The 113454-nt window shown below is 72.0% G+C and carries 104 protein-coding genes, 2 tRNA genes and 4 pseudogenes (1 of these 110 only partly in view); 55 read left to right on the top strand and 55 right to left on the bottom strand.

Annotated features, from left to right (window positions below; genetic code table 11):
- The 13 genes from ABT123_RS18100 to ABT123_RS18040 all read right to left on the bottom strand — a co-directional run.
- Positions 1-995, bottom strand: the start of a protein-coding gene (locus ABT123_RS18100) for a non-ribosomal peptide synthetase (protein ID WP_351315117.1). 2788 nt of this gene lie to the left of the window's left edge; 995 of the gene's 3783 nt are visible here — the first part of the coding sequence; it begins with the start codon at positions 993-995; its stop codon lies off the left edge, out of view.
- A gap of 9 nt (positions 996-1004) precedes the next feature.
- Complete coding sequence (locus ABT123_RS18095; RefSeq protein WP_351315114.1) at positions 1005-1802, bottom strand: PIG-L deacetylase family protein; 798 nt, start codon at positions 1800-1802, stop codon at positions 1005-1007.
- A 34-nt stretch (positions 1803-1836) separates the two neighbouring features.
- Positions 1837-2631 (bottom strand): SDR family NAD(P)-dependent oxidoreductase, encoded by a 795-nt coding sequence (locus tag ABT123_RS18090; RefSeq protein WP_351315111.1) that lies wholly within the window; start codon positions 2629-2631, stop codon positions 1837-1839.
- Positions 2613-3167, bottom strand: a complete 555-nt coding sequence (locus ABT123_RS18085; RefSeq protein ID WP_351315108.1) for a cysteine hydrolase family protein — start codon at positions 3165-3167, stop codon at positions 2613-2615. Before ABT123_RS18085 ends, ABT123_RS18090 begins: the two co-directional genes overlap by 19 nt.
- Before the next feature lie 58 nt (positions 3168-3225).
- Positions 3226-3876: a methyltransferase family protein gene (locus ABT123_RS18080; RefSeq protein ID WP_351315105.1), complete on the bottom strand. Its 651-nt coding sequence runs from the start codon at positions 3874-3876 to the stop codon at positions 3226-3228.
- Positions 3877-3889: 13 nt separating this feature from the next.
- On the bottom strand, positions 3890-4909 hold the full coding sequence (locus tag ABT123_RS18075; RefSeq protein WP_351315102.1) for an aminotransferase class I/II-fold pyridoxal phosphate-dependent enzyme: 1020 nt from the start codon (positions 4907-4909) through the stop codon (positions 3890-3892).
- Positions 4906-6270, bottom strand: coding sequence for a nucleotidyltransferase family protein (locus tag ABT123_RS18070; RefSeq protein ID WP_351315099.1), 1365 nt, complete (start codon positions 6268-6270; stop codon positions 4906-4908). Before ABT123_RS18070 ends, ABT123_RS18075 begins: the two co-directional genes overlap by 4 nt.
- On the bottom strand, positions 6267-7154 hold the full coding sequence (locus ABT123_RS18065) for a nucleoside-diphosphate kinase (RefSeq protein WP_351315096.1): 888 nt from the start codon (positions 7152-7154) through the stop codon (positions 6267-6269). Before ABT123_RS18065 ends, ABT123_RS18070 begins: the two co-directional genes overlap by 4 nt.
- A 145-nt stretch (positions 7155-7299) precedes the next feature.
- Entirely contained in the window at positions 7300-8223 is a 924-nt protein-coding gene (locus ABT123_RS18060; protein WP_351315093.1) for an NAD-dependent epimerase/dehydratase family protein, read from the bottom strand.
- A complete protein-coding gene (locus tag ABT123_RS18055; protein WP_351315090.1) occupies positions 8220-9056 on the bottom strand; it encodes an AfsA-related hotdog domain-containing protein in 837 nt (278 codons plus the stop codon). Before ABT123_RS18055 ends, ABT123_RS18060 begins: the two co-directional genes overlap by 4 nt.
- A complete protein-coding gene (locus ABT123_RS18050) occupies positions 9053-10297 on the bottom strand; it encodes a flavin-containing monooxygenase (protein WP_351315306.1) in 1245 nt (414 codons plus the stop codon). Before ABT123_RS18050 ends, ABT123_RS18055 begins: the two co-directional genes overlap by 4 nt.
- Positions 10204-10713, bottom strand: coding sequence for a nuclear transport factor 2 family protein (locus ABT123_RS18045; RefSeq protein WP_351315087.1), 510 nt, complete (start codon positions 10711-10713; stop codon positions 10204-10206). The genes ABT123_RS18050 and ABT123_RS18045 overlap by 94 nt, the downstream gene beginning before the upstream one ends.
- Positions 10710-11576 (bottom strand): SAM-dependent methyltransferase, encoded by an 867-nt coding sequence (locus ABT123_RS18040; RefSeq protein ID WP_351315084.1) that lies wholly within the window; start codon positions 11574-11576, stop codon positions 10710-10712. Before ABT123_RS18040 ends, ABT123_RS18045 begins: the two co-directional genes overlap by 4 nt.
- A 528-nt stretch (positions 11577-12104) precedes the next feature.
- On the opposite strand from ABT123_RS18040, the gene ABT123_RS18035 reads away from it, so the two are divergent.
- The gene (locus ABT123_RS18035; protein ID WP_351315082.1) at positions 12105-12248 is read left to right on the top strand and encodes a hypothetical protein; all 144 of its coding nucleotides are present in this window, start codon (positions 12105-12107) and stop codon (positions 12246-12248) included.
- Between the two features lie 63 nt (positions 12249-12311).
- Here ABT123_RS18035 and ABT123_RS18030 read toward each other — a convergent pair whose 3' ends face one another.
- Entirely contained in the window at positions 12312-13040 is a 729-nt protein-coding gene (locus tag ABT123_RS18030; protein WP_351315079.1) for a response regulator transcription factor, read from the bottom strand.
- A gap of 453 nt (positions 13041-13493) precedes the next feature.
- On the opposite strand from ABT123_RS18030, the gene ABT123_RS18025 reads away from it, so the two are divergent.
- A complete protein-coding gene (locus ABT123_RS18025) occupies positions 13494-13748 on the top strand; it encodes a sensor histidine kinase (protein WP_351315077.1) in 255 nt (84 codons plus the stop codon).
- Positions 13749-13759: 11 nt separating this feature from the next.
- Positions 13760-14449 (top strand): response regulator transcription factor, encoded by a 690-nt coding sequence (locus ABT123_RS18020; RefSeq protein WP_351315074.1) that lies wholly within the window; start codon positions 13760-13762, stop codon positions 14447-14449.
- A gap of 129 nt (positions 14450-14578) precedes the next feature.
- Here ABT123_RS18020 and ABT123_RS18015 read toward each other — a convergent pair whose 3' ends face one another.
- The 4 genes from ABT123_RS18015 to ABT123_RS18000 form a co-directional block, all read right to left on the bottom strand.
- A complete protein-coding gene (locus ABT123_RS18015) occupies positions 14579-15280 on the bottom strand; it encodes a DUF4232 domain-containing protein (protein ID WP_351315072.1) in 702 nt (233 codons plus the stop codon).
- 99 nt (positions 15281-15379) lie between these two features.
- Positions 15380-16297, bottom strand: a complete 918-nt coding sequence (locus ABT123_RS18010) for a sigma-70 family RNA polymerase sigma factor (protein ID WP_351315069.1) — start codon at positions 16295-16297, stop codon at positions 15380-15382.
- A gap of 62 nt (positions 16298-16359) precedes the next feature.
- Positions 16360-17139 (bottom strand): YqjF family protein, encoded by a 780-nt coding sequence (locus ABT123_RS18005; RefSeq protein WP_351315066.1) that lies wholly within the window; start codon positions 17137-17139, stop codon positions 16360-16362.
- 397 nt (positions 17140-17536) lie between these two features.
- On the bottom strand, positions 17537-20341 hold the full coding sequence (locus tag ABT123_RS18000) for a helix-turn-helix transcriptional regulator (RefSeq protein WP_351315063.1): 2805 nt from the start codon (positions 20339-20341) through the stop codon (positions 17537-17539).
- A gap of 548 nt (positions 20342-20889) precedes the next feature.
- Between ABT123_RS18000 and ABT123_RS17995 the strand changes: the two genes are divergently transcribed.
- The 3 genes and pseudogenes from ABT123_RS17995 to ABT123_RS17985 form a co-directional block, all read left to right on the top strand.
- Positions 20890-22215, top strand: a complete 1326-nt coding sequence (locus ABT123_RS17995) for a chymotrypsin family serine protease (protein WP_351315061.1) — start codon at positions 20890-20892, stop codon at positions 22213-22215.
- Between the two features lie 97 nt (positions 22216-22312).
- Complete coding sequence (locus ABT123_RS17990; protein ID WP_351315059.1) at positions 22313-22825, top strand: hypothetical protein; 513 nt, start codon at positions 22313-22315, stop codon at positions 22823-22825.
- 133 nt (positions 22826-22958) lie between these two features.
- Positions 22959-23189, top strand: a pseudogene (locus ABT123_RS17985) (MBL fold metallo-hydrolase); the annotation flags it as partial.
- Positions 23190-23264: 75 nt separating this feature from the next.
- Here ABT123_RS17985 and ABT123_RS17980 read toward each other — a convergent pair.
- The gene (locus tag ABT123_RS17980) at positions 23265-23804 is read right to left on the bottom strand and encodes a nucleoside-triphosphatase (RefSeq protein WP_351315056.1); all 540 of its coding nucleotides are present in this window, start codon (positions 23802-23804) and stop codon (positions 23265-23267) included.
- Between the two features lie 112 nt (positions 23805-23916).
- On the opposite strand from ABT123_RS17980, the gene ABT123_RS17975 reads away from it, so the two are divergent.
- On the top strand, positions 23917-24369 hold the full coding sequence (locus ABT123_RS17975; protein WP_351315053.1) for a YbhB/YbcL family Raf kinase inhibitor-like protein: 453 nt from the start codon (positions 23917-23919) through the stop codon (positions 24367-24369).
- A gap of 154 nt (positions 24370-24523) precedes the next feature.
- On the opposite strand, the gene ABT123_RS17970 is transcribed toward ABT123_RS17975, so the two are convergent.
- Genes ABT123_RS17970 through rpmG form a run of 6 tightly spaced genes read right to left on the bottom strand, consistent with a single transcriptional unit; the run spans position 24524 to position 27556 of the window.
- The gene (locus tag ABT123_RS17970; RefSeq protein ID WP_351315050.1) at positions 24524-25474 is read right to left on the bottom strand and encodes a GTP-binding protein; all 951 of its coding nucleotides are present in this window, start codon (positions 25472-25474) and stop codon (positions 24524-24526) included.
- Between the two features lie 6 nt (positions 25475-25480).
- The gene (rpmF, locus tag ABT123_RS17965; protein ID WP_007267665.1) at positions 25481-25651 is read right to left on the bottom strand and encodes a 50S ribosomal protein L32; all 171 of its coding nucleotides are present in this window, start codon (positions 25649-25651) and stop codon (positions 25481-25483) included.
- A 57-nt stretch (positions 25652-25708) separates the two neighbouring features.
- A complete protein-coding gene (gene rpsR, locus ABT123_RS17960) occupies positions 25709-25945 on the bottom strand; it encodes a 30S ribosomal protein S18 (protein WP_351315048.1) in 237 nt (78 codons plus the stop codon).
- A gap of 26 nt (positions 25946-25971) precedes the next feature.
- Entirely contained in the window at positions 25972-27117 is a 1146-nt protein-coding gene (locus tag ABT123_RS17955; RefSeq protein WP_351315045.1) for a CobW family GTP-binding protein, read from the bottom strand.
- Complete coding sequence (locus ABT123_RS17950; protein WP_351315043.1) at positions 27114-27362, bottom strand: type B 50S ribosomal protein L31; 249 nt, start codon at positions 27360-27362, stop codon at positions 27114-27116. Before ABT123_RS17950 ends, ABT123_RS17955 begins: the two co-directional genes overlap by 4 nt.
- Before the next feature lie 29 nt (positions 27363-27391).
- On the bottom strand, positions 27392-27556 hold the full coding sequence (rpmG, locus tag ABT123_RS17945; RefSeq protein WP_351315040.1) for a 50S ribosomal protein L33: 165 nt from the start codon (positions 27554-27556) through the stop codon (positions 27392-27394).
- A 69-nt stretch (positions 27557-27625) separates the two neighbouring features.
- Here rpmG and rpmB point away from each other — a divergent pair, with 69 nt between their 5' ends.
- From rpmB to ABT123_RS17930, 3 genes are all read left to right on the top strand, one after another.
- Positions 27626-27862 (top strand): 50S ribosomal protein L28, encoded by a 237-nt coding sequence (gene rpmB / locus ABT123_RS17940; protein ID WP_150205857.1) that lies wholly within the window; start codon positions 27626-27628, stop codon positions 27860-27862.
- On the top strand, positions 27862-28167 hold the full coding sequence (gene rpsN, locus ABT123_RS17935; protein ID WP_351315036.1) for a 30S ribosomal protein S14: 306 nt from the start codon (positions 27862-27864) through the stop codon (positions 28165-28167). The genes rpmB and rpsN overlap by 1 nt, the downstream gene beginning before the upstream one ends.
- Positions 28168-28317: 150 nt before the next feature.
- Positions 28318-28557, top strand: coding sequence for a hypothetical protein (locus ABT123_RS17930; RefSeq protein ID WP_351315033.1), 240 nt, complete (start codon positions 28318-28320; stop codon positions 28555-28557).
- Positions 28558-29304: 747 nt separating this feature from the next.
- On the opposite strand, the gene ABT123_RS17925 is transcribed toward ABT123_RS17930, so the two are convergent.
- Positions 29305-29463, bottom strand: coding sequence for a hypothetical protein (locus tag ABT123_RS17925; RefSeq protein WP_351315318.1), 159 nt, complete (start codon positions 29461-29463; stop codon positions 29305-29307).
- On the opposite strand from ABT123_RS17925, the pseudogene ABT123_RS17920 reads away from it, so the two are divergent.
- Positions 29432-29753 (top strand): annotated as a pseudogene (locus ABT123_RS17920) (MBL fold metallo-hydrolase); the annotation flags it as partial. The gene ABT123_RS17925 and the pseudogene ABT123_RS17920 overlap by 32 nt on opposite strands.
- A 67-nt stretch (positions 29754-29820) precedes the next feature.
- On the opposite strand, the gene ABT123_RS17915 reads toward ABT123_RS17920, so the two are convergent.
- The gene (locus tag ABT123_RS17915) at positions 29821-30219 is read right to left on the bottom strand and encodes a nuclear transport factor 2 family protein (protein ID WP_351315031.1); all 399 of its coding nucleotides are present in this window, start codon (positions 30217-30219) and stop codon (positions 29821-29823) included.
- 46 nt (positions 30220-30265) lie between these two features.
- Positions 30266-30721 carry a GNAT family N-acetyltransferase gene (locus ABT123_RS17910; RefSeq protein ID WP_351315029.1) on the bottom strand — a complete coding sequence of 152 codons (456 nt, stop codon included), beginning with the start codon at positions 30719-30721 and terminating at the stop codon, positions 30266-30268.
- Between the two features lie 292 nt (positions 30722-31013).
- Between ABT123_RS17910 and ABT123_RS17905 the strand changes: the two genes are divergently transcribed.
- The 6 genes from ABT123_RS17905 (at position 31014) to ABT123_RS17880 (ending at position 35021) form a co-directional block, all read left to right on the top strand.
- Positions 31014-32693 carry a sensor histidine kinase gene (locus tag ABT123_RS17905; RefSeq protein WP_351315026.1) on the top strand — a complete coding sequence of 560 codons (1680 nt, stop codon included), beginning with the start codon at positions 31014-31016 and terminating at the stop codon, positions 32691-32693.
- A gap of 79 nt (positions 32694-32772) precedes the next feature.
- Positions 32773-33219 carry a roadblock/LC7 domain-containing protein gene (locus tag ABT123_RS17900; RefSeq protein WP_351315023.1) on the top strand — a complete coding sequence of 149 codons (447 nt, stop codon included), beginning with the start codon at positions 32773-32775 and terminating at the stop codon, positions 33217-33219.
- A complete protein-coding gene (locus ABT123_RS17895) occupies positions 33216-33614 on the top strand; it encodes a DUF742 domain-containing protein (protein WP_351315020.1) in 399 nt (132 codons plus the stop codon). The genes ABT123_RS17900 and ABT123_RS17895 overlap by 4 nt, the downstream gene beginning before the upstream one ends.
- The gene (locus ABT123_RS17890; RefSeq protein WP_351315018.1) at positions 33592-34182 is read left to right on the top strand and encodes a GTP-binding protein; all 591 of its coding nucleotides are present in this window, start codon (positions 33592-33594) and stop codon (positions 34180-34182) included. The genes ABT123_RS17895 and ABT123_RS17890 overlap by 23 nt, the downstream gene beginning before the upstream one ends.
- Positions 34179-34727, top strand: coding sequence for a GAF domain-containing protein (locus ABT123_RS17885; protein ID WP_351315015.1), 549 nt, complete (start codon positions 34179-34181; stop codon positions 34725-34727). Before ABT123_RS17890 ends, ABT123_RS17885 begins: the two co-directional genes overlap by 4 nt.
- Positions 34728-34947: 220 nt before the next feature.
- Positions 34948-35021, top strand: a tRNA-Pro gene (locus ABT123_RS17880).
- A gap of 176 nt (positions 35022-35197) precedes the next feature.
- On the opposite strand, the gene ABT123_RS17875 is transcribed toward ABT123_RS17880, so the two are convergent.
- Complete coding sequence (locus tag ABT123_RS17875) at positions 35198-39907, bottom strand: glycosyl hydrolase family 18 protein (RefSeq protein ID WP_351315012.1); 4710 nt, start codon at positions 39905-39907, stop codon at positions 35198-35200.
- A 250-nt stretch (positions 39908-40157) separates the two neighbouring features.
- On the opposite strand from ABT123_RS17875, the gene ABT123_RS17870 reads away from it, so the two are divergent.
- The 3 genes from ABT123_RS17870 to ABT123_RS17860 all read left to right on the top strand — a co-directional run bounded on the left by ABT123_RS17870 (position 40158) and on the right by ABT123_RS17860 (position 46350).
- Positions 40158-41666, top strand: a complete 1509-nt coding sequence (locus ABT123_RS17870) for a DUF4246 domain-containing protein (protein WP_351315009.1) — start codon at positions 40158-40160, stop codon at positions 41664-41666.
- A gap of 137 nt (positions 41667-41803) precedes the next feature.
- Positions 41804-44356: a galactose oxidase family protein gene (locus ABT123_RS17865; RefSeq protein WP_351315007.1), complete on the top strand. Its 2553-nt coding sequence runs from the start codon at positions 41804-41806 to the stop codon at positions 44354-44356.
- Positions 44357-44514: 158 nt separating this feature from the next.
- Complete coding sequence (locus ABT123_RS17860; protein ID WP_351315004.1) at positions 44515-46350, top strand: glycoside hydrolase family 15 protein; 1836 nt, start codon at positions 44515-44517, stop codon at positions 46348-46350.
- Between the two features lie 16 nt (positions 46351-46366).
- Here the strand turns inward: ABT123_RS17860 and ABT123_RS17855 are convergent, their stop codons facing one another.
- Entirely contained in the window at positions 46367-46753 is a 387-nt protein-coding gene (locus ABT123_RS17855) for a VOC family protein (RefSeq protein ID WP_351315001.1), read from the bottom strand.
- 65 nt (positions 46754-46818) lie between these two features.
- Here ABT123_RS17855 and ABT123_RS17850 point away from each other — a divergent pair, with 65 nt between their 5' ends.
- Complete coding sequence (locus ABT123_RS17850; RefSeq protein ID WP_502970981.1) at positions 46819-47790, top strand: helix-turn-helix transcriptional regulator; 972 nt, start codon at positions 46819-46821, stop codon at positions 47788-47790.
- Here the strand turns inward: ABT123_RS17850 and ABT123_RS17845 are convergent.
- The 3 genes and pseudogenes from ABT123_RS17845 to ABT123_RS17835 all read right to left on the bottom strand — a co-directional run bounded on the left by ABT123_RS17845 (position 47783) and on the right by ABT123_RS17835 (position 50231).
- A complete protein-coding gene (locus ABT123_RS17845) occupies positions 47783-48499 on the bottom strand; it encodes an FAD:protein FMN transferase (RefSeq protein ID WP_351314996.1) in 717 nt (238 codons plus the stop codon). The genes ABT123_RS17850 and ABT123_RS17845 overlap by 8 nt on opposite strands.
- 1 nt (position 48500) lies before the next feature.
- Positions 48501-48914, bottom strand: coding sequence for an FMN-binding protein (locus ABT123_RS17840; RefSeq protein ID WP_351314993.1), 414 nt, complete (start codon positions 48912-48914; stop codon positions 48501-48503).
- Positions 48915-48945: 31 nt separating this feature from the next.
- A pseudogene (locus ABT123_RS17835) lies at positions 48946-50231 on the bottom strand (ferredoxin reductase family protein).
- Between the two features lie 234 nt (positions 50232-50465).
- On the opposite strand from ABT123_RS17835, the gene ABT123_RS17830 reads away from it, so the two are divergent.
- Complete coding sequence (locus ABT123_RS17830; protein ID WP_351314990.1) at positions 50466-51155, top strand: response regulator transcription factor; 690 nt, start codon at positions 50466-50468, stop codon at positions 51153-51155.
- Positions 51152-52585 (top strand): sensor histidine kinase, encoded by a 1434-nt coding sequence (locus ABT123_RS17825; RefSeq protein ID WP_351314987.1) that lies wholly within the window; start codon positions 51152-51154, stop codon positions 52583-52585. Before ABT123_RS17830 ends, ABT123_RS17825 begins: the two co-directional genes overlap by 4 nt.
- 20 nt (positions 52586-52605) lie before the next feature.
- Here the strand turns inward: ABT123_RS17825 and ABT123_RS17820 are convergent, their stop codons facing one another.
- Genes ABT123_RS17820 through ABT123_RS17810 form a run of 3 tightly spaced genes read right to left on the bottom strand, consistent with a single transcriptional unit; the run spans position 52606 to position 55920 of the window.
- Positions 52606-54270, bottom strand: coding sequence for a hypothetical protein (locus ABT123_RS17820; protein ID WP_351314984.1), 1665 nt, complete (start codon positions 54268-54270; stop codon positions 52606-52608).
- Positions 54245-55012, bottom strand: coding sequence for a hypothetical protein (locus tag ABT123_RS17815; RefSeq protein WP_351314981.1), 768 nt, complete (start codon positions 55010-55012; stop codon positions 54245-54247). Before ABT123_RS17815 ends, ABT123_RS17820 begins: the two co-directional genes overlap by 26 nt.
- 14 nt (positions 55013-55026) lie before the next feature.
- A complete protein-coding gene (locus ABT123_RS17810; RefSeq protein WP_351314978.1) occupies positions 55027-55920 on the bottom strand; it encodes a hypothetical protein in 894 nt (297 codons plus the stop codon).
- Positions 55921-56145: 225 nt separating this feature from the next.
- Here ABT123_RS17810 and ABT123_RS17805 point away from each other — a divergent pair, with 225 nt between their 5' ends.
- Positions 56146-56838, top strand: coding sequence for a 4Fe-4S single cluster domain-containing protein (locus tag ABT123_RS17805; RefSeq protein WP_351314975.1), 693 nt, complete (start codon positions 56146-56148; stop codon positions 56836-56838).
- Here ABT123_RS17805 and ABT123_RS17800 read toward each other — a convergent pair.
- Positions 56813-58021, bottom strand: coding sequence for a macro domain-containing protein (locus ABT123_RS17800; protein ID WP_351314973.1), 1209 nt, complete (start codon positions 58019-58021; stop codon positions 56813-56815). The genes ABT123_RS17805 and ABT123_RS17800 overlap by 26 nt on opposite strands.
- A gap of 194 nt (positions 58022-58215) precedes the next feature.
- On the opposite strand from ABT123_RS17800, the gene ABT123_RS17795 reads away from it, so the two are divergent.
- Genes ABT123_RS17795 through ABT123_RS17780 form a run of 4 tightly spaced genes read left to right on the top strand, consistent with a single transcriptional unit; the run spans position 58216 to position 64815 of the window.
- Complete coding sequence (locus tag ABT123_RS17795; protein WP_351314970.1) at positions 58216-60645, top strand: protein kinase domain-containing protein; 2430 nt, start codon at positions 58216-58218, stop codon at positions 60643-60645.
- Positions 60642-62306 carry a hypothetical protein gene (locus ABT123_RS17790; protein ID WP_351314967.1) on the top strand — a complete coding sequence of 555 codons (1665 nt, stop codon included), beginning with the start codon at positions 60642-60644 and terminating at the stop codon, positions 62304-62306. The genes ABT123_RS17795 and ABT123_RS17790 overlap by 4 nt, the downstream gene beginning before the upstream one ends.
- Positions 62303-64357 (top strand): AAA family ATPase, encoded by a 2055-nt coding sequence (locus tag ABT123_RS17785; RefSeq protein ID WP_351314964.1) that lies wholly within the window; start codon positions 62303-62305, stop codon positions 64355-64357. Before ABT123_RS17790 ends, ABT123_RS17785 begins: the two co-directional genes overlap by 4 nt.
- Positions 64354-64815: an FHA domain-containing protein gene (locus ABT123_RS17780; RefSeq protein ID WP_351314962.1), complete on the top strand. Its 462-nt coding sequence runs from the start codon at positions 64354-64356 to the stop codon at positions 64813-64815. The genes ABT123_RS17785 and ABT123_RS17780 overlap by 4 nt, the downstream gene beginning before the upstream one ends.
- On the opposite strand, the gene ABT123_RS17775 is transcribed toward ABT123_RS17780, so the two are convergent.
- The 3 genes from ABT123_RS17775 to ABT123_RS17765 are packed head-to-tail and all read right to left on the bottom strand — an operon-like array spanning position 64812 to position 69732.
- Positions 64812-65471: an RES family NAD+ phosphorylase gene (locus ABT123_RS17775; protein WP_351314959.1), complete on the bottom strand. Its 660-nt coding sequence runs from the start codon at positions 65469-65471 to the stop codon at positions 64812-64814. The two genes, ABT123_RS17780 and ABT123_RS17775, sit on opposite strands and share 4 nt — an antisense overlap.
- The gene (locus ABT123_RS17770; protein ID WP_351314956.1) at positions 65471-66109 is read right to left on the bottom strand and encodes a hypothetical protein; all 639 of its coding nucleotides are present in this window, start codon (positions 66107-66109) and stop codon (positions 65471-65473) included. The genes ABT123_RS17775 and ABT123_RS17770 overlap by 1 nt, the downstream gene beginning before the upstream one ends.
- Complete coding sequence (locus tag ABT123_RS17765) at positions 66106-69732, bottom strand: CHAT domain-containing protein (protein ID WP_351314953.1); 3627 nt, start codon at positions 69730-69732, stop codon at positions 66106-66108. Before ABT123_RS17765 ends, ABT123_RS17770 begins: the two co-directional genes overlap by 4 nt.
- A gap of 230 nt (positions 69733-69962) precedes the next feature.
- Here ABT123_RS17765 and ABT123_RS17760 point away from each other — a divergent pair, with 230 nt between their 5' ends.
- The 4 genes from ABT123_RS17760 (at position 69963) to ABT123_RS17745 (ending at position 72996) form a co-directional block, all read left to right on the top strand.
- On the top strand, positions 69963-70268 hold the full coding sequence (locus ABT123_RS17760) for a hypothetical protein (RefSeq protein WP_502970979.1): 306 nt from the start codon (positions 69963-69965) through the stop codon (positions 70266-70268).
- Positions 70265-70918: a hypothetical protein gene (locus ABT123_RS17755; RefSeq protein WP_351314950.1), complete on the top strand. Its 654-nt coding sequence runs from the start codon at positions 70265-70267 to the stop codon at positions 70916-70918. The genes ABT123_RS17760 and ABT123_RS17755 overlap by 4 nt, the downstream gene beginning before the upstream one ends.
- 94 nt (positions 70919-71012) lie before the next feature.
- Positions 71013-72170: an MAB_1171c family putative transporter gene (locus ABT123_RS17750; RefSeq protein WP_351314947.1), complete on the top strand. Its 1158-nt coding sequence runs from the start codon at positions 71013-71015 to the stop codon at positions 72168-72170.
- A 316-nt stretch (positions 72171-72486) separates the two neighbouring features.
- Complete coding sequence (locus ABT123_RS17745; RefSeq protein WP_351314944.1) at positions 72487-72996, top strand: helix-turn-helix domain-containing protein; 510 nt, start codon at positions 72487-72489, stop codon at positions 72994-72996.
- 13 nt (positions 72997-73009) lie between these two features.
- Here the strand turns inward: ABT123_RS17745 and ABT123_RS17740 are convergent, their stop codons facing one another.
- The 4 genes from ABT123_RS17740 to ABT123_RS17725 all read right to left on the bottom strand — a co-directional run bounded on the left by ABT123_RS17740 (position 73010) and on the right by ABT123_RS17725 (position 75695).
- Positions 73010-74368 carry a hypothetical protein gene (locus tag ABT123_RS17740; protein WP_351314941.1) on the bottom strand — a complete coding sequence of 453 codons (1359 nt, stop codon included), beginning with the start codon at positions 74366-74368 and terminating at the stop codon, positions 73010-73012.
- A gap of 94 nt (positions 74369-74462) precedes the next feature.
- Positions 74463-74900: a DUF7144 family membrane protein gene (locus ABT123_RS17735; protein WP_351314938.1), complete on the bottom strand. Its 438-nt coding sequence runs from the start codon at positions 74898-74900 to the stop codon at positions 74463-74465.
- A 25-nt stretch (positions 74901-74925) separates the two neighbouring features.
- Positions 74926-75219 carry an SHOCT domain-containing protein gene (locus ABT123_RS17730; RefSeq protein WP_351314935.1) on the bottom strand — a complete coding sequence of 98 codons (294 nt, stop codon included), beginning with the start codon at positions 75217-75219 and terminating at the stop codon, positions 74926-74928.
- A 5-nt stretch (positions 75220-75224) separates the two neighbouring features.
- A complete protein-coding gene (locus tag ABT123_RS17725) occupies positions 75225-75695 on the bottom strand; it encodes a DUF6325 family protein (protein ID WP_502970980.1) in 471 nt (156 codons plus the stop codon).
- Positions 75696-75927: 232 nt separating this feature from the next.
- Between ABT123_RS17725 and ABT123_RS17720 the strand changes: the two genes are divergently transcribed.
- From ABT123_RS17720 to ABT123_RS17705, 4 genes are read left to right on the top strand one after another with little or no spacing between them, the layout of a single operon-like run.
- Positions 75928-76845, top strand: a complete 918-nt coding sequence (locus tag ABT123_RS17720) for a YhjD/YihY/BrkB family envelope integrity protein (RefSeq protein ID WP_351314929.1) — start codon at positions 75928-75930, stop codon at positions 76843-76845.
- 33 nt (positions 76846-76878) lie between these two features.
- Positions 76879-78012, top strand: coding sequence for an NAD(P)-dependent oxidoreductase (locus tag ABT123_RS17715; protein ID WP_351314926.1), 1134 nt, complete (start codon positions 76879-76881; stop codon positions 78010-78012).
- The gene (locus tag ABT123_RS17710; RefSeq protein ID WP_351314923.1) at positions 77967-78359 is read left to right on the top strand and encodes a TOBE domain-containing protein; all 393 of its coding nucleotides are present in this window, start codon (positions 77967-77969) and stop codon (positions 78357-78359) included. Before ABT123_RS17715 ends, ABT123_RS17710 begins: the two co-directional genes overlap by 46 nt.
- A gap of 56 nt (positions 78360-78415) precedes the next feature.
- Positions 78416-79063 (top strand): class I SAM-dependent methyltransferase, encoded by a 648-nt coding sequence (locus ABT123_RS17705; protein ID WP_351314920.1) that lies wholly within the window; start codon positions 78416-78418, stop codon positions 79061-79063.
- Here the strand turns inward: ABT123_RS17705 and ABT123_RS17700 are convergent.
- Together ABT123_RS17700 and ABT123_RS17695 are read right to left on the bottom strand one after the other, a co-directional pair.
- Positions 79039-80007, bottom strand: coding sequence for a universal stress protein (locus ABT123_RS17700; RefSeq protein WP_351314917.1), 969 nt, complete (start codon positions 80005-80007; stop codon positions 79039-79041). The two genes, ABT123_RS17705 and ABT123_RS17700, sit on opposite strands and share 25 nt — an antisense overlap.
- A gap of 65 nt (positions 80008-80072) precedes the next feature.
- The gene (locus ABT123_RS17695) at positions 80073-80909 is read right to left on the bottom strand and encodes an ATP-grasp domain-containing protein (RefSeq protein WP_351314914.1); all 837 of its coding nucleotides are present in this window, start codon (positions 80907-80909) and stop codon (positions 80073-80075) included.
- A gap of 141 nt (positions 80910-81050) precedes the next feature.
- On the opposite strand from ABT123_RS17695, the gene ABT123_RS17690 reads away from it, so the two are divergent.
- On the top strand, positions 81051-82220 hold the full coding sequence (locus tag ABT123_RS17690; protein ID WP_502970978.1) for a PP2C family protein-serine/threonine phosphatase: 1170 nt from the start codon (positions 81051-81053) through the stop codon (positions 82218-82220).
- A 478-nt stretch (positions 82221-82698) separates the two neighbouring features.
- On the opposite strand, the gene ABT123_RS17685 is transcribed toward ABT123_RS17690, so the two are convergent.
- On the bottom strand, positions 82699-84315 hold the full coding sequence (locus ABT123_RS17685; RefSeq protein ID WP_351314911.1) for a vWA domain-containing protein: 1617 nt from the start codon (positions 84313-84315) through the stop codon (positions 82699-82701).
- 128 nt (positions 84316-84443) lie between these two features.
- The gene (locus tag ABT123_RS17680) at positions 84444-85448 is read right to left on the bottom strand and encodes a trypsin-like serine peptidase (protein ID WP_351314908.1); all 1005 of its coding nucleotides are present in this window, start codon (positions 85446-85448) and stop codon (positions 84444-84446) included.
- Positions 85449-85665: 217 nt separating this feature from the next.
- Here ABT123_RS17680 and ABT123_RS17675 point away from each other — a divergent pair, with 217 nt between their 5' ends.
- From ABT123_RS17675 to ABT123_RS17660, 4 genes are all read left to right on the top strand, one after another.
- Positions 85666-86022, top strand: coding sequence for a DUF805 domain-containing protein (locus tag ABT123_RS17675; protein ID WP_351314905.1), 357 nt, complete (start codon positions 85666-85668; stop codon positions 86020-86022).
- Between the two features lie 148 nt (positions 86023-86170).
- Positions 86171-88393: an NADP-dependent isocitrate dehydrogenase gene (locus tag ABT123_RS17670; protein WP_351314902.1), complete on the top strand. Its 2223-nt coding sequence runs from the start codon at positions 86171-86173 to the stop codon at positions 88391-88393.
- 115 nt (positions 88394-88508) lie between these two features.
- The gene (locus ABT123_RS17665) at positions 88509-89054 is read left to right on the top strand and encodes a GNAT family N-acetyltransferase (RefSeq protein ID WP_351314900.1); all 546 of its coding nucleotides are present in this window, start codon (positions 88509-88511) and stop codon (positions 89052-89054) included.
- A 76-nt stretch (positions 89055-89130) separates the two neighbouring features.
- Positions 89131-90027, top strand: a complete 897-nt coding sequence (locus ABT123_RS17660) for a hypothetical protein (RefSeq protein ID WP_351314897.1) — start codon at positions 89131-89133, stop codon at positions 90025-90027.
- 12 nt (positions 90028-90039) lie between these two features.
- Here the strand turns inward: ABT123_RS17660 and lgoX are convergent, their stop codons facing one another.
- The 3 genes from lgoX to ABT123_RS17645 form a co-directional block, all read right to left on the bottom strand.
- On the bottom strand, positions 90040-91974 hold the full coding sequence (gene lgoX / locus ABT123_RS17655; RefSeq protein ID WP_351314894.1) for an L-glutamate oxidase LgoX: 1935 nt from the start codon (positions 91972-91974) through the stop codon (positions 90040-90042).
- Between the two features lie 160 nt (positions 91975-92134).
- Entirely contained in the window at positions 92135-92569 is a 435-nt protein-coding gene (locus ABT123_RS17650; RefSeq protein WP_351314891.1) for a hypothetical protein, read from the bottom strand.
- A 71-nt stretch (positions 92570-92640) separates the two neighbouring features.
- Entirely contained in the window at positions 92641-94050 is a 1410-nt protein-coding gene (locus ABT123_RS17645; RefSeq protein WP_351314888.1) for a hypothetical protein, read from the bottom strand.
- Between the two features lie 155 nt (positions 94051-94205).
- On the opposite strand from ABT123_RS17645, the gene ABT123_RS17640 reads away from it, so the two are divergent.
- The 3 genes from ABT123_RS17640 to ABT123_RS17630 all read left to right on the top strand — a co-directional run bounded on the left by ABT123_RS17640 (position 94206) and on the right by ABT123_RS17630 (position 98325).
- A complete protein-coding gene (locus tag ABT123_RS17640) occupies positions 94206-95201 on the top strand; it encodes an EamA family transporter (RefSeq protein ID WP_351314885.1) in 996 nt (331 codons plus the stop codon).
- Between the two features lie 218 nt (positions 95202-95419).
- A complete protein-coding gene (locus ABT123_RS17635) occupies positions 95420-97075 on the top strand; it encodes a glycoside hydrolase family 71 protein (RefSeq protein ID WP_351314882.1) in 1656 nt (551 codons plus the stop codon).
- An 80-nt stretch (positions 97076-97155) separates the two neighbouring features.
- Complete coding sequence (locus ABT123_RS17630) at positions 97156-98325, top strand: aminotransferase class V-fold PLP-dependent enzyme (RefSeq protein ID WP_351314879.1); 1170 nt, start codon at positions 97156-97158, stop codon at positions 98323-98325.
- Between the two features lie 43 nt (positions 98326-98368).
- On the opposite strand, the gene cobF is transcribed toward ABT123_RS17630, so the two are convergent.
- Positions 98369-99121 carry a precorrin-6A synthase (deacetylating) gene (gene cobF / locus ABT123_RS17625; RefSeq protein WP_351314876.1) on the bottom strand — a complete coding sequence of 251 codons (753 nt, stop codon included), beginning with the start codon at positions 99119-99121 and terminating at the stop codon, positions 98369-98371.
- Between the two features lie 18 nt (positions 99122-99139).
- Between cobF and ABT123_RS17620 the strand changes: the two genes are divergently transcribed.
- The 6 genes from ABT123_RS17620 (at position 99140) to ABT123_RS17595 (ending at position 105999) form a co-directional block, all read left to right on the top strand.
- A complete protein-coding gene (locus ABT123_RS17620; RefSeq protein ID WP_351314873.1) occupies positions 99140-99895 on the top strand; it encodes a (Fe-S)-binding protein in 756 nt (251 codons plus the stop codon).
- A gap of 59 nt (positions 99896-99954) precedes the next feature.
- Positions 99955-101421 carry a lactate utilization protein B gene (locus ABT123_RS17615; protein WP_351315297.1) on the top strand — a complete coding sequence of 489 codons (1467 nt, stop codon included), beginning with the start codon at positions 99955-99957 and terminating at the stop codon, positions 101419-101421.
- The gene (locus ABT123_RS17610; protein WP_351314870.1) at positions 101418-102095 is read left to right on the top strand and encodes a LutC/YkgG family protein; all 678 of its coding nucleotides are present in this window, start codon (positions 101418-101420) and stop codon (positions 102093-102095) included. The genes ABT123_RS17615 and ABT123_RS17610 overlap by 4 nt, the downstream gene beginning before the upstream one ends.
- A 4-nt stretch (positions 102096-102099) precedes the next feature.
- Positions 102100-102507: a VOC family protein gene (locus tag ABT123_RS17605; protein ID WP_351314867.1), complete on the top strand. Its 408-nt coding sequence runs from the start codon at positions 102100-102102 to the stop codon at positions 102505-102507.
- A 2-nt stretch (positions 102508-102509) separates the two neighbouring features.
- Positions 102510-105218, top strand: a complete 2709-nt coding sequence (locus tag ABT123_RS17600) for a helix-turn-helix transcriptional regulator (protein ID WP_351314864.1) — start codon at positions 102510-102512, stop codon at positions 105216-105218.
- A 79-nt stretch (positions 105219-105297) separates the two neighbouring features.
- The gene (locus ABT123_RS17595) at positions 105298-105999 is read left to right on the top strand and encodes an alpha/beta fold hydrolase (protein ID WP_351314861.1); all 702 of its coding nucleotides are present in this window, start codon (positions 105298-105300) and stop codon (positions 105997-105999) included.
- 49 nt (positions 106000-106048) lie between these two features.
- Here ABT123_RS17595 and ABT123_RS17590 read toward each other — a convergent pair whose 3' ends face one another.
- The gene (locus tag ABT123_RS17590; RefSeq protein ID WP_351314858.1) at positions 106049-106540 is read right to left on the bottom strand and encodes a DUF309 domain-containing protein; all 492 of its coding nucleotides are present in this window, start codon (positions 106538-106540) and stop codon (positions 106049-106051) included.
- Positions 106541-106645: 105 nt separating this feature from the next.
- Between ABT123_RS17590 and ABT123_RS17585 the strand changes: the two genes are divergently transcribed.
- The 3 genes from ABT123_RS17585 to ABT123_RS17575 all read left to right on the top strand — a co-directional run bounded on the left by ABT123_RS17585 (position 106646) and on the right by ABT123_RS17575 (position 108696).
- Positions 106646-106719: transfer RNA gene (locus tag ABT123_RS17585), tRNA-Pro, on the top strand.
- A gap of 242 nt (positions 106720-106961) precedes the next feature.
- Complete coding sequence (locus tag ABT123_RS17580) at positions 106962-108245, top strand: phosphatase PAP2 family protein (protein ID WP_351314855.1); 1284 nt, start codon at positions 106962-106964, stop codon at positions 108243-108245.
- A gap of 118 nt (positions 108246-108363) precedes the next feature.
- On the top strand, positions 108364-108696 hold the full coding sequence (locus tag ABT123_RS17575; protein ID WP_351314852.1) for a hypothetical protein: 333 nt from the start codon (positions 108364-108366) through the stop codon (positions 108694-108696).
- Here ABT123_RS17575 and ABT123_RS17570 read toward each other — a convergent pair whose 3' ends face one another.
- Entirely contained in the window at positions 108697-109359 is a 663-nt protein-coding gene (locus ABT123_RS17570; RefSeq protein WP_351314849.1) for a pentapeptide repeat-containing protein, read from the bottom strand.
- 200 nt (positions 109360-109559) lie between these two features.
- On the opposite strand from ABT123_RS17570, the gene ABT123_RS17565 reads away from it, so the two are divergent.
- On the top strand, positions 109560-110846 hold the full coding sequence (locus ABT123_RS17565; RefSeq protein ID WP_351314847.1) for a cytochrome P450: 1287 nt from the start codon (positions 109560-109562) through the stop codon (positions 110844-110846).
- A gap of 80 nt (positions 110847-110926) precedes the next feature.
- A complete protein-coding gene (locus ABT123_RS17560; RefSeq protein WP_351314844.1) occupies positions 110927-112750 on the top strand; it encodes an ABC transporter ATP-binding protein in 1824 nt (607 codons plus the stop codon).
- A gap of 176 nt (positions 112751-112926) precedes the next feature.
- Here ABT123_RS17560 and ABT123_RS17555 read toward each other — a convergent pair.
- Positions 112927-113454 (bottom strand): annotated as a pseudogene (locus ABT123_RS17555) (hypothetical protein); the annotation flags it as partial.

Here is a 113454-nt window from a genome sequence, read left to right as displayed (position 1 = left end):
CGCAGGACGCGGACGAGCCCGCGGCCGGTGGTGTGCTCCCCGATCGTGCTGCGCAGCGGGACGGTGTTGATGAGCGGTCCCACCATGTCCCGGCCGTCGGGGTGGAAGGCACGGCAGGTCCGCGTCGAGCCCAGCACGACGTCCCGCTCCGCCGACAGCCGGTGGAGCAGCAGCGCCCAGGCGGCGTGCACCAGGTCGTTGAGCGGCATCCGCATCCGGTCACAGGCGACGGCGAACGTCTTCGGCAGGGAAACGGTCACCGTCCTAAAGACGGGCTCCGCTCCTTCGTCACGGCCGGTGCGGGGGCCCAGGGTGGTGGCCCCGCGCACCGGGGCGAGGGCACGCGACCAGGCCGCTGCCTCGCCCCGGGTGTCCCGCCGTTCGGCCCAGTCGACGTACGCCGTGAACGGCGCGTGGAACACTGCGGCGCCGGCTTCCGCCCCGCCGGCGCAGGCCGCGTAGAGCTCCATCAGCTCGGCGAGGAGCGGGGCGTAGCTCCGCCCGTCCAGCAGTGCGTGGTGCGAGGTCCACAGCAGCGTGGAGGAGCGCTCGACCCGGTGGACCAGGTGGAACCGAGTGGGAGGGCCGGCCGGGAAGTCGAACCCCCGGCGGCGGTCCTCCCTCAGCAGCGCTGCCAGTCTCCGGTCGGCTTCCTTCCGGTCGCACCCTCGCCAATCGTGCTCCTGCAGTGTCGGTCGGAAACCTCCTGCGGGCCCGGTCCGCTGGACGGGGTGTGAGGGGGAACTCATGTCGAAGCTCGTGCGCAGCATCGGATGCCGGTCCGTGAGCGCGGCCAGCGCATCGCGCAGCGTCCCGGCGCACAACACCTCGTCGAAGTCGAGCAGTTTCTGTTGGAGGTACGAGCCTTCCTCCGGAGCGCTGAGACTGGTCACCAGCATGGCGTGCTGAACGGCGGTCACGTCTCGGGGCGACGACTGCGACGACTGCGCCGATGCGGTGGCGCGGGGTGTCGAGGCCGAGTTGTCAGAGGTCATGGTTCTTCCTCAGATGGGGGGCAGCCGGCGGCGAATGACGCGGAAGCGCTCGGCCAGGCGCGTGGGGGCGAGGCCTCCGGCCTCGGCTTGGGCGACCAGCTCCGCGTGGACGAGCTCGTCGCCGAAGCTGTCGGACTGCGAGGCGTGCTGCCCCAGGGCGGCGATCTTGACGGGGGCGAACTCGGTGACGTCGACGGTGCGGTCGGGGTCGGGGTGCGCCATCAGCCACACCTCGTCGACCTGCCAGGGCGGTAGGCCTTCCTCGACGAGCAGTTCCGGATGCTCGTACGGGTTCTCCGCGTCCGGGTACACGGCGCACAGAGCGGCTTCGCCCGCGGCGAGGTGGTCCGGGTGGTAGGGGGCGAGGGCGTCCCAGCCGCGCGACGGGGAGTGGAGCACCACGCGCCCCGGTCGGACCTGGCGGATGACCCGCGTCAGGTCACGGCGCAGGGCGGTGCTCACCGTCAGGCGGCCGTCCCGGTAGGGCCGACCGGCCTCGGACGTGGTGCCGTCGCCGGTGGCGCCGAGGTCGTCGAGGTAGAGGTCGTTGAGGAAGCGTACGTCCCGTACGCCGAGGGTCCGCGCTGCGGCGATCTGCTCGGATCGGCGCCGTGCGGGCAGCTCGTGGCGGGGCTCCCCCGGCGCGACGCTCCCCGCATCGCCGTCCGTTATCACGCAGAGGACGACATCGCTGCCGCCCGCTGCCCACTTGGCGATCGTGCCGCCGGCGTAGAAGTCGACGTCGTCCGGATGCGCCGCCACCGCGAGCACCGTGTCCCGTGTCGGGTGGCGAACAGTGTGAGACATGGGTTGTCCGTTCGTGTGGGTACGGGTGTGGGCCTCAGTACGGGGCCACTCCGCCGTCGACGTCGAGCATCGAGCCGGTGATGTCCGCGCCCGCGTCCGAGGCGAGCAGCACCGCCATCGCGGCGACACCAGCGGCGGTGACCGGGCGTTTCAAGGCGTTGGCCGATGTCCACTGGGAGATCCACTGCTCTGGAGTGATCCCGGTCCGGTCGGCGTAGGCGCGGGCCACCTCTTCCAGGTTGTCCGTCCGGATCAGGGCGGGGCAGATCGCGTTGACGGTGATGCCGTCGGTGCCGACCTCCGCCGCCAGTGACTTGGTGAACCCGTGAACGGCGTGTTTCGCGGTGCAGTACGCGGTGAGCAGCGGGGTGGGCACCTTTCCCGCGGCCGAGGAGATCGTGATGATCCGGCCTGTGCCTCGGGGTGCCATGTGGCGCACGGCCGCGCGGGAGGCCCGGAAGACCGCGTCCAGGTTCCACCGCAGGGTGTACTCCCAGTCTTCGTCCGACGTGTCGGCGACGGGGCCCACGCTGCGGGCGCCGCCCGCGTTGTTCACCAGGATGTCCAGTCGGCCGTATTCGGCCACCGTGCGCTCGACGAGTTCCCCGGCGGCGTCGCCGCGTGTCACATCGGCTTCCGAGAACCGGACGTGGTCGCGCGTGCCGAACGTCGCCAGGGCTCGTCGTCCCCGTTCCGCGTCCCGACCGTTGATGACGACGCGGGCGCCGTCGCGGACGAAGTCCTGTGCGATGGCCAGGCCGATCCCGGCGGTTCCTCCCGTGATCAGGGCGGTCTTCCCCCGCAGTGCCGTCACAGCGACTCCTGCCACGCGCGCACGGTCATGACGTCCGCGTGCATCGGGAAGACCCGTTCGAGGAGGACGGTGTGGACGGTCGTGTCGAGGTCGACGCAACCGTCGGAGAGCACCACCTGCCGGTATTGCAGGTCGCCCGCCGCGCGTACGGTGGACAGGACCGCTCCGCTGGTCGAGATGCCGGCCAGGACGAGGGTGTCGATGTCCTGGGACCGCAGCAGGAGGTCGAGGTCGGAGCCGGTGAACGCGCTGATCATGCGCTTGGTCACGACGAGTTCGCCCGGCAGCGGCGCGACGGCGGGGTGGGCCAGGCTGTCGGGGTTGTCCATGACGAGGTGGTCGGTACCGCGGAACGGGGCGAACGCCTTGTCCCCCGTCCGGATCTCGGGGTGTCCGGGGCGGAACACGACGTGCACGTGGATCACGGGCACGTCGGCCGCGCGGGCCGCCGCGAGCGCGGACTCGGCCCTGGACAGGTAGATCTCGGGGGCGGGGAGTTGATTGACGATGTGCCGCTGCACGTCCATGAGCAGCAGTGCCTGCTTGGCCATCGGGCATTCCTTCGGAAGAGGTTCGGAGCGGGTGCCCGGGGTGGGCACCGGGATCGGGTCACCAGACGAGGGGAAGCAGCCTCCGTCGGCCGCGGGCGTACTCCGCGTATCCGGTGATCTTCATCAGCAGGCGCTCCTCGGTACGGATCCGCCAGACGAAGGCGGGTGCGAGGAGCGCCAGGAAAGTGACCACACTGAGGACGTTGAGCTGGTAGAGGGTCATGCCCAGGTGCATCAGCAACGCCCCGGTGTAGGCCGGGTGACGTACGAACCGGTACGGGCCGTGCGTCACCGCCTGGTGGTCCTCCAGGGTGCGGACGCGGCGTGAGTAGAAACGCCCCAGTGTGCGGATGGCCCGGTGCCGCAACACGACACCGGAGATCACGAGTACGCCCGGCAGGACCACCCAGAGTTCCCAGTGGGTCCAGGAGACGGGCCACAGCAGCGCGCAGGCCACGTGGACGAGTCGGGCGCAGGCGATGGCCTGCCCGGTGCCGCGGTCGTCGCTGCGCGCTTCGGCGCCACGGCTGTTGAGGGCGACACGCGATTCGAAGACGAGGAGCATCGCGAGGTACGCCAGTGCGAGGCCGACGGTGCCGAAGCGGCCCTCTGCGTCCTCGAACGCCAGGTTCCAGACGATGGCGGCGACCGTGACGACCACGGAGCCCAGGAAGGGGATCTGGGTGGGGATGCGTTGCAGAAACTTCATCGGTGTTCCTTGTTCAGTCGGCGGAGGGCGGGTGGGACCCGTCCGGTCCGGGAGGAGCCGGGGCGAACAGGGGCGAGCCCGCGACGTATCGGCCGAACCGCTCCGCCGCGTTCGGCGGGACGTCCGTGAACGTCGCCCTCAACGCCGGGCGGGACGGCCCGTAGCAACTGCCGGCGGTGAGGACGAAGCCGTCGCGCGCGAGGGCCTCCCGCGCGGTCTTCTCGTCGGTTCCGGGTGCCAGTGGCAGGAGCACATGGGGACCGGTGTCGGGGATGAGCGGGGCATAGGGCTCTCCCACCGCCGCGCCGAAGACCTGGACGGCGGCCCGTGCCCGGCCGGTCACCCACGCTGCCAGGTCCTCCAGGCCTCCCTCGGCCGCGAACAGCGCCCAGGCGCGTTGCCACGGCTGGGGCGGCGTCGTGGCGATCATCTCCGGACGGGCCCGTGCGAAGTAGTCCCGGCTGTGGACCCACCCGATCCTGGCCCCCAGCCCGGCGATCTTGTGCAGCCCGCCCACCAGGTCCGCTCCTTCCGGGCGTGTGGCCGTGGGGGCGTACCAGTGGTAGGCGGAGTTGACGACGACGCGGTGGCCCTGCGCGATGCGGTCGGTGAGCAGGCGGAGTTCGGCGTGGGTCAGGGTGCGCCCGTCCGGGTTGCGTGCCGGGTGGGTCAGCCACAGGGCGGAGCCCGCCGGCAGTTCACCCTGGAGGAGGTGCTCCCAGCTGCGGTGCAGCAGGCGGCTGCGGCCCTCCCGCAGAGCGAAGGTGGCGCCGTCGAAGCCGGGCCGCTCCATGACGATCAACCGCTCCGTGCGTGCGTATGTCAGGGCAGCCGCGCGTACCCCGGCGGTGATGGTGAGGTGCGCCGGGTCCAGGCCGAGGACGCGTCCGAGCTGATCGCGGAGCGACTCGTCCCCCTGCCAGGCCCGCTCGGTCCAGGAGTCGGCAGCCCGCGTCGCGCGGCGCAGGCAGTCGTCCCACAGGGCCCGTGCCCGCGGTGACCAGGTGGGGCTGCGCCCGGTGAGGTCGGTCAAGCTCCACGCCCGGCGAGTCGGCGGGCGAGGGCGACGCTCGCGGGTGTGACGTCCCCGTCCAGGGTCGGCAGGAAGACCTCCGGCCGGGCGGCTTCGGCTTCGGCTCCGGCCGACATGTCGAGGCGTACCACCGCCGCGTCCCCGAGACGCTCCAGTACGAGGCCGGGGGCGATGGTCTCCCTTGTGATCTCGCCGTCGGGCACCGGCTCGTCGGGCGCGGCGTCCGGCCAGGCGGAATCGGGGAGCAGGCGCCAGCACCGGTCCCGGCCGCCCGCCATCGGGGCCGGCGCGGCGGGCGGGCGGTGTGCCAGGCGGGGCCGCAGGTCGGCTTCGAAGTAGTGGGCGGCGCGGCGGGCGACCTCCTCCGGGTCCACCGTGCCCCGGGCCGTTTCGTCGGTGCGCGCGTGCGCCCCGAAGTGTGCCCCGCGCACGCCGCTCGGCAGGCCGGTCGGGCGCAGCGGGCGTCGGCCGCTCGTCAGCCGCGGCGCACCGGCGGGAAGGCCGTAGACCACGTCCGTCGCCGCCAGAAGGTGTTCCAGGGCGTGGAGCGCCCCCGCGATCCGTACGGTCTCGAGGACCGAGGTCCAGTCGACGGTGGTGTCGTCGAGCAGCAGGTGGATGTCGTTGACGTCTTTCATGGACAGCCGGGTGTCACCGAGCGCGTGCGCGGCGATGAGCGCGAGCGCGGTCTCCGTCGCGGGCACCCGTACCCGTGTGCCCAGGACGGTGCGGTCCTGCCAGCCGACGAGTGGCATGCGGCCCGCGTACCCCACCGAGTACGCGCCGAAGTGGATGTCCACGCGGGAGACCGGTCGTGTCCCGTCCCGCAGCAGCAACCCGAGCTGCCCGTAGACCAGTCCCGCCTCGTCCTTCTTGATCCACGGGAACTCTTTGAAGTCCCAGCACCAGCCTCGGCGGCGCAAGGCGGACGCGAGGTCGAGCGCGCCGGTGAGATCCGGGGCGTGCACGTCGACGTCCCCGACGTGACGCGACTCGGGCCACGGGTAGAGGGGTTGCTGTGCCATGCCCTTCATCAGTCGCAGTCCGCCGGCCGCGACGAGCCGTACGACGTCCCGGACGGGCTCCGCGGCGGTCGCGTGCCGCCGCCGCTCGTGGTCGTCCGTGTCGGTGATCAGTTCACGCAGGCGCAGGACACCCGGGCCACCGGAGGTGCCGTGGAGGCGGTGGCGTGCCAGACGTACGACCTTGGAGTGCACCAGATGGGTGTGCAGACGGTCCGGGTCCAGGTGCCCGCGGTCCACCTCGGTGAGTACGTCGCTCGGGTGCGGATCCCCGTGCGGCCGGTCCCCCAGCCGGCCCAGGACGGTGACGGCATGCCAGTAGATTTCGTTGTCTGTCATCGGATGGTCTCTCTCGGAGCTGGCGGGGCGGTGGTGGCCGTGCGGGGACTGAAGAACATCGAGGTGCCCAGCACCGCCGAGGACCAGTCGTCCAACGGCGCACCGATCCCGCTCATCACCCGCTGTACCCAGGCGATGTCCAGGGGCGGGGCCTCGGGGTCGAACCGGGCCGACAGCAGCGCGGCGTACCGGCCGCCGCGCAGGTGCCGGGGCAGGAAGGCGCCGAGACGGCCGCCGGTCTCCGGGTCGGCGAGCCGGCCGTCGGCGGCCAGGCGGACGGCTTCCGCCTGCCCCTCGGAACCCAACGGCTCCCACAGCTCGGTGATGAGCCGGGCGCGCAGCTGGCTCAGCACCTCGGGATACCCCCGCTCCTCGCGTTCCCGTGTGCTCTCCAGCAGGCAGAGGTACCCGTCCAGTCGGTCCGGTGACCGCCATGACGGCTCCCTGCCGGCCCGGTCCGCGAGGAGCATCGACGACTCGCGTGCGGCCAGTTCCGGATCGTCCGACGCGTGCAGGAGGCTCAGCACGGTGTTGACGGCGCCGAAGTCGTGCCGGATGCATCCCGGGGTGGCGTCGGCCGGATGGGAGGGGCCCTTGATCGTCTTGAGGCGCTGGTACCAGTCCTCGATCGGACCGGGGTCCGGCTCTGATGGGGCGAGCCGCAGGGCGATGGAGGTCCCGAGCCGGTAGCGCGTGTCGAGGGCGCGATACCGGTACGCGTGCGTCGATGAGACGAGCTGCTGTTCGTACAGGCCGTCGAGGTGGACGGGGGTGATCTCGGCGGGGCACCAGCCCACGACGCGCAGGCCGCTCGCGCGGAGCCGTTCCAGGATGGGGCGGGCCAGGTGCCTGCGGACGGCGTCGGGGGCGATCACGCTGAACATCGCCGACTGCCAGGGCCGTACGCGCTCGGGTCCCGGCCTTGGGGTGCGCGTCGTCGAGAGGCCGCCGAGGGTGGGAGGAGGAGTGGATGCCGACAAGGGTGGTCCTTCGTTCGGGGGCGGAGGTGCGTCGCACGGTCGACGGGCGTCAGGTGACGAACCGGCGGTACCAGGGGAGATGCCGGATCAGGTCCCGGTCGGCGGTCGGCCCGGGGTCCAGGCCGAGCGCCGTCCAGAGCTCGTCGCTGTGGAACCAGTGGTCCAGCGCCGTCAGGGACAGCTGGCGCGATGCCCGGGGGGTCAGGACTCCGACGCTGTTCTCCGCCTCGTCCAGTGACATGCCCGGACTCAGCAGCGGCAGCCCGAGACCGGAGGCGAGCATCGTGATCAGGTCGCCCGCGCGTACCGGCTCGCGGTGACCGGCGTGGTGCACGGCGGGACCGGCCAGCCGCCGAGGGTCTCGCACATACGCGGCGACGACACGCGAGAGATCGTCCGCCGAGATCATCGACAGGCGTGCCGTCCCGTCGTTCAGCACGTGGGGTATGTCCCGCAACTGGCGGATGAGGCCGGGGATGAACCATCGGTCCCCCGTGCCGTACATGAACATGGGGCGCAGGACGACACCCCCCGCCGCCAGCACGGCCCGCTCCCCGGCGAGGCGGGTGGCGCTCGCGTGCGAGACGGGCGCCGGCGTCCCCTCGTCCGGTGTGCGCAGGTGGTGCGGGCCGCGACCGTAGACGGCGGCGGTGCTCATCGACAACATGTGCCCGACTCCGGCGGCCCGGGCCTGTCGGGACAGCATGGTGGTGCCCCGGGCGTTCACCGCCTCGCACAGGGTCGGGTCCGCACCCACGTAGGACGCGCAGTGCATGACGACGTCCATGCCGTCGCAGACACCGTCCAGGGTCTCGGGGCGGGACAGGTCCGCGAAAACGTGGGCGTCGGCGCCCTCGGGCGGCCGGGTGGACGGACGGACCAGAGCCGTCACGCGCAGCCCGGGATCCCGCGCCAGGCGGCGCAGTACGTGGCCTCCGACGAATCCGGAGCCACCGGTCAGCAGGATCTTCATGAGCGATCGGGGCCCCTCAGCACGCGGTAGAGGTCGGGCGGCAGCACCAGGCTGCGGAAGCGGAGCGATCCGACTCGTGCTCCGGCGCTCACCAGGTCGACGTCGCTGAACATCCGCCGGCCGAGGAGACGCGGGCCCCTGGAGTGCAGATCGATCTCCTCGCTCCGGTCGAGGGGGCGCGAGACGGTGGCGTCGACCCCTTGAAGGACGAGGGTGTCCTCGAACCCCACACCGGCGATGACGTGACTCATCATGGTCACGAACTCCCTTCCGGCCTCGACCAGTTCTTGCAGGGCATGGGTCCGGCGGTGCTGTTCGACGCCGAGGGCCGATGTCGGCAGGGTGAGGTACCTGCAACGGTGGACGCCGTCTCGCTCGTACAGCGGGCCGACCGCGATGTTCTCCATGTGCCGGCGGTGGACCAGGGCTGCCGGAGCGCGCGGGAGCGTGCCGGGAGGCGCCGCCGGCGATCGGATCGCCGGTGGGGCGTCGATGCACGGGGTGCACGGGATGCGCGTCGCGCGCCCCGCGCAGATGACGCGGCGGCCCTGCGTCACCCGGACGGTGAGGTGCCGTCCCTCACCGCCCTCCGCCTCCGACCGCAGGTGCACGTCCTCGTCGAGCAGGCCGAACCGGGGAAAGTCGAGGTTCAGGGAGTGGACGTAGGGTGCCTCCTGCCCGAGGGCGGTGGCCGCTGGGAGCTGCTCGGCGGCCTTGACCACCGCGTCCACGAGGAACAGCCCCGGTATGTGGTCGAGTTCGTGGTCGAAGAGGAAGGGGTGGCCCGGGTCCACCCTCAACCGGAGCGTCTCGGTCGTGCGTGCGGTGCTCATCGCCGGTGTCGCCGCCTCGCGATGAGTCGCGCGATGCGCGTCGCGTCACGGCCGACCCCGTAGAGGATCGACGAGCTCGCCGTCGTCTGGAAGCGCAGCCCCAGGTGGTAGAGCCCGGGTTCGGCGCTCACTCCCTGCCGGTGGCGGGGCCGGTCGAGGGCATCGAGTACGGGCAGTTGGAGCCAGCTGTAATCACTGTCGTAGCCCGTGGCCCAGACGACGCTCCTGGGGGTGAGTCGTTCGCCGCCTTCGACGACCACGCTCGTGCCCCCACTGACCCCCACGGCCCGGCCGGTGAAGCGTATGCCCTCGTGCTCGGTCAGGTGCGCGAGGGAGGGACCTATCGACGAGTCACTGGTGGCCAGGGCCAGCTTGGCTCCGATGGGAGTGCGGGTGTCCATCTCCCAGAAGCCCAGACGGTCCAGCCACCGCAGCACGTCGTCGGTCTCGTCGAGGTCGTGGCCCTTCGGCACCGACGTGGCCTGCTCCGCCATCCGGTGCAGCAGAGCCCGGACCTCCGTGCCGGTGGCTCGGCGCGGCAGCCGTGCGTTGCCGCCCTGGCATACGGTGACCTGATGCGCCGGGGACAGTTGCCGTGCCACGTCGATGCCGGAGTTGCCGGACCCGACGACGACGACGGGGCCGTCGGGAATGTCGTCCGGGCTCCTGTACGCGTGCACGTGCGTCTGGTGGACGTCCGTTCCGAGATCGGAGGCGAAGACCGGGGTCCGGGGCTTTTGGTAGGCCCCGGTGGCGACGACGACGTTGCGCGCGATCCACTCGCGTCGTTCCCCACCCGGATCCGTCAGCGCCCCCACGAGGAATCCGCCGTCGTGCCGACGTACGTCCACCACCTTCCTCCGCCATTGGACCGGCGGGCGTACGTACGCGGCGTATTCCTCGAGGTAGCGCACCGTGTCGTCGCGGTCCGAGAACGCGTCCGGTTCGCCCGGATAGGAAAGCCCCGGCAGTGAGTTCATCCAGTTGGGGGTGATCATCCCCAGGCCGTCGTACCGATTGCGCCACGCGTAGCCGATTCCGTCGGCACCGTCGACGATGAAATGACGGACACCGGCGTTCCGCAGTTCATGGCTCATGGCCAGACCCGCCTGACCGCACCCGATGACCAGAGTTTCGATCTCTTCTATCAATTTCGCTTCTCTTTGTTCCTGGGAGGGGCATGGGAGTCGTCCACGGTGCCGGCGCCCGTTGCGCCGTCGGCAAGACCCGCCGCCTTCCACCACTGGTCGTACCGACGCGTCCCGTCTCCGAATATCGCGAACGTTCCCTCGTGGATCCGCCCGTCCGACCATTTCAGGACGTGGACGCCGTCGAAGCTGAGGAGATCGGCCGCCGCTCGGCTTTCCGGACGCGATCCTTCACGGCGTGCGCGGGTAGAGAACAGGTCGATCGACAACTGTCTGTCCTGGTCGATCAGGATCGTCGACATGTCCGTCTCCAGGGACCCGCCGGAGACGTCTCGAACGGTGCGCATGAAACGGATGGTGTCGTCTATTCCGTGACGCCATCCGGAATGGACGGACCGTCCGGGCGTGAGGAAGCGGACGTCCTCCGCCCAGAACGTTGTGATGTGGTCCTTGTCCAAGGTGGCGAGGGCCTCGTAGGCCGCACGCACACGCTGCTCGGTGAGTTTCATCCCGCAGAGGGGCGTCGCACGCCGGCGACGAGCAGGTATCCGAGCTCCCAGACCGGCAGGAGGTCGCTCCGGTCGTAGTGCGCCGCGCGTTCACCGAACCTGTCACGGAACTCCTGACCCTGCGCGATTTCTCCCATGCGCAAGATCGTCGGCCGCATGGTCGCCTCGGTGATGTCGAGTTGCTCTGCGAAGACGAACCCCGCGTTCTGGAAGAGCCGGGGATAGAAGTCGGATTTCGCCAGCCTGCTCAGGTTGAATTCACGACAGTAGCGCTCGACGGCAGGCTGCTTCTCCGGTGGTATGGGGGACCGCTCGAAGAAGTCACTGAGAACGATCCGACCGCCGGGGCGCAGGACCCTGGCGGCATGGGTGAGCGCCGCGTGTCGGGCTTCGATGTGAATGAACGACTCCAGGGCGAGGACCGCGTCGAAACTCGACTCCGCGAAGGGAAGCGGCCGTGTCGCATCACAGAGCCGGAAGGAGACCCGGTCGCTCAGCCCTTCGTTCTCCGCCAGAGCCGTGGCCTGCCGCACCTGATCGGAACTCACCGTGATCCCGACCACCTCGGCGCCGGTCGCCTTGGCGATGTGGACCGCAGGGCCTCCCGCGCCGGAGCCGATGTCCAGGATCCGCTGCCCCGGCCGCACGTGGAGCCGACGCGCGAATTCGTCCGTCAGGCGCCGGCTCGCCCGGGCCAGTTGCTCATATGGAGTCCCGCCGCCCCCGTCCCGGTCGCCTTCTTCCTGATCCGGGCTCCAGAATCCGAAGTGCAGGTCGTCACCGAACAGTTCACTGTGCAGCTCGACCGTTTCGTCATAGGCCGCACCGACGCGGTCGGACTGGGGCGCAGCGATGAGATTCATGTTCCAACCCCTGATCGGAAATTCCCGGGTGACGGGTGTCAGTCGTGTTCGCCGACGTTCCGCATTGTTTCCCGGCCGTCGGATCCGAGGAGGGGCCCAACGCCCCCTTTCCGTCAGGACGGTTTGCATCCGAATTCCGAGAAGTGTCAACCTTCGGCAACTCGCCGCGTGGCCGACGCGACCGTTCGACCCTTCGACCCGAACTTGCCCCGGTCGACAGGATTCGGACCCGTCAGGCTGTCGCCCTGCGGGGAGTGGTCTTCGCCTACCCGGCGACGGGGAGGAAGGGTGCTGCGGCCACCGCGACGGACGACACCGCGCCACCCGTCCTCTGCGGCCTCGACAACGTGGCCCTGGGGCCCCGGCTGGCCGGCGCCTCCCGGACGGAACAGTCGCGGGAGGCCCGTGAGTGGCTGCGCCGCTTCAACGTCCACCAGGGCGTTCGGGACGTGGACCCGTCCTGGTGCGGCACGTGCGGATGCTCGGCGCGAACGACCGGCAGTTGCTGCGCCAGGGGCTTCGCGTGGGGTGGGCTACCTCATCTCCCAGGCGGAGGGAGTGCTCGAAACGACCGGGGTGTTCGCGGGCATGGCCGCCCTGGGCTGCCTGGTCCTGGCGGTGGACGTGTGCGTGCGGCGCCTGCAGCGTCACGTGCTGCGGTGGAAGCCCTGAGGGGTCGTCCTGTGGGGGTCCGGTCCCGGACCGGGCGGCGGGACGGTCGTCCGTCCACCGCCTTCAGGAGCGGGCGACGGCGAGGTCGGCGAGGCCCGTCTCGTTGGCCACCAGGGCCGCCTGGGTCCGGTTCTCCAGATGGAGCTTGTGGAGCAGCCGCGACACGTACGTCTTCACGCTGGCCCGGGAGAGATGGAGCTCCGCCGCGATCCGGGCGTTCTCCCATCCACGCCCCAGGAGTTGGAGCACCTGTCGCTCGCTCGGGTTCAGGAGCCGGATCCTGCCGTGGTGGGCCGCGAATCGCGGCACGGGGCGGGGGCCGTCCTTGCCTACGAGCCCCAGGAGCACGTCGTCCCCGATCGCGTATCCCCCGACGAGCACGTGCCGCAGTACCGCCTCCAGCAGTTCCGCGTCCAGCGTGCGGGTGACGAAGCCCTGCGCTCCGGCTTCCAAGGCCTCCGCCATGCCGTCGGGGCCGGGGCGCTCGCCGAACAGCACCAGCCGCGGCGGCCTGTCCATCAGGACGCCGAGCCGGTCCGGGCTCAGCCCGACCGACCGGGCCAGATCCATCTCCATGAGGAGGATGTCCGGGGAGGCCGAACGGATGAGCCGATCGACGTCCGTCTCGGATTCGGCCTCGCCGACCACGTCGAACCCGCATTGTCCCGTCAGTAATGTGCGCAGCCCCGTCCTGAAGATCATTTCGCGGTCGGCGACGAGAACCGACGCCCTTTCCCGGGCGTGACCTGGAATGCCGTCGGGAGGCGAGTACTTTACGAAGGTGGTCGTCATAGGAGGGTCTTACCGAGACGTTCCTGTCGGGAGCCGGTGCGGTCTTCGAACAGCCGTCACAGGTCTTCGCTTTCAACGGAATGAAAGCTCTGCCAGTCGAATCGTGGGTCCCGCACGAACGCGAGGACGACGACTCCGACGCGTCGGGCTTCCGCCGGCCCGCCGGCCGGCGGAAGCGGCCGCTCACCCCGATCCTTCCTGCCGGGCCTCGGCACCGCCATGTCCTAAGGCCCTGTTCACGACGGGACCAAAGTCCCGTGAGAGGACGCGGCGGGGGTGCCGTCTCGACGAACGCCGCTTCGAAAAAGGTCGTCTGATGGATAATCAATGTCATCTTTCGGATGCCGAGGATCCTCCTTTGGCCATCTTCGGGTCCCGCCTTCCGCTGCATACGCTGGACGGGAAACCCTGCCGGTCGGATGCCCGACCTTTCCTTCGAGAACAGGCCCACCTGTGAATCAAGGCCCGCCTTTCCCGCACGTCCGGCTGTCCCTGACGTTCGCCCTGAGGACCGTCTCCCTCACCGTCCACAACGGCCGCCCCCTGCAACGACCCGTGTGCGTCGGGGACTCCGGCGGCCTGGGCCTGCGCAGCATGCGCGGCGCTGTCCACGCGGTCGGCGGCAGGCTCGCGGCCGGTCCGTCCGAGGGCGGCGGGTACCGGACCGCAGCCGTGATCGAGCTGCCCGTCGGCAGCGTCACCGAGTAGGGGTGCGTTCCATGACCATTCGCGTCGCGATCGTCGACGACCAGGCCATCATCCGGTCGGGACTGCGCATGATGTTGGAGACGTCGGCCGACTTCGAGGTCGTCGCGGAGGCCGTGGACGGTGCAGACGCCATCGACCGGGCCCGGACCCACGAACCGGACGTCGTGCTGATGGACCTGCGCATGCCGAACGTGGACGGGATCGCCGCCACCCGAAGGCTGCGCGAGCTGGAGCGCCCGCCCAGGGTCTTGGTGTTGAGCAACTACAGTTCGGACGCGCAGGTGCTCGGCGCGCTCGATGCGGGCGCCGACGGTTTCCTCCTCAAGGACCTCAGGACGGAGGAGTTGCTGTCGGCGCTGCGCGTGGTCGTCTCCGGGGGCCGGGTCTTCGCTCCGGACGTGCTGCGGAACCTGGTGCGCCGGGCCGTGCACCGCGTTCCGGACTGGGGCGGCGAGGTCGACGCCAAGGTGGCCGCGCTGAGCGAGAGCGAGTGCAAGGTCCTGGCCCTCCTCGGGCTGGGCATGACCAACGAGCAGATCTCCCGGGAACTCCATCTCGCCGGGGCCAGCGTGAAGACGTACGTCTCGCGGACCCTGGCCAAACTCGGGCTGGAGAACCGCACCCAGGCCGCGGTCCTCGCCTACAAGGTCGGCCTCGGCGGCCCCGTGCCGAGTGAAGTGGCCCCGGACGCGCCGAGGTGAAGACCCTGCGGCAGGTCTTCCGGCCCGGTGCCGCGCCCCGTCACTCGAGGCCGGCCCTCCGCCCCGAGCGGTGGGCGGCCAGGGCCCTGAGGTAGCCGCGAGTTCGGCGACGGCATCGGACCAGCCGGTTCAGGACACTTCGAAGGCGGCGACCCGTACATCCGTGCCGCACACGTTGAAGGACCCCAGCGACCCATCTTCCTTGATCACCTTCACGGTGCGCGCCACGTCCTTGGGCAGCGCGATCTCGACCTTGGACGCCTGCACCGCGCAGACCTCGCGGCCCGACTGGCTGCCGTCGAAGTTCAGGTCGGTGTAGGCCACCCACGCCGTCGCCGTGCCGCCGGCCTTGATGTCGACGGCGTCCGTACCGCTCCCGGAGTTGTCGGTCTCGATGGGAGCGGCCTTGCCCTGGTCGTCCTTGGCCGTCAGTGTGACGACACCGACGAGCGTGCAGGTCTTCTTCGAAATGTTGGTGACCTCGAGGGCAGCCTGAGCCGGTTCCTGGCCGCTGGCGTGATGCCGGCTCTGGACGAACTGGAGTTGCGTGTTCTTGGTCGTGCACGCCGGAGTGCTGCCGCCACTGTCGCCACTGCTGCTGCCACCGGTCTTGCCGGTGTTGCCGCCCGAGGACGACCCTCCTGAGCCGGGCTTCTTCGACGCCGGGTCGGCCGAGGCCGACTCTGCGGGCTTGGAGGCGGTCGGGGACGGGGCGGGCGCGGATGTCCCGGCGGCGGCCTTGCTGTCGTCGCCGCCTCCGCAGCCGGTCAGGACCAGAGCCGACAGGGCGAGGGCTGCCGCCGTGGCGGAGAGACGAGCGCGAGTACGCATGAATTTCCTTCTCTTCGAGTGGACTGTGGACCACACGGGTTGTGGACCGAGGACAGAACGGCTACGCCACGCGGTGCGGTTCAGCCCTTCACGGGATGTTCACGACCGGCCCGGCAGTACCAGTAAGGACCCGCCGTCGCGGAGCACGGCCGCGGGTGCCGGGCGGCGCCGTCCGGAGCGGCGAGGTCGGTCAGGGGATCCCCACGGGCGAGGGCTGCGCCGTCGTGGTGACCGGGCCGCGCCCGTCCTGTTGATGTCCACGGTTCCCCGGGCGGCCGTCGGAGGTGCCAAGACTCCTGCCTGGGACTGGACCTGGACCTGGACCTGGGCCTGGGCCGCGGCCGTGCTGGGCGTGCCGGGGGCGTGCCCCGTCGGCGCGGCGGTGCGCCTGGGCTTCCGCGGAGAGCTGCTTCCGGCCGGGCGGACAGGGCCGGCTGCGGCAGGGCGTCCCGTGTCCCCGCGCCGCTCCAGTACACGACGGATCGCCCGGATCGCATAGTGGTTACGGGACTTGACCGTGCCGGCCGGTGTGCGGAGTTTCGCCGCGGTGTCGGCCACGGAGCGGTCGTTGAGGTGGAGTTCCACCAGGACCTCGCGGTGGTGCGGTTCGAGCTGGTCGAGCGCGTGCGCCACGTCCTGGGCTTCGAGCACGGCGGCGTACGGGTCGTATGGGTCGTACGGGCCGTGTGTGAGGGCTCCGTCGGACAGGGCCTCGTCCGTGACTTCGTGGACCCGGGCGGCGCGTACCCGGAGATGGTCGATCGCGATCCGCCTGGCGACGGTGAACAGCCAGGGGCGGGCGTGCTCCGGTCCTCTGCGCAGAGCGTCGGGGTTCTGCCAGGCACGCAGCAGAGTCTCCTGGAGGATGTCCTCCGCTCTGCCGTGGTCCCCGTTGGTGAGCGGGATCAGCGCACGCAGCAGGTATGGACCGTGCCGCCGGTAGATCTCCGCCAGAGCCTCTTGGCCCATGGTCCGCGGGGCCGGGTCCCCAGCCTCCGTCGTTGTGGGGGTCTCCATCCCCGCCCTTTCGCCCGATGTCGACGTGTGGTGTTGCGCTGTGTCCGCAGCAGGTACGCGGTCTACGGGCGGCACCCCGGCGACGGAACCCGCGCCGTCCTCCCGTCGGGGCGCCCGAAACGGACGGCGACTCCGGGTGAGCACAGGACGCTCACGGGTTCGCCGAGCGGCGACCGCAGCCCCGCCGCTGCCGTGAGGTTCTCGTCGCATTCGAGCAGTTCCGCCCGGTGCAGGGGCCACTGACCGTGCGTGTTCGGGAGGTACCGCCGACGTCCGAAGAAGGTGCTGTGCATGCCCCACCGTGCGGTGAGGAAGTGCTCGAGGGGAGTCGGCTCCTGTATGCGCGCACCGGGGCGGACGGTGATCCGGCTGCGGGCGCCGCGAGGTCCGGGCCAGCGTCTGGCGCTGGTGTACGTGATGGTGCCGGCGCTGTGGCGGACGGCCATCCGGGACCAGAGGTACGGCAGGCGGAAGGCGGCCCGTGCCACGGCCACGGGGATGAGGCGGGAGGCGTCGAGGGAGCGGAAGACGACGCCGCGCCGGCCGTGGGCGTCCACCGAGTAGAGGCGGACGTTGGTCTCCGGGAAGCTGCCCAGATAGGGCATGCCGGGGAGGCGGAACCATCCGACGCGGTGCATGCGGAAAGGCACCAGACCGACGTACGTGGCCCCCTCGAACGTGTCCGGCACGGTGCCGGCCGGCAGCAGGTGGGCCACGTCCGCCGGGTCGACGGCCCAGTGCAGGAAGGTCAGGTCGAGCCATGACTGGGTGAGCAGCGGGCGCTCGGTGGAGCCGGGCGGGACAGGGGTGATCGGTTCGGGGGCGGACGGCACGGCGGACATCGGGGTGGCGTTCTCCTTCAGCTTCGTCGGCCTGTGGGGGGACCAGGGGCGGCCGACCGGCCCTGCGGACGGCCTCGGCATCCCGGAGCCTGGTCGGCGACGGGCGTCCGGACCGGCCGAGGCCGCTGGTCCTCCTACATGTACCCGCGGCCGTCGGCGGAATCATCCGCAGCACTGGTGCGTGTTCGGCGGTCGGGCACCCCAAACATCCGCCACGGCTCGGCCGGAACATCTGCCACGGCGCAGCCGGGAGGGGCGATCCGGCCCGGCATTGCGGCGGTGGCGCGGCGGCTGGGCGATGGCGGATGTTTCGTCGCCGCGCCCTACCGAGACTGGAAGGAGGGTACGGACTGGAGGGAGGGTACGGACTGGAGGGAGGGGTGGGGCGGGTGTCGGCTCAGCCGCGCGGCCGAGGCAGCCGGGCCGCGATCTCGAAGCGGGAAGGGGCCCCGGTCTTCGCGAGGATGTTGGACACATGGGTCTGGACGGTGCGGTGACTGGTGAACATGCGGGCCGCGATGTCCACGTTCGACAGTCCGTCACCGAGCAGGTCGGCCACCCGTCGCTCCGTGGGGGTCAGCGCCTGCCAGCCGGACTTCGGCCGGTCCCGGCGGCCCCGCACCCCGCGGCGGACACCGAGGGCGCGCAGCCGGGCCTCGGCGCGGCTGATGTCCCAGACGGCGCCCGGTACACCGTAGGCGCGAGCCGCCTCCTCCAGGCAGTCGCGGCTCTCGCCAGTACGAGAGGCCCGTGCGTGCAGGACAGCGGCCTCCTCCCACGCCACCGCCTCGCAGATGACCCGCCCGGCCTGCTGGTAGTGGCGCGCCGCCGCGATCAGCTGCTCGATGTCGCCCTGCGCGACACCGCGGCACAGGGCGACCGCGGCGAGTGCGCTGGGCGCGGTCGTACGGTGCCGCGCGACCTGCTCGATCGACCGTACGAGTTCCCGGAACTCCGCGGTGCGCTCGGCGACCGACGCCAGGCGGGCCAGCTCGGGGATGAGCGGATGCGTGAAGTTGGCGCGGATCGCGGAGTGCTCGGACCAGGCCGTGGCGAGCCGGTCGAACGCGGCCCGGGCATCGCCTTCGGCCTCCAGGACCAGGGCGTGGGCCACCGCCCGGTTGAAGGCATAGCGAGGCTGCCCGAGCAGACGTCCTGGCACATGGGCGTAGCGACTGGGGGCGGCGCCCCGGCGCAGCGTGATGATGTCCCCGAAGTCCTCAAGACCGGGCTGCAGCAGGAGGGGGTCGTCGAGGCGGCGGGCCGTCTGGACGTCGGCGAGGGCGTCGTCCCAGCGGCCGTCGAGGTAACGGATGGCGGCTCTGCCCGAGTGGTACCAGGGCAGGAACATGGCGCGGCCGTTCTCGCTCTCGCGCATGCCGAGGCCGAGGTCCAGGTCTCCGTCCTCGAAGAGGTCGAGTTCCATGCGGGTGAAGCCGCGGATCAGGTAGGGCGGCAGCCCGTATTCCGCGGCGAGCTCCGCGTCGCCGAACACGTCCGCGGGCAGTTCGGCGAGCAGGTCGAGAGCCTCCTGGTAGCTGCCGCCCTGCGCCATCGCGGTGGCCCGGGTGAACTGGCCGAGGACGACAGCCCGGGGCTCCCCGCCGCGCCGGCCGGCTTCGACGGCCCGCGCGCCCCACTCCAGGGCTCCGGCGTCGTCGGTCAGCCAGAACCGGCACAGGGCGGTCAGGCCCGCCAGCCTTCCGTGCAGCGGGTCGTGCCCACCGTGCTCGGCGAGCGCCGCCCCGCAGGCGTCGATGGCGTCCTGCAACCGTCCCTGTTCGTAGCAGAGCTGTGCGACGCTCAGCGCCAGTTCGGCGTCCTCGGTGTCGCGGCTCACCATCCGTCGCAGCATCTCCTCGGCTTCCGCGAGCCGCCCGTCCGCCCACAGGGCCCGGGCGAGGGCACGGTCGATCCGCTGGTCCGCGTCGGCGCCGGGCCCGGCGTGGGCGCGAGCCCTGGACAGCAGAACGATGGCCATCTCCGGTGCCCGCCGGGCCAGTTGGGATCCGGCCTCGAGCAGCCAGCGGACCGCCTCCCCGTCCAGCCGGTCGGCCAGCATCAACTGCTCGCTGACCCGTTCCACCCCGGCGCCGGCCATGGCGAGGGCCTTGGCCGCGTCCAGGCGCAGAGCGCCGACCAAGGGCGCCGGGAGTCCTTCGGCGCAGGCTTGGCGGATCAGCTCGTGGTGGAAGCGGAAGGCGGCGCCTTCGCAGACCAGGAGGCCGGCGGCGAGCGCCTCCTGAACCGGTGCGAGCAGCTCTGTGGTGCGCATCCCCACGACCGCGGACAGCTCCGCGATCTCGAAGCCCGAGCCGAGGAGCGACGCGAGGGCCAGCACGCTCCGGGTCCGCTCCGGCAGGGAGCCCACCCGGATGCTCAACACGTCGACCAGGGAGCCCGCCACGGCCCGGCCCCCCGCGCGTGCCGTGCTGCCGACACTCCGCTCGTCACTCTCCTCGTCACTCTTCTCGTCACCCCCTTCGCCGAGGATGGCGATCAGCTGGGTGAGGAAGAGCGGGTGCCCGCCCGCCGATCGCAAGGTCTCCAGGTGTTCGGAGGGGGCGTCGGCGCCGAGCCGGGCCTGGGCGAGTTCCGCCACGGCCTCGTCCGACAGGAGACCCAGCGTGATGTCGGCGGCCGGGCGCCCGGGTGCGCTGAAGGCGGCGTCGAGCGCGGTCGCCTGCTCGCCGGGGCGGGTGGCGATCACGAGCAGCAGGGGCAGTCCCACCGTGCTCACGGCGCGCGCCAGGGCCCGGGTGCTCGCTGTGTCCATCCACTGTGCGTCGTCGACGATGAGGGCCACGGGGCCGGCCACGCACCAGGTGTCCAGGCACTCCGCCAGCGCGTCGGCCATCGAGAACGCGTAGTCCTCGGCCTTCCAGGGGGAGGTGGCAAGGCCCGCGAGCAGGTCCCTGATCCGTGCGGGTACGGACGCTGCGGCCCCGGGGTCCCACGCCCCGAGGCACTCGCCGAGGAGGGCGAACGGCACGTCGCGCTCCAGCTCGCGCGCGCAGCCGGTCACCACCCGCATGCCCGCGGCGGCGCAGTCCTCGGCGAAGGCCTCCAGCAGGGCCGACTTCCCGATCCCGGGCTCGCCCCGGACCAGGGCCACCTGCTCCCGACCTTCCCGGGCGAGCCCGGCTTTCTGCTGCAACCAGGCCATTTCGGGACACCGTCCGACCAATCGCGTGCCGGTCATGGCGGCTCCACCCCCGTCTTCCCATCCGTTCACCTCGGATGATGCCGTACGGGTCCACGGGTCGACCGGTGCCGGTGACGCCGAGGAAGCGGCAGGGCCCGCCGCCCGGACCGACACCCCGGGCCAACTCCCCGACAGGCAGCGAGCCCTCGGCTTCCGGTGCGGAAGGCTCTGTTCCGAGCCCGCCACGCGGCGGCGTGATGAAGAACTCACCCGGAAGGCGCGCGGTTGACGAGGTCGGGTCAGCGAGGCCCTGGCCTTCCACGTCGCTCCTTGCCGGTCGGGGCGGGCCTGGCCCGGGCGGCTCTCATCTCTCGATCCGTGCAAGCCTGCGGCCTGCGCAGATCCCGCTATGCACTTCGCCCCGCCGCATGACGACGCTGCGAAGCGGCCAGGCTCGCACGCGCTGACGGTCGGTCGGGGATGTGTCGGCCAGCCGTGGTGGCCGGAAAAAAACCGGCGGATGTGAACGCGTATTCGATGTAGCGTGCCGCAGGATCACGTCGGGGGGCGTCGTTCTCCTCGGCACGTGCTGACCGGGAGGACATGTGAAACGCAGACTCGTACCCGTAGCACTCGGAGCGGTCGCGCTGACGCTCTTGTTGGGGATCACCCCCAGCACTGCCGCACCTCAGTCCGACGGCCCCACGCCCTCACCATCCGGGCAGAAGACGGCCGCCCCGTACACGGCCCTCGACCGCTCCGCCTGGACCGTGAAGCCCGGACCACTTCCCGCCGGGCTCGATGCCACGTCCCCGGCCGACGATGTCATACCCGTCGTCGCGGAACGCCTCTACGAGTTGGGGGCGGCCCGCGGATTCGCCCGTCAGGAAACCGACTACCGGGGCCGGGCGATCACCGTCCTGTGGAAGGGCACCCCCCCGGCCGACGTCACCGCCTACGCCGACAGTCGCCCCTACGGCGTCACGGTCACGGTCCGCACCGGGGCGAAGTATTCCCGCGCCGAAGCCGAAGCCGCCCGTACGCGGCTGCTCAACCACCCCGCCGCTACGCACCTCGGCATCACCTGGAGCGAGCTGAACGCCGACGGCAGCGGCGTCACGGTGGGTGTCGCCACCCGTACCCGGACCGCCGTCGACCCCCTGCCCGAGCTGCGCAACGCCGCCCGCATCCCGGACGTCGCGCTGAAACTCGGCGTCGAGAGGGTCGCCGGAGACGCCCTGCTCTCCCGGGGCAACGACGCCCCGCCGTGGAAGGGCGGCATCCGCACCGTCCACGGCGGCAGCCTGTGTTCCACCGGTTTCGCCGTGCTGGCCGGGTCCACGGGAAAGCTCCTCAGCGCGAGCCACTGTGACCGCTCCGGAAACCTGGCAGTGCGGGACGGGGCCGGGCAGACCATCGCCCCCGGCGGGACGTCCGTCGCGACGATCGACAGCATCGACTCGATGCTGATCGATCCGTCCACCTCGCCCGCCACCACGCCGCGCATCTTCCGCGGGAGCCACTCTTCCACCTCCACATCGCTGGTGAAGAGCTGGTATTCCAACTGGCCGGGCGACCCGGTGTGCTCCTCGGGTGCCAGCACGGGCGAGCACTGCGGCACCGTCTATGACGACTCCGACGTCTACGTGGACGAGAACGGGGTGAGGGTCGGCGTCGTCCAGGTGGCGGCCCCGGCCGGCAAGATCATGGGCGGCCAGGGCGACAGCGGCGGCCCGATGTTCAAGACGGTGTCCGGCGGCGTGCAGGCCCGGGGAATCCTCATCAGCGCGGACATCACGGCGGGCCCCATGACCTCCTCGTGCGGTTCCGTGGCCCCCGACGCCTCGGGCATCAAGTGCTCGCGTTGGGTCAACTACGTGCCGATCAGCACCATCCTGAACACATGGGGCGTGTCGCTGGAAACCGGCTGACACGCGGCCGTGCCGCCGTACGGAACCCGTGCGGCGGCACGACCGTCCCACCTTCGAGCGCACACCAGTCGTGCGCCTGGCGAACGGACGGGATGCGATGACAGGTCAGCTCGACATACGGACGAGTAGGACACTGCACCGTGGCGTAGCGGCCGTGGCGGGAATACTGCTGCTGGCGGGGGTCACCGGCTGCGGGTCGCTCACCGACGAACCTACCGCGGACCGGACACCGAAGGCGGCCCCCGTCAACGGGAAAACGACCGGTACGGCCAAGAACCCCGAAACGCCGCCCCGGATGATCCTCCGCGGAAAGGACGACCCCACGGCCGGCTTGCAGGGGCTCCTCCCGGGAACGCTGGTGGTCACGGATGAGAACTGCATAGCCGTGAAGTCGGAAACCGACGGAGGAACCGTTGCCCTCAACTGGGGGTACGGATGGACGGCCCGGGTCGAGGACGGCAAGGCTGTCGTCTACGACGCGGGCGGAAAGGCCTTCGCGAGAGAGGGCGACAAGGTGAGCCTGGGCGGAGGGACGTCCTCCCGGTTCGCTGACCATCCGTGCGCCGGACGCAGCATGTTCGCAGTCAACAACGCACCCACCGACAAGTAGAGCCGCCACGCACTGAGGCCCGCCCCCCTTACGGATGCTGTTGGTCGATTCGGGCCCTGAGCGCTTTGCCCCGTCGTCATACGGCGGGGCGAAGTGCTTCCCGGGGCTGGCGGCGGCGACACCGTGTGCGTGCCACTGGGGCACCTTCAACCTCTCCCTCCACGCCTGGGCGGAGCCGGGGGAGTGGACGGTCGACGCTGCCGAGGAGGTCGGCCAGCCGGTGGCCGTCCCGCGTCCCGGCGAGCCCTTCGAGCCTGCCGGTTCCCTTCCGACTGTTCCGTTGTGGCGTCCGATCTCGCGCCCCATCGCCCACCCGTGGCGTTGCCCGTACCGTCCGCCAGCGGGCGCCTCGTGTAGTCGTGCGCACACGGATCGTGCACCTCTCGAGCGGCGCGACACCAGGCGATCACCTCGATCCAGGCGATTCATGAAGGCGGCCTTACGCGCGTCCTGGTCCCCGCAGCCTGGCCGCGAGTTCCACGGGCAGGGCGTCTCGGTTTGCCGGGGTGAGGTGGATGACCTCGGTGTCGGCGCGCTGCTTGAGGGCGTCGGTGAACGGATCGCGGTGCGCGTGGACCGTGGCCACGACGTCGATGTCTGCGGCGAACAGGGTGATGACCACGTCCCGGAACGTATCGCACGCCAGTTCCATGCGTCCCAGCTCGTCGATGAGCACCAGCCGCCCCGTCGCCTCCCCGGTGGCTGCAGGCCGTAGCGACGGCAGCGCCAGCCGTTCCATGACATCCAGGTCGACGCCGTACCTCCCCACTCGCGGTGGACCGGGGAGGTCGACATGGGCGAGCACCTCCCGCCGGCCTGCCAGGGTTTCCAGGACGAAGCCGACTCGGTGGCCGGACTGTCGGATCTCCCCTGTGGTGAAGCCGGTGGCCGCGCGGGCGGGCAGCAGCGCGGCCAGCCGGCGGAGTGCGGTCGTCTTGCCCGAGCCGGGGCGGCCTTCGAGCAGGATCCTTGTAGGCACACTTCCATGGTCACCCCAGGCTCCCGGCGGCGGGCCGCGCGGGCTCGGCCGTACGGGGGTTTTGGCGTGCGGACCGGTGCCGGCGCCGCCGTCCGCGGGTATGGCGGCGCGCATGAGCAGAATTGACCTCAGCAGCACCGCGTTCGACGACAAGACGGTGATCCCCCGCCGGTACAGCGGGGAGGGGGAGAACATCTCACCGCCCCTGACCTGGTCGGGGGTGCCCGACGGAGCCACGGAGCTGGTGCTCCTGTGCGAGGACCCCGACGCGCCGGGGCCGACGTTCCTGCACTGGTTGGTGACCGGCATCGATCCGGGGACGACCGGGGTGGCGGAGGACCAGAAGCCCCGGGGCGGCCTGCCCTGGCCCAATGGCTTCGGGCGCATGGGCTGGGGCGGGCCCATGCCTCCACCGGGGCACGGGCCGCACCGGTACTTCTTCCACTTGTACGCCCTGTCCGAGCCGCTGCCGCTGCACGACCGCCCGGGCGTCGAGGACGTACACCGTGCCCTGAAGGGCAGGGAGCTGGCCTCCGGAACTTTGGTCGGGACCTACGAGCGCTGAGTGCGTCACCGCTGCTCGTAGCGCCCTTCTGCTCGGGACCAGCGCGCTTGGCCGCACCGGGCCACTTCGACGGCTGCAGTGAGCCGCCCGACCGTTTCATGCGGGAGCCGGGATGGGCGGTGCCGTGGCTGCGACCACCGCCCACCCCGGAGATTCAGGCCGCCTCGGAAACCGAGTGCGGATGTTCGTGCTCGCAGGCGTCGTCGATTCCGTACGTCTCCCATGCAGGGAATTCGTCCTCGGCGGGTACGGGCTCGCCCGGGTCGAGCAGGCAGGCTTCGAGGGCTGCCCGGAGGGCGTCATGGCGCAGCCCGGTGCCGATGAAGACGAGTTCCTGGCCCTGGGTGGTGTCCGGGCCGAGCGCGCCCGAGGGTTCGAAACGGGCCACCGAGCCGGCCTGTGACCACAGACCGGTGACCCGGGGGCGGCTGGCGAGCCGGAAGAAGCCCTTGGAGCGCAGAATCCGGCCGAAGGTGCCGCTGTCGAGGCCCTTGGTGACGAAGGTCCACAGGCGGCCGGGGTGGAAGGCTCGGTCGGAGCGGAAGACGAGGGAGGAGATGCCATACTCCTCCGTTTCCGGCACGTGGTCCCCGTTGAGCTCCTTGACCCAGCCGGGGGCCTGCTGGGCCCGTTCGACGTCAAACAGGCCCGTACCCAGCACCTGCTGGAGCGCCACTCGTCCGCGTACCGCCGGCACGATCCGGGCCTCGGGGTTGAGGCGGGTGAGCGTGGCGCGCAGGCGTGCCGCCTGGTTCGGTCCGACCAGGTCGAGCTTGTTGAGGACGATGACATCCGCGAACTCGATCTGGTCCATGAGCAGGTCGCTGACAGTGCGTTCGTCGTCCTCGTACGGGGCGAGTCCGCGCGCGGCGAGCTCGTCGCCACCCGCGAGCTCCGGCAGGAAGTTCGCCGCGTCGACGACCGTGACCATGGTGTCGAGGCGGGCCAGATCGCCGAGGGTTGCGCCGTCGTCGCGGGGGAACGAGAACGTCGCAGCGACCGGCATGGGTTCCGAGATGCCGCTGGACTCGATGAGCAGGGTGGTCTTTCCCGCGCCGAGGAACCCGGACAGGACGGTCACGGGCAGTCGGTCGTACGTCGTCACGGCTGCTCAGCCCTCGGGGCGGAGCAGGCCGCGCTCGTACGCCTTCACCAGGCGCTGGGGCACCTGGTAGACCGAGCCGTCGACCGTGATCGGGACGAGCTGCGGCGTGGTGGCCTTCCACTGGGCGCGGCGGTGGCGGGTGTTGCTGCGGGACATCTTCCGCTTGGGGACGGCCATGGGGTTCTCCTGGGTGAGTCGGGGTGTTGTCGTTGCAGGGCGGGTTTTCGCCGAGGTCTATCGGGTGCGGTACGGGAGCAGGGCCATCTCACGGGCGTTCTTGATGGCGGCGGCGAGCTGTCGCTGCTGCTGGGCCGTGACGCGGGTGACGCGGCGGCTGCGGATCTTGCCGCGGTCGGAGATGAACTTCCGCAGCAGGTCGGTGTCCTTGTAGTCGATGTGGGTGACCCCTGCTGCGTCCAGCGGGTTGGGACGGGACTTGAGCGGCTTGTGGGGGGTGGAGCGGCGGGCCATGCGTGTTCCTTGGGGTCGTCGGATCGTCAGGAGACGGGGTCGAGGAGGGAGTCGAAGGCGGCGGGAAGGGATTTCCACCCCTCGGGTCCCGCCGCGTACTCGGCGTCGGTGAGCAGGCAGGACTCCAGGAGCTGTGCCAAGCCGTCGCGGTCGAGGCCGGGGGAGGTGAAGACCAGGTGCTGGCAGCAGTCGCCGTGTTCGGGATGCCAGTCCAGTGAGGCGGCTGCCCGGCGCATCGGCGGGACCAGTTCCCAGGCGGCGTCCGGCAGGGACGCCAGCCAGGGGCCGGCGTTCTCGACGCACAGGGCGCCGCCCGCGGCATCCCAGGCCAGCAGGGTGTCGGGGCGGTCGGCGAGCCAGAACCGGCCGCGGCTGCGGGCGGCGGCGCAGCAGAGGTCTTCCAGCGCCTGGTAGAGGCGCTCGGGGTGGAAGGGACGGTGGCGGTGCCAGACGAAGGTGGTGACGCCCGCCTCCTCCGCCTCCTGGGGGAGCAGGGCGCAGGCCGGGTGCTGGGCGGCGGCGGCCGTTTCCACGTCGAAGCCGGCGAAGGCCGCCTGCGCGAGCTCGCCGGACCCGGCGGACACCCGGCGGGCGGTCGGGTGGAGTTGGGCCAGCAGGACGCGGTCCTCGTCGTCGGCCTCCCCGCTGTCGACGAGGGCGAGTACGGGGGCGTACTCGAGCTGCCGCGCCCAGGTGTCTCCGACGGTGCGCTGGTCTGTGGCGGCTGCCGCGAGGCCCGCGTCGGCGAGGTCGTCGCCGTTGACGAGGTACGGCAGGACGAGCGCTGGGTCCACCGCCGTGATCACACCGGTGAGGTCGAGTGCGCCGGCGCCGTGCGCGGCGACCACCTCGGCCATTGCCTTGGGCTCAACGGAATCCCACAGCTCGACGACGGCCAGTCGGGTCAGGCCGCTCCCGGCCAGTTGTTCCAGCTCGGGGACCAGGTCTTCGCGTAGCGCGCAGCAGGCGCAGTCGTTGACGAGGGGCGTCTCGCCCCGGGACAGCTCGCCCGAGGCGTCGCGCACCACACGCTGCACGGTGCCCTGCGCTGCCGCCGTGGCCAGGTCGTGGTGGAGGGCGACGCTGCCGGGGACGGCGTGCAGCAGCCTCTCCACGACGTCCTTGCGGGCGTCGGAGTGGAGCCCGCCAACGATGACGACGGGCAGGGTCACGCCTTGCTCCCGTAGCGGCGCTGGAAGCGCTCGACGCGGCCGGCGGTGTCCAGGACGCGGGCGGTGCCGGTGTAGAAGGGGTGGCTCTGCGAGGAGATCTCCACGTCGATGACGGGGTAGGTGTTGCCGTCCTCCCACTCCACCGTCTTGTTACTGGTGGCGGTCGAGCGGGTGAGGAAGGCGAAGTCGGCGGCCTTGTCGCGGAAGACGACGGGGCCGTAGGCGGGGTGGATTCCGGGCTTCATGACGGTGTCCTTCGGGGTGGTGTGCGGGTTCAGCGCTCTTCGCGGAAGTCGACGTGCCGGCGCACCACCGGATCGAACTTGCGCAGCACCATGCGGTCGGGGGCGTTCCGCCGGTTCTTGCGGGTGACGTAGGTGTAGCCGGTCCCCGCGGTGGAGCGGAGCTTGATGATCGGGCGTACTTCGTTGCGTGCCATGCCGCTACTATACGGGAATGGAAATCATTTCCAATAACCACTCCCGTCCAGAGAGGGGCAGGTAGCATCTTGTCCGCGCACTGCCAGCTGACCGGCGCCCGGCCGGGCTTCGGCAACAACATCTCCCACTCGCACCGGCGCACCTCCCGCCGCTTCGATCCCAACATCCAGCGCAAGCGCTACTGGCTGCCGAGCGAGGGACGCCATGTCCGGCTGACCCTCAGCGCGAAGGCGATCAAGACCGTCGATCTGATCGGGGTCGAGGCCGCGGTGGCCCGGATCCGGGCCCGGGGGGTGAAGGTCTGATGGCCAAGAAGAGCAAGATCGCTCAGAACGAGAAGCGCAAGGCGATCGTCGAGCGGTACGCCGCGAGGCGGGCCGAGCTGAAGGACGTCCTGCGGCGGCCGTCGTCGACGGAGGCCGAACGGAGTGCGGCGCTGGCGGAACTGCGCAGGCAGCCCCGCAACGCCAGCGCCACCCGGGTGCGCAACCGGGACAGCGTGGACGGTCGGCCCCGCGGACACCTGCGGAAGTTCGGGCTCTCGCGGGTCCGGATGCGTGAGCAGGCGCACGCCGGATTCCTGCCCGGAGTCACCAAGTCCTCCTGGTAGTACCCGTATTTCCTGGGAGCGCGCTTGGGCCCACATCTCCGGCGGGATGTGGGCCCGCGTGCCGCTCGCCCGTACCGACTGATGGGAAAGCCGAATGCCCAAGGGCCTGTTGGGCGTGGTGGCCGGCAACACCCCCCGTATGTTCGAGGAATGGTGGTGGATCAGCCACTGCGTGTCTGCTCGCCGACGGTGGTGCTCTCGGTGTCGCTCCATGGCCGGGATTCGGGCTATCCGGTGGTGACCCTGCGTCAGGACCTGCTGGCCATCCGGCGGGCGACGGGGCGGCCTCACGTCACCCTCGCTTTGCCTCCGGAGCTGGATGTCCAGCCGTTCCTGGCGGAGTTGCGGCAGCCGCGGACCGCGGTGAGTACGGTGTCCCGACCACTATGACCTCTCGCCGGTACTGGTCGGCGTCGACCCCGATTCCTTCCTGACGGACATCGGGTGTGCGTACCGAGCCGTTGCCCTGTGGGAGGGCATGGGCTCCGCCACTCCTCCGACACCGGCCGAGGTTGCCGCTCGCCAGGTGGAGGCAGCGGACGTACTGATCGTTCCGACTCCGGCGGCCGGTGGCGGTCGGAGGGTGGCAGGGGCTGCCGCGCTGGCCTGCCGCCTCAACCCGGACGCCGTCATGGCGTCCAGCGGGTCCGTCCCGCACGCGCGGGAGTCAACCCGCCGCCCCCAGTCGGGGATCGCTCGGATCGGTGTAGGGGCCGAGGTTTACCGCGCGACCCAGCGCCAACTGCGCACAACCCTGCGGCGGCCCACCAATTCCTCGTCCCGGAGGCCTGAGCGCCCAGCCCAGCCCATCTTCTTCCCGTGCCTCTTGGAACACCTTTTCGGGCCGATATTTCATGCTTTCGTTGAGGTTGCCCGGAGCTGGTCCAATTGTTCTTGTCGGAGCGCAGGGGTGACGCCCGTCCTGCGCGCCCAGGCCGCTGACGGGCGCCGCGGTCACCGGCTGGCGTGACGTGCCGGACGGCACCGTGCAGGCCACGCTCGCCAACGGCACCACCGCCGCAGGGGACTTCCTGGTCGGGGCCGACGGCATACGCACCGCGGCTGTACTGCCGGCGAACGACCTCGTAGTCCCCGATCTGGTCGAGCACCGTGTCGGCGAGAGCCGCGTACACGCCCTCACCGCCAGGGAAGGCCCCGCCCGCCGCACGGCTCCTTCGTCTTCGAGGCGCAGCGGATCGTGTCGCTGGCGCGGATCGAGCCGCCTTTCCTCTTCTTCTTGGTGACGTGCTTGTACATGTTGTCACCGGACATCCACATGACCCCGGAGGAGGGCATGCGCGCCCACCTCGACCTCCAGGGCGGGATCCCGCACGGAGTGATGCTGCCGATCCGCTGGGGCACCTTCAACCTGGCCCCGCACCCGTGGGACGAGCCCGGGGAGGGCAGCCTGGCGGCTGCCGCCGTGGCCGGTGCGCGGGCTGCCGGTGTCCGGGCTGCCCTTCGAGCCCGGCGCGGCCGAGCTTCCGGACCGGCCGCTGCCCGTCCGTGCGGAGTCCGCCCCGGCGCCGCGGGAGGTCCCGCGGCCGGCCGTGACCCGCGAGGAATCGGAGGCCGTCGGTTCCTGACGGCCGGCCCCCGGGACCGTACGGGAGGGCCGCCTCGATTTGAGGGTGCCTTGGGGGGGCAGCTGGCTCAGGGCCGGTCGGACCAGGAGAATGCCGCGATTCGCCAGCCCTCCGGGGTGCGGACGAACTGGACGGTCTTGGTTCCGCCGCCCTCGAACGGCTCGCCGTCCAGGATCCCCGACTTGCGGTACTCGCCGAACCGGGAGGCGATGTCGCCCGCGATCTCGGTCCGCTCCGAGGTCTCCCACTCGGCGAACTCGACCAGCCGGCCCCCGCCGAGCAGCTGCCGGCGGGGCTCGATGAACTCGTCCACCGTATAGACGGTGAACTCCGGGCCGGTCTTGACGATCACACCCCCCGGGATGACCAGCCGGCGGATCCGGGCCAAGTCGGCGGGCTTGCCGCCGCGGTTGTCGAAGGCGCCGAAGAACTCGGCGGTCAGCGCGTCGATTTCGGTCTTGGACATGGCGCGACGGTAACACCGCAAGGGGGTACTGGCCGCGGGGGCGGGGTCAGCGTCCGGGAGCCATGTCGTAGGTGACCCATCCGGTCCGGGTGGCCACCTGGTCGTACTTCGACCGGGCCCGGTAGTTGTCCTCGGCCGTGATCCACCGGACCACGCTCCAGCCCCGCTCGGCGGCGATCTCGCGCAGCGCGGCGAGAAGCAGATCGGAGGCGCCCGTACCGCGGTGCTCCGGCGCCACGAACAGGTCGTCGAGGTAGCAGCCGACGGTCGCGGAGAGCGGCCGTGCGAAGGGACGGTAGTGGGCCAGGCCGACGAGGCGGCCCGCGGCATTCTCGGCCACCAGGGCGTTCACCTCGTGACCGGGGTCGGTCACCCACGACCACACCAGTGCGGCGGCGGCCTCGGTCTGCTCCACCCGGTAGAAATCGGCGTAGCCGCGGTACAGCGGGCGCCACTGGGCGAAATCCTCCGGCCGGGCGGCGCGGACCGTGATCTGGGACATGTGAGGGAACTCCAGCGGTAGGAACACTCGGACCCGGGGAGGGCGGCCCGCCCGCCCGGTGAACCGATCATGCCCGATCAGGGCTGAGCACGCCCGGGCCGGCCAGCCCGTCCGGGGGCGCGGGGCGCAATCGGGCTGTCGTACGAGCGCTCCTTCGGGAGCGGGAAGCACCCCGGTGAAGTTCCCCAACTGGCCGCCGGGGGCGGGAGCATGCGGACTAGCGTGGGTACTCGGTGATCAACACCGGGTCCCGGAACCGCGCCGGGTCCGGCCCCACGTACCGAGGACGCCGATGTCCGGACTCCGAGCCGCCGCCCGCCACACCTCGTCACGCCACACCGTCGCCGGGCCGGGGCGGCAGATACGGCCTCAAGTCCTGCGGGCCGCCCTGCTCCCCACCCTGGCCGCCGGGTTCAGCGGCGCCGCCGCCGTGATCTTCACCCTCCAGCTGGGCGGCGGCGCCGGCGAGAGGGACCCCCGGCTCTGGCCGGTGCTGGCCGGCTGCGGGCTGCTGGTGGCCGGCGCGCTCGCCGCCGCGCTGCTCGGGGCCCAGCGCGCCGCCGAGACCGTACGCGACCGCTGCGAGGCACTGCGCCGGTCCAGCAGCCGGGGCCGGCAGGAGCTGCGGGTGACCGCTGAGCTTCTCGAGCACGGCGAGACCCCTGACCGGCCTGCCCGGGCGGGAACCGGCCGCCCGCCCGGCGGGGCAGCCGCCGCCACGGACGAATTCTGGCTGCTGGCCCAGGAGTTGCGCGGCGCCCGGGACCACGCCCAGGCCACCCTGGTCCGGCTGGCCGGACCGGAGGCCCGGCCGCCCGGCGGCGATCACCGGGTGGAGGTCTTCGTCAACCTCGCCCGCCGGCTCCAGTCGCTGGTGCACCGGGAGATCTCCCTGCTGGACGAGCTCGAGGACACGGTCGAGGACCCGGACCTGCTCAAGGAACTGTTCCACGTCGACCACCTGGCCACCCGGATCCGGCGGCACGCGGAGAACCTGGCGGTCCTCGGCGGGGCCGCGTCCCGGCGGCAGTGGACCCGGCCGATCGACCTGAGCGAGGTGCTGCGGTCCTCGGTCGCCGAGGTGGAGCAGTACACCCGGGTGAAGGTGGTGCCCCCGGCGGGCGGCACGGTCCGCGGACACGCCGTCGCGGACGTGGTGCACCTGCTGGCCGAACTCGTCGAGAACGCCACGGTGTTCTCCGCTCCCGACACCGATGTGACGCTGCGGGCGGAGCGGGTGACGGCCGGGATCGCGGTCGAGGTGGAGGACCGCGGGCTGGGCATGCCGCCGGAGGAACAGCACCGGATGAACGCTCTACTAAACGACCCGGACCAGATCAACGTCAGACACCTGCTGGCGGACGGCCGGATCGGCCTGTTCGTGGTCTCGGCGCTGGCCCGGCGACACGGCATCGCGGTCGAGCTCAAGTCCAACATCTACGGCGGCGTGCTGGCCGTCCTGGTCCTGCCACAGGAACTTCTGGGGGCGGAGGCCGCCGAGGCCGTCCCGAGCACTTGCCGGCCGGTTGCCGCCCCGCTGCCGCCGCTGCTCCCGGTACCGGTGTCCGGTCCGCCACCGGTCCCGGGGGCCGTTTTCGCCCCTGGGACCGGCGCCGCGGACCACGCGCCCGCCGGGCCGGACTCGCCGGCCGTCCGGCCGGACCCCGGCCCGCGCGACGGCAATGGCGACGGCAACGGCGACGGCGGCGGGGAGCCCGGTGGCGGTCCGACGGTGCGGTTCCCCATTCGGGTACCTGCCCCGACGCGGCCAGAGGCGGCGGAGGAGTCCCCGGCCGGCCGGCCGCCGCTGCCGCAGCGCCGGGCGCAGGCCCACCTCGCGCCGGAACTCCGCCGGCCGCCCGCGCCCCGGGCCGCCGCGGTCCCCGGCGAGGCCGAGCCCGTGCACGACCCCGGACTCATGGCCGCCTTCCAGCGGGGCTTCGGTCTCGCCCAGTCCGAGAACCCGTCCTGACCCCACCGACCACACCGACCCCACCGACCGCACCGACCACACCGAGCCCACCGAGCCCACCGAGCGAGGAGCGCCTCCCATGACCGTCGAAGCGACCACAGAGCACGCGGCCCTACCGGCCACCCGGCTGTCGGATCTGGACTGGCTGCTGAGCGGCCTGGTCCAGCGCGTCCCGTACACCCGCAGCGCCGTCCTGCTCACCGCCGACGGCCTGGTCACCTGCGTGCACGGGCTCGACGCGGACAGCGCCGACCACATGGCGGCGCTGGCCTCCGGCCTCTACTCGCTCGGCCGCAGCGCCGGCGCCCGGTTCGCCGACGGGGCCGAGGTCCGGCAGGTCGTGGTCGAGCTGGACTCCGCGCTCGTCTTCGTCTCGGCCGCCGGCTCCGGCACCTGCCTGGCGGTGCTCGCCGACCGCGAGGCCGATGCCGGCGTGCTCGGCTACGAGATGGCCATGCTCGTCAAGAGCGTCCGCCCCTACCTGGCAGCGCCGCCCCGACGCCCGGCCGCCACCCCCGGACGATGAGGACCCGCCCGTCCGGCGCCGCCCGCCGGGACACGCCCTGGCTCGACGACACCGCGGGCCGGGTGATGCGTCCGTACACGGCCAGCGGCGGCCGGACCCGCGCGGCGGTGGCCCTCGACCTGCTGTCCCTGGTCACCGCGACCGGCGTACGGCCCCGGCCGCCGCTGGGCGCCGACCACACCCTCGCTCTCCGGCTCTGCGCGGGCTCCTCGACCGTCACCGTCGCCGAGGTGGCCGCCCAGCTGAGGCTGCCCGCCGTGGTGGCCAAGGTACTGCTGTCGGACCTGGTGCAGGCCGGTGCGGTGACCGCCCGGGCCCCGCACTTCCCGGACAGACCGGCCGATGACCAGTCCCTGCTGAGAGCGGTGCTCGATGGCTTGCGCAGAAGACTCTGACACCCTCCCCGCGACCCTGAAGATCCTGGTCGCGGGCGGGTTCGGAGCGGGCAAGACAACTTTCGTGGGCGCGGTCAGCGAAATCGAACCGCTGTGTACGGAGGAACTGCTCAGCGGATTCGGCGCGGCGGACGACCCTCTCGACGGGGTCGAGGCCAAGACCACCACCACGGTGGCCCTGGACTTCGGTCGGATCACCCTCGACGACCGCCATGTCCTGTACCTCTTCGGCACGCCCGGGCAGCAGCGTTTCTGGTTCCTGTGGGAGGAGCTGTGCGCGGGCGCGCTGGGGGCGGTGGTCCTGGCCGACACCCGGCGGCTGGCCGACTGCTTCCCGGCGGTCGACTTCTTCGAACGGCGCGGCATCGGCTTCGTCGTCGCGGTCAACGAGTTCGACGGCGGGCACCGCTACTCCGCCGAGGAGGTGCGCGGGGCGGTCGGTCTGGCGCCGGGTGTGCCGGTCGTCCGGTGCGACGCACGGCTCACCGGTTCCGGTACGGGCACCCTCGCGGCCCTCGTCCACCATCTGCTGTCCACGGCCACGACCCAGGGGGAACGGGAAGCATGACGTACTACGAGTCGACCGGACATCTGCTGCTCACCCCGGTGGACCGGGAGGCACCGTCCCGGGTCCTGCGGCTGCGGGAACTGGGCCTGGGGGAGCGGTCCGACGCCGAACTCGACGCCTTCGCACGCCGGGTCGCCCAGACCGCGGGAGCGCCGTACGGCGGGGTCAACTTCATCGGGGAGGAACGGCAGTTCTTCGCCGGCCTGCACCACGGCCCGGACACGCCGCCCCGCGGCTACCCGGCCCGGGTGCTGGCGCGCGACCACGGCTACTGCCCGTACGTGGTGGCGCGGCGGCGGGCCCTGGTCCTGGAGGACGTACGGGACTTCGCGCGGTTCGCAGGGAACGCGGTGGTGGACGAGAGCGGGGTGCGCTCCTACCTGGGCGCACCGCTGACCGACCGGCGGGGCATCGTGCTGGGGACGGTGTGCGCGGTGGACACGGTGCCGCGGCGGTGGGGTACGGAGGGCCTGGCCACGATCAAGGCGCTCGCCGCCGAACTGGTCGACCGGATCCACCGGCGGGAGGACGGCGGCGGCTGGTGAGGGGCGGCTGTCGGTGCCGGCCCTGGACGACCGCGCGGAGCTCCGGGCGATCCTGGCGGCGGCCCACCCGGACATGGGCCCGACCGGCTGAGCGGCCCCCTGCGCCCGCGGCCCGAGCGCACCCTGCCCTCGGCCGGAAAGCCGCGCGCAATCACCCCGTGAAGTGCGGTATTGTTCTCATGCGCGTTCAGCCAGGGGAAACCCCAGGTCAGAGGCGCATCGGGACGTGGCGCAGCTTGGTAGCGCACTTGACTGGGGGTCAAGGGGTCGCAGGTTCAAATCCTGTCGTCCCGACTTGAAAGAGTCGCAGGTCAGAGGCCGTTTCAGAGCAATCTGAAACGGCCTCTGACTCGTTTTGGGGGACCCGTTGGGGACCAGCCGCGCACCTTGACGGGGTCAAGGTGCGCGGCGCGGTGGTCTGCGAGCGCAGCCGCTCCGGCAGGTTCCCGGCGGGCCGTGGCTGAGAACGGTCAGCCGGCGTTGCCGATCAGTTTCCAGGGCTCGTGGTCGGCGTCGGCCCCGGTGCCCGGGGCGCTGCCCTTCGTCTCCCACTTGGCCTTCCAGACCTTGCCGTTGTACTTGACCGTGGTCTGCTCGATCGGCTGGCTGGCCGGGGAGTAGATCTTGGTCGCATCCCAGTTCCCGGCGCTGCAGCCACCGGCCGGCGGGGTCGCCGTACCGAGTCCCTTGAGGTTGTCGTTCACCGGCGCGTACGCCGTACCGCCGATCGACAGGCTCGTGTTCACCGGACCGGTGATCGGGAGGAAATAGATGATCGGCAAGTCGAGCGACTTCCCGGCCGGGATGATCTGGCAGTAGTCCAGTGTCGTGCTGACCCGGTGGAACGTCGTACCGGGCTCCAGCTTCCACTGGCCACCCTGCGCACCAGTCTGCCAGTTGGCGTCCTTGACCAGCGGTGACGTCGAGGCCGGAATGTCGAACGACAGCTTGGTGTCCTTGCCACCGCCGAGGGTGCGCCCGGTGTTGTTGGTGATCCGGACGGTCGGCTGCAATGGCCACAGGTTCGCCGTGGCGGTCGGGTAGTTGACCATCTCGACGCTCAGGTTGGCGGTCACCGTCGGCGTGACCCCACTGCTGCCGGTGCGCAGATTGTTGTCATAGGCACCGATATTGCCCAGCTTCTCGTTCAGTCGGGTGGTCAGCGTGTACCCCATCCCGCACGGGGTGTCCGGCTGGACGTCCGCCGGGCAGGAGTAGTCGCCGCCGAGCTCCCACATCATCACGCCGCCCGCACCGGTCGACTTGACCAGATCGGTGACCGCGTCGATGCCCTGCTCGTCCTCGGTCGACAGGAATACCTTCTTCTCGGCGTTCCACAGCCACGACGTCTTCGTGGTGTCGTCCCAGTACCGGGTGTACTGGCCCGTGCGCCGGTCGGTGACGTCGGTCTCCGGCTTCAGCCCGACGCTGCGTGCGTAAACCGGCGTGATGTTCTTCTCCAGGTTCTTGGTGTGCCACAGCGGGTTCGTCCCGGAGCCGAGCTCGCTGCCGTTGTTGGTCTCGTCGTGCCAGATGTTGTCGATGCCGAAGGCACCGTCACCACACGGTCGCTTGATGCCCGTTCCGGGCTCGCAGCCGCTCGGCTTCCGCGACACGCCCCACAGACCGTTCGTACCGCCGGTGACGTTCTGCCAGCCGCGCGTGTAGTAGGGCACACCGATGTTGACGCGCCCGGCCTGCATCGCGCCACGCATGTACTTCATGGCCCAATCGGTGTTGAAGTACCCGATCTTCCCGTACTCCGGAGTGGCGTACTGATCGGACAGTTCCGGGTCCTTGCCGTCGTCGAACAGTGCCGCGTTCGGACCCACGACGTCGTTCCAGGTGCCGTGGTAGTCGTAGGCCATCAGGTTGGTGAAGTCCTGGTGGTCCAGCGCGGTCTGGTTCGCCATCCCGCGGGCCAGGTAGCCGGAGGCCGACGACGCCGAGGTGAGCAGGTAGTACGTGTTGTCCGCGACCGAAGCCCGGTTCAGCGAGTCCCGCAGCGTCTTCATCAACGCGGCGTACGTCGTGGGCAGACCCTTGCGACGCGGGTTCGATACCGCCCAGTCGGTGGGATTGCCGGTGTCCTCGAGGACCGTGGGGTACTCGAAGTCGATGTCGACGCCGTCGAACCCGTAGGTCCGCAGGAAGTCCACGACCGAGCGCGAGAACGTGTCGATGCCGCCCTGGTTGACCGAGCCGTCGGCGTTGGTGGTCATCGCGTAGAAGCCACCGGAACCGGCCCAGCCACCGACCGAGATCAGCGTCTTCACCCGCGGGTGCAGGCGTTTGTACTTCGTCAGCAGGTTGAAGTGCCCCCTGTAGGGCAGCGAGGGATCCATCTCGGCGCCGACCTCGCCGGGCCACTCCTTCTGGGTGGCGTTCGAGTCGACCTTGATCTGGTTGTTCTCCACCGACGCGAACGCGTAGTTGAGGTGGGTCACCTTCGACCACGGGATGTTCTTCACCAGGTAGTGCGGCGTGCCGTCGGCGCCCGTGCGACCACCGTTGAAGTAGCCCACGACCCGGCGGTCCCGGCCCTGACCGAGCCATTCCCGGCCGTCACTCTGGTAGACCTTGCAGTACGGCGTCGCCACGCCCGGCGTGGCTGCCAGACCGTCCGGCCGGCAGTCGCCGGACGCACCCGGCCGCGAGCCGCCGTCGTCGCCACCGGGGTGCGACTCCATCGGGTCACCGGCACCACCGTTGACACCGAGATCACCGGCACCGCCGTCGCTGCGGCTGCCATCGCCGTAGCTCGGCACCAGCCAGCCCTCGATGTCACCGGCGCCACTCGCCACGGCCGCCTTGACGGCGGTCTTCGCCGTCGTACCGGAGCGGATCATGGCGAAGTCCTCGATCCCGTCGCCGTCCAGGTCGGCGAAGGTCCCGACGGTGCCCTGGAACGGATCGTCGGCGCGGATCACGCCCAGCGACTTCCAGCCCTTGGTGACGCTCCACGGAGCGCCGGTGTTCTGCCAGGCCCGGACCTCACCGGTGGTGAACTCGACCCGGACCGTGTCGGCCTTGCCGTCACCGGTGATGTCGGCGAAGGCGACCTGTGCGCCGCGCGCCTCCCCCGGAGTGCCGAAACCCTCGACCTTCTCCCAGCCGCCCGGAGTCGGCATTCCCTTGCCCTTGTTCTGCCAGGCGGTCGGGAAGCTCATCCGGTCCAGCGTGATCAGGTCGTCGCGGCCGTCACCGTCGATGTCGGTGAAGTACAGCTCCGGCTCGTAGATGAGGTTGTTCGCGACGATCGTCGGGCTGTCCCAACTGATCTTGCCGCCGCTGCTGGTGTTCCGCGACATCCGCATCGCGGGGATGCCGGTCGGCGAGTCGGGGGGCATCAGGATCCGGATGTAGTCGTCCTTGCCGTCAGCGTCCAGGTCGGCGAAGTAGACCCGGTCCGGGTCGGTCCCGCGGTCGGCCGGGCTGATGTCGCCCAGCGAGACCGCGGTCCTGCGCGGATCGTCGTTGCGCCAGCCGGTGACCTTGCCGTCCGTACCGACCACCGCGTAGTCGGCCTTGCCGTCGCCGTTCAGGTCGGGGAACGCGATCTTCGAGCCGGCCGGGGCGGCGTCCCGGATCTTGCCGATCGGCTCCCAGACATACGAGCGACCGCTGATCATGCGCTGCAGGACCGCGATCCGAGCGCCTTCGGCGAAGGCGTCCGCGATCTTCCGGTGGCCGGCGTCGGTCGGGTAGATCTCGTGGGTGATGTCCTGCGGGGTGACCGCCCCCAGGTCGACCAGCACCAGCCGTGCGCCGCCCTTGATCTTGGCGTAGGCGATCGTGCGGAGCTCGCTGTTGTAGGCGTCGATCCGGGCCTGGTAGGTCGGGTTCGTCGACGGCGGCAGGGTCCCGAGCAGGACCGTGGTCGTCGGCGAGGCCCGGTGGATATCGTCCAGGAAGTTCCGCATCTTCCCGGCCGTCGCCGCACCGTCGGCACCGCCGGCCAGGTCGGCCGTGCCCGCGACCAGGGTCATCATGTTCGGCCGCAGTGTCCGCAGCGCGGGGATCGACTCGGCCTTGATGGCGTCGATGCCCTTGCCGTCGAACCCCATGTGGTCGGGGTCGCCCCGCTTGCCGTTCTTCAGCTCACCGACGAAGTCCGTGCGTTTGAAGACGAGCTCGGCCACGGTGCCACCGACCACTGCAATGGTGGTCAGGCCGCCCAGGATGGCCTTCAGGTAGTCCCGGAAGCCACCGTCGTCGGTGCTGTGTACACCGGCCGTGATCCCGTCACCGGTCGGCATCACCCGGAGTTCGTCGATCGCGCCGGGCGACGGGCTGGGAACGGGCGGCGGGCTGGTGCCGCCCGCGTTGAGCCGGCCGGACTGGGTCGGCCGGTGGTCGGAGTTACCCTCGGGCCGGACCGAGACCGTCAGCGCGTGGTCGAAGTGGGTGGTGACGAAGTAGTCCAGCTCACCACCTTCCTGGTGGGTCGCCTGCCCCGAGCCGTGGATCCGCATGGTCGGCGGGAAGCTCGTCCGCTCCTCGAGGACCTCCGGTTCGACGTTGAAGTCGCCACCGACCGTCGCGTTGTAGGTGACGCCACGCTGGTTACCGAGGCGCTCGATCTCGTCGTCGATGGCGTCCAGCAGCGTCCCGGAGTCGCCGCCACCGCCGGACAGGCCGTGCACGGTGAAGTACCACTCGTTGCCGAACCGCGCACCGAGTGCGTTCCGGCCGGCGTCGATGGGGTTGCCGACGACGATCAACTCGTCGGGCGCCTCGGTCAGGACGAGCGCGTTGTTGACCCGGCCGCCGATCCGGCGCGGGTTGGTCGCGTCGTCGGCGGTCTGCAGGAAGTAGACCTCACGGGTCGGGATGGTGCTGCGGTAACCGCTGTCCACGATCCAGGTCCGGTGCAGCACGGTGAACTGATGCGTGCCGCCCTGGCTGTCGGTCGTGGTGAAGGTCTGGTCGGGCTGTGCGTCGCTGTTGTCAGGCGGGTGCGGGCCGACCTCCTGAAGCATCAGGATCGGCACCTGCAACGCCAGCCGCTGGACCGTGGTCCATTTGCTGCCGCTCTGTGCCTTGTTGTCGGCCCCCTGCATGTTCCAGGTGATCAGGGGCGTGGTGGCCGGAGGGAAGTCGGTGGCGGCGGCCGGCACGACAAGCGACGCCGTCAACCCGGCCATCACCGCCACTGCGGAGATTAATCGGCGGAACAAGAGTCCCCCTTCTCGTTCAACAGATCAGGAACGAGTGAATCGTTGGAAGGTACATGGTTCTCGACTGCAAGGCTCCAACGTTCATGAGGATCTGTCAGCTCGCCACGCCCCTTGTGGCGAGTTCTCGTCGTGACTTCGGCGTCCGGCACGGGTGCGTCCGGGACCAGCGCTGACAGGGGCCACGGCTGTGGTGTCAGTCTGCCGAGCTATCCTTCCGGCCACCGCACACCGACTCGGAGGACCAAGAGAATTGACCGGCCTGCCTGACTTCCCGCTGCCCTTTCAAACTTCCCGTTCCATATCGTTCGCGACGCCCCGAACGCTGCGGGAACTTCAGATGATGCAGTGCAGCTCGCACATTCGGGCGAAGCCGGGCTGGTTCGACAAGATGAACGATGCCGGCATCGTCGCCAGGTGGACGCAGGAAGCGCTAGCCCAGGGCCTCACCGAAGCGCAGGTTCGTTACGTGCTCGCCGAACTCGCGCATTACGCCGCGCTGCGGGACGGGCGAACCGGCATCGAGGTGTCCGCCGTCGACGGGGTGTGGCAGTCGGACACACTGGTCGACGACCGGCTCGGATCCCGGCTGCGCGAGGCGGTTCGGGTTCTGGAAGATGTCCCCGAAGCAGAGCAGGACTGGCATCCCGGATCCGACGGCCAGGTGCTGGATCTGGTTCATCCCTCACTGTTCTGCCTGGTGAGAGAGGTGAGCGGCGCACCGGAGCGGGCTTGGCAGAACCCGACGGACCGCTACTCGAAGTACGAGTTCTCGGAGAAGTTCCAGTGGCTGCCCACGGACGTCGACGTCAGCGACGACGGCGATGTCGCCTTCCGTTCGTACGTGAACAATGTCCACCCCGAGACTCATCACGAACTGGCCTCCGTCCTGCCGGACCTGTTCGCGCGTATGCGCCCGCTGCTGGAGAACGTACTCACCGATCTGCGCCATCCGCGGCCCCTGCGGATCGCGGCCGATCCTTACGGGTGGTACGACTCGGAGCCGGAGTATCCGGACAAGTCTTCCTACAGTGATGATGCGGCCTACGCAGAGGCCGTCCGTGCATGGGAAAAGGCCCAGGACGACTGGTGGGAGAACCGCCACCCGGTCATCCCGGACGCCCCGGCCTTCACCCCGCCCGAGTTGCCCGATGCATCCGCCCGAGTCGACCTGCGGGGCCGCCGCCTTCAGGTCATCGTCAAGCTTGCCACCGTTCATCTCACCCCGGACAAGCCCGAGTACCCCGGCGGTTCCTGGCATGTCGAGGGGATGCTGAACGAGCGGATCGTCTCGACCGGCATCTACTACTGGGACAGCGAGAACATCACCGAAAGCCGGCTGGGCTTCCGGGCGGCACTCGACGACCCGGCCTACGAACAGAACGACAACGACGGTGTGCGTGAGGTCTACGGCCTGGAGGACGAAGACGCGCTGAACCAGATGCTGGGATCGGTATCGACCCCGGCGGGCCGCTGCCTGGCGTTCCCGAACATCTTGCAACACCGCGTCGACTCATTCCGCCTCGTGGACCCCACCCGCCCCGGACATCGCAAAATTCTTGCGTTCTTCCTGGTCGACCCGGCGGAAAAGATCGTCTCGACATCCGATGTGCCACCGCAACAGCCATCGTTCGACACCTCGACCATGACGCTTGAACAAGCCAAGGATTTCCGCGAACAACTCATGCAGGAACGCAAGTTCTTCGTCGACGAGCACAACGAGCAGCTCTACGAACGAGAGTTCTCCCTCTGCGAGCACTAGCTCGGCGGCGGCGCGCGCCGGTTTGCGCCAACTCCTCCTTTGTGCGGGCGAGTTGATCTGTTCTGGCCTATGTTCTAGGGGCTCGCAGCGGTTCACGGTTTCCGGTTCCCGTTTCACGGTCCGTCCAGGAGGTCCGATTGCAGCCCAGACGCATCCGCGCCCTTGCCCGAGCGTTACGCCGCTCCCCTCTGCTCATCGCCTTCGCCCTCGGCTCGCTGCTCGTCGGGGTCACCCCCTGGCTCGGCGTGGCGAGCCAGGGGCTGGGCGGCCACGGCCCGATATCCCGGTCGGCGCCCTTGCCCTTCGACCAGCAGACGGCGAAGCAGTCGCCGCACCACGGCGTGGCCCCGGCGAACGCCATGGAGCCGACGGCCCCCGTCCTCGACCGGACCGGATGGACCGCCACGGCGAGCGACGAGGAGACCGCCGGGGAGAACGGCCGTGCTGCCAACGTCCTCGACGGCAACACGGCCACCATCTGGCACAGCAAGTGGACGGGAACCCCCGCCCCGCTGCCGCACAGCATCACCATCGACATGCACCGCACGGCGGTGGTCTCGGCGCTCATCTACCAGCCCCGCACCAACGGGGCCAACGGGCGCGTCGGTGAGTACAGCATCAGCGTGAGCGCCGACGGCCAGAACTGGGGCAGTCCGGTCGCCACCGGCACCCTCGCGGACGATGCCGGCGCCAAGAGCCTCGGATTCGCCCCGCAGGGCGCCCGGTTCGTCCGGCTCACCGCCGTCACCGAGGCCGGCAACCGCGGCCCGTGGACCTCCGCCGCGGAGCTCAACCTGCTCGGCGACCCCGGAACCCCGGCCGCCACCGTCGACCTGCCCCGGACCGGATGGACGGCCACGGCCGGCGACGAGGAGACCGCCGGGGAGAACGGCCGTGCGGCCAACGTTCTCGACGGCGACGCCGCCACCATCTGGCACAGCAGGTGGTCCGGGACCCCGGCCCCGCTGCCGCACAGCATCACCGTCGACATGCACCGCACGACGGCCGTCTCCGCCCTGGTCTACCAGCCCCGCAACGACGGCCCCAACGGGCGCGCAGGCGCGTACACCATCACCACCAGCACCGACGGCACCACCTTCGGCGCACCGGTCTCCGCGGGCACCTGGCGCGATGACGACACCGTCAAGACCGCCACCTTCACCCGCACCGAGAACGCCCGCTACATACGCCTGACCGTGACCGGCGAGGCCGGCAACCGCGGGCCCTGGACCTCCGCCGCCGAGATACGCCTGAGCGGACCGGCCAACCCCGCCGCCCACGGCTCATGGGGCCGGATCACCGGCTTTCCCCTGGTGCCGGTGGCCACCGCCGTCCTGCCGGGCGGCAAACTCCTGGCCTGGTCGGCGTACGCGATCGACCGCTTCGGCGGCAGCAACGGCTACACCCAGACCGCGATCCTGGACGTGGCGACGGGCAAGGTCACCCAGCGCCGCATCGACAACACCGGCCACGACATGTTCTGCCCGGGCATAGCGATGCTCGCCGACGGCCGGGTCCTGGTCACCGGCGGCAGCAACGCGGAGAAGGCGAGCATCTACGACCCGGCCACCGATGCCTGGTCCGAGACCACCAGCATGAACATCGCCCGCGGCTACCAGGCCATGACCCTGCTCTCCACCGGCGAGGCCTTCGTACTCGGCGGATCCTGGAGCGGAGCCACGGGCGACAAAGCCGGCGAGGTCTGGTCCCCGGACACCCGCACCTGGCGCACGCTCCCCGGCGTCCCCGCCGCCACGGCGCTGACGGCCGACCCGGCAGGCGCCTACCGCGCCGACAACCACATGTGGCTGCACGCCGCCTCGGGCGGCAAGGTGCTCCAGCTGGGCCCGAGCAAGCAGATGAACTGGATCACGACCGGTGGGAACGGGAGCATCACCTCCGCCGGCACCCGGGCCGACAGCCAGGACGCCATGACCGGCAACGCCGTCGCGTACGACATCGGCAAGCTGCTCACTCTGGGCGGCTCGCCCGCGTACGAGAAGACGCCCGCCACCCGGCGCGCGTACACCGTGAGCATCGACGGCAACCAGGTCCAGGCCGCGTGCACGGGCGACATGGGCAACGCCCGCGCCTTCGGCAACAGCGTCGTCCTGCCCGACGGCAAGGTCGCCGTGTTCGGCGGGCAGGCGTACCCTGTGCCGTTCAGCGACGCCACGTCCGTGCTGACCCCCGAGCTGTGGGACCCGGCGACCGGAAGCTTCACCCCGCTCGCCACCATGGCCATCCCGCGCAATTACCACAGCGTGGCGAACCTGCTGCCCGACGGGCGGATCTTCTCGGGCGGCGGTGGCCTGTGCGGAGATTGCGCCACCAACCACGCCGACGGGGCCGTGTTCACGCCGCCGTACCTGCTCAACGCGGACGGCTCGGCCAAGCCGCGTCCCGTCATCACCGGCGGCGTGCCGCCGCAGGCCGCCGCCGGCACCTCGCTCACCGTCGGCACCGAGGGGTCGGTGGCCTCCTTCGTCCTGATGCGGGCCGCGGCTGCGACCCACTCCACGGACAACGACCAGCGGCGGGTCCCGCTGGTATCCACGGCCGCAGGGACCGGCACGTACACGGTGTCCATCCCGGCCGACAAGGGCGTGGTCCTGCCGGGTACCTACATGCTCTTCGCTCTGGATGCCCAGGGGGTGCCGAGCATCGCCCGGTTCATCACCGTCTCCTGACGGCACGCCCGCGGCGTCCGCCCCCGGCCGGGTCACCGGCCGGGGCCGGGCCCCGCGGCCGGGCACCGGCTCCGCCAGGTCCTCGCCCCGCGCAGCGGTCTAGCATGAAAAGGAAGGCGTCATCTCCAGGCCCGGGCCGCAGCGGCAGGGAGGCCGGTATGGGCTTCGACACGGCTGGTTTCGAGCAGGCGGACGGCTCCCGCTACATCCCGATCTCCGAGCACGGCCTGATCGGCGATCTTCGTACGGCAGCCCTGGTCGGCACGGACGGCACCATCGACTGGTACTGCTGCCCGCGCTTCGATGCGCCCAGCGTCTTCGGGTCCATCCTCGACGCCGACCGGGGCGGGTCGTTCGAGTTGGCCGCCGAGGTCCCGACCCGCACCAGGCAGTTCTACTTCCCCGACACGAACGTGCTGATCACGCGGTTCTTCGCCGCAGACGGGGTGGCGGAGATCCAGGACTTCATGCCCGTGGTCGACGAGTCGCGCGAGGCGGCCCGGCACCGGCTGATCCGGCGGGTGATCTGCGTCCGCGGAACCCTCCCGTTCAGAGTGCGGATCGCCCCCCGCTTCGGCTACGGCGCCGAAGCGCACACCACGCACCTCGAAGACCACCTGGCGGTGTTCCGCTCCCCGTCACTGACGCTCGCGCTGACCGCCACCGCGCCCCTGGAAAGCGACGGCCTGGACGTGTGGTCGCACTTCAAGCTCCATGAGGGCGAGTCCAATGTGTTCGCCCTCGACCAGATCAGCGACGAGGTCCCGGTCCGGTCGTGCCCGCGCGCCGAGGCACAGGAGCAGGCCGAGGCGACCGTCCGGTTCTGGCGCCACTGGCTGGCCGCGTCGCGCTACCACGGGCGGTGGCGGGAGATGGTGAACCGCTCCGCGCTGGTGCTGAAGCTGCTCACCTACGCGCCGACCGGGGCGATCGTCGCCGCACCGACCACCAGCCTGCCCGAGCAGATCGGCGGCGAGCGCAACTGGGACTACCGCTATGTCTGGGTCCGCGACGCCGCCTTCTGCGTCTACGCGATGCTCCGCCTGGGGTTCACCTCGGAGGCCGAGGCGTTCATGGGGTTCCTCTCCGAGCGGGGCATCCTGCGGGGCACGGGGGAGAGCGGCCCGCTGCAGATCATGTACGGCATCGACGGGCGCATCGACCTGCCCGAATACGAGCTTACGCACCTGGAGGGATACCTCGGCTCCGCACCGGTCCGGGTGGGCAACGCCGCCACCGGCCAGCTCCAGCTGGACATCTACGGTGCGCTGATCGACTCGATCTACCTCTACGACAAGTGGGGGCAGCCGATCAGCAGCGACCGCTGGGACGAGGTCGGTGCCGTGGTGGACTGGCTGTGCGAGCACTGGGACCAGCCCGACGAGGGGGTGTGGGAGACCAGGGCGGGCCGGCGGAACTTCGTGTACTCGCGGCTGATGTGCTGGGTGGCGCTGGAGCGCGCGATCCGCATGGCGAACCACCGCGGTCTGCCGGCGGACCTGCCCCGCTGGCGGGAGTCCCGGGACGCGATCTACCGGCAGATCATGAGGCGCGGCTGGTCGGCCGAGCGAGGGGCGTTCGTCCAGGGGCTGGACGACCAGGTGCTGGACGCCTCGCTGCTGATGATGCCGATGGCCAAGTTCATCTCTCCCACCGACCCCAAGTGGCTCTCCACCCTGGACGCGCTCACCACGGACCTGGTCTCCGACTCACTGGTATACCGCTACGACCCGACCGCCAGCCCGGACGGCCTGCACGGCCCCGAGGGCACCTTCTCGATCTGCTCCTTCTGGTACGTGGAGGCGCTGGCCCGCGCAGGCCGGCTGGAGGAGGCCCGGCTCGCCTTCGAGAAGATGCTCACCTACGCCAACCACCTCGGCCTGTTCGCCGAGGAGATCGGCCCGACCGGCGAACAACTGGGCAACTTCCCCCAGGCCTTCACCCACCTCTCACTGATCAGCGCCGCCTTCAACCTCGACCGCGCGCTGGGCTGACGCGGCATCACCGCCGTCAGATTCCGTGTGTCGACAGGCAGAAGGGATGACCCGCCGGGTCCAGGAGCACCCGCCACACCTCGGGCCGCGGCTGGAAGGAAGGCAGGACGGCGCCCAGGGCGAGCATCCGCTCCTGCGCGGCGTCCAGGTCGTCGACGCCCAGTTCGAGGTGGGCCTGCTTGCTGTGGGAAGGGTCGGGCCAGGCCGGAGGCCGGAAGCCGGCCTGGCGGACGAAGCCGAGCCCCGGGGCTCCCTCCCGCCCCAGAAGGACAAAGTCATCACTGCGGTACAGCACGGGCAGGTCCAGGGCATCGCCGTAGAAGCGGGCCAGCTCAGCCGGGTCAGGACAGTCGAAGTCGAAGGACAGCAGACGGATCGCCGGGTTGCTCATGGGGTTGCTCATGGGACCGGACCGTAGGCCATGACCCGGACAGGGTGTGTCCTGGTCATACGGGAGACTGGGTGACTGTGATCAGGACCTCCTCCCGGCTGCTGCGCCTGGTGTCGCTGCTGTCCGTACGCCCCGAATGGACCTGCCGTGAACTGGCCGAGCGCATGGCGGTCACCGACCGCACGGTCCGCCGGGACATCGCCCGGCTGCGGGACCTGGGGTACGGAGTCGAATCCGTGCCCGGCCCCTGGGGCGGCTACCGGCTCAGCCCCGGTGCCCGGATGCCGCCGCTGGTACTGGACGACGAGGAGGCCCTGGCCGTCGCGGTCGCCCTGCGCGAAGCCGCGCTCAGCGGAGTCCTCGGTACCGGGCAGGCAGCCCTCTCCGCGCTGCTCAAGCTGCGCCAGACCCTGCCCACGCACCTTGCGGAGCAGCTGAACACACTGGACGGCACGCTCGAACACACTCCCCGCTCCGGCGAGCCGCAGATCGACACGCTTCTGCTGCTGGAACTGGCCCGAGCCTGCCACAGCACACTGCGCACCACCCTCGCCTACCGGGACCACGCCGGCCGGGCCTCCGTGCGAGCCGTCGACCCGTACCGCCTGGTCCACACCGGCCTGCGCTGGTACCTGGTCGCCCGGGACGTCACCAAACAGGAATGGCGCACATTCCGCGCCGACCGAGTGGTGAGCGTACGCCCCACCACCGAACCAGCCGACCTGACCGATCCACCCGACGCCGCAGCACTGGTCTCCCAGGGGATCGCGAGCGTCACCTACCCCGTGTACACGACGATCCGCCTTCCGCTTCCGCTGGACCGCGCCCTGCAAAAGGTCCCACCCACCATCGGCACACACAGCCCCGACGGCACCGAAGCCACCCTGGTCGAGATCGGCGGCAACAGCACCGACGAGCTCGCCGCCTACCTCATCGGCCTGGCCACACCGCTCACCGTCCTGTCCCCGGACGAGGTACGCCAGGCACTCGTCCACCACGCCCACGCTCTCCTGGCAGCCAACCGCGCTGACAGCGGCCGGGTTACGTGATGAGCCCCGCCGTGCGCAGGACCCTGTGGGTCGCGTCGACGGCGAACACCTCGCAGTGCGGGCGGCCGGCCGCCCACGCGATGCCCTCCGAGCCCAGCGCGAACGCCGCCGTCGCCGTCGCGTCCGCCTCCGTGAGCGTCGGCGCGACGACCGTGAGGGAGAGCAGGCCGGTGGCCGGGCGGCCGGTCCGGGCGTCGAGGATGTGGGCGCCGCGTTCGTAGTGGCCGGAGGTGGCGACCGCCGCGTCGGTCAGCTCCAGGACCGCGCAGAGCCGGCCGGCGTCCTCGGGGTGACGTATGCCCACCCGCCAGGGGCCGCCGGCGGCGACGACGTCACCGCCGGCGTTCAGGCAGAACCGCCGTACCCCGGCCGCCCTCAGCAGCTCGGCGGCGCGCTGCACCGACCAGCCCTTGACGACGGCGCACGGGTCGAGCCCCCGGCCCGGCAGCCGTACGTCGAAGGCACCGCCGCTCGCCCTCCGGTACTCCTCGCACAGCTCCAGGACATGGGCGAGGTCGGCGCTGATGTCGGCGGCGCTCAGCTCGCCGCGGCCCAGGCGGGACACCTCGCTGGCGGGTTTGAACGGGCTGAACCGCGCGTCGACCTCGCGCAGCCACGCGAAGACCGCGTCCGCGGCCCCCTCCGGGACGTGTGCGTCGTCGATGCGCAGGGAGACCGGCAGGCCCATGACGTGCTCGACCCGGTTCATGTCAGGCGCCGCTCTTCCGGTCGAGGGCCGCCTGGAGGGATTCCTTGTAGCCGTCGCTGGTGATCGTCGCCCCCGTCACCGCGTCGATGTCGGCGCTCTGGGCGTCGAGAGTCGCCTCGATCAGCTGCGGCAGGGCCTCCGCGGTCTGGGGGTGCGGGGGCGCCTTGAGGGCCCTGACCGAAGTGATCCTGCCTGCCGTGAGCGTCACTTCGACCTGGACGGCACCCTTCTCGGTCGGGACCGTCGACCCGGCGATCACCTGGTTGCCGGAAGAGGATGACGAGGGTGTGGGCGGGGGCAGTGCCTCCGCCGGGGTCGGCGGCGCCTGGGCGGACGTACCGGTCGAGGGCGTGTACCGCCAGACCGGGATCAGGGCCGCGACCGACAGGACCAGGGCGGGCAGTGCTCGTTTCATGTGGTGTTCCTCTGTGTCTGCTGTGCCTGGTTCATCCGGCGAGGCTGAAGCGTTCGAAATGGATCTGTGGACTGGGTACGCCGAGCGTGCGCAGGGAGCGCAGCACGGCGCCGGTCATGCCGGGCGGGCCGCAGACGTAGATGTCGCGCTCGGCGAGGTCGGGGACGAGCGCGGACAGTGCGCCCGGCGACAGCGGGTCGGGTCCGGCGGGCCGCTGATCAGATGCAGCGACGCGCCCTTGGCGGCGGCGAGGTCCCGCAGTTCGCCGTAGAGGACCGCGTCCCGGGGGTCGGAGACGCGGTAGACGAGCACGGCATGCCCGTGCAGGTCCTCCAGGAGCGCGCGGATCGGGGTGATGCCGACACCACCCGCGATCAGCAGGGCGTCCGGGCGGGTGCGGTGGAGGGTGGTGAAGGCGCCATAGGGGCCCTCGGCGAAGACCCGGGTCCCCGGCAACAGGCGGCGCACGGACGAGGATCCTGCGCCGGACGCCTTCACCGTCAGACGCAGGTGGGTGCCGTCGGGGGCAGCCGACAGGGAGTACGGGTTCGCCTGCCACCAGCGGTCCTTCGTCAGGAACCGCCACAGGAAGAACTGGCCCGCACGGGCAGGGAGCCGGTCCAGGTCGCGGCCCGTCACATAGACGGAGACGACATGGTCGGACTCGGGTACGACGGCCGATACGCGCAGCCGGTGCCGGAGGTTCCGCCGGAGGGGGAGCACGACGCGGCCGGTGAACACCGCGCCGAGCGCGCAGCCCCACAGGCCGTACCAGTACGCGGTGGCGGTCGGCGACGTCGTGAACGTGGTGCCCGCCGCGACCTGGTGGGTGAAGGCGAGGACCACCGCGACATAGGTGTACAGGTGGATGAAGTGCCAGGTCTCGTAAGCGAGCCGGCGCCGCGCCCAGCGGGCCGAGGCCCCGCCGACGGCGAGGACGAGGACCATCGCGACGATCGCCCGCAGTACACCCTCGGTGGTCTCGGCCAAGTCGATCAGCTGATTGACCGGGTCGAGCGCGGACGCCTGGGCGTAGCCGAAGGTGATGAAGATGCCGTGTCCGACCAGCGAGCACAGCAGCCCGAAACCGGTGACGCGGTGCCAGGCGGTGAGCCGGTCCATGCCGATACGGCGGTCGAACCACGGCAGCCGGGCGACCAGCAGCAGCTGGAAAGCCATGAACAGGGCGCCGTAGAGGCCGCAGAGGCGACCGAGCACGATCAGCGCGTTGGAGGCGAAGCCCGCCTGGGAGAAGAAGTAGGCGACGGCTGCCGCGTTCGCGGCGAGCAGGGCGTACAGGCCGGCTCCGGCCACCACCCGGGGTCGCAGCGCCGAGGGGGGAGGGGGTGGAGCCGGCGTCGGGGACGGCGGTGCGGGTGTCGTGGGGACGGCTGTGGACACGGGCCAAAACCTCCTGGTCGGGTCGTTGGAGAGAGCTTGGCCGCCGGGACCTGTCGGTTCCCTGTCAGGAGACTTTCAACTCCGTAGCAAAGTGCCCCGGCCCTGATCAGCGGGGGCCGCGCCGCCGTCCGCGTGCCGCAAGATGGGCGGGTGGACAAGATACGAGTGCTGGTCGTGGACGACGACCCGCCGATCGCCGACCTCGTCGCGACGGTCGCCCGCTACGAGGGCTGGGAAGCGGTCACGGCCAACTCGGGCCGGGAAGCACTGCGGCTGGCCGGCGAGTTCCCCCCGGACATCGTCGTCCTGGACCTGATGCTGCCCGACATCGACGGCTTCGGCGTGCTCGACGGGCTGCGCGCGGCCGGGACGATGGTGCCCGTGGTGTTCCTCACCGCGCGTGACACCGTCGCCGACCGGGTCGCGGGGCTGACCCGCGGCGGTGACGACTACCTGGTCAAGCCGTTCGCGGTGGAGGAGCTGATGGCCCGGCTGCGCACCGTGCTGCGGCGCAGCGCCGGGCCGGGGTTCGAGCGGTCCGTGCTGCGCGTCGCCGATCTGACGATGGACGAGGACACCCGGGAAGTACGGCGCGGAGAAGACCGGTTGACGCTCACCCCGACCGAGTACGAGGTGCTGCGCTATCTCATGCGCAAGTCCCCGACCGTGCTCACCAAGGCGCAGATCCTCGACCACGTGTGGGAGTACGGCTTCGGCGGGCGCTCGAACGTCGTCGAGCTGGTCGTCAGCCGGCTGCGCCGCAAGCTCGACGCCACCGGCAGTCCGCTGATCCACACCGTACGCGGCTTCGGCTATGTGGTCAGGCCGGCCGCCGAATGAGCGCGCGGCTGCGCGACACGTACCGCAGACTCCGCCTCGGAACCCGGCTCGCGCTCGGCCTCGGCGTGCTGTCGCTGGTGGCGTTCGCCGTCGTCGGTACGTCCCTGACCGCGTACATGCGCGACTACCTGGGACACCAGCAGGTCGCCCAGTTGAAGCTGGTGCAGAACACACAGGCCAAGGACGCCGCCCAGCACGGCACGGTCAAGCGACAGCCGTACTACGGGTGGTACACGGCCGTGTACGACGTCAGCGACGGCACGGCGGCGCTGCGCCGGCCCGCCGATGTCCCGGACGACACCGGGGAGTTCACCGCCCTCGCCCAGGCGCGCGCCGACTCCGCCGGCGATCTGACGAGCACCGCGCAGCTCGCGGGGAAGGGCGCCTACCGGCTGCGGGCCTGCGAGGTCGTGCCCGGAGTCGTCCTGGTCAGCGCTGCCCCGATGGCGGAGATCGAGGACATCATGGAGCGGCTGATCACGGTCCAGGTGATCGCGTTCACGGTCGCCCTGCTGGCGCTTGTCGTCTTCGGGCGGATCCTGCTGCGACGGGGCCTGAAACCGCTCAGCGACATGGCGCACACCGCACACGGCATCGCCTCCCACGACCTCACCGAGTCGGCGGCCCGCCTGCCGCTGCGCGCCGACCGGTCCGGCGGCGGACCCGAGGTCGAGGAGCTGCGCACCGCCTTCAACACGATGCTGGAGCACATCGACGACTCTCTGGCCGTGCGCGCCGAGGCCGAGCAGCGGCTGCGCCGCTTCGTCGCCGACGCCTCGCACGAACTGCGCACCCCGCTGATGTCGGTGCGCGGCTATGCGGACCTGTTCCAGTACGCCGCCGCCAACGTCCCCGAGGAGCGCGACAAGCACCTCGCCCGGCTGCGTTCCGAAGCCGCCCGCATGGGCATCCTCCTCGATGACCTGCTGTTGCTCGCCCGGCTCGACGCCGCCGAGGTGGACGCGCCGCTGCGCCTGGAACCGTGCGATCTGGCGGACCTCGTCCGGCAGGCCGCCGACGCCTTCCGCGCCGCCCACCCCGGCCATCCGCTCACCCTCGACGCGGGATCCCGGCCGCTGCCGCTGAGCCTCGACCCCGTCCGCATCCGCCAGGTGCTCGACAATCTGCTCACCAATGCAGCCGTCCACACGCCTGCGGGGACACGCGTTTCGGTGACGGTGGGCGTGACGCCGGGGGCCGCCCGGGTGGTCGTGGCCGACACCGGGCCCGGCATCACGGACGCCGACCAGCGCCGGATCTTCGACCGCTTCTACCGCGTCGACAAGGCCCGCAGCCGCGAGAACGGCGGCAGCGGCCTCGGCCTCGCGGTGGCCCGCTCCCTGGTGACCGCGCACGGCGGCACCCTGACCCTGCGCAGCGAGCCGGGTGCCACCGCCTTCCTCCTGGAGTTGCCGCGCGTGGCGCTCTAGGCCGTGCCGCGTCGGTCGGCTCAGGCGATGGGGTGCGGGGCGGGAAGCAGCGGCCAGGTGGTCGAGAGGCGCATGGCGGACTCCGTGACCGCCGGGTCGGCCGATCCCTCGATCACGCCCTGAAGGAACTCGTGGGCCGCGGCCTCGTACAGCTCCGTGGTCGACCGCAGCCGGGCCGCGGTCGCTTCCCCACGCAGGGCTTGGCGGTCGGCGGCGGTCGCCTCCAGCGCCCGCGCCCGCTCCGCGGAAGCGGTGGCGGCCTCCCGGGCCCGCTGCAGCCGGGCGCGCAGCTCCAGGTGGGAGCGGTAGGAGTCGAGGTACGGGTGTTCCCGCAGCAGGCCGAGCAGCAGGCCGATCCCTCCGGACAGCAGGAGCAGGGAGACGAACATCCAGGTCACGGTGGTGAATTCGAGGTGCAGGCTGTCCACCAGCGTCGGAGCCGGTCGGAGGTCCTCCATACCGGCGACGCCTTCGAGGTCCGCGGGGAGCGTCATCGGATCACGTTTCCGGAAGACCAGCTTGGACCGCAGGTAGCCGAGGGCCCAGGTGGAGAACCCCCACACCGCGAGCAGCGCGATCGCGGGCAGGTTCATGCCCTTGGCCGACGCGGTGGCGGGCCGGCTGCGCAGGGCGCGGCCGGCGAGGTGGGGGATGACCACCATCACGACGGCCGCCGAGATGGCGAGCGTCGCCGACAGGGTGTCCGCCTCGGTGCTGCCGGCCCCGTGGAAGGGCTGGAAGGCGATCCAGTAGATCGGCACCTCCACGGCTGCGATGACCAGCAGCAGGCTCCACACCATCCACCGCGGCAGCCCGGGCCGCACGGGCAGGCCCTCCCACTGGGCGGCGTCGGACTGCCGGCGCAGCCCGGCGTACGGGTCCGCCGGGCGGGAGCCGGTCGGTTTCCGGCGGGCCCCGGGGCCGGCTGTGGAGGTCGCCGCCGGATTCGGGTCCAGGCTCTGCCAGTCCTCGTCGTCCGGCCCCAGGGCCGGTGCCGCGCGCGGATCGTCCGGCCCGTCGCCGATGTCCGGGTCGTCCCCGTGCGGGTGGTCGGCGCTGTCGGTGTCGTCGCGCCGGGCGCCGCGTCCGTGCCCGCGCCCGTCTCCGTCCGTGCTCTCGTCGAGGTCCAGATCGCCGAAGCGGGCGCGCAGCCAGCGTTCCTCCAGCCGTTCCCGGACGCCGTCCCGGAACCGCTCCCACCGCACGGCCCGGGCCGCGAGCCGGTCCAGCTGCTCCCGGTTGGTGTCCAGCCAGCGCTGGTTCTCGACCAGTTGCTCCGCCAGCCGCCGGGCCTCCGCCTCGGCCCCGGCGGCTGCCGAGACGGCGTTCGCCTCCAGGACGCGCGCCCGCGCCTCCTCGGTCGCGTGTTCCTCGGCCAGCCGGTTGCGTACGAGGTCGCGTACGGAGGCCAACCGGGCGAAGTAGGGCACCCGGTCCCCGCTGACCAGGACCCAGGGATCCAGGACGCCGGCCTTGGCCACCTTGGCGCCGCGCCGGCGGGCCTTGCGGAGCAGGCGTTCCTGGCCCGCATTGTCGAGGACCAGGGGTATGCGCTGCGTCCCGGTGGGGTACGGAGCGCGGCGGGTGGCGTCGGCGGTGGTGTCGGGCCTGCGCTGGAACGGGCGGGTGAACCGGGCCCGGCGGGGCGTGCGCCCGGGATCAGCGCCGGTAGTCGTCGTGGACACGGGCCTTGGCCCTCCTCTCCAGGATCTCCGTCCAGAAGGCGTCGAACGGCTCGTACTCGCTGGGCTTGGCCCGGCGGCTCATGCCGTAGCCGACCGGGTAGACGTCCATGCCGGAGAGCTCCGGCACCCCGCGCGGGCCGACCAGTTTCTCGACGGCGCTCGTGCGGGCCTCGGGGGTGGCGATGGATTCCGGGCTCAGGTTGAACTCGGGGTCGGCCTGTTCGAAGTCGCTGACCACGAGCAGGGCCGCGGGGCCGCCCCCGGAGGGCATCGCCTCGGCGGCGCGCGCGAGTCCGCCGAGGATGTCGGAGCCGCTCTCGGTGTCCTGTGCGCACTTCAGCATCGTGCGGGCGCCCAACGTGGCCCTGACCATCGCCTCCTGACGGATGGCCGCCACATCGTCGGTGCTCTGGGACGGCGGGTCGAGGTCCACGTCGTTGACCCGGCACCGGGACGCCTTGGACGAGCGGGTGATCGGTGCGAAGGCCATCGTCTTGCAGCCCCGGTCCTTCATGAACGGCACGATCGTCGCGTCGAGTTTGGCCTTCGCGTCGAACCCGTCCTTGGCGGAACCGGAGCCCGAACCGTCCAGGACGACCGCGCAGGGGGTCTTGAGGGCTTCGGGCTTATCGGTGGAGCAGCCGACCGCGGCGAGCAGGGCGGCCAGCGGCAGGGCGGCGAGCGTCCGAGCCCGCCGCCTGGCGCGCAGCGGGTGCGGATGGCGGGATGTCGTAGCCGTCATGGATGTCATAGCCGTCACGGGGTTCCCCTCCCTTGGTCGGCGGCGTGCCGCGGCCGGGGTGCGGACGGGCCACCCGCCCTGCCCCGGTGGGACTGCGTGTCGAGGATCTCCAGCGCCCGGGCGACGGCGGGTGTGCGCGCGTCCGGTGGCGGGTCCTGCGCGGGGGCGCCCCCGGTGAGCAGCCACGCGTCGACCTCGTCCCAGGTGTCGTCGAGCGTGACGCGGCCGGGCAGCCAGTGCGCGGGGCGAGCGGCGAACGGCGGGTAGGCCGGCCGGTCCCGTTCCGCCCGGGCCGGCGCCCCGGCCGCCTCCGGCGTCCGTCCCACCGGCGGGAGCCGGTGCTGCTGTCGTGCCCGGCGCAGCTCCGCCTCCCGGCGGCGGAGCTCGGCCCGGCGGCGCTCCTCGGCCCGGCGGTGTTCTTCGGCCCGGGCGGTGTGGACGGTCAGCCACACCGCGTCCCAGTAGCAGGCCAGGCGCTGGTTGGCCTCGTGGGTGAGGGCCGCAGCGCGGGCGCGGCACACCTCGGCATCGGCCCGCCAGGCCCCGACCATCGCGCCATAGCGGGCGAGCGCGGCCGGTGAGGGCTCGTCCCGTACGTCGTACTGGGTCACCACGCGCACCGACTCCGCATGGATGCGGATGATCGCCCGCCGCTCGTCCCGCAGCAGGCGGGAGCGCAACTGGCCGACCGCGCGCAGGGCGCCCGCCCGGGTCTCCATCACGAACGGGGTGACGATCTCCGGGAGGTCCAGGAGTGCACCGGGACCCGGTCCCGATGCCGGCAGCACCGGCAGCAGGGGGCGCAGACCGGGTGCGTCGAGTCGGCCGCGCCGCCGGGCCCGTGCGGCGGTCACCCGCCCGAGCCGGGCCCGGCGCGCGGGTCCCCTGATCTGGTCCGTGGCGATCATGATGACGGATTCCCCCTTCTCCGCTGCCCTTGCTCCAGATGGAGGAGGGTAACGGAAGGAAAGCAGAAAGGAGCCCGTAATTCGACGGTTTTCCCACTCCCGGCATCCTCCCCCCGAAGCCGCCCGGTTGTCGCCCGGAAAACAACCGGATTATTCTCCGGAACCGTTTGCGGTGGGCGGGTAATTCCGTTGATACTCGATTCCCGTCCATCGGGGGAGGGTGCAGTGCGCATCAAAGTCGGCGGGACGCATTTCCCGCTGGAGACGCTCGGCCCGGGCCGGCGTCTCGGTGTGTGGTTCCAGGGCTGTCCGCTGGCCTGTGCGGGATGCATGTCGCGGCACACCTGGGCGGCCGAGGGGGGCCGGGAGTCATCGGTCCGCGAACTGCTGGACCTGTGGCGGGATGCGCTGGAGAGGGGGGCGCAGGGGCTGACCGTCAGCGGTGGGGAGCCGCTCGAACAGGCCCCGGCTCTGGCCGAGTTCCTGGCCGGAGCGGCGCTGCTGCGCAGTGCGGCGGAGCGTGCCCGGGGGGTGCGGGACGATCCCGTCGACTTCCTCGTCTACACCGGCTACGACCAGGACGAGTGGGATCCGCCCCGGTTGCGGGCGCTGCGGCACGCGGACGCGGTGGTCGCGGGGCGGTTCCGGATCGCCGAGCCGACTGCGTTGGTCTGGCGCGGCTCGGCGAACCAGCGGCTGCTCCCGCGCACCGCCCTGGGCCGGGCCCGCTACGCACCCCATCTGGGCCGGCGGGTGACGGGCCCGGCTGTCCAGGTGGTGGTGGAGGCGGGGCAGCGGCCCGGTGAAGCCCCGTCCGCCCACCTCCTGGGCGTGCCGGCCAGGGGGGAACTCGTCTTCTACGAAAGGTGGTTGGGAGAGCGTGGGCTGCGACTCAGGGAGCGGAGCTGGCGTCGTTAAGCAGCTGGGCCAGCTCGGGGCGGCGGGCCACGAAGTGCACCGTCCAGTCCGGGTGCCGGCTCAGCTCTTCCGACACGGCCCAGCGCAGCCAACGGGCGGCCTTTACGGGGGGAAGGCCGCCCTGGCCGGCGCCGAGCAGAGGGAAGCAGATGGATGCCAGGGGAGGGTCGTACTCGTCCCGTTCGGCGTTCGCCTGGGCGAAGGCCGCCGCGACGGCGTCGGCCAGCGTCTGCGGGTCGACCTGGTACCGACCGCCGCCGCCGAGGGGCCGGACGACGGCGGCGTGGTAGATGCGGCGCACCCCGCGCTCCGCGAGGGCGCCCGAGGAGGTGGGGACGACGATCCCGGGCTGCACCGGCAGGCCGGTGCGGCCGTGGGTGCGCATCCAGTCGGCGAGTTCCCGGGTGAGCACGTCGTCGGTGATCTCGCCGCCGGCGTTGCGTATCGCGGCGGCCCGGCGCAGCGCGCCCGAGAGGGTCGGGCGGAACGTCTTGGACATCTCCATGTGCGTGTTCTCCGAGGACACCAGGATGTCGATGTCCCGCAGCAGTTCAACGGAGGACACGTGCACGGTGATGCGGCGCAGCGTGGCCGGCGGCAGCGCCGGTCCGGCTGCCCGGGCGGGGGGATCGGGCAGCGGTTCGGGGTCCTCGCGGCGCCCCGCCGGGCCGCCGGCCGCGGCCTCGCGGGCCAGCGCGAGGACCGCGCCCGCGAGTTCGGCGATGACCTCCTGCTCCTGGCCCCGGCGGAAGCGTTCGGCGGTGACCCCGTACACGGCGGCGGCGGCCTTGCGGCGCTCCTGGGCCGAGGTGCCGCGCCGGCCCGGGAGCAGTCCGAAGGTGTGGGCGGCGGCCCGGCCCAGCGGATCGGCCCGCCGGCCGTTCGCTTCCTCGGCCGGCGGGCCGGGCGGGACGGACCCACCTGGCAGGACGGACCCGCCGGCCGGGCCGGGTGCGGCGGCGAGCCGTCGTACGGCGGCCTCGAGCAGGGCTTCGATGCCGGCGGCCTCGTCCGCGGACCCGAGTGCGTACCCGGCCGCGGCGGCGGCCCGCCCCAGGGCCTCGGGCCGGATGCGTCTGAGGCCGGCGAGGCCAGGTCGGCGCAAGGCGGACAATTCCTCGGTCAGGCGGGCGTGGGAGGGCAGTTCGGTGCCGGCCGGGACCGTGGGAGTCTGCGGGCTCATGGTCGACACGATAATCCCGGTTGCCGGAAGAAGGAGCAGGACTGCGGGGGGACAGTCCGGAATGATCTATTCCAAGGATTATTCGAACTACGCCCCTTCGGGGTGGATGTCGCAATTGCTCCGGAAAATATCGTGCATTTATGCATTCCCCTCTTCACTCTTCCCACTCTCCCTCTCGACGGAAGGCGGAAGTCATGACGACGGTGCCGCCCACGCAACTGGACCCCGTGGGATTCGGTGAGGATTTCAACTCCGGACCCGAGGAAACCCGCCGCGGACTCGACCGCGTACCCACCTCGCTGAGCGAGCGCCTGGACCTGACCGAGGTCCTCAGCGACGTCCAGGGCCCCACTCAGGCGGTCGTCCTGCGGGTCAAGGACCGCGAGGCCCGCCACCGGGACTCCGCGGTGCCGCTGGTTCTCAAGTGGTACCACCGCGCCTTCGCGCCCGACCCGGCAGCGCGCCGGGTGCTGACCGGGGACCTCGGCGGCCACGTCGTACGCGTCCTGGAGCACGGGATCGCCGACGGCCACCCGTACGAGCTGCTCCCCTCCTACGGCGAGACCACCCTGGCCCAGTACCACGCCCGTCACCCGGGCGCGCTGCCCGCGCCCCTGGTCCACACGGTGGTCGCCCACCTGTACGAGGCGCTGACCGCCGCCCACGACAAGGAAGTCGTCCACCGGGACGTCACCCCCGACAACATCGTGGTGCGCACCCAGAACGAGGACCGCCTGGACCTGGTCCTCGTCGACTTCGGCGCGGCCCTGCACACCGGCCGCGACGAGGATGCCCCGCGCCGCCGGGACTGGAAGGGCAAACCCCTCTACCTCGCCCCCGAGGCGAGCACGCACCGCCAGAGCATCACCCCCGCCGTCGACTGGTGGTCCCTCGGCATGGTCGTGGCCGAACTCGCGGGCGGACGCCACCCCATCGACTTCCGCGGCGACGAGGAAGTACTCGCGGAGATCGCCACCCACGACCCCGAACTCCCGCTCGTCACCGACCCGCGCCTGCTGATGCTCTGCCACGGCCTGCTGACCCGGGCCCCCGAACACCGCTGGGGCGCCGAGCAGGTGGGCCGCTGGCTCGCCGGCGACTCCCCGGCGGTCGCGCCCCGCACCAGCGGCGCCGCGCCCGAGGACCTGCCGCCGCGCTCCGCCGCCGAGCCCTTCGCCTTCCTGGGCCGCGCCGTCACCAGCACCGAGGAACTGGCCCGGCAGTTCGACCTCCAGTGGCGGGCCGCCGAAAACCTGCTGGGCAGCCGCCGTGGCCGGGAACGGCTGGTGGCCTGGCTCGGACAGTTCGCCGACGCGCCCGACCGGTCCCCGGAGGACACCACGGAACTGAACGCGCTGTGCGAGCGGCTCGCCCAGCCCCCGGACCCCCCGACCCTGCTGCGCCTGCTCAACTGGATGGGCCCGCGGCTGCCCGCCTCCTGGCACGGGCTCCCGCTGGACGCCCTGGGCATCGCCGATCTGGAACGGGACGCGGTACGGGGCGACGACCGCAGCCGGGAACTGGTGGCGGTCCTGGCCCGCCACGAACTGCTGCCCCTGCTCGGCACCCGGCCCGGCGGCGAAGGCCTCGACGAGGTACAGCGGCGCTGGCAGGGCTACCGGCAGAGCTGGCGGCAGGCCACCGCGGACCTGTTCGTACGCGGCGGCCCGCGCGAGCGGAGGTCCGCGGACCGGCTGCTCAACCGCACCGGCGACCTGGACGCCCGGCTGCTGCTCCTCGCCCGCGAACCGGACCGCACAAGGACCCGGTTGCTGCGCCGCACGGCCTGGGACCCGAGCCGCGGGGACACCCCGCCGCACTGGTACCGCGCGCTGCGCGCCGACCCCGACAACCCGCTGCGGCTGCTGGCGGCCCTCCTGCTGACCGGGCCCGCCCGGCTCGAGGCCGAGCAGCACCAGGACGAGCTGCGCAACCGCGAGGTGGACCGGCTCTTCGCCGAGGAGATGGACGCCCGCTTCGAGGTTCTGCGGCGCTTGGACCGGCCGCCCGCCCTGGGCTGGGCCCTGCTGGGGGCGACCGTGGCCACCGCGCCGTGGACGTTCGTCATCGGGCTGGCCGACCTCCTCGGCCGCGCCGACCAGCGGGAGGTGGTCCTCGCCTGGATGCTCGCGTTGCCCGCCGCGGCGGCCGTGTTCGCGCTGGAGCTGTGGATCGCCGTCTACATCGGTCCGCACACCTACCATCCCGCGCGCTCCCTGGCGGGCCTGGTGATCCGCACCGGTGAACGGCCCGCCCGGGCCGCCCGCTCCCGCGGCCGGCTCAGCATGGCGGTGGCCGCGGCGGGCCTGGTCGCCGCGGGCGCGCTGGGCGTCTGGGCCGTCGCCCTGGCCCCCTGGGCCTGGCCGGCCGGGACCGTCGCGGCCCTCACGGCGTGGACCGTGCAGCGGTGGTGGGCGTGGCGGCGGCACACCCGGGACGCCCGGCAGGCCCGGGCGGCCCACCGGGCGGGCCACCGGACGAGCCGGGCCACACCACCCGGACCGGACCTGCCACACCGCCCGCCCGGCGCGCACCACCCGACCGGTCCGGCCCGCCCGGGCAGCGGTCGGCACCGACGGCCCGACGCACCACGCCCGGCCGCACCCACCCGGAGGAACGGATGAGCTACGGCCTGGTCTTCCCCTCGATCTCCGAGATCGTGCCGACGGTCGCCTACTCGGGCCCCGCCTCGACCGGCTTCGATGCTGCCGCGAGCGTGCAGGGGGTGGGCGATTCCGTCAATCAGACGTTCGATTCGCTCGCCGAAGGTGCCCAGCAGAGCGCCTCGCACGCCCTCGACGCCGCCGGCCACGCATTCCAGGAACTCCTGGAGCCGGCCGCCATCGCGCTCGGCGCGCTCAGCGGGGCCCTCCTCGTGGGCCGGGCCGCGATGGTCACCACCCAGGTGCTGGCCGCGGCGGCCGTCCGGGCCGCCGAGGAGCAGACCTGCCTGGAACGCGGCCAGCAGGTCGCCGCGGCCGTCACCGCCCAGTGGGAGGCAGCCGCCTTCGCGGCCGTACGGGCCAATGCGCGCCGGGCCGCGCTGCTGGCCCGGGTGCGCCGGACGGCCTTCCGTACGCTGCCGGACACGCCCCCGCCCCCGCAGCCCAACCTGCCGCCGCCGGTCACCTGCACCGGTGTCCGGCTGGACGTGCTGCGCGGGGAACTGGCCTCGATGGAGGCGGCGTTGCGGAAGGCGGAGGCGGCCCACGCGCGCTGGACGATGGAGCAGGCACTGCACACCGCCGACGCCCCGGAGGCGGAGGACGAGGCCTGGCGCCGGCGCATGCTGTCCCGCCGCGAGGCCGCCGTACGGGACGCGCAGGCAGAGCCGGCGGCGGGCACACCCGCCGCCCTGCCCCAGCCGCCCGCCGCCGACCGGCTCGGCCGGCAGCAGGCCGAGGAGTCGGCCGCCGAACTGCTGGCCCTGCTGGATGCGGGTGCCGATGCCAAGGACGCCGAGCTGGCCGTCGCCGCCGTCCGGCACGCCGTCGAATGTGCTGCGGAGCGGCCGGCCAAGGCCCGTATCCACCTTCGGGAGGCGCGCCGCTTCGTCGCGGATGCCAACCGGGCGGTGCGGGTTCGACTCGCCGCACAGGAGAAGGCCGCCGTCCAGCTCGACTTCCTCCTCACCGAGGCGCCGCCGGGCGAGCCGCCGCTGACCCCGGCCGCCGAGGAGACCGAACTGCTGCGCAGGGCCCTGGAGGAGGGGCGGCTCCTGGGCGCCGAGGAGCAGCGCGCGGTGGACCGGCGGGTGGAGGAACGGCTCTCGGACCTGGAGTGCCGCTACACCCGGGAACTGATGGGGCGGGCCGTCGCCCGGCTGGCCGACCCGGCCGCGGACACTGCCTACAGCGCCTCCGACGGCGCGGACGGACTGCAGTGCTTCGACCTGACACCGGCCGGCTGGTGGCCCGGACACTGGCTGCGGATCACCGTACGCAACGGCACGACGGAACTCGTGACGATGTACGAGGAGCGCCCCGGGCCGCGCGGCCCCGCCGACCTGGCCCTCGACGCCCGGCGCTGCCACGAGGCACGCACGCACCTGGAGGAACTGCGGGAGGCCGGGCGCCGGTGGGGACTCGAACTGCCGGTCTCCTTCACGGAGAGCGGGACGGCCGTCCCCGGAGTGCGGGGTGCGGACGGCGCGGTCGTCCTGGACACGGCCGACGCGCAGACGCAGCACCAGCGGCCGGCACCCGACCCCGGGACCGCGGCCCACCGGGCCAAGGGTCTCAAAGCGCGGCACGTGGACGACGACCGAAGGAGCACGGGCCGATGACCAGCTACGACCGCTTCGTCAAGTCCCCGGCGGCGCCGGGGACTCCACCGCAGGGGCCGCCCCCGGAGACCGTGGAACGGCGCGTACCGCTGTTCATCGAGGAGCTGACCGGAACGCTCAGCGTGCACGCGCAGTACGTCCTGTACGGCAACATCCGCGACCAGTACCTGGTACGGCCGCCCAGTGGCGACCGGCACGTGCCGCTGTTCGAAATGCTGTGGAACTCCCTGCGCGGGCAGGGCTACCAGGCGCTCGTCGCCTACGATCAGATCTCGGGCTTCTGGGTTCTCAAGGGGCCGGAGCAGGAGCTGGTGGAACACCTGCTGGCGGAGAGCGGGCCGGGCACGCTGCCGCGGATCGGCCGTTCACAACGACCGCCGCAACTCATGGAAGCCGTCACGCAGATGCAGGAGCTCGTGACGGGCTGGGCCGAGCGGCGCGCGGCGGCCCCGAACGGCGGACGGGAGCTGCCACCGCTGCGGGTCGCCCTGCTCATCGACCACGCCGCCCGGCTGACGGCCGACCCGGGCCGGCTCACCGAGGCCGAGCGGGACTTCTTCGTCGCCTGTCTCAAGCTGGCCGACTCCGCCCCGCTCATCGCCCCGAACCCGACCACCGTGCTCCGGACCGCGGACCCCGCCGGGCCCAAGCTGTTCAATCCGATCATCTGGCTCGCGGACGGCGAACGGGATCTGCCGAACTGGCTGATCTCCGGCAGTGAGCGGATCCGTACGATCGCCGTACCCGAGCCCGACGCCGACGAGCGACGCAGGATGGCGCGGCTGCTGGAGCGCGAGCACGCCGACGGGGCGGTCCGCGCGCGCTGGGACGAGGCCGGCCCCGCGGTGCCGGCCGCCCGGCGCGAGGCGACCGACCACGCGGACGCCTTCGCACGGGCCGCCGCGGGCCTGACCCTGCGGGCGATGCGGGAGAGCGTCAGCCTGGCGCTGGCCCGCCGTATGCCGTTCACCGCGATGCCCGACGCGGTGCGCATCTACCGGCTCGGAGTGGAGAAGAACCCGTGGCGGCGCGAGGAGATCCGGCAGCGGATCAGCGAGGGGGAGCAGCAGATCCCCGCTCGCGTCCTCGGCCAGGAAGCGGCCGTCTCGATGACGCTCGCCATCCTCAAACGGGCGGCGCTGGGCCTGTCCGGAGCCCAGGCGAGCAGCCCCGGACACCGGCCCCGCGGCACCCTGTTCTTCGCCGGGCCGACCGGCACGGGGAAGACCGAGCTGGCCAAGGCGGTCGCCTCGGTGCTCTTCGACAGCGACCAGGCCTACCTGCGCTTCGACATGAGCGAGTTCTCCGCTGCCCACTCCGCCGACCGGCTGGTCGGTGCGCCGCCGGGCTATGTCGGCTTCGAGGCGGGCGGCGAACTGACCACGGCGGTGCGTGCCAACCCGTTCCGGGTGATCCTCTTCGACGAGATCGACAAGGCGGACAAGGGCGTGCTGGACAAGTTCCTCCAGGTCCTGGAGGACGGGCGCCTCACCGACGGCCAGGGGGTCACGACGTACTTCAGCGAGTGCGTACTGATCTTCACCTCGAACCTCGGGGTCCAGCGCACGGATCCGGTGACCGAGGAGCGGCAGTGGATCGTTGCGCCCGGCACCCCCTACCGGGAACTGGCGCGGAGGGTGAAGCAGAACGTCAAGCACCACTTCGAGGCGGTGGTGGGCCGGCCCGAGCTGATGAACCGCATCGGCGGCAACGTCGTCGTCTTCGGATTCATCACCGACGAGACGGCCGCCCGGATCCTCGACCTCCAGATCGGCAACATCCGGCGGCAGTTGGCTGCCGAGCACCGCCTCCACCTGGAGCTGGCGCCGGAGGCCCGCGCCCAGTTGGCGACGTACTGCACCCGGGACCTGTGGAACGGCGGCCGGGGCATCGGGATGGTGCTGGAGACGCACCTGCTCAACCCGCTGGCCTGCGAGCTGTTCGACCGGCCCGGGCTCGGCTCGGGGGCGACCGTGCTGGTGCGGGAGGTCCGCGAGACCGAGGACGGACAGGTGGAGATCGAGATCGAGACGCTGCAGGGGGAGCGATGAGCACGCACGAGCTCGACGACTGGGAGGAGGTGTCGTCGCCCGCGCCGATGTTGCTGCCCGGGGCCGGGCCGGCGCCCGGCTCGCCGGGGCCCGGGCGGGCGGACCTCACGGCCGGCCCCCCGGTTGTGCTGCGGTTCCTGGAGGTCGCGCTGACCCTGACCGTTGCGCCCGGCACGGTGGTCGCACTGGGCCGTGACCCGGACTGGGCTCCGCGCACCGCCGCCGCGTTCGCCCACCACCACACCGTCTCGACACGGCACGCCGGGGTGGCGGTCGCGGCGGACGGCTCCGCGACCGTCACCGAGGAACTGCCGGGCGCCGCCAACGGCACCCGGCTGAACAAGACCGACCTGGTGGCCGGCGTGCCGTACCCGCTGACCGACCGGGACCGGCTGTGGCTCGGCCCCCGGATCAGCTGCGTGGTCCAGCTGGGTCGCCGGCTACCGGAGACCGGCTAGTCCTCCGGGACCGAGATCCGGGCGCGCAGGGGCTTCAGTATGGCGTTCACCTCGCGTACGTCGGCCACGTCGTCCAGGCGCAGGGCCACGTCCGGTTCGGTGAGGAGCGGGCCGCTGCCGCAGCGGTCGCCGAACAGCTGGAGGGCGGCGCGGGGGCGGCAGCGCTTGGACTGCCACAGCAGACCGTCCGCCCCCGCACAGTGCTCCCGGATCAGGCGCGCCCAGTAGCGGGTCTTGGCGTAGTCCTCCTCCTCGCAGTCCACGAGCCAGGTGTCCTGCCAGACCGCGGCCAGGCCCTCGGCCGTGGTGAGGTCGACCAGGGACAGCTCCGCGGTGGTGCGCAGCACCGACAGGCGGTAGCGGGAGGCCTGCGCCCACGGCACCAGCCGGATGCCCGTGGCGTCGTCGAACTCGACCGAGCGCAGCAGGACTTCGGACAGCGCGGTCATCGGGTCCAGGGCGGCGTACAGGTAGGGGTACGGGTCCTTCTCGGTGGCGTCGAAGCGGCTTCCGCGGAAGAACTCGTGGGCGAGCTTCGGGTTGAACCCGTCCGCGTCGTAGCGGTGCAGGTGCAGTCGCCACAGGCGGGTGCCGGCCGGCAGCGTGTGCGTCAGCGGATCCATCGGCAGCCCGGTGGGCGGGATCTGGCGGGTCATCAGTCGCCCTCCACCAGTTCGCGCGCGGCCCGGGTCAGTTCCTCGTCGGGTACGGAGCCGAGGAGTTCGGCCGGTACGCCGCGCAGCCAGCGGTTGCGGCCCAGCCACCAGTCGGCCGCGCCCCAGGGGTCCCGGTCGGCCATGAGCAGGCGGTTGATCCGGCCGACCACGGCCAGTGGCCGGGCGGTGCCCGCCGCGAACTGGAACCGCGGGTAGCGGTCGCCGAGTTCCGGGTGGCGCAGGCGGATCAGCCCGGGCTCGCCGGGGCCGGCCGCGACCTCGGCGGCGGGCAGGGAGGGCGCGGCCAGCAGCCGGGCGCGGACCGGGTCGGGCGACGCCGGCGGAGCGTGCAGCGTCGCCAGCAGGGCCAGCACCGGTACGCGGTCCACCTCCGGGCCGTCCGGGGCGCCGGCGAAGCGGACGCTGCCCCGCAGGGCCAAGGTCACCGGGTGCTCGTCGGGCAGGGCGCGCAGCAGCCGCCGCAGGCGGCGCAGTGCAGCCTGCACGGCCTGCGGGTCCGTGGCGCTCGCCAGGCCCTGGAGGAGTACGGCCAGCTCCTCCCGATCGGCCGGGTCGAGCGCAGCGAGGGTCTGCGGCCAGTGGTCGCGGAGCAGGGCGACGAACTCGTCGGGTGTCATGCGGCCGGTTCTCCTTCCCCTTGGTGTTCTTGCGGGAGGTGCGTGGGCCGGGGCGCCCCGCCGGGGTGGGGCGCCGGGTTGCCCTGGTGGATGAAGGCGCCCCAGAAGGCGGGTCCGGACAGCTCCGGCCGGGCGGCGGTCCGCCGCAGGTGCGGTGTCAGGCCCGTCACCGGGGGTCGGTCCCCGGCGGGGGCCAGCATCCAGCGCTGGGCCGCCCGCAGGGCGTCGGGCGGGGCCAGCCCGGCGGCCACATGGTGGTGGAAGACGGTCATCAGGACGGCCGAGGCGTCGTCGCTGACCTTCCAGCGCGAGCCGACGGCGTCGGCCGCCAGCCCGTGCACGAACGCGGTGGTGACGGTCAGCGCCTCGTCGTGGTCGCGGGTGCTCAGGTCGGTCTCGCAGGCGCTGAGGACGACCAGCGGCCGTCCGGCACCGGCGGGCCCGGCCGGGGTGTCGAGCAGTTCCGACACCGACAGCCGGCCGGCCTCGGGGCCGGCGCCGGCGGGCCGGCCCAGTTCCAGCACCGAGGAGCCCGGGTCCGCGCCGGCCGTGCCATGGCAGACCAGGTGGACCACGGCGACCGCGTGCGCCCCGGGGTTCCGCGCGCCCAGCAGTCCCAGCACCTCGGCCGGCGTGCCCCCGGGCAGCGGCGGTTCAAAGTCGCGGGTGTCGAACTCGCCGTACAGGGCCGCCCGCGGGTAGTACGCGTCGTGCACCGCGAGCACCTCGTCCTCGGCCATGTCGAGACCGGCGGGCACGCAGACCAGCGCCTGCCCCTCGGCGAGCGGCAGCCGCCGGCTCCGCGCCGCCCGCAGAAACTCCCGGCCGGAGGCGGCGTACGTCAGTACGACCGGCTCACAGGCCCGTACGGTCGCGGGTGCGCCGGACTCGCGCCACCGGTCCGGGACGGTGAGCCGGGCGGCCTGCCAGGGCACCACGCCCAGGTTTCCGCAGGCCACGACGGTCAGCCGCACCGGTGCGGCCGGCGGAGCGGACGCCGGTCCGGTGAGCAGGCCGGCCTCCCGGAGCCCCCGCTCCCACAGCCCGAGTTCGTCCAGGAGCGGCGCCACCACTCCGGTGCCGGCCCAGTCGCACAGCGCGTCCAGTGCGGCTTCCCAGCGCTCCATCCCGCGGCGGGCGGAGAACCGGGCGGCGGTGGCCTCCAGGTAGGCGGCGACCGGGGCGCGGCCCTGCGCGGACAGGGCGGGCAGCGGCAGCGCCCGCGGCGGCCGGTCCGGCACCAGGAGCAGCGCCCAGCCGTCCCCGTCCGCCTCGTCCTCCTCGCCGGGCAGCAGGTAGACGAGCGCGTCCGTGCCCGACCGGGCGACTGCGCCCTGCAGTTCGGCGACCTCGGGCACCCGGCCGTGCTGCCCGTCGTCCTGTGCGCGCAGCAGTTCCAGCGCCCGGCGGCGCAGTCCGCTGGGCAGTTCGGGCCCGTCGGGCGGGCCGTCGAGCAGCGCCGTCAGCAGTCCGGACGGCCCTGCGTCCGGCCCGGCGCCCCCCGCGCCGGGCCGGGCGTTCTGCCACTGCCGGGCCAGCTCCTCCTCCCCGAGCGCGGCGAGCCGTTCCGGCACGGTGGCTGAGACGGCCGCGGCTGCGAGCACGAGGGCGCGGCCGGCTTCCAGGCAGGCCACGGCCTCGTCCGGGCGGTCGGCGCGTACGGCCCAGGAGGCGGCGATCAGGCCGCGTGCGGCGCCGCCGCGGGCGACCTCCAGCCCGTGCTGGACGCCTTCTTGCAGCAGGACGTCGGCGGCGGTCGCGCGCAGCGAGTCGCGGGCGTCGGCGACGGCCTGCGCCAGGTCGGGACCGGCGCTGCGGCCGGACCGGGCGGCGTAGCACCGGGCCAGGTCCCAGTACAGCGCGGAGGCGGCCTGAGAGGTACCGGGGGACAGCTCGCCCCGGGCATCCTCCAGCTCGGCGATCGCCTCGCCCAGGAGGGCCGGGTCCGGTCGGGTCCGGTACTGGAAGGTGAGCGCCATGGCGATGCCCATGCGCGTGCGGATCCGCTGCTCGCTGAAGACGGGCGTCTGGCGAAGCGAGTCGCGGGACCGCTCCACCGCCACGGCGACCCGTTCGGGATCCGGGTCGAGGGACGTGGTGAGGGCCAGAAGCGGCGCCCACAGGGCGTCCATGAGCTGCCGCGCGAACGGGTGGGCCTGTGAGGCCTCATACGCCTGGTCCAGGTGGTGGGCCGCACTGCGGAGGGCGCCGCTGTCGGAGGTGGCCTTCGTCAAAGCCAGATGGGCGAAGCCCAGGAGGAAGAGCGGCATGAACCGGTCCAGGTCCGCCGACTCGGCCCCCTCCGGGGCGTCGAGATCGTCCAGCAGGTCGAGCACGTCCCCGATGAGCGCCTCCAGCGCCGGTACGTCGTCCGATTGGGCGGCCTCGGTGAGCTGCGACAGCACCAGCATGTGGCGGTTGGCCCGCAGCAGACTCTGTGCCCCGGGCCGGCCCTGCGGCTGCTGTGCGACCAGGGGGCCGACGCCGGGCGCGAGTGACTGCCGGAGGAGTTCGTCGGCCACTGCGGAGTCCAGGAGGCTGCCGCCGGTCATCGCGGATCCGGCGAGCAGCCCGGGGAGCACCCCGCGCACGAACCAGGCGAAGTCCTCGCCCTGTTCACCCTCCTCGGAAGCCTTGCGCAGCAGGCGCAGAGCCTCCTCGTACTGGCCGGCGTCGCCGGTACGGCCGCCGAGGAGAGTGCGGGCCATGGCGATCATGGCGTCGGACACCTGCACGCCCGTCGTCGGCCCGGGCCTGCTGCCCTCCTGGAGCAGCTCGGCGAGCTGTTCCGCCGAGAGGGCGCCGGGCTGGGCGCTCTCGGCCACCAGGCCCAGGAGCGGTAACAGCTCCTGCTGTTCCTCCCGGGTAGGGGGGCGGATATCGGCCGGGGACGGATCCCCCGAAGAGTTGGCCACCAGGTGCTTCAGCGCACGCATCATCGGTGCCATCGGCCCTATCAGCTGTGGGTCCAGACTGTCCACCTGATCGAACAAGCGCCGCAACTCGGGTACGTTCCCGGAGTGAAGGGCCGCCTGGAGTTCCGTCTGGAAGGCGAGGAACTCCGCCCAGGCGGGCGGCATCCCGCCCCGCTTGGTCGCGGCGATCTCGTGGGCGAGCTGTTCCAGCTCGGGCGCGGCCTCGATGAGGCCGGGGCCACCGTGCTGCTCCGGCACCGAGGCGTCCAGCATGTTCTGCACCGCCTCCAGGCCGAGCGGCGTGCGTGTGCCGTACCGGCCCGCCAGGAGGATGAACAGGTCCCGTGCCGCGGCGGTGCGCAGTTCGGTGTCGAGGAGCTCGCTCTCGCGGGCCCGGCGCAGCAGGCCGATGGCCTCCTTGCGGTCCGCCTCTTCGCGCCGCTCGGTCCAGCGGGCGCCGATCAGCGCCCCCAGCCGGGCGAGGACCGCCGGGAGCACCGCGTCGCCCGGCAGCCGGTCGATCAACTCCGGGAGCAGCAGACGCATCTCCTCGATGAGCGTGTCCCGCTCGGCGGCCGGGGGCCCCTGCGGGGGCTCCGCCGCCTCCGGCAGGGGCCGGGCCCCCTCGGACCGCCGTACCAGGTCCCGGGCGCGGTCGGCGAGCTCGCCGGTGTCCTGCCCCGCCGCTTCGTCCTGTGTCCCCAACACCCCTCCCAGGCAAGCAGATCCCGACCATCATGGCCTGTTCTCCCGGGGCATGGGGGGCGGTTGCGCGGACCTGCGGAACCCGCCCGGGAATCGACCGGAGAGCGCCCAGGACGGCCGCATCCGCCGGCGGTCCGCGTGGCAGCATCGAGGGAAGGGGGCCACGGCCGCGCGGACCGGCCCGCCCCACCCCCCTGACCTGACCGGACCCTCGCCCTGGAAGGTGGCCGCCCTTGACCGTGCTCCCCTACCTCGAAGTCACCGCCGCGTCGTACGCCGCCTCGTACACCGCCGGACTGAGGGTGACGGGCACCCCGGACGGCGCCGTGCTCAGCGGCGCCTGCCCGCGCTGTGCCTGCCCGTTCGACTTCACCTACACCCGCCGCGTCTACCGCCACCGGCCCGTCGGCGGCCGGTCCGCGCACATCGTCACGGTGCCCGTCCTGTGCGTGTGCGAGACCGAGCACACGGGGCGCCCCGCCGACGAGGAGGGCTGCGGCGCCTACTGGAACGTCCTGCTGGAGAGGGCGGGGCGATGAGCTGGCGGGCCCGCCCCGGCCCGGCCGGGACACCGGCCGACCGGATGGCGGCCCGCGGCGGCCGTCGGCTGCTGCACGAGGAACTGCCCCGGGTCAGGGAGTCGGCGTTGGCCTGGCGCAACGGGCTGGGTGCGCTGCTGGCCGGACTGATCGGGTTCGGCCTGATCAAGGGGCGTACGGACGTGGGGGCGCTGGCGGCGCCGTACGGTGCGATGGTCGGCGTCCTGATGCTGTGCGCGGTGCTGTGCGGGGTGGGCGGCGCGGTCCTGCTGCTGCGCGCCGCCCACGGCCGGCCGGCCGCCTCGGCACTGCCCGAACCCGCGCGGGGGACGCTGCCCGCCGGGCCGGTCACCGCCGGGCACGCGGAGGCGCTGCGCGCTGCTTCGGCCCTGACCCGCGGTGTGCTGGCCACGCTGGGCTGCGCCGCGCTGCTGACCGCGGCCGTGGCGCTGACCTGGTACGGGCCGGCGAAGGACGGTCCGCTGATCGCCGTCACCACCCCCGCCGGCAGCACCTGCGGGGAGCCGCTGCGCACGGCCGGCGGGCGGCTCGTGCTCAAGACGGAGGCGGGCGAGGTGGCCGTCGACCTGTCGACCGCCGTCACGCTGCGTGCGGTCGCCTCCTGTGCCCCGCCACCTGGTCCGCCGTAGGTCGGGAGCCTGGGGGAACGGCGGTTCTGCGCGACAGGTACGGTTCGGCTGAACCAACCGCCGCCCCCCACCGGCACCTGCAGAAATCCAGGACGTGAACACCACCAGAACCCTCTGCTTCGTCATCGCGGCGCTCGCCTCGTACGCGGCGCTCTTCTACCGGCTGTGCCAGGGCCGGCGCAGTTGGCGCGACAGCGCCTACCGCACGCTGATCACGACTCTGTTCTTCCAGTGCCTCACCTTCACCATGGGTGCCGTTGCCATGGTGAGCGGGTGTCTGCTGGGAGTCGGCAACTTTCCCATCCTCCTGATGCACCTGGCGGCGGTCGCCTTCTGCATCAGTGCGCAGATCATCCTGCTGCAGTGGGCGGCCGTCGGTGAGGAGGCGGTGCGCAAGACGCGTTTCTGGGTGATCACCGGAATCTCGCTGAGTGTGCTGCTGACAGCCCTCTTCTTCCTCGCCGACGGTCACCGCCGGGACCCGCTGGACTTCGACGGCAGCGGCGATCCGCTGCTCCTCACCTACCTCCTGGCGTTCATCGCTTCCCAGGCGGTTCCGTGCGTCACCATCTTCCGCCAGTGCGGCCCCTACGCCCGGATGACGGACAACGCCTCGCTGCGGCAGGCCTTGCGCGTGCTGTCCGTCGCGGCGGGGATCCTGTTCCTCTATTCCCTGGTCAGGGTGGTCAACGTCCTGACCATCGCAGCCGGGTACGAGATCGGGATCTGGAAGGAGGCCGCCGCTTCCGTCCTGAACGCACTGGGGATCGTCGCCCTCTCGCTCAGCTTCACCATGTCCGCCTGGGCCCCCTCGGCCGCCAGGCTGGTGGAGTGGGCGCGCACGTACCGGTCGTACCGGGCCCTCTATCCGCTCTGGCGGGACCTCTACGAGTCCTCTCCGGACATCGCCCTGGAGCCGCCCGGGCCTTCGGTCTCCGACCTCGACTACCGGCTCCACCGGCGGGTCGTGGAGATACGCGACGGCTGGCGGGACCTGCGCCCGTACATCGAACGCACCACCCGCGCCGCCGTCGGTGGACCGGGCGGGGAGGCGAGTGCGGAGTTCCGGCAGGCGTACGCCGAAGCGGCGCAGATCAGGCAGGCCCTGCAGGCCAAGCGGACGGGCATCATCCCGCCGGACAACAAGGACGCCGGCGACTTCGACGACCGCGACACGGACAATTTCCCGGCCGAGGTCGCCTGGCTCACGAAAGTCGCTGCTGCCTACAGTAAGCTCGGCAGGGCGAGTTGAGAGCTCCCGCCCGGTTTGCATCCCCCGTCAAACCGGGCGGGTTTCCTCGTTCCCCCGTGTTCCCCCCCCCGTTTCCCCCGTTCCCCCGCTTTCCTGTCGGGCCGGACGGGTGGCTCCCGTCCTGACCTTCCAGTCCCCCGTGATGCCGACATCACCGGCAACCGACTTGGCGACCCCCGTGCGTCAAGTTAGCTGCCAGCTATCGGCGAGACCCAACGTTGGCGGAGTCCGGCCTGATTGTCAACTGGCCGCTAATCTGTGAAACTCCTCCATAGCCAAGGGCTAATTCGAGGAGGGTACGGGGGGACGCTTCACCATGACCGAGACCGATAGCGGGAACGAGAACGAGAACCGGGCCGAGAACGGGGCCGAGACGGGGAACGAGGCCGCCGACGACCGGCCGCTGCTCGCAGTGCGCCTCGACGACCTGTTCAAGACGGTCCGCCCCAAGGGCAGGCACTGGACCAATGCCGAGGTGGCGGAGGAGCTGAAGCGGGCCAGCCCCGAGCTCAAGGTCGGCGGCGTGTACCTGTCGCAGCTGCGGACGGGGAAACGCTCCAACCCCTCGCCCGACCTGCTGGCCGCCCTCGCCCGCTTCTTCGGGGTCTCGGTCGCCTACTTCTTCGACGACAAGGTTGCCGAATCGGTGCTGGCCCAGGTCGCCGCCATCGAGGCACTGCGGCAGTCCGGGGTCCGCGCCGTGGCCATGCGCGCGGCCGGCATGAAGAAGGAGAACCTCCAGGCCATTACGGCCATCATGGACCAGTACCGGCAGATGCAGGGCCTGCCCCCCGTCACCGACACCACCGACCCCGACCCCGAATGAGGGGGCGCTGCGGTCACCGGGTCGGGGTCTCCGTAGTGCTCCGGTCCTCCGTCGTGCTCCGCTCCTCCCCGTCCCCGGCGAGGAAGTCCGCCACGGCCATCGCGAAGAGCAGCGCAAGCGCGATGCCGAAGATGACCCATCCGGTCGGATAGCTCCACAGGACGAAGGTCAGTACGGCCGCGGCCACCAGGATCCAGGTGATCCAGGTGCGGTGGCGCCGGACGAACGGACCCACCGGGCCGGTGCGCAGCCCCGCGTGGTCCGCCGTGTGGCGGACCGCGTCGATGCCCGAGTACCAGAGCCGGCGTACGAGCGTGGCCCAGCGGCCGGGTCCGGTCAGCCAGGCGGCCAGCGCGACCACCACACCGAGCACCACGATCATCCGGACCGTCACACGGAGGTAGTGCGTCAGTGCGTCGTACACGCTCCCCGCCGCGGGCTGCGAGACGGTGTCCGGCAGCGAGTTCAGGTAGACCACCCGGAAGACGGACAGGGCGACGCCGAGCATGAGCACGGCGAAGGCGAAGGCGAGTGCCGCCACCACGAGGACGCGGCGGCGGTGGCGGGACAGCAGGACCCCGGCGGCGACCAGCAGCACCGAGAGCACCGGCAGCCAGGTGCCGGCCATCTGGAGCAGACGGAATCCGGTCTTCACCTTGCCGATGTCGTCCGACCGCAGGACCGTGAAGTCGGTGTGCACCTGGGGGATCTTCCCGGCCGCCGTCATTCCCTCCTCGACCAGCCGCTGTTTGACCTGCTCGACCACCGGGGCCAGATCAACGGTCACCGAGTCGTTCTTGATCTCCACTGCGCCGTCGCCGCTGCCCGTGAGGGCCTTGACCACCGCGGTGTGGATGCGGCGGTTGGCCTCGGTCCAGATCTGCTCGAAGGTTTCGGAGGCGATGATGTCCTGCGACTTGTCCTTGACGAAACTGCGGACGGCGTTCTCCAGTGAGTCGCCGAGCTTGCCCAGCGCCTTGTCCAGGAGCGGCCGGTCGTCGGGGGCCACGCCTTCCAGCAGGGTCGGGATGTCGATGTGCTCCATCACCGCGTTGGTGACCCGGTTTGCCGCGGCGGCCTGGACGTCCGGGTCGGAGGCGAGCGGGGCGACCGTCTGCACGTACCGGTCGGTGTCGCCGATCTGGCTCGACGCCCAGGCCGCGACCGCGGCGAGCGGGGCGAGCAGGCAGCCGACGACGATGAGCAGCGCCGCGAAGAAGGCCCGCCAGCGGTGGTGGGGCTCGCGGGCTTTCCTGTCGGCCTCGAGCGCTACCACCCGGGAGCGGAGCTCCACGAGTTCGGAGTGCTCGTCGCCCGTGCCGGGCGTACGAGCGGGCCCCGCGCCGGGGCCCGCTGCACCTTCGTCCGTCATGGCGGGTCCTCACCTGTGGCTGTGGGTTCGCTTCCCACTGGACCGCGCGGGGCGGGTGGACGCGAGCGGTGCGCGTCCGAACGGGGGACGGCCGTCAGACGTGCTCGGGGTGGGGAGCCATGCACAGCGCCCAGATGATGATGATGTCGAGGGCGATCAGAATCAGTGCCCAGAACGGCGCGTACGGCAGCCACATGAAGTTCACGATCATGACCAGTGAGGCCAGCACCACACCGGCGATCCTGGCCCACTTGTGATCCTGGAGCACCGCCGCGCCGGCGCAGACCACGAATGCGCCCAGGATCACGTGGATCCAGCCCCACCCGGTGAGGTCGAAGGCGTAGATGTAGTTGCGGGTGTAGATGAACACCTCGTCGTTGGCGAGGGCGGCGATGCCCTCGACGATGCCGATGAAGCCACCGATGATCATCATGGCGCCGGCGAACAGCAGCCAGCCGCTTCCCATGCCGCCGGCCTTCGCCGTGCTCTTCCCGGCGGCACCGGAGTGGGCTGCGCCCACGTTACTGGTCATGACAGGCTCCTTCCCGCGGGACGCATCAGCCGAGGATCTTCTGCTTCTGGGCCGCGAACTCCTCCTCGGTCAGCAGGCCCTGGGCCTTCAGGTCACCCAACTGCTTGAGCTGGTCCATCTTGGTGCTCATGTCGTCGCCGGGCGGGGGTGCGGGCGCGGGCTCGGGAGGGGGCGGGGCGGCCTGCTGCTGTTGCTGCGCCTGCTCCTGCTCGTCCTTCTGGGCCCAGCGGCCCGCCTGCCGTCGCGACACGCGGTTGGACACGGCGGTCGCCGTTCCGGCGACCACTGCGGTGCGGGCGACGCCACGGAGAAGTCCCATGTCACTCAACTCCCCACGTCTGTACGGGCAGAGCCCGGAGTCAGGCGGTCCGCCCACCCGGGGTCGGTGCCCTCGACGGCGTCCAGCGAGGCCAGCAGCGCCTGGACGGGAATGCGTCCGCCCGCCACCAGCTGCGCGCCGCTGCGCCGCATGGCCTGGGCGAAGGGTGCCGCCCAGAGGTTCTCGTACACCAGGATTCCCGCGGAATTGCCGGGTTCCAGCGCGGCACCGGCCTCGTCGGCGTCCGCCTGGTCCAGCAGCCCGGACGAGGCTCCCGCGAAGACGGAGAGGTCCACCTCGTCCCCGAGGTCCGTCAGCTCGACTGCGGTGACCGTGCCGTCCTCGTCCTTGCGGACGAAGAGGAGATCGAGAATGCGGATGATCTTGCGGTCGACCAGATCGAGGAGCAGGGGGAAACCCTCGCCCGTCATCCGGTTCCCGGGAAATTCGACGACCAGGTAGTCGACGGGGCCCATCTCTTCCAGCTCCGACAGGTCCTCGCTCATGGCCACTCCTCACGAGCGCATCGGGGGTTGGGCCACGACTGCCGCGGCTGATGCCGGCGGTGCGACGCGCCGCACTGATGGCGGCAAACGGCCCACCTCACCATTCCAGCACCCGGCCCGGGGCTCCGCACCTCGTACCCGGCGCACCCGAGATGCCGCCGGGGCGGCCGTCCGCCACCCTGGTGCCAGGGAAGGAGCGCTGATGCAGCCGGAGCGCAAGGCGCCTGCCGTGGGCCGGCTGACCCGGTGGCGAGAACGGTCCCGTGACCTGACCGCCACCGCGAAGCGGTACGCGCAACGGACCGAATCCCGTTTCCCGGTCATCACGCAGCTCGTTGCGCGCATGGTCTCGGTGAACATCTTCGACTCCGCCACCCGATTGGCGGCGCAGTGCTTCCTTACCGCGGTCCCCCTGCTCTTCGTCTTCGCGTCGTTCGCACCGGACGGGGTGAGCCAACAGCTGGTCAAATCCATCCGTACGGTCTTCGGCCTGACCGGCCCCGCGAACGCCCAGCTGGAGGCGGTGTTCCGACCCTCCTCGAGCGATCTTCAGCAGGCCACCGGGGTGGTGGGCGCCCTGATGGTGCTGCTCGCCGCCACCGCCGTCAGCCGGGCCATGCAACGCCTGTGCAAGCGGGCCTGGGGGATTCCGCGGGTCAAGACCAAGACCGCCGTCTGGCGCTGGCCGGCCTGGATCGCGGTCTGGCTGGGCTTCATGCTCTTCCAGGAGCCCGTGCGCCAGGGGTTCGGCGTCGGGCTGTGGCTGGCCGTCCCGGCCACCGTGCTGACCCAGACGCTCCTGTGGTGGTGGACCCAGCACCTGCTGCTGGGCGGCCTGATCGGGTGGGGGCCGCTGCTGCCCGGCGCCCTCCTGACGGCCGCGGCCACCACCCTCCTGTCCATCGGTGCACGCTTCTACATGCCCCGGGCCCTCAACCGGGCCCTGGCCGAGTACGGCTCCGTCGGCTCGGTCTTTGTGCTGCTCTCGTGGCTGATCGTGGTCTGCGTGGCGGTGGCCATCGCCATCAGCGCGGGCGCCGTGCTGGCCCAGGAGCCCTTCCTGGCGCGCCGCCTCGGCAGCCCGCTGCCCGACCTTGACCGCATCGCCGGCGGCCGTTAGCGGTAGGGTCCGGGCAGGGGAGAGGGGTATGACATGGAGGGGTATGACGTGGAGCGGGCCCGAGTTCTGCTGCTGGATGCGGCTCCCGGCGAGCTGCTCGGCCGGGAGCTGGAGCGGTTGCTCGGCCACGGGCTGCACGTCACCCTGAACCTGCGCCGGGTGGCCGACCACGCCCGGACCCGAGCCGCCTGGGCCGGCCGCGTGGAGTTCACCGACTTCGACCCCTTCGACGAGTCCGCGCTGCTCGCCGAGACCGCCCGGGATGGGCTCGGCTACCACGCGGTCAAGTCACGGGCCGGCGTACCCCTGCGCGAAACCTTCCTCGCGGCGGCCACCGGCCCCGCCCTGGTCCACCGGCTCCGTGTGGTCGGCCGGGCCGGGGCGGGCACCGACCACGTCGACCTGACGGCCGCCGCCCGGCACGGGGTCGCCGTCACCCACACACCCGGCTCCAACGCGACCGCGGTCGCCGAGTTCGCGCTGGCCCAGCTGCTGGCCCTGAGCCGCGACCTGGCGGCGTACAACGAGTCCTCCCACCGGGGCAGTTGGCGCGCACCGGTCAGTCCGCCGGGCGAGCTGTCGGAGCTGACCCTGGGCATCGTCGGACTGGGCCGCACCGGCCTGGCCCTCGCCGAGCGCGCCACCGCCCTGGGCATGGCCGTCCAGGGACTCTCCCGGCGCCCCCCGAAGAGCCCGGTGCAGCCGGCCCACTCCCTCGCCGGCCTGCTGGCCACCAGTGACGTGGTCTCCCTGCACCTGCCCCTCACTCCGCAGACCCGAGGCCTGATCGGCCGGGCCGAGCTGGCGCTGATGCGCTCCGGGTCGATCCTGCTGAACACCGCCCGGGGAGGCATCGTCGACGAGCAGGCGCTGGCCGACGCCCTGCGCGACCCCGCGCACCCGCTCGCGGCAGCGGCCGTCGACACCTTCGCACACGAGTACGCCGCGTTCGCCTCACCGCTGTTCGGCCTGCCCCGGGCCCTGCTGACCCCGCACGTTGCCGGGATGACCCGGACCGCCATGGCGACGGCGGCCGTCCGCTGCGCGGACCACATCGCTGCCCTGCTCGCCGGCCGCCACCGCCCGGCACCAGCGGCGGGACCCTCTATAGGGTGGCGGGCATGGAGTCGTACACCATCGGTCAGGCGGCGCGGCTGCTCGGCGTGAGCGTCGACACGGCGCGCCGCTGGGCGGACGCCGACCGCTTCCCCACCCGCCGCGAGGGCAACCGGCGGATCGTCGACGGTCCGGACCTGGCGGCCTTCTGTGTGGCCGTCGCCCAGGAGGCGGCGGAGGGCGGCGAAGCGCCCTACACCTCGGCCCGCAACGCCTTCCCCGGCATCGTCACCGCCGTCAAGCTCGGCACCGTCGACGCCCAGGTGGAGATCCAGGCCGGGCCGCACCGGATCGTCTCCCTGCTGACCCGGGAGGCGGTGGAGGAACTCGGCCTGGAAGTCGGCGCCCAGGCCACCGCACGGGTGAAATCCACCAGCGTCTTCATCGACCGGCTCTAGCCTGGGAGACACCCCGGGCCAGCGGGTGCCAGGGGGCCGGCCGGAAGGAGACTGCGGTGGACGATCGACTGCGAGCGGTGGAGTCGGCGGCGGAACTGTTCGACGGAATGGGCGCCGAATACGAGGAGGCCTTCGGGCACCTGCCCGGCCAGCTCGCGGCCCTGGAATGGCTCACCGCCCGGCTGCCCGAACGGGCGCGGGTGCTGGACATCGGCAGCGGCACCGGGCGCCCGGTGGCCGACGCGCTGGTCCGGGCCGGCCACGAGGTCACCGGCATCGACGTGTCCGCGGCCATGGTCGAGCTGGCCCGGTCGCAGGTGCCGGGCGCCCGGTTCGAGCAGGGGGACGTACGCGACTACCGGGCGCCGGCCGGCGGCTTCGACGCGGTGTGCGCGTTCTTCCCGCTGCTGGTGATGAGCCGGGACGAGGTCGGCGCCGCCCTGGAGCGGATCTCCGGATGGCTGGCCCCCGGCGGGTACTTCGTGATGGCCACCGTGCCCGCGGACGTGGACGGGGTGGAGGTGGAGTGGATGGGCCGGCGGGTCCGGGTCTCCAGCTACTCCACCGAGGAATACCTGCGCCGGCTCCGGGAGGTCTGCGGGCTGGAGGTACTGCACCACTCCACCTCCGTCTTCCAGCCCACCAGCCCCCTCGCCGGGCCGGAGGACCACCTGTTCTGCTACGCCCGCCGGCCTGCGCCCTGACCCGTCCGGCCCCGCTCCGACCCGTCCTGCTCGGCAGGAACCACCGCGATCGGGCATTCCGCGTGCAGCAGGGCCGCATTGGCCACGGAGCCCATGAACAGGGAGTCCTTGCGCCGGTGGCGGTGCCGACTGACGACCAGCAGATCGGCCGTCTCCGACTGGGCGACCAGTTGCCCGGCCGGGTCCCCGGGCCCGACCACGCTCTGCACGGTGACCTTCGGGTAGTCGCCGGCGAACGCGGCCAGCCGCTCCTGCTGGGCCCGCCCGATCTCCCGGAGCAGGGGCGCCAGGTCCTGGTCCGGGCCGGCCGGCGCCGGCGCGCCGATCAGCGGGAACGGCGCGACCGGGTCGGCGAAGGCCGTCAGCGCGATCAGGGTGGCACCGAGGAGCTCGGCCTGCCGGAACGCGAACTCGATGGCCCGGTCCCCGGTCTCGGACGGGTCCAGGCCCAGCACCACCCGGCCGGCCGCCTCCTTGCCCTCGCGCCGGTCGCGCGCGGAGTGCGGGACGACCACCACGGGACAGGGCGCCGTCGTCGCGCAGGCCCGGCTGGTGGAGCCGAGCAGCAGGCTGGCGAACCCGCCCCGGCCGCGCGAGCCGAGCACCAGCATCCGGGCCTGCTCCGCCTGGGTGTTCAGAGCCTGCGGCACGGCACCGTCGAGGGAGGCGTACCGGACCGGCGGGAGTCCCTCGCGGCCCTCCAGGGATGTGCGGACGTACTCCGCGACCGGGTCCGGGGCCGTCCCGCCGGGGGCCGGATCGCCGAGCACCGCCGAACGGCGGGCCTGCCACAACTGCGCGTGATCGGGCTTCACATGGGCGACCAGCACCTCGGCTCCGGCCGTGTGCGCGATCGGGAGCGCCCACTCCAGTGCCTTGAGGCTGTGCTCGGAGCCGTCCACCGCCACGACGATCGGGCCGTCATCCTTACCATTCGTGATCATGTGTCCAGGATTGCACCGACCATCGAGGCCCGCGCGACGGTGAGCGGCCGGACACCGGCCAGGGCCTAGGCGGCCAGGAGGCGGTGGAGGGCCGCGGCGAAGTCCGTGACGAAGGACTCGCGGGCCGGCTCCGGCAGCAGGTCCAGGGAGAGGTAGGGGTTGAGGTCCTCCAGCTCGACGAGGAGGAGCTCCCCGGCCGGGGTGCGGCAGGCGTCGACCCGCTGGATGCCGTGCCTGATCGTGTTCCAGTCGATGAACCGCTGCGCGAACCGCAGGTCCTCCGCCGTGGGCCGGTACGGCTCCAGCACCCAGCGCTCCTCGGGCCGGGGCGCGTACAGGGCGTACTGGAACTCGGCGTCGACGAAATAGAAGGACACCTCGTAGCGGAACCGGATGCGCGGCTGGACCAGCAGGGTGCCCGGCGCGGCCTCGCCGAGGGCCGAGGCGAGGGCCTCGTACGGCAGGAACCGCAGGCCTATGGAGTCCGCGCCGAGCTTGGGCTTGACCGCGTACTCGTCCGTCTCCGGCAGGCGGGACAGGTCCTCGGCCCGCTCGACCGTGGGGATCACCGGGTGGCCGGCGGCCGTCAGGTCGGTCAGGTACTGCTTGCCGGCCATGTCGGCCCGGCCGGTGAGCTCGTTGTAGACCCGGGTGCCGCGCGCGAGGGCCCGGTCGCGGAACGCGTCGTACCGGTCCTGGTAGTGGAGGACCGGGCCGCTGTTGCGGACCACGACCGCATCGAAGGAGTCCATCAGCGCCGCCGCGTCCAGGGGGTGGCACAGCGCGATGTCGAACTGCTCGCGCAGCCGCGAGGCCAGGTGGATGTCCTCGTCGCAGTACCGGCGCCCGCGAGCGGGATAGGCCAGGTCGGTGACATAAAGGAGGCGGGGCTGTGCGGGCATCGGTCCTCTTCCACGGGGGGCTGCGGCCACGCTATCCGGTGATCGCCGCGCGGCTGGCGTGCGGGTCGCGGACGGGCTGGTGGAATGGCTCCTTCGACGGACGGGTGCGGCGGAGGCGGCGAAGGCGGCGGAGGTGGTGTCTTGGCGGACCGGGGCGGCGTGGACCGGGAGTGCGAGGCGCTGCGCGCCCGGCTGCGGGCGATGGAAGATGCCGCCGAGCGGATCGGGACCACCCTCGACGAGGCTGCGACCTGCCGTGAACTGGTCGGATTCCTCTTCCGGAACCTGTGCGACGCCGCTGCGGTCGAGCTCGCGGGGGACCACCGCCCGGTGGCGACGGCCGGGCCGCCGGCGCTGCTGGCGGCGCGAGCCGCAGCCGCCGGAGGCCCGGGCCCGGCGGGGCAGCTGCTGTCGGTGCCGCTGATGGCGGGGGACGAGCCGTTCGGGACGCTGCTCGCGGCACGGGCGCACGGCGGCTTCACGGACCACGAGACGGCGACGGTGCACTTCGCCGCCCGGCTGGCGGCGGTGCACCTCGGACACGCGCGGCGGATGGCGGCGACCGAGCAGACCGCCCTCAACCTGCAGCGCGCCCTGGTCGCGGAGCCCGGTCGGCCGCACCCGAACCTGGAGATCTCCAGCCGGTACCTGCCGGTGGGGCCGCGGGCCCTGGTCGGCGGGGACTGGTTCGAGACCGTCCGGCTGCACTTCGGGCGCACCCTGCTGGTGGTCGGGGACGTGATGGGGCACGGGCTGGACGCGGCGGTGGACATGAACGCCTACCGCTCGACGCTGCGCGACGTCGCCTCGACGGACCTGGCGCCGCACCGGGTGCTGCGACAGCTGGACGTGCTGGTCGCCGAGGACGCCGCGCGGCGGCCGGCGACCTGCCTGCTGGTACGGGTGGACCCGGCGCGGCAGGTCGCGATGTTCGCCAGCGCCGGCCATCTGCCCCCGGCGGTCTTCACGGCCGAGGGCACCGCCACCCTGGTGGAGGTTCCGGTCGCCCCGCCGCTGGGTACGGGGGTCGGCGGCTACGAGGCGGTCAGCCGGCAACTGGCCCCGGGGGAGACGCTGTTGATGTTCACGGACGGGCTGGTGGAACGGCGCGGCGAGGACATCGACGCGTCGCTTTCCCGGCTGGCCCGGTTGCGGCTGCCGCCGGGGGCGACGGTTGTGGAGGTGGTGGACGCGGTGGTGTCGGGCCTAGATGCGCGCCATGCGGAAGACGACGTAGCAGTCCTGGCAGCCCGCATCCGCCCCCGCCATGCGGCTCCGCCGCCAGAACCCGGCCCAGCCCCGGCCCCCTGACCCGGCCCCCCTGACCCCGGCCCCCTGCCCGGCCCCGGACCGGATCGGTGGTACGAGCACGGGGCCGGGCCATCCCGCCCCGGACCCGGCCGGTCCGGGCCGGAGCTCGGCCCGCCGGCCGAGCCGGGGCCCGACCGCCCTCGGACCGGGTCCGGCGGTACGAGCACGGGGCCGGGTCCTCATGCCGTGCCGGGCCGTTCCGGCCAGCGGCCCGGGCAGGCCGCTGGTCGGCCGCCGCGGCCCGCGGGGCCGCCCCGACCCAGGCCAGGCCCACCCCGGTCAGGCCAGGCCAGGCCAGGCCCACCCCGGTCAGGCCGGGCCCGGTCCGGCCCGGTGGTCCCGGTTTGGGCGCCGGGCTGGGCCCGGCTGCCGGGTCCGGTCACCCCCTAGGCCCGCCCCGGACCCCGCCGGTCCGGGACGGAGCTCGGCGCGCCGGACGGGCCGGGGCCCGGGCCGGGGCCGCCAGTCCCGGGACGGGTCAGGTCAGGAGGCGGTGGGTTTGGTGGACGGCTTGGGCGAGGGCGCGGACCTCGGGGTCTTCGGTTCGGGTGGCCAGGGCGGCTGCGATGTCCGACAGGCGGGCGAGGGGGACCGCGCCCGGGAGCGGGGCCCAGCCGCCGCCACGGCCGCGGAGTTCCGAGGCCAGGTACGCCGCAGCCGCCGTGACCTGGAACCGGGAGCCCGCCTGGGACCACTCCACCCCGGTCAGGCCGCCCGCCTCGATGCGGCCCGACTCCTCGTGCGGGGCCCGGCCCTCCGGGTCGAGCCAGCGGACGGTGGCCGTGGCCACATGCCCGGCCGCGCCCGGCCGCAGGCGTACGGCGTACAGCGCCGTCACGGAATGGCCCGGCCCGACCTCGCCGCCGTCCACCGTGTCGTCCCGGAAGTCCTCGTCGGCGACCTTCCGGTTGTCGTAGCCGATCAGGCGGAAGCTCTCGACGTTGCGCGGGTCGAAGGAGACCTGGGCCTTGGCGTCCCGGGCCCGCAGCTCGATCTGCGCGGGCAGCTCGTCGCAGAACACCCGCCGGGCCTCCTCCTCGTCGGAGACGTACACGGTGTGCCCGTCGCCCCGGTCCACCAGCCGCTCCATGAACGCGTCGTTGTACTGGCTGCCCACGCCCACCCCGAACAGGGTGATGCCGTGCGCCCGGCGCACGGCGCCGATCCGCTCCAGCAGGGTGTCGGCCGAGGTGGCGCCGGTGTTGGCGAGGGCGTCGGAGAGCAGCACCACCCGGTTGGTGGCGCCCTCCCGCCGGCCCTCGACGGCCACGTCATAGCCGCGGGTGACCCCGGCCTCGACATTGGTCGAGTCGGTGGGTCGCAGCCGGTCCACGACCTCGTGCACCCGCCGCCGGTTCCCGTCCAGCCGGGTCATCGGCAGCCGGGTCTCGGCCTTGTCGCTGAAGGCCACGACGGCGACCGAGTCGTCCCCGCGCAGCCGGTCGGTCATCAGGTCCAGGGAGCGCCGGACCAGATCCAGCCGCCCGGGCTCGGCCATCGAGCCGGAGATGTCGACCACGAAGGTGAGGGCGGCGGGCGGCCGGTCGGCGCTGCTCTTCCCCGCCCGGGTGGCGAGGCCGACCCGCATCAGCGACCAGTTCGGGTCCCCGGTACGGGCGCCGTCGACGGTGACGGAGAAACCGTTCCCCTCCGGCTGCGGGTAGTCCTGCCGGAAGCTGTTGACGAACTCCTCCGGCCGGATGGTGTCCGGGTCCGGCACGTTGCCGTCGGCGAGGGTCCGGCGGGCGTAGCCGTAGCTCGCGGTGTCCACGTCCAGCGCGAAGGTGGACAGGTAGTCGGCGGGCGGGGCACTCGGCCGCCGTCCGTCGTCCTCGCCCTGCTGTACGGCGGAGCCGCCGTCGGAGGGTGCCGCGTGGCTGGGCCCGGCCGGAGCCGGAGCCGGGGCCGGATTGCCGTGCCGGCGGCCCGAGTCGGGCGCGACGGCACCCCGGTCCGCGGTCCTGCCCCGGTCGGATCCGCCGCCGTGACCGCACCCGGTGAGCAGGACCGCGCCCGCCGCGACCGCGGCGAGCAGCCTCCCGTACGTGGTGCCTCTCGGCCCTCTCGGTGGCCAACTCCCGGTACGCGGCGTCATCGTGTCCCCCTTCGGACGGTCCGTGTCTGTGAATGTGACGTCCGGGAGGCCGAGTCGGAACCGGCGAAAGAGTTGCGGATGGGTCTCGAAGAGACAACGGCAGGCGGAAGGTCAAGCTCTGACGGCGGTCAGGACACGATGCCCTCACGGAAGGCAACCACCGGGGGCCCGACGGCCTGTTCGTACAGCCGGCGCACATCCGGGCCGAAGTACGGGCTGTACGAGGTGTCCGGGCTGTTGCCGCCGGTCTGGTAGCCGCCGATGATGCCGATCACCCTGCCGGTGCGGGTGCGCGGGTCGTAGTCGGCCAGGAACGGGCCGCCGCTGGTTCCGCCGGGATAGCCGGTGCAGGCGATCCGCAGGAAGGAGCCGGGGCTGCCGGGGTCGGTGCTGGTGAAGCGGGTGGTCCGGTTGACGCAGACCCGTGGGCGCGGGGCCCGGGCCGGATGGCCGATGAGGTGGACGGAGGGGTGGGCATAGCCGGGCCGGGTGACCAGGCGATTGGCGCCGACCACCTCCTGCAGCGCCCGGCCGTCCGGGCCCGGGCCCACCCGGGCGAAGGCGACGTCGAGGGCGGCGGCCCGGGCGGGCCCCTGCTGCCGGTAGCGGGGGTCGATCCAGATGGACCGGACCGGGAACATGCCGTACGGCCGGGGCAGCGCGGCGGTGTAACGGGGGACGAAGGCGATCTGCCGGGTGTCGCTGCCGGTCAGGCAGTGCGCGGCGGTCAGCACCAGGTCACGGCCGGGGGAGGCGACGGCGCTGGCGGTGCAGAAGTAGGCGCCGCCGCCCTTCACGGTGAACATCCGGCCGACGACGGGGATCCCGCCGAAGTCCTGCCCGATGCCGGGACCTGCGGCAACGGCCGGCCAGGTCCCCTCCGGGCCGGGGCCGGGGTCGCCGCCGTCGGTCCGGTCCCCGTCGGCCCGGACCGCGGCGATCCCCTTCCGGCCGTCCGGGACCGGCCGGGCCGAGGCCATCCGCTCCGGTGTCCAGAAGGCCGCGGCCCGGTGGGCGGACCAGACGGGAGCCGTGCGGGCTGCGGGGGAGGGTTCGGGAAAGGGTTCGGCGGCGGCAGCCGCCACCGCCACTGCCGCCACCGCGGTCACGGATAGGGTTCGGAGCAGACGCATGGGGTCAGTCTCGGCCGCAGCCCGCGCCCGCCCCGGGCAGCCGCCGCCGCACGGTCCCCCCTTCGGCGGCTCAAATCGTAGTGAGAAATGGTGTTTTGGCGGGGCAAGGCAGTTCTTGGAACCTCTTGCGAAGTGCCTTGACCGCACGATAGAGGAGGCATAAATTCTGCCCCGCCCGGTCCGAGTGGACGGGCGGCAACAGTCCTCAGGGGGAAGCGTGAAGATCTACATAGAGGTGCTCAGGAAGTACGCGGTCTTCAACGGCCGGGCCCGCCGCCAGGAGTTCTGGATCTTCACCCTGGTCAGCCTGCTCATCATGATCCCGCTGATGATCATCGACTTCACGCTGGACACCTACCCCTGGCTGTTCGCGCTCTACAGCGTGGCCACCCTGCTGCCCAACCTCGGCCTCACCATCCGCCGCCTGCACGACACCGGAAAGTCCGGATGGTTCGTCCTCCTCACCATGATCCCCTTCGTCGGCTTCATCATCGGGATCGTCTTCATGGCCACCGAGGGCCAGCCCGGGTCCAACGAGTACGGCCCCAGCCCGAAGGCCGTCCAGGCCTACTGAGCCCTGCTCCCGCAAGGCCCCGCCGCCGGTCCCGCGCCGGTCCCGACGCATCACGTCGAGACCGGCGCTCTTGTTGTCCCCGGGCTGAGATATCTTGATGTCGAGCAATGTTGCAGACGAGAGACGCATACGTGGAGCGGAGCATCCGGTGACTGACTCGACCATCATCTACACCCACACTGACGAGGCCCCGGCCCTCGCGACGTATTCCTTCCTGCCTGTCATCCAGGCCTACGCGTCGAACGCCGGTGTGACCGTCGAGACCCGCGACATCTCCCTGGCCGGCCGGATCATCGCGAGCTTCCCGGAGTACCTGGAGGAGGGGCAGCGGATCGCCGACGCCCTCGCCGAGCTTGGCGAGCTGGCCAAGACCCCCGACGCCAACATCATCAAGCTGCCGAACATCTCGGCGTCCATCCCGCAGCTCAAGGCCGCCGTGGCCGAGCTCCAGGGCCAGGGCTACGCGCTGCCGGACTACCCGGACGACCCGAAGACCGACGAGGAGCGCGAGATCCGCGCCCGCTACGACAAGGTCAAGGGCTCCGCCGTCAACCCGGTCCTGCGTGAGGGCAACTCCGACCGCCGCGCCCCCGCCTCGGTCAAGAACTACGCCAAGGCCCACCCGCACCGCATGGGTGCCTGGAGCTCCGACTCCAAGACCAATGTCGCCACCATGGGCGAGAACGACTTCCGCTCCACCGAGAAGTCCGCGGTGATCGCCGAGGCCGGCACCCTGCGCATCGAGCACGTCGCCGCCGACGGCGCCGTCACCGTGCTCCGCGAGTCCGTACCGGTCCTGGCCGGCGAGGTCGTCGACGCCTCCGTCATGCGCGTCGCCGCCCTGCGCACCTTCCTCGCCGAGCAGGTCACCCGCGCCAAGGCCGAGGACGTGCTCTTCTCCGTGCATCTCAAGGCCACGATGATGAAGGTCTCCGACCCGATCGTCTTCGGCCACGTGGTCCGCGCCTTCTTCCCGAAGACCTTCGCGAAGTACGGCGAGGCGCTCGTCGCCGCCGGCCTGTCCCCGAACGACGGCCTCGGCACCATCCTCAAGGGCCTGGACGGCGTTCCGCACCTCGGCGCCGAGATCAAGGCCTCCTTCGAGGCCGAGATCGCCGAGGGCCCGGCCCTCGCCATGGTCGACTCCGACAAGGGCATCACCAACCTGCACGTGCCGTCCGACGTCATCGTCGACGCCTCGATGCCGGCCATGATCCGCACCTCCGGCCACATGTGGGGCCCGGACGGCCAGGAGGCCGACACCCTCGCGGTCCTCCCGGACAGCTCCTACGCCGGCATCTACCAGGCCGTCATCGAGGACTGCCGGGCGCACGGCGCGTACGACCCGGCCACCATGGGCTCGGTGCCGAACGTCGGCCTGATGGCCCAGAAGGCCGAGGAGTACGGCTCCCACGACAAGACCTTCGAGATCGCCGCGGCCGGTACCGTCCGCCTGGTCGACGCCGCGGGCACCACCGTGCTGGAGCAGGAGGTCGCCGAGGGCGACATCTTCCGCGCCTGCCAGACCAAGGACCTGCCGATCCAGGACTGGGTCAAGCTGGCCGTCACCCGCGCCCGCGCCACCGGCGACCCGGCCGTGTTCTGGCTCGACGAGGGCCGCGCGCACGACGCGCAGCTGATCGCCAAGGTCAACACGTACCTCGCCGAGCACGACACCGAGGGCCTGGTCATCAAGATCCTCGCCCCGGTCGAGGCCATCACGTACTCCCTGGAGCGCATCCGCCGCGGCGAGAACACCATCTCGGTCACCGGCAACGTCCTCCGCGACTACCTGACCGACCTCTTCCCGATCCTGGAGCTGGGCACCAGCGCCAAGATGCTGTCGGTCGTCCCGCTGATGAACGGCGGCGGCCTGTTCGAGACCGGCGCCGGCGGCTCCGCCCCGAAGCACGTCCAGCAGCTGGTCAAGGAGAACTACCTGCGCTGGGACTCGCTCGGCGAGTTCCTCGCGCTGGCCGTCTCCTTCGAGCACCTCGCCACCACCACCGGCAACGCCCGCGCCCAGGTGCTGGCCGACACCCTGGACCGCGCCACCGGCTCCTTCCTCAATGAGGACAAGTCGCCGTCGCGCCGCCTGGGTGGCATCGACAACCGCGGCAGCCACTTCTACCTGGCCCTGTACTGGGCCCAGGAGCTGGCCAAGCAGGCCGACGACGCCCAGCTCGCCGAGACCTTCGCCCCGCTCGCCAAGACCCTGGCCGAGCAGGAGGAGACCATCGTGGCCGAGCTGATCGCGGTCCAGGGCTCCCCGGCCGAGATCGGCGGCTACTTCCAGCCCGACCCGGCGAAGGCCGCGGCGGTCATGCGCCCGTCGGCGACCTTCAACGAGGCCATCGCCACCCTGGCCTGAGCCCGGCCAGGCAGCCTCGCCTGCACCACCACGGTCCGCCCCGGCCGGCATCCGCCGGCCGGGGCGGACCCGTAATTGCGTTGTGCGGCGGCAGCGCTCCGGCTAGGAATGGCCGGTGATCCAAGGACAGACGATCGGGCTGCGGGCCCGGCTCCCCGAAGACGTGGCGGTGCTCCACGCCGAGCTGTACGAGGACGTGGCGACCCGCTCGCGGGCCGACTCCCGGCCTTGGCGGCCACTGGCCGCCGGCAGCGGGCACTCGCCCTACGAGCCCGGCGGCCCCGCCGAGGACGCAGCCGTGTTCTCCATCGTGGAGCGGGCCACCGGCGAACTTGCCGGGGAGGCCCTGCTCTGGGGCATCGACACCCACAACCGCCTTGCCCATCTGGGCATTTCGCTGCGCCCCGGCTGCCGCGGTCGCGGCCTCGGGCGCGAGGTGGTGCAGCTGCTCTGCCACTACGGATTCACCGTCCGCGGCCTCCAGCGCCTGCAGGTCGACACCCTCGCCGACAACGCGGCGATGATCGCCGCCGCCACCGCGGCCGGATTCACCCTGGAAGGCACCCTGCGCCGCTCCGCCTGGGTGTATGGAGCCTTCGCCGACGAGGTGGTCCTCGGCCTGCTCCACGAGGAATGGAAGGCAGCCACCCGGGAGCTGTGAATCCCCGCCACCGGGGCGGCGCGTGCGTTAGCGTGCGCCCAGGGCAATCGGGGCATCGGGGGAGGGCGGGACATCCGTGGCGCGTGGTCGGAACCAGAACCGGAACCGGAACACGTCCTGTACCGGAGTGGTCGGCGCGGGCATCGCCCTCGTCCTCGGCTGGCTGACGGCCGGCTACCTGCTCACCGTACCGATGCTGATGGAGCAGCTCCTCGCCGCCCAGACACCGCCCCAGGACCTCTCGGGACCCGGTGAGTACGCCGTGGTCTACGCCATCGCGGTGGCCGCCACCCTCGCCGTGTCCGCGGTCGCAAGCAAGCAGCGCCCGCTGATCTGGTGGCTGGTGGCGGCCCGTGCGCTCGGCCTGTACGCCCTCGTACAGGTCGCCGCCCGCTGGGCGGACAACCGCGTCGAGGTGGGCCCGGAGCAGTGGACCCTCCGGGCCATGGCCATCAGCGGCGCGGCCGGCCTCGCCGCGCTGCTCTTCCTGCGCGGGGTCCGGGCCTGGGACCAGAAGCGCGGCGCCGGCAGCATCAGCCCCGGCATGGCGCGACGGATCGGCAACCGCTTCGGCCACCCGCCCCTCGCCGGCCAGATCTGGGTGGCCATGGTCCCGCTGCGCGAGGACCCCGCCCAGGAACTCCGCCACTACTGCGTGATCCTCAAGCCGCGCCTCCTGCACGCCGAGGTGCTCCAGATCACCAGCAAGAACAAGGACAGCCGGCGGGACTTCATCCGGCTGCCCAACGACGGCTGGCACACCAAGAACGACACCGCGCACTGGGTGGAGATCGGGCAGCAGCCCCGCAAGGTCAAGTACGGCCGGTTCCTCGCGAACCGGCCGCAGGGCCGCTGCCCCGACCCCGCCTGGCAGCAGCTCCGGGCCGGCCGCCCCGCCGACCGGCCGAACCGGCCGAACCGGCCCAAGCAGCCCAACCAGCAGAACCGGCAGAACCGGTCCGACCGGACCTGATGCCATCAGAGCTCAGTCCTCCAGGTGGACCTCCAGGGCCGTGCGGACCGCCGATTCCAGCGCGCCCTCGATCCAGGCCGGCTTGACCGAGGTGTGACAGCCCGCGAAGTGCAGCCGCCCCTCCGGCCGGGTCACGTGCGGGAACAGTTCGGTGTGCTGGCCCGGCAGCAGGACCGAGGCCTCGCCGAAGGCGTACGGGTCCCGCATCCACGACTGGGTGCGGCCGACCCCGGTGTAGAAGACCTCGATCCGCTGCCCGTACACCTCCTGCACCCCGGCCAGCGCCCGCGGATAGCGCTCCGCATCGTCGAAGGAGTCCCACTTCAGGGCGTCGTCGGCCCAGCTGTACGCGGCCAGCACCACCCCGCCCGCGCTGCCCTCCACCGGGTGGGAGGGCTGGAACATGAACCGGTTGGGGTTGTCGGTGGTGGAACCGCCGCCGATCACCTTCGCCGCCTCGGGCTGGTCCCGGGCGACGATCCGGCTGGCCGCGTAGTGCGAGCGCTGGGCCTCGGTGACATGGCCGCGGGGTACGGACCGGTGGGCGCCCAGCAGGGACCCGTCGGCCGGGGTACGGCCGAGCTGGTAGGCCGCGTACAGGCCGGGGCGTACGGCCTCCAGCTCCCGCTTCCAGTCGGCCTCGTCGAACTCCCACCAGCGGCGGCTGAACTCGAGCAGCACCTTGGTCGCCGCGTCGTAGTGGAGCTCGGTCACCGCGCGCCGCTTCCCGTACGAGAACGGGGGCGTGACGGGAATGTGCCGCAGACCGGAGAACGGGACGGTGACGATCGCGATGTCGCCGGTGAAGGTCTCCCGGACCACCCGCCGGCCGCCGTGGCCCTCCGAGACCGTCTCGATGGTGACGGTCTTCCGCTCCGGGTCCTGGGCGATCCGGGTGGCCCGCCGGTCCAGCCGGACCAGGTCCTTCACACGCTCGTACATCGCGTCGGCCAAGGTGCCGGTGCCGTCGGGGAGTTCGAAGAACGCGGTGTCGGGGCTGATCAGGGCGGCGGAGATGAAGGAGTGCAGGAAGGTGAGGTGCAGCCGGGAGGTGAGGTTCTCCACCGTCCCGATCAGGTCGACCGTCTGCTCGTCGAGCCGGGCCTCGTCGGTGAGGTAGCGGTACATCGACATGTGGCCGTAGCGCTGGATCACCCGCGCCCAGCCCTCGACCAGGTCGCGGCCCTGCTTGCCGTCGACCTCCTTGCGGACGGGCGCGAGGGCGGTCCGGACGATCTGGGCCGCGGGCACCGTCTCGTACGCGGCCGGGACCCCGAAGGAGCGGTTCACGACACGCGGGTCGCGGGCGTAGTCGGCGCGGCGCACCCGGATGCCGTTGACCAGGATCCAGGTGCGGTACGCCGGGCGGCCGGAGGCGTCCACGTCGACCAGGTGGAACGTGCGGCGTTTGAGGCCGAGGCTGTCGATGAGGCCGGTGACCAGCGGGTGGCTGTCGGGGATGCGCATCGCGCCGGCCTCGGCGTACTGCTTGGGGTCGGCGAACGGGGGCGGGGACTGCTCGTGGCCGCCTGCCCGGAAGGTCTTGATCCGGCCGCCGACCCGGTTCGCGTTGGCCTCGATCACGGTCACCCGGTGGCCCGCCGAGCGCAGCAGGTGGGCGGCGGTCAGTCCGGCCGGCCCGGCGCCGACGATCAGCACCTTCTTGCCCGGCCGGCGGGTCCGGGGGAGTCCGGAACCGAGCAGGATGTCGGAGTAACGGGGCACCAGCGACTCGTCGTTCTCGTCCCGGACAAGGACGGCGCGGGCCACCGACAGGCAGGTCGCCCAGTCGGCGGAGGGGGCGGCCGAGACCGCGGCGGTGGGGGAGGCGGCCGGAGCCGCGGCGGCGACCCCGCCGGCCACGGCCAGGGCTCCGGCGCCGGCTCCGGCGAGCAGGGTGCGCCGGGTGGGTCCGCCGGCCGTGTGAGGAGTGGGCTCAGTGATCATGAACTCACCCTCGGGGCAGTCGGGTGCCCTCCCGGTACCGGACGCGCGTAGACCACCCGAGATCCACCCCAACGAGCGGGCCATCAAATCCGTGCTGACGAAGGGGAGTTCGGGCTCGGTCGGGCGCGGCGAACCGGCCGTGTCGGGCCGTGTCGGGCCGTCAGAGGCGGTGGACCTGTTCCTGTTCCAGGTCCAGCGCGAACCGGCCCGCTGCCAGGATGCGCAGCCCCGGGGCGGCGGCGAGCAGCTCGCCCAGCCAGTGCACGGCCTCCGGGGTGAGCCGGTCACAGCCGTCCAGCACCAGCAGCATGTCCCGTTCGGCGAGGTACGAGGCCGGGTTCGCGGTGCCGCACGGCAGGAACGGCATGCCGGGCAGGCTGCCCAGTGCGGCGGTGAGCCGGCGCACTCCGAAGCCGTGGTCCACGGTGACCACCGCCACGCCGTCGCAGAAGTTCGAGGCGAGCCGCTGGGCGATCTCCCGGACGAGCCGGCTGCGCGGTTCCCGGAACCGGCCGGTGACGGTCACCACCCGGCCCCGGCGGACGGCGGTGAGCAGCCCCGAAAGGCGGTCGGTGCTGACCGGTAACGACGTCATCGGCACGATGCCCCCCATGCATGCGTGTCCAAGGCGCGGCAAGACGGTCATTTTGGCCGCGGTAACGACGATTATCCGCCAGTTCCACAGGAAGACCAGGGGAACGCCGCATTCCGTCGAATATTCAACCGGCTCGCCGGAATTCGGTGGTGCGGGGGGGCCGGGTCCGAGTCGGAGCGCGGGGCGGGAATGCCCTGGACGGGCGGTCGCGGCGGCGACTGCGGCGACCGGCGCCCGCCGTGCCGCCGCATCCGGGCGGCCAGCCGCCGCCACAGCGAGGCGGCCAGCGGAACCACCAACAGGCCGAGGACGAAGACGATCAGAACCGCGTACGCGATCAAGGGCCGCGGCTGGGGGGCCGTCTTGACCTTGTCCTCGGTGTAGAAGTCGTACCAGACGAAGACACACTGCACGATCGCGAGCGAGGTCAGCGCCACGATCACCTTGTTGCGGAACTCGTCGCGCCGGTTGGCCACCCGCTCGCGCCGCAGATTGAAGATCTCGCGCAGGGCGGCCATCCGGTCGGTGAGGGTGCGGCCCTCCTCCGAGATGCCCCACGCCTCGTCGACCGTGTTCTTCACGGTCAGCTGCGAGTTGGAGACATAGCGGATGCTCTCGCTGAAGATCACGCTGCGGAAGGTCGCCTTGTCCGTGAGATCGAGGATTTCGTCGTACTGCCGGTCGATCTCGGCCTGGTTGTGCGGGCCGTCCGTTTCGATGCGCATCAGCTGGGTGGAGGTGAGCCGGGTGGCATCGTCGATGATCAGCCAGTTCTGCGAAGCCAGGATCAGCCCGTTCACGTACTCCTGGAGGGATTCCTCGTCCGCGCCGGTGATCCGGGAGAAGAGGTAGCCCACGGTGCAGGAGGTCTCCCCGAGGGTGCAGGTCACCCCCACCCGCACGCTCACCGGCACGTTGTCGCCCGGTTCGACCAGGATCCGGTGCCACCACAGCATCCGGCCCGCCGGCAGCATTCCGTCCTCCGCCGTCCGCTCGCCGACCGAGTCGAGCGGCCCCAGCGCCTGCTTCATGTCGGCGCACCAGCTGCGGATCTGACGGCCCAGCGCCTTCCGGTACGGCGCCTCCAGGTCCCGGAGCTGCCCGCCGCGGCCCGGCTTGTCGATGTGCAGGTCGATGTCGTCCGCACAGGGGGGCAGGTCGAACACGACGAAGCCGATCGACAGGCTGCTCACGTAGACGCGCGCCGTGAACTCCACCCCGAGCTCCGGGTCCTGGATCCGGACCGTGCCGTCGAGCAGCGCGTTCTCGATGCGCGCCGCGTGGTTCGGCTCCGGGTAGTCCAGCACGATGTCCTCGTCGGCCGGCTCGCCCTCGCCGGTGTACCCGTCGGCGGGCTGCTGGAGCCGCAGCCCCGGGAAGCAGGCCCGCAGCGGCTCCACGACCGCCACGCGGTCCTCGATCAGACTGCTGAGCGAGAAGTCGACCGGCAGCGAGAACGTGACGACCGTGATGATGCGCACCGAGTCTCCAGGGCTTCGGGGAAGGCTTCGGGGAAGGCTTCGGGTGAGGAGCCGACCGACCCCGGCTGGGCAGAAGTGGACAGCAAACGGTCCGGGCCGATAGGACAGTAGCAGTAACTTTGCAGGCAACTCACCTGCCGATCAGGGAGGTTCGAGTGTCCACCGCCAACGCCACAACCAAGGCCGCCGCCAACGCCACTGCGACGGTCAGAGGCGTCGCAGCCGTGGGAGCCTCGGCGGTCGGATTCGGTCTGCTGCCCGTTCTCGCCGTGTGGGGTGCCGACACCGGCCTGAACGTGATGACCCTGCTGATCCTCCGGTTCGCGCTCACCGCCGCCCTGCTGCCGCTGCTCATGCCCCGGGGCGAACGCGGCCGGCCCGCCCCGCGCGATCTCGGCGGGCTCTTCCTCCTCGGCCTCCTCTTCGCCCTGCAGTCGGTGCTGTACCTGCTGGCCGTGGAGCGGATCACCCCGGGCCTGGCCGTGCTGCTCCACTACATCTACCCGGTGTTCGTCCTCGTGCTCGCCGTCCTCCTGCGGCACGACGCGGCCAAGCCCCGTCTGATACTCCCGCTGGGCGTGGCGCTCGCGGGCCTGGCGCTGACCGTCGGCAGCCCCGGCGAGGCCGACACGATCGGGGTGCTCTGCGCGCTGGGCTGCGCCCTGGTCTACGCGCTCTACGTCGTCCTCGGAACCCGGCTCTCCGGCCGGATCGGGCCGCAGCAGCTCACCCTCTACGTGGTCCTCTGGTCCGCGGTGTCGCTGGCGGCCGTCGCCGTGCCCACGGGGCGGTTCGATCTCGGCTTCGAGCCGTCCGGCTGGGCGGCCATCGCCGCCATCGCGGTCCTCTCGACCGCCATGCCGATTGCGCTGTTCTTCGTCGGCGCCAAGAAGCTCGGCGCCACCGGGGCCTCCATCCTCAGCATGCTGGAACCGGTGGTCGGGGTGCTGGCGGCCTGGGCCCTGCTCGGGGAGAGCGTGACCCCCCTCCAGCTGATCGGCGGCGCGATCCTCCTCGGCGGCGCGGTGCTCAGCGTGTACGTGCCGGCCACCGGGCCCGCCGTACCGGAGGCACCGGCGGAAGCACCGGCGGATGCACCGGCCGATGCCCGGGCGGACTCCCCGGCGGACTCCCCGGCGGGGTCGAATTAGCCGTGGCAAACGGTCCGGCGTAGTTCCCGTGGTGCGTGTGACGTACGTGCCAAGGCCGCCAACCCGGCGAACAGTTGTCCGCAGGACGGGAATCCGCTTCACTTCTGTCCAGCCCCGTACGCGGGCATATTCCAGGGAGGGGCCGGAGAATGAGAGCGCATCAGCGGCAGAGGCCGTTAACGCATCGGCGCCGCGCGGGCTTCCGCGGACGTCGTCCGTTGCTGTCCTTCCTGGTCACGGCCTGCCTCCTGGTGGGCGCCTGTGTCGCGGCCGGCATCGTCTGGGACCCGTTCCGGGCCGATGCGGGGCCGGTCGGCTCTGCCGCCGGCCCCCGCGACCCGGAACCGGTGGCCCCCGCGGACGGCACCGCGTCCGGCAGCCCGAAACCCGGCACCGCCCCCGCTCCCGGAGCGAGCGGCGGCGATCCGGCAAAGGGCAAACCCGGCGGGAACGGCGGCAGCGGAGGCACGGCAGGACAGGGCGGAAACCGAGGCGGGGACGCGGGCACGGCGCGGCCGGCCGGCGCCCTGCCCTTCGACATGCCCTCCACCGCCGGCCTGCGGTCCGGCCGGAAGCTGGTCTTCGCGCACTACTTCACCCCCTACCCGCTCTCCCTGGACAACGCGAGCGCGGACCGGGACTACTACACCCGCAACTACCTCGAACCGAAGGGCGAGAGCGGCAAGCACGGCGCCTACGGCGGCCTGCTGCGGGACCGGCCGCTGCCCGTGCCGCCCAAGGGCGGCAACTGGGAGCTCGCCAACCTCCAGCAGGAGGTCCGCACCGCCCGCGCGGCCGGGCTCGACGGGTTCACCCTCGACCTGCTCTCCCTCTCCGGGAAGAACTGGGAGCGGTCCAACCTCCTGATGGAGGCGGCCCGTACGGTGGACCCCGGCTTCCGGATCATGCTGATGCCGGACATGACCTCGCTGAAGACGGACGACCCGGCGGTCCTCGCCGACACCCTCGCCCGGATCGGCAAGGCCCCCGCCGCCCACCGGCTCGCCGACGGCCGGCTCGTCATCTCCCCGTTCAAGGCGGAGGCGAAGAGCGTGGCCTGGTGGACCCAGGTCCTGGACCTGATGAAGTCCCGGCACGGCATCCGCACCGCCTTCGTCCCGCTGTTCCTCGACTTCGGCGCGCACAGCGGCGCGTTCGCCCCGATCAGCCACGGCTTCTCCGAATGGGGCAGCCGCAGCTACGTCGGCCAGGAGAGCTCCACCCGGGACGTCAAGCGCGCCCACGCCATGGGCAAGATCTGGATGCAGCCGGTGTCCGTCCAGGACGCCCGCCCCAACCAGGGCATCTACGACGAGGCCGGCAACACGGCGACCCTGCGGGCCACCTGGACCCGGGCCATCGAGGACGGCGCCGACTGGGTGCAGCTCACCACCTGGAACGACTACTCCGAGGGCAGCCAGTTCGCCCCCTCCCTGCACAACGGGCACACCTATCTGGACCTCAGCTCCTACTACCTGACCCGGTTCAAGACCGGCAGCTGGCCGAAGATCGTCCGGGACACCCTCTACCTCACCTCCCGCACCCAGTTCGCCGGCGCCGACCCGACCGGCGACCAGTCGCTGGTCATGTCGCTGCGCCGGGGCAGCGCCGCACCCCGGGACACCGTGGAGGTCCTCAGCTTCCTGACCGCCCCGGCGACCGTACGCACCACCGTGGGACCGGCCGTCACCGGGCACGAGGCACCGGCCGGCCTGCACGCCAAGCTGCTGCCGCTGCGTCCGGGGACCAGCGCGGCCGAGGTCGTCCGCGGCGGGAAGGCCGCGACTGAGGTGGAGCTGCCCTACCGGGTGGACCGAACGGTGGAGGTGCAGGACCTCCAGTACTACGCGGCGACCAGCGGGCGCGGATCGTAGGACCCACCACCCGCCCCGCCACCCGCCACCCGCCACCAGCTCCCTAGGCCTCAACCCGCACCACGAGGAGACACCGCACTGTGACCGCCGCCCCCACCCCGCCGGCCGTGTTCCCCGGAGGCGCCGCCCTCTTCCGCCTCACCCCGGAGGTCGCCCACCTCAACCACGGTTCCTTCGGGGCGGTGCCCCTCCCCGTCCAGGACGCCCAGACCGCCCTGCAACAGCAGCTCCACGCCGACCCCGACGCGTTCTTCCTCGCCGTCCCGGGACTCGTCGCCGCGGCCCGCGCCCGCATCGCCGACCACCTCGGCGCGGACCCCGACGGGCTCGCCTTCGTCTCCAACGCCACCGAGGCCGCCCAGCTCGCCCTCAACGCGGTCGACTTCGCCGACGGGGACGAGATCCTCGTCACCGACCACGGCTACGGCACCGTCGTCGCGGGCGCCGCCCGGCTGGCCCCCCTCACCACCGTCGCCCTCGACCCGGAGCTGCCCGACGAGGCGGCCGTTCGCGAGCGCATCCTCGCCGCCGTCACCCCCCGTACCAAGGTGGCCCTGCTCGACCACATCAGCTCACCCACCGCCCGGATCATCGCCTCGCCGCAGCTCCTCGCCGAGCTCGCCGACCGGGGCGTCACCACGATCGTCGACGGCGCCCACGCCCCCGGCATGCTCGCCGAACCGCTCGCCGGACAGGCCGACTTCTGGTTCGGGAACCTGCACAAGTGGGGCTATGCGCCGCCCGGCAGCGCCGTGCTCGCCGTCGCCCCCGCGCACCGCGCCCGGGTCGCCGCGCCGGTCCGCTCCTGGGAGGACCACCACGGCTTCCCCCGGGCCGTCGAATACCGGGCCACCGCCGACTACACGGGCTGGCTCGCCGCCCCCGAGGGGCTCGACCTGCTGGCCCGCCTCGACCCGGCGAAGGTCCGCGCCCACAACAGCGCCCTGGCGGCGTACGGTTCCGCCCTGCTGGCCCGGATCCCGGGCCTCCGCCCGCTGCCGCACAGCGAGGGGCTGGCCATGCGGGCCCTGCGGCTGCCGCCTGGCATCGCCGAAACCCGCGAGGCGGCGGTGGCACTCCGCGAGGACATCGCCGCCCGCCACCGCACCCGGGTGCTGATCTGGCCCTGGCCGGGCGGCGGCGGCATCCGCGTCTGCGGCCAGATCTACAACCGCGCCGAGGAATACGAGCGACTCGCCGCCGACCTGCCGGAATTCCTGGCCCGGCACGACGGCGGCCGGGGCGCCTGACCCGCACGCGGCCCCGCTCCTACCCCGGCCCGGCCGGCCGGGGTCAGGAGCGGCGCAGCAGGTAGGTGTCCATGATCCAGCCCTTGCGGGCGCGGGCCTCGGTGCGGAGCTGCTCGATGCGCTCGGAGACCTCCGCCAGCTTCCCCTGCACCAGGATCTCGTCCGGCGTGCCGACGTACGCACCCCAGTAGATGTACAGGTCCTGGTCGAGGTGGCGGGTGAAGGCATGCCGGGCGTCCAGCATCACCACCACGTCGTCCACGCCCTCCGGCCAGCCCTCGGCCAGCCGCCGCCCCGTGGTGATCTGCACCGGGCGGCCCACCCGGTTGAGGTTCGTCCGGTGCCGGGCCAGCAGCGCGGACACACTGCTGATACCGGGCACCACGGAGTACTCGAACTGCACCGCGCCCCGCTCCCGCACCTCCTCCAGGATCGCGAGGGTGGAGTCGTACAGGGACGGGTCGCCCCACACCAGGAACGCCCCGGTCTCGCCCTCGGCGAGATCCTCGGCGAGGAACCGCTCGAAGATCTCGGCGCGCGCGCTGCGCCAGCCGTCCACCGTGGGTGCGTACTCCGCCGGGGTCCGGTCCCGGTCCGGGTCCCGGCCCTCGACGAGCCGGTGGCCCGGCCGGGCGTGCTCCTCGAGCATGGCCCGCCGCAGCCCCGTCAGATCCGACTTCTCCTCCCCCTTCTCCAGGATGAGGAACGCGTCCGCCGCGCCGATGGCCTTGACCGCCTGCAGGGTGAGATGGTCCGGGTCGCCCGCGCCGATACCGATCACTGAGAACTTCTTCACCCGGCTATTCTGCCGGTCATGCGTGTCGCCCTGTTCGTCACCTGCGTCAATGACGCGCTGTACCCCGCCACCGGCATCGCCGTGGTCCGGCTGCTGGAGCGGCTGGGCGTCGAGGTGGACTTCCCGGCGGGCCAGAGCTGCTGCGGCCAGCCCCAGTACAACACCGGCTACCGGCACGAGGCCGAGCCGCTGGTCCGCCGCACCGCCGAGGCCTTCGCCGGGTACGCGTACGTGGTCACCCCCTCCGGATCCTGCGCGGCGATGATCCGAGAGCACTACCCGCGGATCGGCGCGAAGGCGGCTGCGGAGGGCCGCGGCACCGACCTGACCCGGCTCGCCGAGGACCTCGTACCGCGCGTGTACGAGCTGACCGAGTTCCTGGTCGACGTCCTCGGGGTGACCGACGTCGGCGCGTATTTCCCGCACACGGTCACCTACCACCCCTCCTGCCACGGGCTGCGCGGGCTGGGCCTCGGCGACCGCCCGCGCCGGCTGCTGGCCGCCGTCAAGGGCCTGGACCTGGTCGAACTGCCCGGCGCCGAGGAGTGCTGCGGATTCGGCGGCACCTTCGCCGTCAAGAACCCCGATGTCTCCGCCGCCATGGCCGCCGACAAGCTCCGCCACGCCACCGCCACCGGGGCCGCCGTCCTGTGCGGGGCGGACAACTCCTGCCTCGCCCACCTGGACGGCACCCTGCGGCGGCAGGGCGCCCCGCTGCGCACCCTGCACCTCGCCGAGATCCTGGCCGCCACCGAAGCGGAGCCGCTGCGGTGACCGGCACCCGAAGCCGAACCGGCACCGGAACCAGTACCGGATCCGGGGCGTTCCTCGGCATGCCGGCCTTTCCCGCCGCCGCGCGGGAAGCCGTACGCGACGACACCCTCCGGGCCAACCTGCGCCACGCCACCCACACCATCCGCGACAAGCGGGCCCGCGCGGTTGCCGAACTCGCCGACTGGGACCGGCTCCGGGAGGCCGGCCGGGCCGTCAAGGACCACACGCTCCGCCACCTCGACCACTACCTGCTCCGGCTGGAGGAGGCCGTGACCGCCGCCGGCGGCACCGTCCACTGGGCGGCCGACGCCGCCGAGGCCAACCGCATCGTCACCGGCCTGGTCCTGGCGACCGGCGAGCGGGAGGTGGTCAAGGTCAAGTCCATGGCCACCCAGGAGATCGGCCTCAACGAGGCACTGGAGGCGGCGGGCATCGCCGCGTACGAGACGGACCTCGCCGAACTCATCGTCCAGCTCGGCCACGACCGGCCCTCGCACATCCTGGTCCCCGCCATCCACCGCAACCGCGGCGAGATCCGCGACATCTTCCGCACCCGGATGGGGGACTGGGGGCGGCCCGCGCCCGAGGACCTCGACGACACCCCGGCCGCGCTCGCCGAGGCCGCCCGACTGCACCTGCGGGAGAAGTTCCTGCGCGCCAGGGTCGCCGTGTCCGGCGCCAACTTCATGGTGGCGGAGACCGGCACCATGGTCGTCCTCGAATCGGAGGGCAACGGCCGGATGTGCCTGACCCTCCCGGAGACCCTGATCTCGGTGGTCGGCATCGAGAAGGTGGTCCCCACCTTCCGGGACCTGGAGATCTTCCTCCAGACCCTGCCGCGGTCCTCCACCGCCGAACGCATGAACCCGTACACCACCATGTGGACCGGGCTGGGTCCGTCGAAGGGGGCGGACGGCGACGGCCCGTCCGCCTTCCACCTGGTGCTGCTCGACAACGGCCGCACCGACACCCTCGCCGACGAGGTGGGCCGGCAGGCCCTGCGCTGCATCCGCTGCTCCGCCTGCCTCAATGTCTGCCCGGTCTACGAACGGGCCGGCGGGCACGCCTACGGCTCCGTCTACCCGGGGCCGATCGGCGCCATCCTCAGCCCCCAACTGCGCGGCACGGCAAGCGAGATCGACGCCACCCTGCCCTACGCCTCCACCCTGTGCGGGGCCTGTTACGAGGTCTGCCCGGTCGCCATCGACATCCCCGAGGTCCTGGTGCACCTGCGGGAACGGGTGGTCCAGGGCGGCCCGGTCACCCGCGAGGGCATCCGGGTGCGGATCCGCCCGGCCACCGGCCACGCCGCCGAACGCGCGGCGATGCGCGGCGCCCGCCTGCTGCTCGACCACCCGGGCGTGCTGCGCCGCGCCGAACGCGTACTGGCCCGGACCCGCCGCTTCCGCCCGCACCGGCTGCCCGGTGCGGCGGGCCGGGCCTGGACCGACACCCGCGACCTGCCCCCGATCCCGGCGGAATCCTTCCGCGACTGGTGGACCCGCGAACGGGGAGGCACCCGATGAGCAGCAAGGACCGCATCCTGGCCCGGATCCGGCGGGCCGTGCCGGCCGGGTCGGTGCCGCCCGGGGCGGGGCCGGACGCGTACGCCGACATCCCGCGCGACTACCTCACGGTCCACGGCACCCGCACCCCGGAGCAGCGGGTGGACCTGCTGGCGGCGAACCTCGCCGAGTACCGGGCCATCGTCCACCGCACGGACGAGGAGGGACTCCCGCAGCTCCTCGCGCACCTGCTCGCCCGGCGCGGGGCCGCCTCGGTCCTGGTGCCGCCCGCACTGCCCGGGGCCTGGCTCGCCGCCACGGAAGCCACCCGGATCCACGACCGCGCCGACGCCACCCCGGCCACCCCCGCCGCACTCGACCGGGTCGACAGCGTGGTCACCGGGTGCGCCCTCGCCATCGCCGAAACCGGCACCATCGTCCTGGACGGCGGCCCGGACCAGGGGCGGCGCCGCATCACCCTGATCCCCGACCACCACATCTGCGTCATCCACGTCCCCGGGCGGGTGGTGGACTCCGTTCCGCAGGCCCTGCCGCTGCTCGATCCGGCCCGCCCGCTGACCTGGATCTCCGGCCCGTCCGCCACCAGCGACATCGAACTCGACCGGGTGGAGGGCGTCCACGGCCCCCGCACCCTGGAGGTCGTCCTGCTCACCACCGGGCACGCCGCACAATAAGCGCATGCCCTCGCACATCGCCCTGACCGCCCTCGTCGTCGCCGACTACGACGAGGCCATCGACTTCTACACCCGTGCCCTCGGCTTCGACCTGGCCGAGGACACCCCGCGCCCGGACGGCTCCCGCTGGGTGGTGGTCCGCCCGCCCGGCACCACCGGGACCGGCCTGCTGCTGGCCCGCGCCAAGGACGAGGCCCAGCGCTCCCGGGTCGGTGACCAGACGGGCGGCCGGGTCGGCTTCTTCCTGTACACGGAGGACTTCGCCGGCGACCACACCCGGATGACGGCCGAGGGGGTCCGCTTCCTGGAGGAGCCGCGCCACGAACCGTACGGCTCGGTCGCCGTCTTCGAGGACCTCTACGGCAACCGCTGGGACCTCCTCCAGCCCGCCGCCCCGGACACCAGCGCCTAGCCGTGTTCGACGGTGGGGGGCCGCTGGTCGGGCGGGAGGCCGAGCTGGACCGGATCGACGTGTTCCTGGAGGACATCGCGCGGCGGAACGGCGGTCCGCTGCTGCTGCTCGGCGAGCCGGGCGTCGGCAAGACCGCACTGCTGGCCGCCGCCGCATCCAGGGCCGAGAACCGCGGCATGCACGTGGTGGCGACCGCCGGTGTGGAATACCGGGCGAGGCTGAGATACGCCGGTCTCGGGCCGCTACTCGGGCCGTTATTCGGGACGGTGGGGCAGCAAGACGGCCCGGCGCCCGGGCACGAGGCGGCCGTGGGCGCCGTGCTGTCGGTGGTCGGGCGGCATGCGGGCCACCGGCCGACGCTGCTGCTCGTGGACGACGTGCAATGGCTGGACCCGGCCGGCGCCGCGGTCCTGGGCGAGGTCGCGCGCCGACTGGCAGGGGGCGGCGCAGGGATGCTGTGCGCGGCCCGGGACGGAGCGGAAGGCTTCTTCGACCACAGCGGACTTCCCGTCCACGAGGTGGGTCCCCTCAGCGATGCCGCCTCCGACGACCTGCTGGTCCACCACTTCCCGGCACTCGCGCTGCGGGTACGGCGGCGCCTGCTGGCCGAAGCACAGGGAAACCCGCTGGCCCTCCTGGAGCTTCCGGTCGCGCTCGGCGGCCCGCAGGGGGCGGCCTCCGGGGCCCTGCCCGAGCGCCTCCCGCTCAGCCGCAGGCTGCAATCGGGGTTCGCCTCCCGCGTCACCGGCCTGCCCGCGGCCACGCGGTACCTGCTGCTGCTTGCCGCGCTGGAAGGCGCCGGCGACCTCCGGGCCCTGCGGCGCGCCACCGCCGGGCGGTTGAGTCTCAAGCACCTGGGCGCCGCCGAGCGGGCCCGGCTGATCCGCGTAGACGAACCGTCCGGCGTGCGGTTCCGGCATCCGCTGACGCGGTCGGCGGTGGTGGAGCTGTCGACCAGCGATCAGCGTCGGAGCGCCCATCGTGCGCTCGCCCGGGCATGGAAGGAGGTTCCGGAGCGCCAGGCCTGGCATCTGGCCCAAGCCGTGGAGGCCCCCGACGAACAGGTTGCCGCCCTGGTGGAGCGGGCGGCCGGCGTGATCGGCCGCCGCGGCGACGGGCCGGCCGCGGTGGCGGCCCTGCTGCGCGCCGCCGAGCTGACCCCGGCCGGCCCCGAACGGGCGCGACGGCTCGCCCAGGCGGCGTACACCGGTGCGAACGTCACCGGCGAACTGCGGGACGTGCCGCACCTGCTGGACGATGCGCGCCGCACGGCGCCCGGGGAGGGATCGCTCGCCGTGGCGGTGGCCGGGGCGGCGTACCTGCTCAACGGCTCCGGAGACATCGACACCGCACACGGCCTGCTGTGCCGTGCCATCGCCCTGCGGCCCGAGCCGCCGGAACCCGCCGATGCCACTTGGGCCGAGGCGCTGTACACCCTGCTGCTGGTGTGCTTCTTCGGCGGCCGGTCCGAGCTGTGGTCCCCGTTCGACGCCGCACTGGCCGGGTACCCGGCTGCTCCGGTCCTGCTGGCGACGGCCCGCAGCACCTTCGCCGACCCGGCCCGCACGGGCCCGGCCGAACTGGCGGTGCTGGACACGGCCATCGCAGGGCTGGCGAACGAGTCCGACCCGCTGCGCATCATCCGGGTGGCCATCGCCGGAGCGTATGTGGACCGGCTGGACGGATGCGCGGAAGGGCTGCACCGCGTGGTGGCCGCCGGACGCCGGGGCGAGAACGTCACGCTCGCCATCGACGCCCTGTTCCTGCTGGGCAACCACATGTGGCTGACCGGGCAGTGGCCGGACCTGCGGCAGATCGCCCGCGAAGGACTGGACCTGTGCGAGCAGCACGACTACCGGATGCTCGGCTGGGTGGGGCAGTACCTGCTGGCCTGCACGGCCGCGGCATGCGGCGACCAGGCGACGGCCGGCAGTCTGACCGACCTGATGGACCAGTGGGCCGGGCCCCGGCGCGCCGACGCCGTGCGGGCCTACGCCGCCCACGCCAGGACCCTGTCCGCCCTCGGGCAGGGAGACTTCGAGGAGGCGTATCAGCACGCGACCCTCTTCACACCGCCCGGGACCCTGCCGAAGTACGCCCCGCAGGCGCTGTGGACTGTCATGGACCTGGTGGAAGCGGCCGTGCGCACAGGCCGCCGCAGCCAAGCCCGGGACCATGTCGCCGCAGCCCGGAGCGCCGGTCTGGACGCGCTGTCCCCGCGCCTGGAGATGCTGCTGCACGCCTCCGCCGCGCTCGCGGCCGACGACGACCGGCATCCGGGCTTCCGGGACGCCCTCGCCGTGGCCGGGGCCGAGCGGTGGCCCTTCGACCTGGCCCGCATCCGTCTCTACCACGGCGAGCGGCTCCGGCGCGGCAAGGCCCCCGCACAGGCCCGCCGACAGCTGAGCGCCGCGGCGAAGACCTTCCAGCGGCTCGGCGCAGCCCCCTGGGCCGACCGGGCGAATCAGGAACTGCGCGCCTGCGGCAGCACCGCAGGCACAGCTCCTCCGCATGACAGGGTTGCGCTGACACCGCAGCAGCGGGAGATCGCACACCTGGCCGCCGCCGGCCTGACCAACAAGCAGATAGCCGAGAAGCTCTTCCTCTCCCCGCGCACCGTCTCCACCCACCTCTACCAGCTCTTTCCCAAACTCGGCGTGACCTCCCGGGCCGCACTGCGGGACGCGCTGAAGCGGAACTACGTCAGATGACGGAGGCGGCAAAACCGACCGCATTCGTAGGGTCCGCGGCAGGGCTGCGTTCAGGCACCCCCAGGACCCCGGAGGATTGATGACGAACGAGACCGCACCACGCGGACATGTCGTACTCGTACACGGAGGCTTCGTGGACGGATCCGGCTGGCAGGGGGTGTACGACGCCCTCAAGGCCGACGGCTACCACGTGGCCGTCGTGCAGAACCCCACGCTCTCGCTGGACGGTGACGTGGCCGCCACCCGGCAGGTGATCGAGGGGATGCCGGGACCGGTGACCCTGGTCGGCCACTCCTACGGCGGGGTCGTGATCACCGAGGCGGGCAACCACCAGAAGGTGACCTCGCTCGTCTACATCGCCGCCTTCGCCCCCGACAAGGGCGAGTCGGTGAGCACCCTGATCGCCGACCCGCCGCCGGGAGCCCCGGTCCCGCCGATCCTGCCGCCGAACCAGGGCTTCCTGTTCCTGGACCGCGACAAGTTCGCCGACTCCTTCGCCGGTGACCTGCCCCGCGCCCAGGCCGAGTTCATGGCCGACTCCCAGGTCCCCTGGGGCGTGGACGCCCTGGGCGGCGCGGTGTCCCAGCCGGCCTGGCGCACCAAGCCGGCCTGGTACCTGATCGCCACCGACGACCGCATGATCCCGCCGCCGGCCCAGCGGGCGATGTCCGAGCGGATCGGAGCACAGACCGTCGAGGTGTCCGGCAGCCACTCCGTCTACGTCTCGCAGCCCGCCGCCGTCGCCGACCTGATCAAGCAGGCCGCCGCGGCCACCGACTGACCGGACCGGGACCGAGGCCGGGGCTTCCGCCGGCCGGCGGAAGCCCCGGTCACGATCGGCCGGACGGGTCCTGGACGGCGGTCAGGCGCGGGGCCTCACCGGCCGCGTCGATCCGGTCGCCGTCCTCCACCCGCCCGGCCAGTGCCCCGGCCCAGCGGACCAGCCCGGCCGTGTCGATTCCGTACGGGGTACCCAGGCCGGCGATCCCGCCGGCCCCGCGCCGCAACAGGCGAGCCCCGCCCACCGCATTGCCGCGCGCGGCATGGGTCAGCCCGACGGCCAGCTGTGCCAGCCCCCGCCACAGCGGGGCCTCGGCCTCCGGGCCGGACTTCCAGGCATCCTCGAACACCTCGTGCGCATGGAACGGCATCCCGGCATCCAGCAGCCGCTGCGCCTCCCGCACGGTCTCCGCCGGAACCCGCACCACCCCCTCGGGCTGCCGCTCGACCCCTGCCTCGCCATAGGGCAGCGGGCGCCCCAGCCCGTCCCGGGGCCGCGCATTCCGCGCCCGCCCCTCCACATCCCGATCCCGTCCGCTCACACCCCCATCCTCCCTCCCCGATCACCGGTGCGTGGGCACCCCTCGGCGTGGGGTAATGTTCTTCATGCACCGCCGCCCGGGGAAACACCCGGGTGACAGGAGCATCGGGACGTGGCGCAGCTTGGTAGCGCACTTGACTGGGGGTCAAGGGGTCGCAGGTTCAAATCCTGTCGTCCCGACTTTTCGAAGTCGCAGGTCAAGGGGCCGTTTCAGAGCAATCTGAAACGGCCCCTTGATCGTTTCTGGGTACTTCTGGTGGCCCAACGATCGGTGAACCACACCCCCTCAGCTAGCATGTTCGAGCTCACGACGACCACGTTGACGTATGAACATCGGCTGAATATTGATATCCAAGACTAAGCGAGTGTTTTCGCGAATAGACGGCAGCAACGGCATCGCTGCATGGCGTCAACCACGCGTCATGCTGTGGGTCGCAGTGAGTGTGGTGGCCCTCGGATTCCTCATTGCGCTGGAGATCGCCGCACGCGGGTACGGCGTGCCGGGGCCGATCACCGTCCAGACGCGAGAAGTGATCTTCGCCCCGCAGTCGGGGACGGTGCTCTACGCCAGCATGGCGCTGATGATGGTGGTGCTCACCTGGCGGCAGCGCTTCATCGCGCTCGGTGCCGCGATCGGCATCGACCTCGTCTTCTGGCTCGTGCGGTGGGCGGTCGGCGCCCAGATGATGTACGGCAACGGCGCGCTCTGGGTGACTCTGGCCTGCGCCGTGATCGCCGTCACGCGCCGCACCGGCCGGGAGCGGGCCCTGCTGCTGAAAGGCGTCGGACTGGCCCTGCTGCTGGTGGCCGGCCGCAAGACCGGCTACACCTGGCTGCTGATCACGACGCAGACCCGCCCCACGGTGCTCGATCAGTACGTGGCAACCGCCGATCACGCGTTGGGTGACCCGTCGTGGGTGGCGGGCCGGATCGTCGAGGCCACCGGCACGGTCGGCTTCCGCGTCCTCGAATTCGTCTACATCCAGCTCGCGGTGATGGCGGTCGTCGTCGCGTTGTACCAGCTGCGCAACGTGGCGGCCGAACGCCGCTTCCCGGGCCATCACCTGGTGCGCACGTTCCTGGTCATCGGCCTGCTCGGGCCGGGGATCTACATGATCTTCCCTGTGGTCGGACCGATCTTCGCCTACGGCGCCGACGGGGGGCAGTGGGCGGTGGCCGACCTGTGGCCGAACACGCCGCCGCCGCTCAGCACCCCGGTCCCGATGCCCTTCGACGACGGACCCCCGCGCAACTGCATGCCCAGTCTGCACACGGCGTGGGCCACCGCGATCTTCATCCACACCCGCAAGGGTCCGTGGGCCCTCCGCATCCTGGGCGCGTTCTGGCTGATCGCGACGCTGGGCGCAACCCTGGGCTTCGGCTACCACTACGGCGCTGACATCGTCGCCGGCGTGGTCTTCACGGTCACGATCGAGGCGGCGCTGCGCGCGCTCGACCGCGGCTGGGACCGGTCGGGAATCCAGCTGGTCGCCTACGGCACCGCGGTTTTCGCTGCGCTCCTGGTGGCGTACCGCTATCTGTCGGTGGAAATGGCCGAACACCCGTGGATCTTCGGACCGCTGGTCATGCTGTCGATGGCCTCGGTGATCTATGGCTACGTCCGGACCACCAGGCGGTGGGACCGGGAAACCCCGTCGGCGCACCTGCCGGCACCGCGACGCGAACGGCAGCCCGAGCTGGTGTGAGCACGCGCAGCTCATCCACCCGAATGCGGTCCCCCGATTGCGGGGGCCGCCGGGCGCTTCGACACTCGAATCCGTACGAGTAGAGCTGTCGAGCAGCGCGCACAAGGTGGGAGTAATAATGTCCGAGGCCGCAGACGGCTACGCTTGCGAAGCCGGCGCTCAAGACTTCACCGCTACCGCATCTCGGACCAACGGGGAACGATGGGTCGCAGTGGAAGGCACGTGCTCATGCCCGACCCCGGGCTATGAACTGAAGTTGGAGCTCGCATCCCCGCCGTTCGATCCGGTTCCTGAAGAACTCCATCTGAACCTGGTGGAAAAGGCGCCCGGTGGCACCGTGATTCAACCCATCACGCCGACGCCGGCCAAGGGAAAGTTCCGCATCACTGACGAAGTGGAACGAGTACTGATCCGCAACAGGGGACTCAGCGTATTGATCAAGGAAGCTTGATCAATCCATGCGCTCGCCGTTCTTCCAGAGGGGGCAATCGGGGGCCAGCCCGCCCCAGTGGGCGCGGACGTGCTCATAGTGGTTGAAGATGTGCCGTGCGAGTTTCGGTACATCGACTTTCGTCGGCCAGCAGGTATCGATGTCGACGATCGCACCGGTGAAGTAGGTGGCGTCATCGTTGATCGTCGCTTCGGTGAAGTTCGCAGCGTGCAGCCATGTCCCCTCAAGGTGAGCGCCTCTCAGATCCGCTTGGTAGAAGTTGGCCCCCACCAGATTCGCTCCCTGCATCCTGGCCCCTCTGAGGTCAGCCCCCGTCAGATCGGTGTCCCGGAGCTGAGCTTTCCTTAGATCGGCTCCCCTGAAATCCGCGTTGTGCAGCACCTTGCCGCTGAAGTTGATGCCCTGGATATCGCGGCTGCCGGGAGTGAATCCCGGTATGGACTCCGCGATTTCGACATTGGCGCGCCAGGCCGAGTACTTCTGGCGCTCTCCGAGGGACTGTTCCAGGAACAGGGCAGACACGCCCACGGCAATGCCGGTGATCAGCCCGCCCCCGATGCCGGCCAGCACTTCGATCCTGGGTTCGCGCTCCGGTTCCTTGATGGCCATCCGCCAGGCGAAGATCGCACCCGCCGCGCCGAGGACACCGAGTATGACCAACACTCCGAGCAGAACCCACCCCGAGTGAGGCATGGGGACCATCCCCCAATATGCATGGGCCGGGCAGAAACCTCCCCACTTCCTCTCTACGCCCGCCCCCGGGTGATCGCAAACGCGGCGATCACTGCGGGGTGTTGCCCGTTGCGGCTGCTCCCCTACAGTGCGTGATGACGTGCCGTGCCGCAGCGAACAGGAGCAGCCCCGTGGCCACCCATGCCTTTCGCGCCGTCCCCGAGCTGGAACCCGGTCTCGTCGGGGAGTGGCAGGCCGGGGGAGGGGAGCTCGTCGACCTCTTCGCCCGGGCGCGCGAACGGCTCGGCGGAGTCGCTGCCGTTCGGCTCGGTCCGCGCCCGACCGTCCTGGTCACCGATCCCCAGGCCGTACAGCATGTGCTCGCGCTCCACCCCGACCGGTACGTGAAGCGCTCGCACCGCGCCCGGCTGCTGATCGGCGACGGCGTCCTCGCCGCGACGGGCGACGCCTGGCAGCGGCAACGGCGGCTGCTGCAGTCCCAGTTCACCGGACGGGGAATGCGCCGCTACGAGCAGCGGATCACCGAGGCCGCCCGGACCACCGCCGAGCGCTGGGCCGGGTACGCCCGCACCGGGCAGGTGCTCGACGTCGGCGAGGAGATGCGCCGCTTCGCCCTGGACACCATCTGGCGGTCCCTGACCGGACATCCCCTCGACGTCGGCACCGAGCGCGAACTGGCCGCCGTGCCCGCCGTGGTGGCCGCGCTGCCCACCCTGCCCGCCGACGGCACCGCCGCCCAAGGGGCCGTCGCCGCCGAACTGGCCAGGATCGACGCCGTGGCCGGCCGCGCCATCGCCGCCGCCCGCGACGGCGAGGCCGGCCCCGACGGCCCGGGCCTGCTGCACGTGCTGATCGAGGCGTCCGGAACGCGCCCCGAGTACACCGACCGGCTGATCCGCGACGAGCTCGTCACCCTGCTGGTCGCCGGTCACGAGACCACCGCCACCACCCTGACCTGGTTGTACCTGTTGCTGGACCGGAACCCGGAGGCGCGCGAGCAGGCCCTCGCCGCCGGCACCGAAGGTTCCCCCCAGCGGCGGCAGGCCGTTCAGGCCCTCGTCCACGAAACGCTGCGCTTCTACCCGCCCGCCTGGATCCTGCCGCGCTGCGCGGCCGAGGGCGACCTCCTCGCCGGATACGAGATCGAGGCCGGCACCGAGGTGCTGGTCTGCCCCTACCTCACCCACCGGGACCCCGGGCTCTGGGAAGATCCCGCGCGGTTCGATGCGGGGCGCTTCACCGCTCCCGGCCGGCGCCCCACCCACCCGGGGAGCTACCTCCCGTTCGGCATCGGACCCCGGGCCTGCCTGGGCCTCCAGTTCGCCCTCCGGGAGTCGACCGTCCTCCTCGAGCACCTGCTGCCCGCCCACACCCCGCGCTTCCGCTCCACCCCGGCCAAGGCGGCGTACGGCCTCACGGTCCGCCCCGACGGCCCGACCCCCGCAACACTGGGCTAGCGAAAAACACTTGGACGGTGCGGGCGGCGCCGCGGGACACTGCGAACCTTGTCCTTCTGGTCCGACAAAGCAGGGTTGGGATGGGATCGCCCGAATCGCACGAAAGTTCGCCGGGCAAGGGCCCGGTGCTCCTCGCACTCCGCCACTACGGACGGGAGCTGGCCCGGCTCCGATGGCTGACACTCCCCGCGATGCTGCTCCCGGCGCTGGGCAACATCGGCATCCACTACATCGCGCCGCTGATCGTCGCGAAGCTCGTCGGCCGCATGGCGGGAGACACCGGCACCGGCACCGACATCGGATCGACGCTCCCTTATGTCCTGGTCTTCGCCGGCACGCTGCTGGCCGCGGAAGCGCTGTGGCGCATCGGACTGCACTGCCTGAACCGCCTTGATGCCCGCGGCATCGAGAACCTGTACGTGATCGGCATGGAAGAGCTGTACGCCAAGGACGCCGCGTTCTTCCACGACAACTTCGCCGGATCGCTGACCAAGCGGGTCCTGAGCTTCGCCTCCCGCTTCGAGGAGTTCGTCGACACGCTGACCTTCTCGGTCATGGGCAGCTTCGTGCCCCTGGTGTTCGCCTCCGTGGTGCTGTGGCAGTACGACCCGCTCCTCGTGGCCGGCCTCCTGACAATGATCGCGTTCACGGGGCTGTGCGTCGCACCCCTGATCCGTCGCCGCCAGGCGCTCGTCGCCCGGCGGGAGGAGGCGATCGCCCGGGTCTCGGGACACGTCGCCGACAGTCTGATGAACATGGACACGGTCCGCGCGTTCGCCGCCGAGGGACGCGAGGCCGCCGAACACCGGTCCCGCGTCGCGGAGTCCCGGCGGCTCACGCTGCGTTCCTGGGACTACGGCAATCTGCGCATCGACACGCTGGTCGCGCCGATGTCCGTGCTGACCAATGTGCTGGGCCTGCTGCTCGCCCTCTCGCTCGGCGCGGGAGGGCACGGCGTGGAGGCGGTCATCGTCGCCTTCACCTACTACGCGAGCGCGACGCGGATCATGTTTGAATTCAACCAGATCTACCGGCGCCTGGAGAGCTCCATGACGGAGGCCGCGCAGTTCACCGAACTGCTGCTGGAACCGCCGACCGTGCTCGACCCGGCATCCCCGGAACCGCTGTCCTCGCGGACGGCCGCCGACGTGCACTTCGAGCGGGTGACCTTCGCCCACGCGGGTGCGAAGCCGCTCTTCGAAGGCCTCGACCTGGCCGTGCCCAGCGGCACGAAGATCGGTCTCGTCGGCCGGTCCGGCGGGGGCAAGACCACGCTCACCCGGCTGCTGCTGCGGATGACGGACATCGACGCCGGCCGGATCCTGGTCGGGGGCCAGGACATCAGCCGGCTGAGCCAGGCCGACCTGCGCAGCCTGATCGCCTACGTGCCGCAGGACCCGGCGATGTTCCACCGCACACTGCGGGACAACATCGCGTTCGCTCGGCCGGAGGCCACCGACGCCGAGATCCGGCGCGCGGCCGAGGCGGCGCACGTCACCGAGTTCGCCGATGCGCTTCCGGACGGCTTCGACACCATGGTGGGTGAGCGCGGGGTGAAGCTGTCCGGCGGGCAGCGCCAGCGGGTCGCCCTCGCCCGGGCGATCCTGCGCGACGCGCCGATCCTGCTGCTCGACGAGGCGACCAGCGCCCTGGACTCCGAGAGCGAGATCCTCGTACAGGACGCACTGTGGCGGCTCATGGACGGGCGGACCGCGCTCGTGGTCGCGCACCGGCTCAGCACGGTGGCCGGCATGGACCGGCTCGTTGTCCTGGACCGGGGACGGATCGTCGAGCAGGGCTCGCACCAGGAGCTGCTCGCGGCGGAGGGTGCCTACGCGAAGCTGTGGCAGCACCAGTCGGGCGGCTTCCTCGACGACACCCCGGCGGGGGCCGACCTGCACTGAGGACCTACCCGCGCATGGGGCCGGGGCGGCGCCGAGTTTCTCGTCGGCGTCGCCCCGGTTTATCTCCATGCACCACGTGTGTCTTCACGGTCGCCGGCTGGCCGGGGCGGGGGTGCCGCCTCGGTCAGCCGGTTCCGCCCCGGGCCGTGGTTCCCGGGGCGGTGACCGGTGTGCGGTCAGGGAAGGAGTGGGAAGAAGACGGCTGTCAGTGGGGCTGTCACGGTGGACGAGCGGTAGCAGCTTGTTCCCGCGAAGGTTGCGGTGTAGGTCGTCGCGGTGATCACTGTGCTGGGGACCGGCAGGTTCGGCGGGGCCAGTGTTGCGACCCCGGCGGCGTTGGTGAGTGCGGTTCCGAGGATGGTGGGGAAGGGCAGGGTGTTGGCCCTGAAGGTGACCAGTTGTCCGGCGAGTGGAGCGGCGGTGGCGGTGACCTTGAGGGTGGCGCTCATTGACGGGATGACGAAGGTGCCGTTGGTGCGCAGGCGGACCTGTGCCGGGGCGGCTGTGAGCGTTGTGGGGGCTGTGTTCACGGTGAGGTTTGCGGTGGTGGCGGAGGCGCTGCGGCAGGGGCCTCCGTTGTAGACGGCGGTGACCGTGCCGTTGGTGCTGGCGGTGGTGGTGACGCAGGCTGTGCCGCTTGCGTTGAGTGCCACGGTCTGGGTGAAGCCGCCGGGGCCGCTGAAGGTGACGGTTCCGGTGGGGGT

Source organism: Streptomyces sp. NPDC002054 (genome assembly GCF_040296685.1).
Lineage (GTDB): Bacteria > Actinomycetota > Actinomycetes > Streptomycetales > Streptomycetaceae > Streptomyces.
This window is presented reverse-complemented; position numbering and strand designations above follow the sequence as displayed.

Coding starts and splice junctions, on each gene's coding strand:
- ABT123_RS18095 (WP_351315114.1), bottom strand. CDS start 1,802: ATGTCTCACACTGTTCGCCACCCGACACGGGACACGGTGCTCGCGGTG.
- ABT123_RS18085 (WP_351315108.1), bottom strand. CDS start 3,167: ATGGCCAAGCAGGCACTGCTGCTCATGGACGTGCAGCGGCACATCGTC.
- ABT123_RS18080 (WP_351315105.1), bottom strand. CDS start 3,876: ATGAAGTTTCTGCAACGCATCCCCACCCAGATCCCCTTCCTGGGCTCC.
- ABT123_RS18070 (WP_351315099.1), bottom strand. CDS start 6,270: ATGACAGACAACGAAATCTACTGGCATGCCGTCACCGTCCTGGGCCGG.
- ABT123_RS18065 (WP_351315096.1), bottom strand. CDS start 7,154: ATGTTCAGCGTGATCGCCCCCGACGCCGTCCGCAGGCACCTGGCCCGC.
- ABT123_RS18060 (WP_351315093.1), bottom strand. CDS start 8,223: ATGAAGATCCTGCTGACCGGTGGCTCCGGATTCGTCGGAGGCCACGTA.
- ABT123_RS18055 (WP_351315090.1), bottom strand. CDS start 9,056: ATGAGCACCGCACGCACGACCGAGACGCTCCGGTTGAGGGTGGACCCG.
- ABT123_RS18045 (WP_351315087.1), bottom strand. CDS start 10,713: ATGAAACTCACCGAGCAGCGTGTGCGTGCGGCCTACGAGGCCCTCGCC.
- ABT123_RS18040 (WP_351315084.1), bottom strand. CDS start 11,576: ATGAATCTCATCGCTGCGCCCCAGTCCGACCGCGTCGGTGCGGCCTAT.
- ABT123_RS18030 (WP_351315079.1), bottom strand. CDS start 13,040: ATGACGACCACCTTCGTAAAGTACTCGCCTCCCGACGGCATTCCAGGT.
- ABT123_RS18020 (WP_351315074.1), top strand. CDS start 13,760: ATGACCATTCGCGTCGCGATCGTCGACGACCAGGCCATCATCCGGTCG.
- ABT123_RS18015 (WP_351315072.1), bottom strand. CDS start 15,280: ATGCGTACTCGCGCTCGTCTCTCCGCCACGGCGGCAGCCCTCGCCCTG.
- ABT123_RS18010 (WP_351315069.1), bottom strand. CDS start 16,297: ATGGAGACCCCCACAACGACGGAGGCTGGGGACCCGGCCCCGCGGACC.
- ABT123_RS18005 (WP_351315066.1), bottom strand. CDS start 17,139: ATGTCCGCCGTGCCGTCCGCCCCCGAACCGATCACCCCTGTCCCGCCC.
- ABT123_RS18000 (WP_351315063.1), bottom strand. CDS start 20,341: ATGACCGGCACGCGATTGGTCGGACGGTGTCCCGAAATGGCCTGGTTG.
- ABT123_RS17990 (WP_351315059.1), top strand. CDS start 22,313: ATGACAGGTCAGCTCGACATACGGACGAGTAGGACACTGCACCGTGGC.
- ABT123_RS17975 (WP_351315053.1), top strand. CDS start 23,917: ATGAGCAGAATTGACCTCAGCAGCACCGCGTTCGACGACAAGACGGTG.
- rpmF (WP_007267665.1), bottom strand. CDS start 25,651: ATGGCCGTCCCCAAGCGGAAGATGTCCCGCAGCAACACCCGCCACCGC.
- rpsR (WP_351315048.1), bottom strand. CDS start 25,945: ATGGCCCGCCGCTCCACCCCCCACAAGCCGCTCAAGTCCCGTCCCAAC.
- ABT123_RS17950 (WP_351315043.1), bottom strand. CDS start 27,362: ATGAAGCCCGGAATCCACCCCGCCTACGGCCCCGTCGTCTTCCGCGAC.
- rpmG (WP_351315040.1), bottom strand. CDS start 27,556: ATGGCACGCAACGAAGTACGCCCGATCATCAAGCTCCGCTCCACCGCG.
- rpsN (WP_351315036.1), top strand. CDS start 27,862: ATGGCCAAGAAGAGCAAGATCGCTCAGAACGAGAAGCGCAAGGCGATC.
- ABT123_RS17930 (WP_351315033.1), top strand. CDS start 28,318: ATGGTGGTGGATCAGCCACTGCGTGTCTGCTCGCCGACGGTGGTGCTC.
- ABT123_RS17925 (WP_351315318.1), bottom strand. CDS start 29,463: ATGCCCTCCTCCGGGGTCATGTGGATGTCCGGTGACAACATGTACAAG.
- ABT123_RS17915 (WP_351315031.1), bottom strand. CDS start 30,219: ATGTCCAAGACCGAAATCGACGCGCTGACCGCCGAGTTCTTCGGCGCC.
- ABT123_RS17910 (WP_351315029.1), bottom strand. CDS start 30,721: ATGTCCCAGATCACGGTCCGCGCCGCCCGGCCGGAGGATTTCGCCCAG.
- ABT123_RS17905 (WP_351315026.1), top strand. CDS start 31,014: ATGTCCGGACTCCGAGCCGCCGCCCGCCACACCTCGTCACGCCACACC.
- ABT123_RS17900 (WP_351315023.1), top strand. CDS start 32,773: ATGACCGTCGAAGCGACCACAGAGCACGCGGCCCTACCGGCCACCCGG.
- ABT123_RS17895 (WP_351315020.1), top strand. CDS start 33,216: ATGAGGACCCGCCCGTCCGGCGCCGCCCGCCGGGACACGCCCTGGCTC.
- ABT123_RS17890 (WP_351315018.1), top strand. CDS start 33,592: ATGGCTTGCGCAGAAGACTCTGACACCCTCCCCGCGACCCTGAAGATC.
- ABT123_RS17885 (WP_351315015.1), top strand. CDS start 34,179: ATGACGTACTACGAGTCGACCGGACATCTGCTGCTCACCCCGGTGGAC.
- ABT123_RS17860 (WP_351315004.1), top strand. CDS start 44,515: ATGGGCTTCGACACGGCTGGTTTCGAGCAGGCGGACGGCTCCCGCTAC.
- ABT123_RS17855 (WP_351315001.1), bottom strand. CDS start 46,753: ATGAGCAACCCCATGAGCAACCCGGCGATCCGTCTGCTGTCCTTCGAC.
- ABT123_RS17845 (WP_351314996.1), bottom strand. CDS start 48,499: ATGAACCGGGTCGAGCACGTCATGGGCCTGCCGGTCTCCCTGCGCATC.
- ABT123_RS17840 (WP_351314993.1), bottom strand. CDS start 48,914: ATGAAACGAGCACTGCCCGCCCTGGTCCTGTCGGTCGCGGCCCTGATC.
- ABT123_RS17825 (WP_351314987.1), top strand. CDS start 51,152: ATGAGCGCGCGGCTGCGCGACACGTACCGCAGACTCCGCCTCGGAACC.
- ABT123_RS17815 (WP_351314981.1), bottom strand. CDS start 55,012: ATGACGGCTACGACATCCCGCCATCCGCACCCGCTGCGCGCCAGGCGG.
- ABT123_RS17810 (WP_351314978.1), bottom strand. CDS start 55,920: ATGATCGCCACGGACCAGATCAGGGGACCCGCGCGCCGGGCCCGGCTC.
- ABT123_RS17800 (WP_351314973.1), bottom strand. CDS start 58,021: ATGAGCCCGCAGACTCCCACGGTCCCGGCCGGCACCGAACTGCCCTCC.
- ABT123_RS17795 (WP_351314970.1), top strand. CDS start 58,216: ATGACGACGGTGCCGCCCACGCAACTGGACCCCGTGGGATTCGGTGAG.
- ABT123_RS17790 (WP_351314967.1), top strand. CDS start 60,642: ATGAGCTACGGCCTGGTCTTCCCCTCGATCTCCGAGATCGTGCCGACG.
- ABT123_RS17785 (WP_351314964.1), top strand. CDS start 62,303: ATGACCAGCTACGACCGCTTCGTCAAGTCCCCGGCGGCGCCGGGGACT.
- ABT123_RS17780 (WP_351314962.1), top strand. CDS start 64,354: ATGAGCACGCACGAGCTCGACGACTGGGAGGAGGTGTCGTCGCCCGCG.
- ABT123_RS17775 (WP_351314959.1), bottom strand. CDS start 65,471: ATGACCCGCCAGATCCCGCCCACCGGGCTGCCGATGGATCCGCTGACG.
- ABT123_RS17770 (WP_351314956.1), bottom strand. CDS start 66,109: ATGACACCCGACGAGTTCGTCGCCCTGCTCCGCGACCACTGGCCGCAG.
- ABT123_RS17755 (WP_351314950.1), top strand. CDS start 70,265: ATGAGCTGGCGGGCCCGCCCCGGCCCGGCCGGGACACCGGCCGACCGG.
- ABT123_RS17745 (WP_351314944.1), top strand. CDS start 72,487: ATGACCGAGACCGATAGCGGGAACGAGAACGAGAACCGGGCCGAGAAC.
- ABT123_RS17740 (WP_351314941.1), bottom strand. CDS start 74,368: ATGACGGACGAAGGTGCAGCGGGCCCCGGCGCGGGGCCCGCTCGTACG.
- ABT123_RS17735 (WP_351314938.1), bottom strand. CDS start 74,900: ATGACCAGTAACGTGGGCGCAGCCCACTCCGGTGCCGCCGGGAAGAGC.
- ABT123_RS17730 (WP_351314935.1), bottom strand. CDS start 75,219: ATGGGACTTCTCCGTGGCGTCGCCCGCACCGCAGTGGTCGCCGGAACG.
- ABT123_RS17725 (WP_502970980.1), bottom strand. CDS start 75,695: ATGGGCCCCGTCGACTACCTGGTCGTCGAATTTCCCGGGAACCGGATG.
- ABT123_RS17720 (WP_351314929.1), top strand. CDS start 75,928: ATGCAGCCGGAGCGCAAGGCGCCTGCCGTGGGCCGGCTGACCCGGTGG.
- ABT123_RS17715 (WP_351314926.1), top strand. CDS start 76,879: ATGGAGGGGTATGACGTGGAGCGGGCCCGAGTTCTGCTGCTGGATGCG.
- ABT123_RS17710 (WP_351314923.1), top strand. CDS start 77,967: ATGGAGTCGTACACCATCGGTCAGGCGGCGCGGCTGCTCGGCGTGAGC.
- ABT123_RS17700 (WP_351314917.1), bottom strand. CDS start 80,007: ATGATCACGAATGGTAAGGATGACGGCCCGATCGTCGTGGCGGTGGAC.
- ABT123_RS17695 (WP_351314914.1), bottom strand. CDS start 80,909: ATGCCCGCACAGCCCCGCCTCCTTTATGTCACCGACCTGGCCTATCCC.
- ABT123_RS17685 (WP_351314911.1), bottom strand. CDS start 84,315: ATGACGCCGCGTACCGGGAGTTGGCCACCGAGAGGGCCGAGAGGCACC.
- ABT123_RS17680 (WP_351314908.1), bottom strand. CDS start 85,448: ATGCGTCTGCTCCGAACCCTATCCGTGACCGCGGTGGCGGCAGTGGCG.
- lgoX (WP_351314894.1), bottom strand. CDS start 91,974: ATGATCACTGAGCCCACTCCTCACACGGCCGGCGGACCCACCCGGCGC.
- ABT123_RS17650 (WP_351314891.1), bottom strand. CDS start 92,569: ATGACGTCGTTACCGGTCAGCACCGACCGCCTTTCGGGGCTGCTCACC.
- ABT123_RS17620 (WP_351314873.1), top strand. CDS start 99,140: ATGCGTGTCGCCCTGTTCGTCACCTGCGTCAATGACGCGCTGTACCCC.
- ABT123_RS17615 (WP_351315297.1), top strand. CDS start 99,955: ATGCCGGCCTTTCCCGCCGCCGCGCGGGAAGCCGTACGCGACGACACC.
- ABT123_RS17610 (WP_351314870.1), top strand. CDS start 101,418: ATGAGCAGCAAGGACCGCATCCTGGCCCGGATCCGGCGGGCCGTGCCG.
- ABT123_RS17605 (WP_351314867.1), top strand. CDS start 102,100: ATGCCCTCGCACATCGCCCTGACCGCCCTCGTCGTCGCCGACTACGAC.
- ABT123_RS17595 (WP_351314861.1), top strand. CDS start 105,298: ATGACGAACGAGACCGCACCACGCGGACATGTCGTACTCGTACACGGA.
- ABT123_RS17580 (WP_351314855.1), top strand. CDS start 106,962: ATGCTGTGGGTCGCAGTGAGTGTGGTGGCCCTCGGATTCCTCATTGCG.
- ABT123_RS17575 (WP_351314852.1), top strand. CDS start 108,364: ATGTCCGAGGCCGCAGACGGCTACGCTTGCGAAGCCGGCGCTCAAGAC.
- ABT123_RS17560 (WP_351314844.1), top strand. CDS start 110,927: ATGGGATCGCCCGAATCGCACGAAAGTTCGCCGGGCAAGGGCCCGGTG.